The 115,343-nt window shown below is 44.4% G+C and carries 107 protein-coding genes, 1 tRNA gene and 1 pseudogene (1 of these 109 running past the window's edge); 48 read left to right on the top strand and 61 right to left on the bottom strand.

The features are described 5' to 3' along the window. Positions 1 to 1,126 precede the first annotated feature (1,126 nt). From LZG73_RS25725 to LZG73_RS23075, 5 genes and pseudogenes are all read left to right on the top strand, one after another. Positions 1,127 to 1,267 carry an IS3 family transposase gene (locus LZG73_RS25725; protein ID WP_409014355.1) on the top strand — a complete coding sequence of 47 codons (141 nt, stop codon included), beginning with the start codon at positions 1,127 to 1,129 and terminating at the stop codon, positions 1,265 to 1,267. A 71-nt stretch (positions 1,268 to 1,338) separates the two neighbouring features. After that, on the top strand, positions 1,339 to 1,569 hold the full coding sequence (locus LZG73_RS25730) for a DDE-type integrase/transposase/recombinase (protein WP_409014358.1): 231 nt from the start codon (positions 1,339 to 1,341) through the stop codon (positions 1,567 to 1,569). Beyond that, positions 1,554 to 1,664, top strand: a complete 111-nt coding sequence (locus LZG73_RS25735) for a hypothetical protein (RefSeq protein WP_409014356.1) — start codon at positions 1,554 to 1,556, stop codon at positions 1,662 to 1,664. The genes LZG73_RS25730 and LZG73_RS25735 overlap by 16 nt, the downstream gene beginning before the upstream one ends. After that, positions 1,630 to 1,872 carry an IS3 family transposase gene (locus tag LZG73_RS25740; RefSeq protein WP_409014359.1) on the top strand — a complete coding sequence of 81 codons (243 nt, stop codon included), beginning with the start codon at positions 1,630 to 1,632 and terminating at the stop codon, positions 1,870 to 1,872. The genes LZG73_RS25735 and LZG73_RS25740 overlap by 35 nt, the downstream gene beginning before the upstream one ends. Before the next feature lie 92 nt (positions 1,873 to 1,964). Continuing rightward, a pseudogene (locus LZG73_RS23075) lies at positions 1,965 to 3,104 on the top strand (IS3 family transposase). A 276-nt stretch (positions 3,105 to 3,380) separates the two neighbouring features. Here the strand turns inward: LZG73_RS23075 and dxs are convergent. The 4 genes from dxs to mutL all read right to left on the bottom strand — a co-directional run bounded on the left by dxs (position 3,381) and on the right by mutL (position 9,051). Then, on the bottom strand, positions 3,381 to 5,327 hold the full coding sequence (dxs, locus tag LZG73_RS23080) for a 1-deoxy-D-xylulose-5-phosphate synthase (RefSeq protein ID WP_233854928.1): 1,947 nt from the start codon (positions 5,325 to 5,327) through the stop codon (positions 3,381 to 3,383). Positions 5,328 to 5,401: 74 nt separating this feature from the next. Continuing rightward, the gene (locus LZG73_RS23085; RefSeq protein ID WP_233854930.1) at positions 5,402 to 6,319 is read right to left on the bottom strand and encodes a rhomboid family intramembrane serine protease; all 918 of its coding nucleotides are present in this window, start codon (positions 6,317 to 6,319) and stop codon (positions 5,402 to 5,404) included. 3 nt (positions 6,320 to 6,322) lie between these two features. After that, on the bottom strand, positions 6,323 to 7,108 hold the full coding sequence (locus LZG73_RS23090; RefSeq protein ID WP_233854932.1) for a rhomboid family intramembrane serine protease: 786 nt from the start codon (positions 7,106 to 7,108) through the stop codon (positions 6,323 to 6,325). Between the two features lie 56 nt (positions 7,109 to 7,164). Continuing rightward, on the bottom strand, positions 7,165 to 9,051 hold the full coding sequence (gene mutL / locus LZG73_RS23095) for a DNA mismatch repair endonuclease MutL (protein WP_233854934.1): 1,887 nt from the start codon (positions 9,049 to 9,051) through the stop codon (positions 7,165 to 7,167). 239 nt (positions 9,052 to 9,290) lie between these two features. Between mutL and LZG73_RS23100 the strand changes: the two genes are divergently transcribed. Next, positions 9,291 to 9,455 (top strand): hypothetical protein, encoded by a 165-nt coding sequence (locus tag LZG73_RS23100; RefSeq protein ID WP_233854936.1) that lies wholly within the window; start codon positions 9,291 to 9,293, stop codon positions 9,453 to 9,455. 68 nt (positions 9,456 to 9,523) lie between these two features. On the opposite strand, the gene nagB is transcribed toward LZG73_RS23100, so the two are convergent. After that, the gene (gene nagB / locus LZG73_RS23105) at positions 9,524 to 11,464 is read right to left on the bottom strand and encodes a glucosamine-6-phosphate deaminase (RefSeq protein ID WP_233855268.1); all 1,941 of its coding nucleotides are present in this window, start codon (positions 11,462 to 11,464) and stop codon (positions 9,524 to 9,526) included. Positions 11,465 to 11,781: 317 nt separating this feature from the next. Between nagB and glyA the strand changes: the two genes are divergently transcribed. The 5 genes from glyA (at position 11,782) to serS (ending at position 17,289) form a co-directional block, all read left to right on the top strand. Beyond that, positions 11,782 to 13,086 (top strand): serine hydroxymethyltransferase, encoded by a 1,305-nt coding sequence (glyA, locus tag LZG73_RS23110; protein WP_233854938.1) that lies wholly within the window; start codon positions 11,782 to 11,784, stop codon positions 13,084 to 13,086. Between the two features lie 139 nt (positions 13,087 to 13,225). Further along, positions 13,226 to 13,927, top strand: coding sequence for a tetratricopeptide repeat protein (locus LZG73_RS23115; protein WP_233854940.1), 702 nt, complete (start codon positions 13,226 to 13,228; stop codon positions 13,925 to 13,927). A 104-nt stretch (positions 13,928 to 14,031) separates the two neighbouring features. Beyond that, positions 14,032 to 14,538 carry a 6,7-dimethyl-8-ribityllumazine synthase gene (gene ribH / locus LZG73_RS23120; protein ID WP_233854942.1) on the top strand — a complete coding sequence of 169 codons (507 nt, stop codon included), beginning with the start codon at positions 14,032 to 14,034 and terminating at the stop codon, positions 14,536 to 14,538. A gap of 98 nt (positions 14,539 to 14,636) precedes the next feature. Beyond that, the gene (locus LZG73_RS23125) at positions 14,637 to 15,995 is read left to right on the top strand and encodes an aspartate kinase (RefSeq protein ID WP_233854944.1); all 1,359 of its coding nucleotides are present in this window, start codon (positions 14,637 to 14,639) and stop codon (positions 15,993 to 15,995) included. 1 nt (position 15,996) lies between these two features. Continuing rightward, positions 15,997 to 17,289, top strand: coding sequence for a serine--tRNA ligase (gene serS, locus LZG73_RS23130; RefSeq protein WP_233854946.1), 1,293 nt, complete (start codon positions 15,997 to 15,999; stop codon positions 17,287 to 17,289). Between the two features lie 73 nt (positions 17,290 to 17,362). On the opposite strand, the gene LZG73_RS23135 is transcribed toward serS, so the two are convergent. Both LZG73_RS23135 and LZG73_RS23140 read right to left on the bottom strand, forming a co-directional pair. Further along, complete coding sequence (locus LZG73_RS23135; RefSeq protein ID WP_233854948.1) at positions 17,363 to 18,622, bottom strand: hypothetical protein; 1,260 nt, start codon at positions 18,620 to 18,622, stop codon at positions 17,363 to 17,365. Continuing rightward, complete coding sequence (locus LZG73_RS23140; protein ID WP_233854950.1) at positions 18,619 to 19,887, bottom strand: hypothetical protein; 1,269 nt, start codon at positions 19,885 to 19,887, stop codon at positions 18,619 to 18,621. Before LZG73_RS23140 ends, LZG73_RS23135 begins: the two co-directional genes overlap by 4 nt. Positions 19,888 to 19,968: 81 nt before the next feature. Here LZG73_RS23140 and LZG73_RS23145 point away from each other — a divergent pair, with 81 nt between their 5' ends. Together LZG73_RS23145 and LZG73_RS23150 are read left to right on the top strand one after the other, a co-directional pair. Beyond that, the gene (locus LZG73_RS23145) at positions 19,969 to 21,108 is read left to right on the top strand and encodes an acyl-CoA dehydrogenase (RefSeq protein ID WP_233855270.1); all 1,140 of its coding nucleotides are present in this window, start codon (positions 19,969 to 19,971) and stop codon (positions 21,106 to 21,108) included. Positions 21,109 to 21,280: 172 nt separating this feature from the next. Next, on the top strand, positions 21,281 to 22,210 hold the full coding sequence (locus LZG73_RS23150) for an AraC family transcriptional regulator (protein ID WP_233854952.1): 930 nt from the start codon (positions 21,281 to 21,283) through the stop codon (positions 22,208 to 22,210). Between the two features lie 75 nt (positions 22,211 to 22,285). On the opposite strand, the gene LZG73_RS23155 is transcribed toward LZG73_RS23150, so the two are convergent. Continuing rightward, positions 22,286 to 22,717: a nuclear transport factor 2 family protein gene (locus LZG73_RS23155; protein WP_233854954.1), complete on the bottom strand. Its 432-nt coding sequence runs from the start codon at positions 22,715 to 22,717 to the stop codon at positions 22,286 to 22,288. 104 nt (positions 22,718 to 22,821) lie between these two features. Here LZG73_RS23155 and LZG73_RS23160 point away from each other — a divergent pair, with 104 nt between their 5' ends. Next, entirely contained in the window at positions 22,822 to 23,214 is a 393-nt protein-coding gene (locus tag LZG73_RS23160) for a hypothetical protein (RefSeq protein ID WP_233854955.1), read from the top strand. Here LZG73_RS23160 and nadD read toward each other — a convergent pair whose 3' ends face one another. The 7 genes from nadD to LZG73_RS23195 form a co-directional block, all read right to left on the bottom strand. Further along, positions 23,215 to 23,787, bottom strand: coding sequence for a nicotinate (nicotinamide) nucleotide adenylyltransferase (gene nadD, locus LZG73_RS23165; RefSeq protein WP_233854956.1), 573 nt, complete (start codon positions 23,785 to 23,787; stop codon positions 23,215 to 23,217). Then, positions 23,784 to 24,350 (bottom strand): guanylate kinase, encoded by a 567-nt coding sequence (gene gmk, locus LZG73_RS23170; protein ID WP_233854957.1) that lies wholly within the window; start codon positions 24,348 to 24,350, stop codon positions 23,784 to 23,786. The genes nadD and gmk overlap by 4 nt, the downstream gene beginning before the upstream one ends. Positions 24,351 to 24,360: 10 nt before the next feature. Then, a complete protein-coding gene (locus LZG73_RS23175; protein WP_233854958.1) occupies positions 24,361 to 24,651 on the bottom strand; it encodes a phosphohydrolase in 291 nt (96 codons plus the stop codon). A gap of 84 nt (positions 24,652 to 24,735) precedes the next feature. After that, the gene (locus LZG73_RS23180; protein ID WP_233854959.1) at positions 24,736 to 25,335 is read right to left on the bottom strand and encodes a sigma-70 family RNA polymerase sigma factor; all 600 of its coding nucleotides are present in this window, start codon (positions 25,333 to 25,335) and stop codon (positions 24,736 to 24,738) included. 220 nt (positions 25,336 to 25,555) lie between these two features. Next, complete coding sequence (locus LZG73_RS23185) at positions 25,556 to 26,059, bottom strand: hypothetical protein (protein ID WP_233854960.1); 504 nt, start codon at positions 26,057 to 26,059, stop codon at positions 25,556 to 25,558. Further along, the gene (mreC, locus tag LZG73_RS23190; protein ID WP_233854961.1) at positions 26,056 to 26,895 is read right to left on the bottom strand and encodes a rod shape-determining protein MreC; all 840 of its coding nucleotides are present in this window, start codon (positions 26,893 to 26,895) and stop codon (positions 26,056 to 26,058) included. The genes LZG73_RS23185 and mreC overlap by 4 nt, the downstream gene beginning before the upstream one ends. Positions 26,896 to 27,003: 108 nt before the next feature. Then, positions 27,004 to 28,029: a rod shape-determining protein gene (locus LZG73_RS23195; RefSeq protein WP_019946014.1), complete on the bottom strand. Its 1,026-nt coding sequence runs from the start codon at positions 28,027 to 28,029 to the stop codon at positions 27,004 to 27,006. 175 nt (positions 28,030 to 28,204) lie between these two features. On the opposite strand from LZG73_RS23195, the gene LZG73_RS23200 reads away from it, so the two are divergent. Genes LZG73_RS23200 through LZG73_RS23210 form a run of 3 tightly spaced genes read left to right on the top strand, consistent with a single transcriptional unit; the run spans position 28,205 to position 31,343 of the window. Beyond that, positions 28,205 to 29,707: a GH3 auxin-responsive promoter family protein gene (locus tag LZG73_RS23200; protein WP_233854963.1), complete on the top strand. Its 1,503-nt coding sequence runs from the start codon at positions 28,205 to 28,207 to the stop codon at positions 29,705 to 29,707. A 26-nt stretch (positions 29,708 to 29,733) separates the two neighbouring features. Beyond that, positions 29,734 to 30,894: a 1-deoxy-D-xylulose-5-phosphate reductoisomerase gene (locus LZG73_RS23205; protein WP_233854965.1), complete on the top strand. Its 1,161-nt coding sequence runs from the start codon at positions 29,734 to 29,736 to the stop codon at positions 30,892 to 30,894. Continuing rightward, positions 30,894 to 31,343, top strand: coding sequence for a hypothetical protein (locus tag LZG73_RS23210; protein ID WP_233854967.1), 450 nt, complete (start codon positions 30,894 to 30,896; stop codon positions 31,341 to 31,343). The genes LZG73_RS23205 and LZG73_RS23210 overlap by 1 nt, the downstream gene beginning before the upstream one ends. A 7-nt stretch (positions 31,344 to 31,350) precedes the next feature. On the opposite strand, the gene LZG73_RS23215 is transcribed toward LZG73_RS23210, so the two are convergent. The 5 genes from LZG73_RS23215 to LZG73_RS23235 all read right to left on the bottom strand — a co-directional run bounded on the left by LZG73_RS23215 (position 31,351) and on the right by LZG73_RS23235 (position 35,780). Beyond that, on the bottom strand, positions 31,351 to 32,115 hold the full coding sequence (locus LZG73_RS23215; RefSeq protein ID WP_233854968.1) for a glycosyltransferase family 2 protein: 765 nt from the start codon (positions 32,113 to 32,115) through the stop codon (positions 31,351 to 31,353). A gap of 44 nt (positions 32,116 to 32,159) precedes the next feature. Further along, the gene (locus LZG73_RS23220) at positions 32,160 to 32,984 is read right to left on the bottom strand and encodes a glycosyltransferase (RefSeq protein ID WP_233854969.1); all 825 of its coding nucleotides are present in this window, start codon (positions 32,982 to 32,984) and stop codon (positions 32,160 to 32,162) included. A gap of 2 nt (positions 32,985 to 32,986) precedes the next feature. After that, the gene (locus LZG73_RS23225; protein WP_233854970.1) at positions 32,987 to 33,805 is read right to left on the bottom strand and encodes a phytanoyl-CoA dioxygenase family protein; all 819 of its coding nucleotides are present in this window, start codon (positions 33,803 to 33,805) and stop codon (positions 32,987 to 32,989) included. Positions 33,806 to 33,943: 138 nt separating this feature from the next. Further along, a complete protein-coding gene (locus LZG73_RS23230) occupies positions 33,944 to 34,879 on the bottom strand; it encodes a hypothetical protein (protein ID WP_233854971.1) in 936 nt (311 codons plus the stop codon). A 19-nt stretch (positions 34,880 to 34,898) separates the two neighbouring features. After that, complete coding sequence (locus tag LZG73_RS23235; protein WP_233854972.1) at positions 34,899 to 35,780, bottom strand: class I SAM-dependent methyltransferase; 882 nt, start codon at positions 35,778 to 35,780, stop codon at positions 34,899 to 34,901. 164 nt (positions 35,781 to 35,944) lie between these two features. Between LZG73_RS23235 and LZG73_RS23240 the strand changes: the two genes are divergently transcribed. Further along, complete coding sequence (locus LZG73_RS23240; RefSeq protein ID WP_233854973.1) at positions 35,945 to 37,153, top strand: M20 family metallopeptidase; 1,209 nt, start codon at positions 35,945 to 35,947, stop codon at positions 37,151 to 37,153. Here the strand turns inward: LZG73_RS23240 and LZG73_RS23245 are convergent. Beyond that, positions 37,116 to 37,865, bottom strand: coding sequence for a polyprenol monophosphomannose synthase (locus LZG73_RS23245; protein ID WP_233854974.1), 750 nt, complete (start codon positions 37,863 to 37,865; stop codon positions 37,116 to 37,118). The genes LZG73_RS23240 and LZG73_RS23245 overlap by 38 nt on opposite strands. A gap of 33 nt (positions 37,866 to 37,898) precedes the next feature. Further along, a complete protein-coding gene (locus LZG73_RS23250; protein ID WP_233854976.1) occupies positions 37,899 to 38,273 on the bottom strand; it encodes a DUF4296 domain-containing protein in 375 nt (124 codons plus the stop codon). 69 nt (positions 38,274 to 38,342) lie between these two features. Here LZG73_RS23250 and LZG73_RS23255 point away from each other — a divergent pair, with 69 nt between their 5' ends. Genes LZG73_RS23255 through LZG73_RS23270 form a run of 4 tightly spaced genes read left to right on the top strand, consistent with a single transcriptional unit; the run spans position 38,343 to position 41,803 of the window. Beyond that, complete coding sequence (locus LZG73_RS23255) at positions 38,343 to 39,224, top strand: DUF58 domain-containing protein (RefSeq protein WP_233854978.1); 882 nt, start codon at positions 38,343 to 38,345, stop codon at positions 39,222 to 39,224. Between the two features lie 7 nt (positions 39,225 to 39,231). Beyond that, the gene (locus tag LZG73_RS23260; protein ID WP_233854980.1) at positions 39,232 to 40,146 is read left to right on the top strand and encodes a hypothetical protein; all 915 of its coding nucleotides are present in this window, start codon (positions 39,232 to 39,234) and stop codon (positions 40,144 to 40,146) included. 8 nt (positions 40,147 to 40,154) lie between these two features. Then, positions 40,155 to 41,174: a VWA domain-containing protein gene (locus LZG73_RS23265; protein ID WP_233854982.1), complete on the top strand. Its 1,020-nt coding sequence runs from the start codon at positions 40,155 to 40,157 to the stop codon at positions 41,172 to 41,174. Further along, a complete protein-coding gene (locus LZG73_RS23270) occupies positions 41,174 to 41,803 on the top strand; it encodes a ribonuclease HII (RefSeq protein ID WP_233854984.1) in 630 nt (209 codons plus the stop codon). Before LZG73_RS23265 ends, LZG73_RS23270 begins: the two co-directional genes overlap by 1 nt. On the opposite strand, the gene LZG73_RS23275 is transcribed toward LZG73_RS23270, so the two are convergent. From LZG73_RS23275 to rpmH, 5 genes are all read right to left on the bottom strand, one after another. Beyond that, entirely contained in the window at positions 41,761 to 42,297 is a 537-nt protein-coding gene (locus tag LZG73_RS23275) for a DUF2480 family protein (protein WP_233854985.1), read from the bottom strand. The two genes, LZG73_RS23270 and LZG73_RS23275, sit on opposite strands and share 43 nt — an antisense overlap. A gap of 78 nt (positions 42,298 to 42,375) precedes the next feature. After that, a complete protein-coding gene (gene tsaB / locus LZG73_RS23280; protein ID WP_233854987.1) occupies positions 42,376 to 43,068 on the bottom strand; it encodes a tRNA (adenosine(37)-N6)-threonylcarbamoyltransferase complex dimerization subunit type 1 TsaB in 693 nt (230 codons plus the stop codon). A 63-nt stretch (positions 43,069 to 43,131) separates the two neighbouring features. Beyond that, complete coding sequence (locus LZG73_RS23285; protein ID WP_233854989.1) at positions 43,132 to 44,784, bottom strand: S41 family peptidase; 1,653 nt, start codon at positions 44,782 to 44,784, stop codon at positions 43,132 to 43,134. A gap of 18 nt (positions 44,785 to 44,802) precedes the next feature. Further along, complete coding sequence (locus LZG73_RS23290; protein ID WP_233854991.1) at positions 44,803 to 45,207, bottom strand: ribonuclease P protein component; 405 nt, start codon at positions 45,205 to 45,207, stop codon at positions 44,803 to 44,805. A 92-nt stretch (positions 45,208 to 45,299) separates the two neighbouring features. After that, positions 45,300 to 45,458 (bottom strand): 50S ribosomal protein L34, encoded by a 159-nt coding sequence (gene rpmH, locus LZG73_RS23295; protein ID WP_015813300.1) that lies wholly within the window; start codon positions 45,456 to 45,458, stop codon positions 45,300 to 45,302. Between the two features lie 110 nt (positions 45,459 to 45,568). Between rpmH and LZG73_RS23300 the strand changes: the two genes are divergently transcribed. The 4 genes from LZG73_RS23300 to LZG73_RS23315 all read left to right on the top strand — a co-directional run bounded on the left by LZG73_RS23300 (position 45,569) and on the right by LZG73_RS23315 (position 47,830). Then, positions 45,569 to 45,883, top strand: coding sequence for a hypothetical protein (locus LZG73_RS23300; RefSeq protein WP_233854993.1), 315 nt, complete (start codon positions 45,569 to 45,571; stop codon positions 45,881 to 45,883). Continuing rightward, on the top strand, positions 45,861 to 46,772 hold the full coding sequence (locus LZG73_RS23305) for a hypothetical protein (protein ID WP_233854995.1): 912 nt from the start codon (positions 45,861 to 45,863) through the stop codon (positions 46,770 to 46,772). Before LZG73_RS23300 ends, LZG73_RS23305 begins: the two co-directional genes overlap by 23 nt. Before the next feature lie 136 nt (positions 46,773 to 46,908). Beyond that, entirely contained in the window at positions 46,909 to 47,397 is a 489-nt protein-coding gene (locus LZG73_RS23310; RefSeq protein WP_233854997.1) for a Panacea domain-containing protein, read from the top strand. 7 nt (positions 47,398 to 47,404) lie between these two features. Beyond that, positions 47,405 to 47,830, top strand: a complete 426-nt coding sequence (locus tag LZG73_RS23315; protein ID WP_233854999.1) for a hypothetical protein — start codon at positions 47,405 to 47,407, stop codon at positions 47,828 to 47,830. A 2-nt stretch (positions 47,831 to 47,832) separates the two neighbouring features. Here LZG73_RS23315 and LZG73_RS23320 read toward each other — a convergent pair whose 3' ends face one another. Then, the gene (locus LZG73_RS23320; RefSeq protein ID WP_233855000.1) at positions 47,833 to 48,429 is read right to left on the bottom strand and encodes a hypothetical protein; all 597 of its coding nucleotides are present in this window, start codon (positions 48,427 to 48,429) and stop codon (positions 47,833 to 47,835) included. Positions 48,430 to 48,524: 95 nt separating this feature from the next. Here LZG73_RS23320 and LZG73_RS23325 point away from each other — a divergent pair, with 95 nt between their 5' ends. After that, complete coding sequence (locus LZG73_RS23325) at positions 48,525 to 51,110, top strand: ABC transporter permease (RefSeq protein WP_233855002.1); 2,586 nt, start codon at positions 48,525 to 48,527, stop codon at positions 51,108 to 51,110. Positions 51,111 to 51,121: 11 nt separating this feature from the next. Further along, positions 51,122 to 53,530, top strand: a complete 2,409-nt coding sequence (locus tag LZG73_RS23330) for an ABC transporter permease (RefSeq protein WP_233855004.1) — start codon at positions 51,122 to 51,124, stop codon at positions 53,528 to 53,530. An 85-nt stretch (positions 53,531 to 53,615) separates the two neighbouring features. Here the strand turns inward: LZG73_RS23330 and LZG73_RS23335 are convergent. After that, positions 53,616 to 53,688 (bottom strand) — tRNA-Met (locus LZG73_RS23335). Positions 53,689 to 53,848: 160 nt separating this feature from the next. Between LZG73_RS23335 and era the strand changes: the two genes are divergently transcribed. The 3 genes from era (at position 53,849) to LZG73_RS23350 (ending at position 56,871) form a co-directional block, all read left to right on the top strand. Beyond that, positions 53,849 to 54,772, top strand: coding sequence for a GTPase Era (era, locus tag LZG73_RS23340; protein WP_233855006.1), 924 nt, complete (start codon positions 53,849 to 53,851; stop codon positions 54,770 to 54,772). Positions 54,773 to 54,837: 65 nt separating this feature from the next. After that, positions 54,838 to 56,148, top strand: a complete 1,311-nt coding sequence (der, locus tag LZG73_RS23345; RefSeq protein WP_233855008.1) for a ribosome biogenesis GTPase Der — start codon at positions 54,838 to 54,840, stop codon at positions 56,146 to 56,148. Positions 56,149 to 56,478: 330 nt separating this feature from the next. After that, complete coding sequence (locus LZG73_RS23350; protein WP_233855009.1) at positions 56,479 to 56,871, top strand: hypothetical protein; 393 nt, start codon at positions 56,479 to 56,481, stop codon at positions 56,869 to 56,871. Between the two features lie 65 nt (positions 56,872 to 56,936). Here the strand turns inward: LZG73_RS23350 and LZG73_RS23355 are convergent, their stop codons facing one another. From LZG73_RS23355 to LZG73_RS23370, 4 genes are all read right to left on the bottom strand, one after another. Beyond that, positions 56,937 to 57,773, bottom strand: a complete 837-nt coding sequence (locus LZG73_RS23355; protein WP_233855010.1) for a fumarylacetoacetate hydrolase family protein — start codon at positions 57,771 to 57,773, stop codon at positions 56,937 to 56,939. A 92-nt stretch (positions 57,774 to 57,865) separates the two neighbouring features. Then, a complete protein-coding gene (uvrA, locus tag LZG73_RS23360; protein WP_233855271.1) occupies positions 57,866 to 60,730 on the bottom strand; it encodes an excinuclease ABC subunit UvrA in 2,865 nt (954 codons plus the stop codon). A gap of 116 nt (positions 60,731 to 60,846) precedes the next feature. Beyond that, positions 60,847 to 61,635 (bottom strand): nicotinamidase, encoded by a 789-nt coding sequence (locus LZG73_RS23365; protein ID WP_233855011.1) that lies wholly within the window; start codon positions 61,633 to 61,635, stop codon positions 60,847 to 60,849. A gap of 15 nt (positions 61,636 to 61,650) precedes the next feature. Then, positions 61,651 to 62,202 carry a hypothetical protein gene (locus tag LZG73_RS23370; RefSeq protein WP_233855012.1) on the bottom strand — a complete coding sequence of 184 codons (552 nt, stop codon included), beginning with the start codon at positions 62,200 to 62,202 and terminating at the stop codon, positions 61,651 to 61,653. A gap of 97 nt (positions 62,203 to 62,299) precedes the next feature. Between LZG73_RS23370 and LZG73_RS23375 the strand changes: the two genes are divergently transcribed. The 4 genes from LZG73_RS23375 (at position 62,300) to LZG73_RS23390 (ending at position 66,520) form a co-directional block, all read left to right on the top strand. Next, complete coding sequence (locus LZG73_RS23375) at positions 62,300 to 63,595, top strand: hypothetical protein (protein WP_233855013.1); 1,296 nt, start codon at positions 62,300 to 62,302, stop codon at positions 63,593 to 63,595. Between the two features lie 74 nt (positions 63,596 to 63,669). Further along, on the top strand, positions 63,670 to 64,647 hold the full coding sequence (locus tag LZG73_RS23380) for a glycosyltransferase family 2 protein (protein ID WP_233855014.1): 978 nt from the start codon (positions 63,670 to 63,672) through the stop codon (positions 64,645 to 64,647). Between the two features lie 12 nt (positions 64,648 to 64,659). Continuing rightward, positions 64,660 to 65,418: a DUF5672 family protein gene (locus tag LZG73_RS23385; protein ID WP_233855015.1), complete on the top strand. Its 759-nt coding sequence runs from the start codon at positions 64,660 to 64,662 to the stop codon at positions 65,416 to 65,418. A gap of 85 nt (positions 65,419 to 65,503) precedes the next feature. Beyond that, positions 65,504 to 66,520 (top strand): OmpA family protein, encoded by a 1,017-nt coding sequence (locus tag LZG73_RS23390; protein ID WP_233855016.1) that lies wholly within the window; start codon positions 65,504 to 65,506, stop codon positions 66,518 to 66,520. Between the two features lie 6 nt (positions 66,521 to 66,526). On the opposite strand, the gene tpiA is transcribed toward LZG73_RS23390, so the two are convergent. Then, positions 66,527 to 67,288: a triose-phosphate isomerase gene (tpiA, locus tag LZG73_RS23395; RefSeq protein WP_233855017.1), complete on the bottom strand. Its 762-nt coding sequence runs from the start codon at positions 67,286 to 67,288 to the stop codon at positions 66,527 to 66,529. 298 nt (positions 67,289 to 67,586) lie between these two features. Here tpiA and LZG73_RS23400 point away from each other — a divergent pair, with 298 nt between their 5' ends. The 5 genes from LZG73_RS23400 (at position 67,587) to LZG73_RS23420 (ending at position 74,493) form a co-directional block, all read left to right on the top strand. Then, a complete protein-coding gene (locus LZG73_RS23400) occupies positions 67,587 to 68,855 on the top strand; it encodes an aspartyl protease family protein (protein WP_233855019.1) in 1,269 nt (422 codons plus the stop codon). A 32-nt stretch (positions 68,856 to 68,887) separates the two neighbouring features. Then, entirely contained in the window at positions 68,888 to 69,544 is a 657-nt protein-coding gene (gene mnmD, locus LZG73_RS23405) for a tRNA (5-methylaminomethyl-2-thiouridine)(34)-methyltransferase MnmD (protein WP_233855021.1), read from the top strand. Between the two features lie 13 nt (positions 69,545 to 69,557). Next, positions 69,558 to 70,142: a D-sedoheptulose 7-phosphate isomerase gene (gene lpcA / locus LZG73_RS23410; RefSeq protein ID WP_233855023.1), complete on the top strand. Its 585-nt coding sequence runs from the start codon at positions 69,558 to 69,560 to the stop codon at positions 70,140 to 70,142. Between the two features lie 39 nt (positions 70,143 to 70,181). After that, positions 70,182 to 70,622 (top strand): NUDIX domain-containing protein, encoded by a 441-nt coding sequence (locus LZG73_RS23415; protein WP_233855024.1) that lies wholly within the window; start codon positions 70,182 to 70,184, stop codon positions 70,620 to 70,622. Positions 70,623 to 70,710: 88 nt separating this feature from the next. Next, positions 70,711 to 74,493, top strand: coding sequence for an SNF2-related protein (locus tag LZG73_RS23420; protein ID WP_233855025.1), 3,783 nt, complete (start codon positions 70,711 to 70,713; stop codon positions 74,491 to 74,493). Between the two features lie 11 nt (positions 74,494 to 74,504). Here LZG73_RS23420 and LZG73_RS23425 read toward each other — a convergent pair whose 3' ends face one another. The 6 genes from LZG73_RS23425 to LZG73_RS23450 all read right to left on the bottom strand — a co-directional run bounded on the left by LZG73_RS23425 (position 74,505) and on the right by LZG73_RS23450 (position 82,436). Continuing rightward, on the bottom strand, positions 74,505 to 74,819 hold the full coding sequence (locus tag LZG73_RS23425) for a hypothetical protein (RefSeq protein ID WP_233855026.1): 315 nt from the start codon (positions 74,817 to 74,819) through the stop codon (positions 74,505 to 74,507). Positions 74,820 to 74,971: 152 nt separating this feature from the next. Next, positions 74,972 to 75,355 (bottom strand): RidA family protein, encoded by a 384-nt coding sequence (locus tag LZG73_RS23430; protein ID WP_233855027.1) that lies wholly within the window; start codon positions 75,353 to 75,355, stop codon positions 74,972 to 74,974. A gap of 30 nt (positions 75,356 to 75,385) precedes the next feature. After that, positions 75,386 to 77,536, bottom strand: a complete 2,151-nt coding sequence (gene recQ / locus LZG73_RS23435; RefSeq protein WP_233855028.1) for a DNA helicase RecQ — start codon at positions 77,534 to 77,536, stop codon at positions 75,386 to 75,388. Positions 77,537 to 77,598: 62 nt separating this feature from the next. Then, on the bottom strand, positions 77,599 to 79,695 hold the full coding sequence (locus LZG73_RS23440) for a helix-hairpin-helix domain-containing protein (protein WP_233855029.1): 2,097 nt from the start codon (positions 79,693 to 79,695) through the stop codon (positions 77,599 to 77,601). A 24-nt stretch (positions 79,696 to 79,719) separates the two neighbouring features. Continuing rightward, positions 79,720 to 80,583, bottom strand: a complete 864-nt coding sequence (gene nadC, locus LZG73_RS23445) for a carboxylating nicotinate-nucleotide diphosphorylase (protein ID WP_233855030.1) — start codon at positions 80,581 to 80,583, stop codon at positions 79,720 to 79,722. Positions 80,584 to 80,633: 50 nt separating this feature from the next. Further along, positions 80,634 to 82,436, bottom strand: a complete 1,803-nt coding sequence (locus LZG73_RS23450; protein ID WP_233855031.1) for a capsule assembly Wzi family protein — start codon at positions 82,434 to 82,436, stop codon at positions 80,634 to 80,636. 101 nt (positions 82,437 to 82,537) lie between these two features. Between LZG73_RS23450 and upp the strand changes: the two genes are divergently transcribed. Beyond that, positions 82,538 to 83,182: a uracil phosphoribosyltransferase gene (gene upp / locus LZG73_RS23455; RefSeq protein WP_233855032.1), complete on the top strand. Its 645-nt coding sequence runs from the start codon at positions 82,538 to 82,540 to the stop codon at positions 83,180 to 83,182. Positions 83,183 to 83,186: 4 nt separating this feature from the next. Here the strand turns inward: upp and LZG73_RS23460 are convergent, their stop codons facing one another. Then, a complete protein-coding gene (locus LZG73_RS23460; protein WP_233855033.1) occupies positions 83,187 to 86,267 on the bottom strand; it encodes a carboxypeptidase-like regulatory domain-containing protein in 3,081 nt (1,026 codons plus the stop codon). A gap of 237 nt (positions 86,268 to 86,504) precedes the next feature. Between LZG73_RS23460 and LZG73_RS23465 the strand changes: the two genes are divergently transcribed. Beyond that, complete coding sequence (locus LZG73_RS23465) at positions 86,505 to 87,572, top strand: mannose-1-phosphate guanylyltransferase (RefSeq protein ID WP_233855034.1); 1,068 nt, start codon at positions 86,505 to 86,507, stop codon at positions 87,570 to 87,572. A gap of 60 nt (positions 87,573 to 87,632) precedes the next feature. Here LZG73_RS23465 and recF read toward each other — a convergent pair whose 3' ends face one another. Further along, complete coding sequence (recF, locus tag LZG73_RS23470) at positions 87,633 to 88,727, bottom strand: DNA replication/repair protein RecF (protein WP_233855035.1); 1,095 nt, start codon at positions 88,725 to 88,727, stop codon at positions 87,633 to 87,635. Positions 88,728 to 88,856: 129 nt separating this feature from the next. On the opposite strand from recF, the gene pdhA reads away from it, so the two are divergent. After that, positions 88,857 to 89,888, top strand: coding sequence for a pyruvate dehydrogenase (acetyl-transferring) E1 component subunit alpha (gene pdhA / locus LZG73_RS23475; RefSeq protein WP_233855036.1), 1,032 nt, complete (start codon positions 88,857 to 88,859; stop codon positions 89,886 to 89,888). Between the two features lie 138 nt (positions 89,889 to 90,026). Next, the gene (tatC, locus tag LZG73_RS23480; protein WP_233855038.1) at positions 90,027 to 90,902 is read left to right on the top strand and encodes a twin-arginine translocase subunit TatC; all 876 of its coding nucleotides are present in this window, start codon (positions 90,027 to 90,029) and stop codon (positions 90,900 to 90,902) included. 12 nt (positions 90,903 to 90,914) lie between these two features. On the opposite strand, the gene LZG73_RS23485 is transcribed toward tatC, so the two are convergent. The 5 genes from LZG73_RS23485 to LZG73_RS23505 all read right to left on the bottom strand — a co-directional run bounded on the left by LZG73_RS23485 (position 90,915) and on the right by LZG73_RS23505 (position 95,541). Next, on the bottom strand, positions 90,915 to 92,003 hold the full coding sequence (locus LZG73_RS23485) for an aminotransferase class I/II-fold pyridoxal phosphate-dependent enzyme (protein ID WP_233855040.1): 1,089 nt from the start codon (positions 92,001 to 92,003) through the stop codon (positions 90,915 to 90,917). A gap of 13 nt (positions 92,004 to 92,016) precedes the next feature. After that, positions 92,017 to 93,036, bottom strand: coding sequence for a dipeptide epimerase (locus LZG73_RS23490; RefSeq protein ID WP_233855042.1), 1,020 nt, complete (start codon positions 93,034 to 93,036; stop codon positions 92,017 to 92,019). 12 nt (positions 93,037 to 93,048) lie between these two features. Continuing rightward, positions 93,049 to 93,924, bottom strand: a complete 876-nt coding sequence (locus LZG73_RS23495; RefSeq protein WP_233855044.1) for an NAD kinase — start codon at positions 93,922 to 93,924, stop codon at positions 93,049 to 93,051. Positions 93,925 to 94,014: 90 nt separating this feature from the next. After that, positions 94,015 to 94,686: a CBS domain-containing protein gene (locus tag LZG73_RS23500; protein ID WP_233855046.1), complete on the bottom strand. Its 672-nt coding sequence runs from the start codon at positions 94,684 to 94,686 to the stop codon at positions 94,015 to 94,017. Positions 94,687 to 94,767: 81 nt separating this feature from the next. After that, positions 94,768 to 95,541: an alpha/beta fold hydrolase gene (locus tag LZG73_RS23505; RefSeq protein WP_233855048.1), complete on the bottom strand. Its 774-nt coding sequence runs from the start codon at positions 95,539 to 95,541 to the stop codon at positions 94,768 to 94,770. A gap of 389 nt (positions 95,542 to 95,930) precedes the next feature. Between LZG73_RS23505 and LZG73_RS23510 the strand changes: the two genes are divergently transcribed. After that, positions 95,931 to 96,860, top strand: a complete 930-nt coding sequence (locus tag LZG73_RS23510; RefSeq protein WP_233855050.1) for an alpha/beta hydrolase — start codon at positions 95,931 to 95,933, stop codon at positions 96,858 to 96,860. A gap of 7 nt (positions 96,861 to 96,867) precedes the next feature. On the opposite strand, the gene LZG73_RS23515 is transcribed toward LZG73_RS23510, so the two are convergent. The 7 genes from LZG73_RS23515 to glpK all read right to left on the bottom strand — a co-directional run bounded on the left by LZG73_RS23515 (position 96,868) and on the right by glpK (position 105,863). Then, positions 96,868 to 97,998, bottom strand: a complete 1,131-nt coding sequence (locus LZG73_RS23515) for an SDR family NAD(P)-dependent oxidoreductase (RefSeq protein ID WP_233855052.1) — start codon at positions 97,996 to 97,998, stop codon at positions 96,868 to 96,870. Positions 97,999 to 98,111: 113 nt separating this feature from the next. Beyond that, positions 98,112 to 99,509: an NADH-quinone oxidoreductase subunit N gene (locus LZG73_RS23520; protein WP_233855054.1), complete on the bottom strand. Its 1,398-nt coding sequence runs from the start codon at positions 99,507 to 99,509 to the stop codon at positions 98,112 to 98,114. Between the two features lie 7 nt (positions 99,510 to 99,516). After that, positions 99,517 to 100,965: a NuoM family protein gene (locus LZG73_RS23525; RefSeq protein WP_233855056.1), complete on the bottom strand. Its 1,449-nt coding sequence runs from the start codon at positions 100,963 to 100,965 to the stop codon at positions 99,517 to 99,519. A gap of 47 nt (positions 100,966 to 101,012) precedes the next feature. Next, positions 101,013 to 102,929 carry an NADH-quinone oxidoreductase subunit L gene (gene nuoL, locus LZG73_RS23530; RefSeq protein ID WP_233855058.1) on the bottom strand — a complete coding sequence of 639 codons (1,917 nt, stop codon included), beginning with the start codon at positions 102,927 to 102,929 and terminating at the stop codon, positions 101,013 to 101,015. A gap of 30 nt (positions 102,930 to 102,959) precedes the next feature. Continuing rightward, the gene (gene nuoK / locus LZG73_RS23535) at positions 102,960 to 103,313 is read right to left on the bottom strand and encodes an NADH-quinone oxidoreductase subunit NuoK (protein WP_026629568.1); all 354 of its coding nucleotides are present in this window, start codon (positions 103,311 to 103,313) and stop codon (positions 102,960 to 102,962) included. 104 nt (positions 103,314 to 103,417) lie between these two features. Further along, positions 103,418 to 104,227: a 3'-5' exonuclease gene (locus LZG73_RS23540; protein ID WP_233855060.1), complete on the bottom strand. Its 810-nt coding sequence runs from the start codon at positions 104,225 to 104,227 to the stop codon at positions 103,418 to 103,420. A gap of 130 nt (positions 104,228 to 104,357) precedes the next feature. Continuing rightward, the gene (gene glpK / locus LZG73_RS23545; protein ID WP_233855062.1) at positions 104,358 to 105,863 is read right to left on the bottom strand and encodes a glycerol kinase GlpK; all 1,506 of its coding nucleotides are present in this window, start codon (positions 105,861 to 105,863) and stop codon (positions 104,358 to 104,360) included. Positions 105,864 to 105,968: 105 nt separating this feature from the next. Here glpK and pbpC point away from each other — a divergent pair, with 105 nt between their 5' ends. Continuing rightward, positions 105,969 to 108,266, top strand: coding sequence for a penicillin-binding protein 1C (pbpC, locus tag LZG73_RS23550; RefSeq protein WP_233855064.1), 2,298 nt, complete (start codon positions 105,969 to 105,971; stop codon positions 108,264 to 108,266). A gap of 2 nt (positions 108,267 to 108,268) precedes the next feature. Here pbpC and LZG73_RS23555 read toward each other — a convergent pair whose 3' ends face one another. From LZG73_RS23555 to LZG73_RS23565, 3 genes are read right to left on the bottom strand one after another with little or no spacing between them, the layout of a single operon-like run. Further along, positions 108,269 to 109,267, bottom strand: a complete 999-nt coding sequence (locus tag LZG73_RS23555) for a M28 family peptidase (protein WP_233855066.1) — start codon at positions 109,265 to 109,267, stop codon at positions 108,269 to 108,271. Positions 109,268 to 109,269: 2 nt separating this feature from the next. Beyond that, entirely contained in the window at positions 109,270 to 110,772 is a 1,503-nt protein-coding gene (gene cysS / locus LZG73_RS23560; RefSeq protein ID WP_233855068.1) for a cysteine--tRNA ligase, read from the bottom strand. Between the two features lie 32 nt (positions 110,773 to 110,804). Continuing rightward, positions 110,805 to 111,191, bottom strand: coding sequence for a DUF5618 family protein (locus LZG73_RS23565; RefSeq protein ID WP_233855070.1), 387 nt, complete (start codon positions 111,189 to 111,191; stop codon positions 110,805 to 110,807). 185 nt (positions 111,192 to 111,376) lie between these two features. On the opposite strand from LZG73_RS23565, the gene LZG73_RS23570 reads away from it, so the two are divergent. Together LZG73_RS23570 and LZG73_RS23575 are read left to right on the top strand one after the other, a co-directional pair. Next, a complete protein-coding gene (locus tag LZG73_RS23570; protein WP_233855072.1) occupies positions 111,377 to 112,294 on the top strand; it encodes a PfkB family carbohydrate kinase in 918 nt (305 codons plus the stop codon). 79 nt (positions 112,295 to 112,373) lie between these two features. Next, positions 112,374 to 113,177: a glycerophosphodiester phosphodiesterase family protein gene (locus LZG73_RS23575; protein ID WP_233855074.1), complete on the top strand. Its 804-nt coding sequence runs from the start codon at positions 112,374 to 112,376 to the stop codon at positions 113,175 to 113,177. Here LZG73_RS23575 and LZG73_RS23580 read toward each other — a convergent pair whose 3' ends face one another. The 4 genes from LZG73_RS23580 to kdsA form a co-directional block, all read right to left on the bottom strand. Then, entirely contained in the window at positions 113,178 to 113,729 is a 552-nt protein-coding gene (locus LZG73_RS23580) for a DNA-3-methyladenine glycosylase I (RefSeq protein ID WP_233855076.1), read from the bottom strand. Between the two features lie 23 nt (positions 113,730 to 113,752). Then, on the bottom strand, positions 113,753 to 114,214 hold the full coding sequence (locus LZG73_RS23585) for a GyrI-like domain-containing protein (protein ID WP_233855078.1): 462 nt from the start codon (positions 114,212 to 114,214) through the stop codon (positions 113,753 to 113,755). 82 nt (positions 114,215 to 114,296) lie between these two features. Beyond that, positions 114,297 to 114,980, bottom strand: a complete 684-nt coding sequence (locus LZG73_RS23590) for a phosphatase PAP2 family protein (protein ID WP_233855080.1) — start codon at positions 114,978 to 114,980, stop codon at positions 114,297 to 114,299. Next, positions 114,980 to 115,343: the 3' end of a 3-deoxy-8-phosphooctulonate synthase gene (gene kdsA, locus LZG73_RS23595; RefSeq protein ID WP_233855082.1), read on the bottom strand. The gene runs 449 nt beyond the window's last position; the window shows 364 of its 813 coding nt (coding positions 450–813); the start codon falls outside the window, past its right edge — the gene reads right to left on this strand; its stop codon occupies positions 114,980 to 114,982. The genes LZG73_RS23590 and kdsA overlap by 1 nt, the downstream gene beginning before the upstream one ends.

A 115,343-nucleotide genomic window follows, 5' to 3' on the forward strand; every position in this document is an offset into this window, starting at 1 on the left:
GCTGGGCCGCACAGGCTGGGCCGCACAGGCTGGGCCGCACAGGCTGGGCCGCACAGGCTGGGCCGCACAGGCTGGGCCGCACAGGCTGGGCCGCATAGGCTGGGCCGCATAGGCTGGGCCGCACAGGCTGGGCCGCACAGGCTGGGCCGCATAGGCTGGGCCGCATAGGCTGGGCCGCATAGGCTGGGCCGCACAGGCTGGGCGCCCCGTCTCGAAACAGGGAAGTTGAGCGCGGCTGGCTAAGCGGGGCTAGCTAAGCTCAGAACCGCCGATGATAATGCCCCACGCAGGCTTGCGTCGAACCTAAAGAGTAGTAGAACCAAGGAGGTGCCACCAAAATACCGTTAAGCTGAAGAGGGTGTCCCAGTAAAAAACTGAAGCACCCTCTTTCATTTGCATCTGTTATAATCAGGAATAACGGTCCAAAATCCGGATTAAAAGTTAGAACCCTTGTTTTGGATGATTTTGTTGAAAACAGCTGTCCTTTAAACTGCCTCCAACAAGTTTGACACCCCTTGTGGGCATTTTTATGGGTAACAACAAAACGCACAATTCAGATTTAAGCTGAAACAGATCGCTTATATTTTAAAGGCGCTAGTTTCAATGGTTGTCAAAGGAATTTGGCATAGCGAATTATTGATAGAAAAGAGGGGTGGTCACTATCATTTCTGTGGCGCTTCAAGCCATTTACCCCAATATGGCCGTGTGTATACGAATGAATTTAAATTGCAGGTATTGAATGCTTATCATGGCGGGCAGTTGCTGTATGAATATAAAATACCAATCCCAGTACGTTGGCTAGTTGGGTCAGACAATACAAGCAGTCTGGCATAAATGGTTTCAATAATGCCCGTGGCCGGCCCAGCAGGATGACAAAGAACCATTTAAAAGAACCTACGGCCCCTTACCCACCTGGAAGAGTTAGAAAGGTAGAATCAGTACCTGCGTGTCGAGAATGAAGTGCTAAAAAAGCTGAAAGCCTTGGCCCCACAGAAGCAAGGAGAAGCTGCGCAAATAAAAAAGCGTTAATTGTTGATGGGTTAAGGCAAAATTCCCGGTTAAACTGTTATTGCAGATCCTTAAAATTTCCAGGAGCAGTTTCTACTACCACTTACAAACCAAGTCTGTGCCCAGCAGGCACGAGGATGCAAAAAGCCAAATCAAAACGATATACCACCAGCACAAAGGCAGGTTCGGCTATCGCAGGATTACACTGGCTATGCAGAATACAGGCAAGGCATCAACCACAAAACGGTTTCATAGCTAATGAGGCAATCCGGACTGAGCTCGCTAATAAGCATCAGAAAGTAGTGCTCTTACCTAGGGGATGCAGGCACAATTGCACCCAATGTTTTAAAACGGGTTTTTAAATCTGAACGTCCCGGGCAGAAATGGGCAACAGATGTACCGGAATTTAAGGTTAAAGATCAGAAGTTATATCGATCCCCTATCATAGATATCTTTAATGGGGAGATTGTTAGTTACAACCTCGCACAGTCTGTCAATTTCAAGCAGGTCACAGATATGCTGAAAAGTGCATTTAGAAAACTAGATTGCAAAACATTCTGATACTGCATTCAGATCAGGGATGGCAATACCAAATAAAGGCTTACCAACGTATGGTGGCCGATAACGGCATCACACAAAGTATGTCCCGAAGGTAACTGTCTGGATAAGGCTGTGAACGAGAATTTTTTCCGCACCATCAAATCCGAACTGTTTTACCTGAAACGTTATGACTCAGTTCAGGAGTTGAAAACAGAAGTAAACCAATACATCAGCTATTACAACAATGACAGAATCAGGTTCAATCTAAATGGAATGAGCCCGGTACAATACCGAGCCCACCATGACCTTCCTCCGGCAAACTAGACAGCTGAAAACTAGAGATTTTCGGTGGCAAAACGGATCAAAAACGTAATTTGTCACTATGAAAAAGTCGAAATTTACCGAGGCGCAGCCGGGTGGCCGGTGCCATCGCTTTTGCGCTTAGACAGTCAGAGACCGGGACACGGGTGGAGGAGATCTGCCGTCAATTGGGAGTGTCCTAGGCAACTTTCTTCAATTGGAATCGCGGCGGTGGACCGCAAAAAATATTGTGGAATGGGTGTTGCTGAGCTGCGCAAACTTCGCCAGTTGGAGGAGGAAAACGCCCAACAAAAAGCTCGTGGCAGACCTGAGTCTGGACAAGTAAATGCTGCGGGACGTTATTAAAAAAATGCGGCCGCCGCGCGGTTGTGAAGCCTCCTTACAAGAAGGAAATGGCTAATTGGTTGTTTTCCAACTATCAGGTCTCGATCCAAAGAGCTTGCCGCTGTGTGATGTTAGTACGGGCGATGTATTATTATAAGCGCCACCGCCGTGACGACATATTACTTGCAATGCGGATGAAAGAAATCGCGAGTACGAGGGTCAGATATGGTTTCGCCGGATTTTGTGCTGTTGAAAAGAGAAGGTTTCAGCGACAAGTGCACCGGCACCCCGGCATAAACGAGTTTATCGTGTCTAAAGGCCTGTGGACTGAATTTGCGAACAAAGAGACCAAGAAGGAGCCGTAGCGCTGAGCACCGATTGGAACGCTTGGACACTCAAGGAACAAATAAGGTGTGGAGTATGGATTTCGTGCAAGATGCGCTCTACAACGGTGAACGGTTTAGGTGTTAACTTTAGTCGATAACTGCGGTAAAATTTGCCATGGATTGTTGGCTGGAAAATCGCTAAAAGAGATAGATGTTGCTGCTGAATTAACCAAAATTTGTCTCGTAAAAGGATGCATCCCCGAGCGTATTCAATGCGATAATGGAAGCGAGTTTATCTCCAAGGAAATGGACTTGTGGGCATATTCAAATGGTGTTACACTGGACTTTGCAAGGCCTGGAAAACCGACAAATGTTCCATATGTTGAATCTTTTAATGGGAAGTTCCGAGATGAATGCCTTTCCGTCAATTGGTTCTTATCTCTGAACGACGCCAGGGAGAAATTAGAAGATTTTCGGTGGGAATACAACCACTTCAGGCCTCACAGCGCATTGAATGATTTAACACCGAAGGGATTTGTTAATCTACATCAAGAAACACCGGCAACTCTACTTTCAACCGTCTGAAAACCTGGGAGGAAATAACTTCGATACAGAAAGTCAAATCAAACACCGATGAGAAGCGCTCGACCAGGCAACAGGCTAACGCAGTAAGATGCTTAATTCAAGTTGCTCCACAACATTTGGCCTTGATCCGATGCCTATTCCGAGTGATGAACTTACATACCTATTTTGAAGGCATGGAAGCATCTATAATGCACCCAAGCGGAATCTTACAATTCATAACAAAAAAAGGTCGCCAATCCGTGACAACCTTCCCTTTTTTCAATGTTCTAATTATCTCTAATTCAAAACAACACTTCTAGCCCCTAACTTCGTGTCTAGAAATTCATGAATTGTCTTGACGATTCCTTGTGTGTCAATGCCGCATTCGCGGTATAACTCGTTGGGTTCGCCATGTTCGATGATGGTGTCTGGGATGCCTAGTCGTTTCACGATGGAAGAATAGCCGTTGTCTGACATAAATTCGATAACAGCGCTGCCAAATCCGCCCTGTAGGCAGCCGTCTTCTAGGGTGATGACTCTGTTGTGCTGCGTGAATACTTCATGTAAAATGGCCTCATCTAAGGGCTTCGCAAAGCGCATGTCATACACTGACACAGAAACTCCTTCCAATTCTAACAGTTCACTTGCCTTTAAGGCGTAGTTACCAAGCGGTCCGAAAGATAAAATTGCCAAGTCATCACCGGCTCTGAGCTTTTTACCTTTACCAATTTCTATTTCTTCAAAAGGTGTTTCCCACTCTGGCATAACCCCCGCACCGCGAGGATAGCGAATTGTAAATGCTTGCTTGCCCGATTGAAATGATGCCAATTGCGCTGTGTACATTAAATTACGCAATTCCTGTTCATTCAATGGTGATGCAATGACCATATTAGGAATGCAGCGCATGTAAGCAATGTCGTACACGCCATGATGCGTCGGTCCATCTGCGCCGACGAGCCCTGCCCTATCAAGACAAAAAATTACCGGAAGCTCTTGAATGCATACGTCATGGATAACCTGATCGTATGCGCGCTGCATGAATGTTGAGTAAATATTACAAAACACAACCTCACCACGAGTCGCCATGCCAGCAGAGAATGTCACCGCGTGTTGTTCTGCGATGCCGACGTCAAATGCCCTGTCAGGCATCAGATCCATCATAATATTCAATGAGGAACCAGAAGGCATTGCGGGCGTAACACCAACAATTTTTGGATTTTGCCTCGCGAGCTCAACAATGGTGTGACCGAAAACGTCTTGGTATTTTGGAGCCTGCGGTTGATCGTAAACCTTAATCTTAATTTCTCCCGTAATTTTATCAAAAACACCAGGAGAATGCCATTTGGTTTGATCTTTTTCAGCGGGCCCGTAACCCTTGCCTTTCACAGTAAGACAATGCAATAGTTTCGGTCCGGGAATGCTTTTTAAGTCCTTTAAAACCTCAGTAAGATGGCTTATGTCGTTGCCGTCAATTGGACCAAAATAACGTAGCCCTAAGGATTCGAAAAGGTTGCTCTGACGAAGAATGGCGGTTTTCATGACGGTTTCCACTTTTGAAACAATCTCCTGCGCACTTTTGCCAAAATTGCTCATCTTACCGAGCATATTCCAAACTTCATCTCTAAACTTGTTGTAAGTCTGAGAAGTCGTAATGTCAGTCAAATATTCTTTAAGCGCCCCTACATTGGGGTCGATTGCCATGCAATTATCATTCAGGATAATGAGCATGTTGGAGTCAGTTGCGCCGGCGTGGTTCATTCCTTCGAATGCCATTCCCGCCGTCATTGCGCCATCTCCTATAATTGCAATGTGTTGTCTTTCAAAATTATTTTCCAATGCAGATGCCACGGCCATTCCTAATGCTGCTGAAATGGATGTGGACGAATGTCCTACGCCAAAAGCATCGTAAATGCTTTCACTTCTGCGAGGAAAGCCTGATAATCCGCCATATGTTCTATTGGAGTGGAAATTATCGCGTCTGCCGGTTAAAATCTTATGGCCGTAAGCCTGGTGGCCAACATCCCAAACCAATTGATCATCAGGTGTATTGAAAACGTAATGTAACGCGACACTTAGCTCAACGACGCCCAAACTTGCGCCAAAATGTCCTCCGTAAACGGATACATTATCGATAATAAACTGTCGTAATTCATTACAAACTTGCGGAAGCTGGGAACTGTCTAACTTTCGTAGGTCCTCAGGAGAGTTAATTTTAGCTAACAATTTTCCCGGCGTTATAAGCATATTCAAGCTTTTGAAATCAAAATAGAGGACATTTAAGCAGACAAAACTAAGAAAATAAGCACATTAGTCTGACTTTATTTTTGCTGGCTCGCCTTAAAGAGCTTTTGCTTTTCTTCTCTTGTAAGGCTTTCATAACCAGACTTGGAGATTTTATCCAGAATAGAATCAATTTCCATCTGGTCAGGCATTTCTATTGTTCCCGCGGGCGATGTTGAAGAATAAACACTCGTGCTTCTATAAACCTGCCTTTCACGATAAGTTACCTGCATTGAAGGCCGCTTTCGGAAAAGCCTCGACCAGCCATTCATGACAGCATAAAGCGGTTTGCCAAGGTCCGTGCCGCTTTGCAATAATTTGATAAATACATAGCCAACGAATGCGCCGCCTAAGTGCGCAAGATTTCCTCCAGCATTGGGACCGACAGTTTGTGCCAAAGACAAAATGATGTAAAATAGCGCAATGAACTTGATCCTGATCGGCCCAAGAAAAATGAGATTGAATGTATAATTAGGAAGCAATGTAGAAGCACCAACGGCTACGGAAAACGCCGCAGCAGACGCGCCAAGCATTCTAGAACCTTCCACGTGAGCTTGGAAATAAGGCAATGCATTATACAGCACCATGTAAATCAATCCGCCTGCAACGCCACCTAAAATGTAAAGCGCTATGACGCGTTTTGCGCCCAAATATTCATCCACCAATTTGCCAAACCAGTAAAGGAAAAGCATATTAAACAGGATATGAAAAATATCGTCGTGTGTGAAAAAATATGTAATCAGCGTCCATGGCTTGTATAAAAACTCATTGGTTGCAGCAGGAAGTTGCAGTGTGTTAATCACTGCTGCATAGACATTTGCAGATTGAGAAAGCGTCAGAATTATCTTCAGTAACAGCAATATCAGGAACACTGCAGTATTAACCAGAATAATCTTAACGAGTGCATTCTCGGATTTGGCGAACTCCCTCTTTACGTCATCAACAATATTGCTCATCTGTCAATAGAAATTTGTTTTTTGCGTGTTCCAGTAACGCAACAATAAATATGCAAATAGCATTCCTCCTATGTGCGCGAAATGCGCCACATTGTCCGACTGAGCATTTTGAAATCCTGCGTACAATTCATAGAGGCCGTAAAATGCAACGAAATATTTGGCCTTGATTGGAAAGGGAACAAACAGTAGAAAAAGCTCAGTATTCGGAAATAATAAACCAAACGCCATTAGTATGCCGAAAATTGCTCCCGACGCACCAACCAAAGGCGTGTTGATCAAAGTTTGATAATAGGAATTTACAAAATCTACGCTCTGTTGAATGTAGCCAGAATTTGTTGGATTGCCCTCAAATTTGTTCAAAAAATCAAGGTTCGCTTCGTAAATTCTTTCTGCGTGCTTACTCATGAATTCCACCAGGTTATCCGGGGTTGGATTTTGAGTAAATATTTCAACAGCACTTCTAACCTGGCTATTTTCAAAATAATCGATTCCTGAAAACAGAAGTCCAGCGCCGATCCCTGTGAAGAAATAGAAGAAGAGAAATTTCTTTGGCCCCCAGCCACGCTCCAGCAATGGCCCGAACATGAACAAACCGAACATATTGCTGAACAAATGCCCAAAACTGCCATGCAAAAACATGTAGGTTACAAACTGAAAAGGATAGAATGCTGGGGAAAACACCGACCGCAATGCAAAAACATTCGTAAGATTGAAAACGTAAGAATCAACAATAAAAAAAAGAATGTTAAGAATCAGTAAGTTCTTGACAGTAGGCGTTATGGATAACATATTTTATATAAAATCAAGATTTATTCAAATAACTCTTCACCCGATATTTTTGTTCGTCAGGCTTTGAATATGCTGGTAAGTTTATCCATTGTAAGTAAAACAATGATCGCCTCTCCGCTCGGCGTTCGGTTCGGATCTGTCGAGGCAAAAAGCTGGTCAATCAAGGTGTGAATTTCAACAAATGAAAGCTTAACGGCATAACGCACGGAAAAACGCTTTGCCAATGATCGAGAAAGGCTTTCGGGCTTGTTGAGTTTCAAATCAGAATAACTCTGTTTCAGCTGCTCTATCAACTCCTCAAAAAGATCCTGCTCACTTTCCTCTGGCAAATCTGCGGGAATTCCCCTGATAATCAATTCATTTGAACCGAATTCATCAAACTCAAAGCCCAGACTTCTGATCTCTTTTTTCGTTTCACTCACCAATTGCATGTCAGAATGCGTCAAACGAATTGTTTTCGGAAAAAGCAATTGCTGGCACGCCCCATTTCTATTCGTCAGCATCTTGCGATATCGTTCATACAATATACGTTCGTAAGCCGCTTTCTGATCAATGAGCATGATGCCGTCCTTGACCTGCGAAAGAATGTAACGATTATGCAATTGGAACAGCACAGCGTCGCTTTCCGGCGCAGCAATGACCTCCGAAGCCATGCGGTTAACCTTGCTCGCAACCGTCTTGGAATGCTCCTGAAATGATGGCCTTGAAACCGTTGTCGTATTAATTTCAAAGGCAGCTAATTCGCGGTTGCGGTCTTCCGTGTTTTGTAAACCTTCAAACAATTTGTTCCAATTCGTCAGATTGGACCGCGACGCCCCGCCTTCACTTTTCTTGGACTGCGCCGCCCAGTCAGGCATTACAGTTCTTGGAATCAGGTTTTGGTTTTGATCCGAAGCCGTTGGATTCAAAAAGTTAATGTTGTCATCAAAATCAATCGATTGAGAAAGATTGTAAACGCCCACAGCCTTTTTGACCGCGGCCATCACAATGGCGTAAACTGACCTTTCATCGTCGAACTTGATCTCCGTTTTGGTCGGGTGAATGTTAATGTCAATGTGTGACGGATCAATTTCTATAAAAAGCACATAAAACGGATGACTTCCCTCCGGAATGGTCCCGTCAAATGCGCTAATCACCGCGTGATGCATGTAACTATGCTTGATATAGCGATCATTTACGAAAAAAAACTGCTCTCCGCGTGTCTTTCTGGCAAACTCAGGCTTACCAATGTAACCACGCACGCTGATGTAAGACGTGTCTTCTTGGCAGAATGCAAGCTGCTCCCGATAACTCTTCCCGTAAATATCAACAATGCGCCTTACCAGCTTTCCCGATTGCAAGTTGAAGACCTCTGTATCATTATGATGCAATGTGAATCCAACCTGCGGATGAGCCAGAGCAACGCGCTGAAACTCGTCCAAGACGTGACGCATTTCCACAGAATTAGATTTCAGGAAATTTCGTCGCGCCGGAACATTGAAAAATAGGTTTTTAACCGAAAGATTGGTCCCTTTCAAGCAAGCGACAGCTTCCTGCGCTTTAATTTCAGAGCCGTCAATGCGGATCATGCTTCCCAATTCGTCAGCTTCCTGTCTCGTTCTTAACTCCACCTGTGCAACCGCGGCAATGGAAGCAAGCGCCTCGCCGCGAAATCCCATCGTCCGAATACGGAAAAGATCCTCAGACTGTCGAATTTTTGAAGTCGCATGTCTTTCAAAACACATTCGGGCGTCTGTTTCTGACATTCCTAATCCATCGTCGATGATTTGAATTAATGTTCTTCCGGCCTCTTTAAGAATGACCTGAACATTATTTGCCTTCGCATCAATGGCATTTTCCATAAGCTCTTTCACCACCGATGCAGGTCTTTGAACAACCTCGCCGGCGGCAATTTGATTGGCTATGGAATCTGGTAATAACTGTATGATGTCGGAAGACGGCATTTCGGAATCTTGATTTATTGGCTATAACAAATTAACAAAATTTTTTTAACAGGCATGCCAATTTTGGCGGGTAGCAACGTTCCAGTGCTTGCTTTATCTAAAAACTGAAAGAGAATAGTTACATTCTTTATCGAAATTTTCTACATTTCTCGAACGTTTTTATTGAAATACTTTGTTGCCATTAAATAAAATTTCTATCTTGGAATGTCAAATTCCTGTACTATTAACCTAAACCTGATATGAAAACGCCAATTTCTAAAAGATTTAATTTCACCATGGCATTACAATGGCTGATTTTTCTGCCAATAATTTTGCCGCTCTGCATAATCTTCGGCGCCGTAGAAGGTGTTGTTAAAATGGTGGAGAAAATGGCGCAGCGAATGTGGCTGGATATGGAATTATAGTTTCAAAAATATAGCAAAACAAAAGCCCGATGTGTGAACACCGGGCTTTTGTTTTGATTAGGCTCAGACTAAAATTTCCATCTTACAAAGGCTTCCATGGCTTCATATTCAGCCAGTCCAAGCTCGTCATACAAATGTGCAGTTGCGCGGTTACGTTCTTCTGCACGCTGCCAGAATTCCCTCGAATCTTCTCCCTGGAACACAACGCCATCCTTTTGTGACTGGTGTTTGAAAATTCCCTGACGTTTCTTCAAAACCTGGTCAGGGCTCATTGGAACTGCCATTTCAATTTCATAAATATCCCACTCAGCCCAGGCGCCGCGATATAACCACACCCAGCAGTCTTTCATGAAATTTTTATGTTTCGAACGCTGCAATGCAGCCTCAATGGCATCCCAGCAAACCTTGTGCGTTCCGTGCGGATCGGCAAAATCGCCTGCTGCGTATATCTGATGCGGTTTGATCTCCTCAATCAGATTTTCAATGATCTTAATGTCTTCTTCACCAATCGGATTTTTCTGAACTGTTCCCGTTTCGTAAAAAGGCATGTTGAGGAAGTGCGCCTGACTTGTCGGAATGCCAACAAATCGGCAAGTGGCCTTGGCTTCACCCTGGCGCAATAATCCTTTCACTTTCCTGATCTCGGGCGTATCAATTTCGCTGTCTTTCGTATGCTTTAAAAATTCTTTTGCATCCAAAAACAATTGGTTTGCATCAGGACTGTCAATGCCGAAGCCTTTGTTAAAATCGACCACAAAGTCGATAAAACGCAACGCTTCGTCATCCGCAACGGCAATGTTACCCGAAGTCTGATAAGCAACATGCACTTCATGTCCCTGATCCACTAATCTCTGGAAAGTCCCGCCCATTGAAATAATGTCGTCATCCGGGTGCGGGCTGAAAATGAGCACACGTTTTTTCGAAGGCTGCGCTCTTTCCGGACGGTGTGTGTCGTCAGCATTGGGCTTTCCGCCTGGCCATCCGGTGATTGTATGTTGTAACTGATTAAACACATTGATGTTGATCTCATAGCCGGAACCATATTGTGCCAGCAAATCGCTCATCCCATTGTCATTGTAATCTTTATCAGTCAATTTAAGAATGGGCTTGTTAAGCGAGCTCGACAAATGTGTGATCGCCTTTTTGATCATCTTATTGTCCCAAATCACCGAATCAACAGCCCAAGGGGTTTTAATACGGGTAAGTTCGGAAGCAGCGCTTTCGTCGACCACAAAGGAAACATCCGGGTGCGCCTGCAAATAAGAAGCAGGATTCAACTCGGTTACCGGGCCTTCAACAGCGCCGCGAATAACCGATGCTTTACGCTCGCCCCAAGCCAAAAGAACAATGCGACGCGCATTCAAAATAGGCGCAACACCCAATGTAATCGCTTTACGCGGCACATTGTGCAATCCTCCGAACTCCATGCCCGCGGCAACACGCGTAGAATGGTCAAGCGTAATTAATCTCGTGCGAGAATTGATCAGCGATCCTGGCTCGTTAAATCCAACGTGACCATTTCCCCCGATTCCTAAAAGTTGGAAGTCTAGTCCGCCAACAGCATTTATTTTGTTTTCATACGATGTGCAGTAATCGCGCAGTAACGCCGGCGGAACCGTTCCATCAGGGATGAAGTAATTTTCTTTTGGTATATCAACATGATTAAACAGCTGCTCCTTCATGAACCTGTGATAACTGTAAATAGAATCAGGCTCCATCTGATAATATTCATCCAGGTTAAATGAGATCACATTCTTGAAACTCAAACCTTCTTCTTTGTGCATCCGAACAAGAATAGCATAAACCGTCTTTGGTGAAGATCCCGTTGCCAAACCTAAAACACATTGCTTACCCTCCTTTTGCTTCTGACGAATCAGATCTGCAATCTCTTTGGCCACCGCATTGGATGCTTCTTTTGAGTCGGCGAAAATCTGGGTTGGGATTTTCTCGTAGGTGATGGGCTGGCCTATCGTTCCGGGTGTCCCTTTCCCGTTGTTCGAAGCTTGCATTAAAATTGTTTGTGGATTCACCGTTTGCTGGCTCATGTTAAGCTTGAATTTGTTTTTATAAGAGTTTGAGAATAGATCAAGGGCGGATTAATGACGGCAAAAATACGATTCCAAACGAATATTATTAAAATAATTTAAAAATACTTCGCATTAAAATATACGCCATTTTGAAGAATTAGGCCTATTGCATCATTTCGATTTCTCCATTCAATAGTCGGATCGGATAAAGTAAGCCCATTTATTTCATTCCAAAATAATTGATTGTATTTTTGTACCCGAATCTACAAAAACATCACACCATTTTCCCAATACAACCCATGTCTACACTCACAAGCGTTGAACGTGACACCACCATTTTTGATCTTATAAATAGAGAGAAATACCGTCAGGAATCCGGCATTGAATTGATCGCGTCTGAAAACTTTACGTCCAGACAGGTTATGGAAGCTGCGGGGAGTGTGTTGACAAACAAATATGCCGAAGGATTGCCAGGCAAGCGTTATTATGGCGGATGTGAAGTTGTAGATGAGATTGAGCAAATCGCGATCGATCGCCTTAAAGAGCTTTTTGGAGCCACATGGGCGAATGTGCAGCCGCATTCCGGTGCGCAAGCAAATACAGCCGTATTTCTTGCTTGCCTGAACCCGGGAGATAAAATTATGGGTTTCAACCTGGCGCATGGCGGTCACTTGACACACGGTTCGCCGGTTAACATTTCAGGAAAATATTTTCAGCCTATATTTTACGGAGTTGATGCAGAAACGGGATTAATCAATTGGGACAAAGTGGAGGAAACTGCTTTGAAAGAGCGCCCGAAATTGTTGATCTGCGGAGCTTCTGCTTACAGCCGCGACTGGGATTACGAGCGTCTGCGTTCGATTGCCGATCAGGTTGGTGCATTATTAATGGCCGATATCGCGCATCCAGCCGGTTTGATTGCCAAAGGACTTTTGAATGATCCATTTGATCATTGTCATATTGTAACAACAACAACACATAAAACACTTCGCGGGCCTCGTGGCGGTGTGATTATGATGCGCAATGATTTTGAAAATCCGTTCGGCATCAAAACACCAAAAGGCCAGTTGCGCACCATGTCTTCCCTTTTAGATTCCGGCGTTTTCCCGGGAACACAAGGCGGACCATTGGAACACATCATTGCTGCAAAAGCAATCGCATTTGGAGAAGCATTGAGTGAAGGTTATTACAATTATGCTGTCCAAGTGAAAAAGAATGCGCAGGCAATGGCCAAAGCATTTGTCGACAAAGGATATCGCATCATTTCTGGTGGAACAGATAATCATTTGATGTTGATCGACTTGCGCACAAGAAATGGTCAGGATTCAGGCTTGACTGGAAAACTGGCAGAAAACACCTTGATTAAGGCAGATATAACTATTAACAAGAACATGGTTCCTTTCGACGACAAATCACCGATGATCACTTCCGGGATTCGCGTTGGAACTGCTGCAGTTACAACACGCGGAATGGTGGAGTCGGATATGGAGCGCATTGTGGATCTGATTGACAGTGTTTTAATTAACCACGATCAGGATGCGAAAATCGCTTCTATTAAAGGTGAGATCAACAATTGGATGAAACAATATCCGTTATATATCTAATCATACAAGATTTAAAATTGAGCAGCGCACTTATTAACTGGTGCGCTGCTTTTTTTGTGGCCACAAAGAATTGTAGACCAACTTGTTTTGACTTACCAAAGTTTTCATAACTTTGCACTCCAAAATCGAATTAATTGATATGAGCAAGAAAACCACGGACGAGTCCGGTCTCGAAATTATTGAAACTCCGGAAGCACTCGCTGGCCAAATCAATAAAGCAGAGGTTTTTTTTATAAAGAATCGCAAGATAGTTTTAGGCGTGGCAGGAGCAATTGTATTGGCTATTGCTGCTTTCGCCGGATATCGCTTTTACATTGACGGACAGGAAGGAACGGCTCAAGATGCGCTTGCAAGTGTCGTTTACGATTTTGAAGCCGATTCTTTACAAAAAGCATTGAACGGAAGCGGCGGAAATGAAGGACTTCTTTCAATTGCCGACTCTTATAAGGGAACTGACGCAAGCAATCTTGCCAATTTTTACGCAGGGGTTGCGCTTCTAAAACAAGGAAAGTATGACGATGCAATTAGCCATCTGCAATCTTTCAGCTCATCAGATCTTTTGTTGCATGCACGTGCGCAATCTTTGATTGGTGACGCATATTTGGAAAAAAATCAACCTGCTGAGGCGATCTCACATTATAAAAAGGCTGCGGATTACGAGAAAAATGAATATTTCACGCCAGTCTATCTGATGAAATTAGCAATTGCACAGGAAAAGGCAAACCAACCTGCTGACGCCGTGTCCACATATAAACGTGTAATCGACGAGTTTCCTCTTTCCTCGGAAGTGGTTAACGCGAAGAAATACATGGGTGTTTTAGAGGGACAGGTCGGCAAATAATGGTTAACCATTACTGTTTCTGAAAAGGATAAAGCCGACAAAGGTTTTATCCTTTTTTTTATTTGCTCAATCATCATTTCATTCACTAATCCTCTGATTAAATTATGTCAAGTGCCGATAAGAATTTAAGCGTATTCAACACCGACGGTTTGCCGGATATCAGTTCAAAAAAATTCGCGATCCTGGTTGCAGAATGGAACAGTGAAGTCACAGAGAGACTTTTTGAAGGAGCTTATCAAACATTGATCCAATACGGCTCCTCTCCCGAGAATATCGAAAGAGGCAATGTTCCCGGAAGCTTCGAATTAACATTAGGCGCGCAATGGTTCGCTGACCGTCGGGACGTTGATGCGGTGATCGCATTAGGCGTTGTAATCCAGGGTGAAACCAAGCACAATGATTACATCAATCACGCTGTGGCACAAGGCATTACCAATGTAAGTTTGAAAACAGGCAAGCCGGTCATTTTTGGAGTCCTAACGCCGAACACAATGGAACAGGCGTTGGACCGCGCAGGAGGCATTCATGGAAACAAAGGCGACGAAGCCGCCATGACCGCCATAAAAATGCTAGGCCTCTATCATCAAATCGCCTTAGCTCAATCCAGGTAAGCATTGACAGGCAAGTCATAAGTCGCTCTGCCGAAGCACATTCACCGCACCGGCGGCCCGGTCATTCATTCATTCATTCAATCATTCAAAATTAACCCATGCAAGTCTGGAAATTTGGCGGCACTTCGGTAGGAAAACCCGAACGCATGCATTCAATCCGCGAACTCCTTAATGGCGATAGAAATCGCAAAATCGTTGTTTTATCCGCATTATCTGGCTCCACCAATGCGCTTATCGCGATAGGGGAAGCAGCAAAGGCATATGACGATGCCAAAGCGAATGCTTTGACAGAGGAGCTGAAAACACATTACATGCTTTTCATAAAGGAATTGTATGCAACTGAGTCGGGGTTGGCAGAAGGCACTAAAATTGTGGAAACGGAATTCGGGTTTATCAAGTCGTTGATCGGCATTAAGCCTTTTACAATCAAACAAGAGAAAGAGCTTGTTGCTGAGGGTGAAATTCTAAGCACGAAAATGTTTCAGGCTTATCTTGCCGAAAAAGGCGAGAATTCTGTATTGTTGCCAGCATTGGATTTCATGCGCATTGACGCGGATGGCGAGCCGGAACTGGCAACGATCGAGGAAAAATTGGTTACAATTTTAAACCAATATACAGAAAAGCAAACGATCATTACGCAAGGATTTATATGCCGAAATCCGCGTGAAGAGGTGGATAATTTGAAGAGAGGCGGATCAGATTACACTGCGTCGCTTATTGGCGGTGCAATCCGCGCAGACGAAATCCAGATATGGACGGACATTGACGGAATGCATAACAATGATCCGCGCATTGTCAAAAGAACATTCCCGATTCGCGAGCTGACATTTGAAGAGGCAGCAGAATTGGCATATTTTGGAGCGAAAATTTTGCACCCGAGCACCATTACGCCTGCAAAGCTTCGCGGCGTTCCCGTTCGGCTGAAAAATACAATGCAGCCGGAAGCGCCCGGAACATTGATTGCAAATCAAACTTCTGATCGTGACATTAAAGCGATTGCTGCGAAAGACAACATTACAGCGATTTACATTCACTCGACCCGTATGCTGAATGCCTACGGCTTCCTTCGTAGGGTGTTTGAAATTTTCGAAAAATACAAAACACCGGTTGATATGATCACCACTTCTGAGGTGTCTGTGTCGGTGACGATTGATAATTCAGAACACCTCGACAAGATCAGTGCGGAGCTTCGTGAATTTGCTGATTTAGAGGAGCATGATAGAGATCAGAACATCATTTGTATAGTAGGAAATTTCAGCGCAGATAAGGAAGGAATTGCATTGAAAGTGCTTGACGCAATGAAAAACATTCCTATACGAATGATTTCGTATGGTGCTTCGGAACACAACTTATCGCTGCTGATTCACTCCAAATACAAGGCGGAGGCTTTGAATGTGCTGAATGAGCGCCTGTTTTATTACGAAGATGCAATGAAGGACATTTTTACAGCACCATAATATGTTACAAACGAATTTTATCCGCGAAAACAGAGAACTTACTATCGCCGGATTGACTAAGAAGCATTTTAAGGATGCGGCAGAAGTTGTTGACCAGATCATTGAGCTGGACAAAAAGCGCAGGGAATTACAGCAGGAACTGGATGAAACCCTGGCCAAATCCAATGCGAAAGCAAAGGAAATTGGCGGGTTAATGAAATCCGGCTTAATGGACGAAGCCAATGCTGCCAAAGCAGAAACGGCGACTTTAAAAGAACATTCAAAAGCGCTCGATGAGTCGCATAGGGAGATTGAAGCGAGGTTGCTTCAAGAGCTCGTGAAGCTTCCGAATTTGCCTCATGAAAGCGTTCCGGAAGGTCGGACAGCCGAGGATAATGTCAATGTGCTTGAAGCGGGTGAAAAGCCGGTTTTGCCACAGGGTGCATTGCCGCATTGGGAATTGATCAAAAAGCTTGGCAAAAACCTGGCGCCGATCATTGATTTTGAGCTCGGAAATAAAATCTCCGGAGCCGGATTTCCCGTTTATAAAGGAAAAGCAGCGCGGCTTCAACGCGCAATGATCGCATTCTTTCTGGATGAGGCTGGAAAAGCAGGTTATACCGAAGTGCAGCCGCCGATTGTGGTAAATGCGGACTCTGGCTTTGCAACCGGTCAATTGCCTGATAAAGAGGGCCAAATGTATCATGATGCGGCCGACGATCTTTATTTGATTCCCACGGCCGAAGTTCCGGTTACCAATTTATATCGCGATGTGATTGTTGCGGAAAGCGAATTGCCTGTTAAAAATGTCGCTTATACGCCGTGCTTTCGTCGCGAGGCCGGAAGCTGGGGCGCTCACGTGCGCGGATTGAATCGTTTGCACCAATTTGATAAAGTGGAGATCGTTCAGATCAATAGGGCTGAGGATTCTTACAAAGCTTTGGATGAGATGGTTGAGCATGTCAAAGGTTTATTGACAAAGCTTGAATTGCCTTATCGCATTTTGCGGCTTTGCGGAGGCGATATGGGTTTCACATCGGCCCTGACTTATGATTTCGAAGTTTGGTCTGCCGGGCAGGAGCGTTGGCTTGAATGTAGTTCTGTTTCCAATTTTGAAACTTATCAGGCAAACAGATTAAAATTACGATACAAAACGGCTGATAAGAAAACGCAATTGCTTCATACATTGAATGGCTCTGCACTTGCATTGCCGCGCATCGTGGCCGCATTGCTTGAAAATAACCAACAGGCGGATGGAACAGTTAAAATCCCAGCGGCTTTGGTGCCATATTGCGGTTTTGATACAATAGAATAAAGAAATGGTTTTATTATAAAAATGCCTTTACGTTTTCGTGAAGGCATTTTTTTGTTTAAAGCAGTTGGAGAAATTAAGATTTTGATCCTGAAATGGAAATGACCTTTTTAGGGAAAGCCAACCAAACGAAATAACCCGTGAGCAGAACAATGCTGACCTGCATAATATAATCGATTAAGAGCTCGGAAGAGGCAAATGGATCGGAAGGCGTCATGTAACACGGCATGCCCAGTCGCCACCAATAGGACGGGTGAACTACGCAAAGCACATTGAAAATGAGCAGCAATGTTACCTGGACTTTGTTTTTCCAATCAATTACATAAAAAACAAGCGGGAGGAGAAACAGGAAAATATAATTGCTGTAAGCGCTTTGCTGAACGATCATCATGGTTGCGTACAGCACAATCCAGACGCGCGAGACCATAATCCTGAAATCGGCATTTTTGAGCCTTAATGCTGTCAAACATGCAAGTCCGACGGAAATAACAAGTCCAATCCAGTTCCAAAACTTTTCACCCACACCGATCTGGTTAAAGAACAAGGGATTAAGGATTGCTGGAATGTTGGGCGCGCGCAAAGTTTTGGCCTCATCCAATGGCTGCATAAATTCCAAACCAACTAACGGATACAAGATCGCCAGCGATATTACGCCAACTATGACCATTGGAATAAGAAATCTTACCTTATGTTTTTCAAGAAGAAATAATGGCACCAGGATCAAAACAAAAATGGCTTTTGTCATGAGCAACCCAAAAGCGAGGATCAATGCATACCATTCGACGCGCAATGTTCTCTCGCGAGCCAGATAAGCCAGGATCACAAATAGCCACATCCATACATCTTCTTGCGCGCCGACAATGCAAAGCACTAATGCGCCTGGAAGCAAAAGATACACAAGCGACTTGAAGAGGAATGTGCCGCGTGACTGGAAAGGGCGGAAGAAATGGTAAGATGCCCAAAGCGCAACACCATCCATCAGGGCCATCACCAAAACAATCATTTTAGGGCTGAACCAGAATTTCAGGAAAAGCCCCAGAAAATAAGCATACAAAGGAGAATAGGGTGACCAGAAATCGCGGTAAACAACTTGGCCTAATGACGCTTTGCTTCCCTCATCCCAAAATCCAAGCACGTCAGAAGTTGGCTCCATGCCTGCAACCAGGTAAATGAGAACAAAAGGAGCAAGACGAAATAGAACCCAGCCTATGGCTAATGTAGAGCCAGCCGATTTGGTTTCGAACCATGTAGTAAGCGCTTGCCTTTTGAAAATAACAATCGCGGCAAGCAATATCGAAACCAGGCTGATGGCCAGTTTTGCAAGGACTATGCTCATGCAGCGATCAGTTTTCCAAAAACCACCTTACGGTAAGTTTCACGTAAGATCCATAAGAAGCACAGCACATTCAATATTTGCAGGCCATATTCAAACAAATAAGCAGGATTTCCGAACATCCCGAATGAAGTGTAAGCAGGCTGTTTGATATAAACCCAAACAAACGGCTGCACCACAGTAAGCCAGTTTACAGCCAAAAGAACGACAACATGTATCGTTTTGCGCACGTCGATGATCTCAAAAAGGACAGCCATCAGATATGCGATCAGATAAGCACCCATTGCGCTCGCCTGGAAAATCATCATGCAAACAAAGCAGGCAATAAAAATTCCGGGAAGCACTTCGTTAATATGTCTGTGACGCGCTTTGTACGCCATGAATGCAGGAACAAAAACAGTAAACAACAGCCCAATCCAGTTTATTAATGTTGATTTCTTTTCATTGACCGTAAAAATCAGCTCAACAAATGGCCTGCTGATCGAGAAAAGATTTGGCGTCATTAATTGTTCGGTGTGCCGAATGGGCATTAAAAACAAATCGCCGATTTGCCAATACAAAAACCCAATAGCTGGCAAACCAACCGCAGCCATCACCAAAAGCATCTTTACGGGTTTTTTAACAACCAATAAAAGCGCAGGCAATAAGAAAATAAAAGTTACCTTAATAGTCAAAAGAGCCAATGCATAAAGCAGTCCAATGCCGACTTCATAGTTTACGGGTTTCTTAATGGTAAACCGCCAAATGATCAAAGCAGCGCCCCAGAACCAGACTTCTTCCTGGCCATCGACCAGGATGTACATAAAGCCCGCAGGCAGCATATAATAGATTACTGCGAGCTGCAAAGCATTCGAAATCCTGGTTTTATAGGTGCTGTAAGTAAGCCATAAGATGAAGGTTTCCATGAGGACCATGAACAACACAATGGCGCGCGAGTTATGCCAGATCCAGACGGGTAAACTGATGATGTAAGCATAAAGCGGCGCGTGGTAAGACCAAAAATCCCGGTAAACAAATCCACCCCGCTTTGCGGCTTCGGCTTTATAAAAGAAGAAAGGGATATCGCCTCTTGGATCTTCATTGATCACCAGAAAAATGCCTATCCAGGGGATCAGCCTGAGCGAAATGAAAGCAAGCGCTAAAATAAGCTTCTCATTTTCCCTCTGCCATTTGGCGAAGAGGCTTGACTTGCTGATCGTCCAGATGATGCCAATCGTCAGCAGCAGATTGATGATGAGCTTTATATAAAATACAGTGAGAACGGGCATTTTTGAAGCAAAATTTGAGCGCAAAACTAAGACAAGTTTTTAAACAATCATATCATGCCATATCTGGGAGAAATAATTGGAATGGATTTCAATCTTAGCGAAGAGCATCAAAGTGTCCGCGAAGCAGCCCGTGACTTTGCACAAATGCGCTTATTCCCCGGCGTCCTGGAACGGGATGAAGCGCAAAAGTTTGACAAAGATCTGTTGCGGGAAATGGGCGAGCTAGGATTTATGGGCATGATGGTTTCTCCCGAATACGGCGGCGGAGGCATGGACACGCTGTCCTATGTGATCGCTATGGAGGAAATTTGCAAAGTGGATGCATCGGCTGGTGTGATCATGTCGGTAAACAATTCGCTAGTGTGCTGGGGGCTCGAAAGATTTGGCACACCCGAACAAAAAGAAAAATATCTTACAAAGCTTGCTTCCGGGCAAACAATCGGCGCATTCTGCCTTTCTGAACCCGAGGCTGGCTCGGATGCCACTTCACAGCAAACCACCGCAATTGATCAGGGAGATTATTATTTATTAAACGGAACAAAAAACTGGATTACAAGCGGCGACACGGCCGGGATTTGTCTGGTTATTGCGCAAACCAGCCCGGAATTGAAGCATAAGGGCATCAATGTGTTTATTGTTGAAAAAGGATTCGAAGGTTTTGTAGTTGGTAAAAAGGAAAATAAAATGGGCATAAGGGCTTCTGACACACATACATTGATGTTTACAGATGTGAAAGTGCCCAAGGAAAACAGGATAGGAGAGAATGGTTTTGGCTTCAAATTTGCCATGAGCACGCTTAATGGAGGACGGATTGGCATTGCCGCCCAGGCACTTGGGATCGCGTCGGGAGCACTCGAATTATCTCTGAAATATTCAAAAGAGCGGAAGACATTTGGCAAGCCCATCAGTGAACATCAGGCCATCCAGTTTAAGCTGTCCGAAATGGCCACAAAAGTGGAGGCGTCAAGGCTGCTGGTCTACAAGGCAGCACGGTTGAAAGACGAGGGTAAGGACTACATTCAGGCATCCGCAATGGCGAAGCTCTTTGCCTCCGAAACGGCAATGTGGGTGACGACAGAGGCCGTCCAGATTCACGGAGGCTATGGTTACACAAAAGAATATCATGTGGAACGCCTGATGCGCGATGCGAAAATCACGCAGATTTACGAGGGTACCTCTGAAATCCAAAAACTTATAATTGCCCGCGAGCTCTTGAAATAACTTGAAAATTGCTATCCCGCTCGTTTTAATCTAAATGTTGGATTAAAATGATACAGAAATATGACTTTTTTTCAGTTTTTTGTCAATATATACTTGTATTAGTTTTGTACAATTTATTAGATTTGTACAAAATTTGAAACATAGGTCAGAAGGGCCCTTAAATATATCAAGTATGGAAGACTATAATAAGATTATTGAGTCGCTGGGGGTAAAGTTTGTGAAAGCGCGTCACATCAGAATTTTGCAACCGATAACCATCAAAAACTTTTACGACGTTCAGAATTCGTTGACAATTTTATACGACGGTGAAGTTTCTTTTGGCTCTGAGGAATCGCAGAAGGTTGAGGAAGGTGATATGTTGTTTATTCCCGGAGGCAAGCATGCTACGGTTACGTATGGTAACACGCAGACTGCCAAGACCGTTTCGAATGAGGAGTTCATGACCAACCGGGATAATTATATTGAAGCAGGCCACGATCCGGCATTGATCGGAAAATTGCCTAATTCGTTTGGATTAATATCTTTTGAAGCCAAGGTTTTTGATACAGTTAACTTTTTCACTTCACTGGACGTTCCGCCGTTCCTGATCAAAAGAGATGATCAGATTGCGATCACAATCAATCAGATCCTGACGGAAGATATGCTCGATACACCTGGAAAAGGTCGTATCATCAAGATCAAGACAGAAGAGGTTGTTATCGAGATCATTCGTTACATCTTGAAAAACAAGTTGTTTGTAGAGCAATTGGTAACAAACAGCACGTATTTCAAAGATCCTCGTTTGATCGATATTTTCGCGTACATCAAAGACAACCTGGGCGGAGATCTTTCTAACAAGGTTTTGGCTAATGTTGCCAATGTTTCTGAGGATTATGTAGGGCAATATTTTAAAATGCTAACCGGCATAAATCCGCAAGATTACATTGAATATCAGCGCATGGAAAAAGCGGTTGATCTGCTTCGTACATCGAAGAAAAGTATTCGCGCAATCGGTTCGGACGTGGGTTATAAAGACACAGCTTATTTCTGCCGTCGTTTTAAAATGATGTTCGGGATTCCAGCTGGTAAAATGCGCCGTCGTGAGTCGTTGATGAACGTGTAGAATTCAAGATTTTAGTATAAATGAAAAGAGGACCAGCGAGTCCTCTTTTTTTATTTAAAAGCCAATTAAAAAATATTAAATGGGTGTAAACTGCACGGCGACGATCTTCCAGCGCCCACCGGATTTTACGCAAACCGACATGTAGGACAACTCGCCTTCGAAGCCAGCATTTTCAATGCGAGCCTTCACATTCCAAAGCCCGGTCGTGACCGCAACATCTCCGTAAGTCCGCGTTCGTGCGGCAGAAAGCATTCCCGAATCGATGACAATAATGCCTTGTGAAACAGCCTGGACCAGTTGATTACTTTGAATAGGCTGTCCGCGCATTCCTATTGCAGTAAAATCGTTGGACACCAAGCTGGACAGCGCAGCGGCATCCTTCTCGGCCAGTGCTTTGAAAAAGAGATTGGAGCAATCAGTGCCGTCAATTGGCTGCACATTGCTCGTCTGAGCCGCGGCAGTCAAACAGAATGTCAATCCCAATAATATCAATAACAAGCTCTTCATGCATTAGGGCATTTTTGATATCGCTAAAAGTATCAAAACAAATTCACCTCCTGAAATTATATGATTAGATTCGTCTTTGGTTTGATCAAACGACGATTACTCAAATGAATAGATTAATTGCGAGAATGCTGTTTGGATTATCGCTTTTCGGGATTGCTGCATGCTCGTCTGCACCGGATAACTTAGGCGGACTAGATTTGAAAAAATGGCGTAGCGACCGCGGCGGATGCAACAATGTAAGAGCCGGGATTGCGAAGGATTTCAAAAAAATTGAAGGAGAACTAAAAGGCAAATTTGCAGATGACATTGGCGAGCTGCTCGGCCGGCCCGACATCCAGCAATTGGGTGAGAGAAATCTTAAATATTATGTTTATTTCCTGTCCAAAGGCTCGCAATGCACCGACATTCAATCAAAGTCCACGGCGCCAAAAGTGATTCTTAAATTTAATGCTGTGGGACTGCTGAGCGAAATCACGTATCAATCGCGCGCGTTGTAATCAGAGATAAAACTTCTTGATCTTGATAAGCTGCTCCACCGGCTCCGGAACCAGGTAACGAATCGAATGGCCCTTTTGCAAGCACGAGCGAATGTAGGTTGCCGAAATATCCAGGAGTGGCGCGGCAACAAACTTTACATTCGGATGATCCGCAAATGCATGCTGCTTAGAGTTCGGCCGCGGGTAAACGTAGAGACCGGTGTATTCTAATATTTTGTCGTGGTTTTTCCAGTTTGGAAACTGTGCCAAATTGTCTTCCCCCACAATCAGCTTGAACTCATGCTGTGGAAACTTCTCCTGCATGCGCACCAGCGTATCGACCGTGTAACTGGGCTTAGGCATGCGAAATTCGACATCTGAGGCCCTAAATGCAGCATTGTCAGAGATTGCCCGCTGAACAAGATCATAGCGATCAAATTCGTGCAATAAGCTGCTGTTTTTCTTAAATGGATTTTGAGGACTGACTACAAACCAAACCTGCTCGAGATCTGTCGATGTAGCCATTGTGTTGGCAATGATCAGGTGACCAATGTGGATTGGATTAAATGATCCGAAGAAGAGGCCTATTTTCATTGAATAAAATCCAGAACCAGCGTTTCCGCTTTTCTGAGTGTTTCTTCAAGATCATCATTAACGAGGACAACATCAAATTTGTCTTCGAAACTAAGTTCATAACGAACTTTGCCGAGGCGTGTTTCGAGCGATTGTTCTGTTTCCGTTCCCCGCTCGCTCAGCCTCCTGATAATTTCAGCTTCGGAAGAAACTTTCACGAAAACGGCAAGTGCATGTTCGCGATAAATTTCTTTGAGTTTGAGTCCGCCTTTGACGTCCACGTCAAACAAAACGTGTTTTCCTTCTGACCAAAGGCGCTCAATTTCAGTTTTGAAAGTGCCGTAATAATTTCCGGCGTAAACCTCTTCCCACTCGGCAAACTCGTTATTTGCGATTCGCTCGCGAAACTCCCGCTTGGGTAAGAAATAGTAATCTTTTCCGTCCACTTCATGGTCACGCTTTTCCCTGGTGGAAGCAGAGACAGAAAATGCCAGAAGGTTAGGATATGTTTTTAAAAGATGCCTTACGATTGTAGTTTTTCCAGAGCCGGAAGGCGCCGAAAATATGATAAGCTTACCTTTCACACGAACAGCATTAACTGTTTATTTTAGAAATGATTGTAGTCAAAATGCTTTGAGGGCAAGGCTTCTTTTCGATCTTAAAACTGAGGGAATCTTTGATGCATTTCTCCAGTCTGTACGACTCGATACAAGGTAAACATTTGTCCATGTTTTCACGAAAATGATCCTTCTCTGCTTCGGTCGCTTCATCATCGAGGATTGCCTGAATCACCTTCATGCACTCAGCGTGATGCTCGCATTTCTGCTTCATGGGTTGTTTTTGCGCTTCTTCAGTGATTGAAGGCGTTGTAAGGGATGCATTCATTATTAAAATGAAAAATAAAGAATAATGGAATATATGTACAGTTGTACACTATAACCGAAGAGGTTACAAAAAAAGTTTCACAACCTATGAATCATATCCCATTGAACTCGCGTAACTCTTAAGTTTTTCTTTCAATAAGTTACGCGCACGGTGTAATCTAGACCTTACCGTGCCAATTGGAATGTCGAGAATCTTCGCCATTTCTTCATAAGTGAAACCTTCAATGTCGCAAAGAATGATCACCGTACGAAAGTCAACCGGCAATGCATTCAAAGCATTCGCAACTTCATCACCAATTAATTCCTGAACCGCATCAGCACGAAGATCAACCGTATATGTTGTGTCAGAAGCTTCTTCCGAGTTATAAGTCGTTTCAACCTCCTGGTAATCTACTTTGGAAGGTTCTTTACTTTTTTTACGATAATCGTTTATGAAACTGTTCTTGAGAATGCGGAAAAGCCACGCCTTTGCATTGGTGCCCTGTTCAAAAGAAGAAATAAATCGGAAAGCTTTTAAGTATGTGTCCTGAACCAGGTCGTTGGCGTCATCTTCGTCCATGGTAAGACGAAACGCAAAGTTATACATGGAGTCAATGTGTGGCATGAACTCACGGTTAAAAACTTCATAACGAAGGTCATCCGTGTATTCATTAGTCGTGATCGTTTCTGACATGGCAACTAACATAGGAATGCTGAATTTACAAAGATTAACAACAGCTCCAAATCGTACAAATTAAAATTTGATGAATGGCTTATTGAAGCTACTTAATAGCCATTAATTCACGATAAAAATTAAGTCAACCGGGAATCGCTTCCTGAAACATTCCAATTGAATTGCCTCCTGCCGTATTTAATGTATATACATCAATTTTCGAGCCTGCAGGCTTTCGTGTCAAAATGGCAGATTAACGTTTGGAAAAAAGTTCCAAAAGGATAATTAATAATGTAGTGAACAACGCACTGGCGCCAATGCGGATGAGCGTATAAAGGATCATTCCAAAATGATTGATCTCTATTAAGAACAAAATCGAATGATGAACCAGGATAAGCGGAAAAATGTAACCCAGGAAAGCGCCAAGCCCCTGCGCCCGAATCCCGACCTCGGCCCTCTCGGCTCCGCGCGATTTCATTTGATAAAGTATGAGATACGGTCGGAGGTAAGCGATCAAAACAGTGGCTGCAGCGTGCATCCCATACGTATTGGAAAATACGTCAACCGTGAAGCCAATGCCGAATGCAATGAGTAAAAGATACATTCTGTCCACGTCAGCGGGCAAAAGCAGCACGCCGGCAATGTAGATAAAGCAGAAAGCATAGTTGAACAATACGACATTCCGCATAAAGAAGATCTGCAGAAGCAGATACAGCAGGATCATCAGGGAATATTGTATGGCCTCTCGTAAACTCATTTGGTGTCTATCGTACGTATTTTAAGACTATCCTGCTCCCCAAGTTGTTGATTTTGCACCACATAAACGTAGGAAAGGTTTCGGAAATCGGTAGAAAGCCTTAGCGTAATGTTGTAAAACGTTTGATTAGGATGAACCGCAACTGTTTCAACTTTGCCGACCATAATGCCAGGAGGAAAAACAGAATTTTGATCGGAAGTGACGGCCGAGTCTCCTTTGAAGATCTTCGTGTATTTTGAAACGTCGATCATATCAATCAGGTTGGGATCTTTTCCCGCCCATTTGGCATAACCGATTTCATTACTGCGCAGAAGCTTGGACGAAACCATAAACTGCGAGTGCAGAATGGACGTCACCACAGCGTAATTTTCCGAGCAAAATCTGACCTTTCCAACAACGCCCGTGGCCGAAATAACGCCCATCCCAGGCTTAATGCCGTCACTCAGGCCCTTATCGATAGTCAGAACATTGTTTGACTTGTTTGTCTCGTTATCGACAACCTTCGCGACGGTAAATGTAAAGCGAGATGCAAACGTGGAATCTGGAACATAGCCAGCCGGCGCATCACCAGGTTTTTTCTGTGTCAATGCCGTCACAGTTGCACGCAACTTCGCATTTTCGTTAGCCAATGCAGAATTGACTTCGTCCAGTTTTGTGTATTCCCTTGCAGAGTTGGAAAATGCCAATGTTTTGGCAACGTAATGATTGGATGTGTTGAAATAAGTTGCGCCCCAATAAGTGTTGCTGCGCACAACCAGCCAAATACTGAGAACTTCCAGCAAGACAAAAACCAAAAAGAAACGATTCCGGACAACGAAATCAACGAGTTGGAGCATGGGCTAAATTGTTCACACGCAGTTCATCAATCGGCGCACAATGCGTAAAATATAAATTTTTCAGATGCCGCGAGCCACGCTAATTGATGAACTGTGAACGATCCAATACTACGAAATCAGGACCGGCTTATATAATTCAAGATTTTTCAGGACCTCGCCTGTTCCTTTTACAACCGCTTTTAACGGATCGTCTGCAATGTGAACGGGAAGCTTTGTTTTTTGAGCAATGCGTCGGTCGAGGCCGTGAATAAGGGCCCCACCGCCAGTAAGATAAATTCCGTTTTTGAAAATATCTGCTGAAAGCTCAGGAGGAGAAATTTCAAGGGCTTTCATAACGCCCTCTTCAATTTTTGAAATGGATTTGTCGAGAGAATAAGCGATTTCGCTGTAAGTAACGCGTATTTCTTTTGGAATCCCGGTCATCAAGTCGCGGCCACGAATTTGGTAATCGTCCAATGGAATTTCCAGTTCAGGAGACGCAGAGCCAATGGCCATTTTGATCAATTCGGCAGAACGCTCACCGATCAACAGATTGTGCTCACGGCGCATATAATCAACAATGTCTCTTGTAAAAACATCGCCTGCAATGCGGACAGACTGCTCGCAAACAATCCCGGACAATGCAATGACAGCAATTTCCGTTGTTCCACCGCCAATGTCAACGATCATCACACCGTTAGGCTGTGTAATGTCGATTCCAATTCCAATAGCAGCAGCGATAGGCTCGTGAACCATGTAAACTTCCTTTGCGCCGGCGTGCTCGCATGAATCCTTAACGGCGCGTTTTTCAACTTCTGTAATTCCGGAAGGAATGCAAACCACCATGCGGTGAGAGGGAGTGAAAAATCGGCTGCCCGTGTCGATCATTTTGATCATGCCGCGGATCATCATTTCAGCAGCCGTAAAGTCAGCAATTACACCATCTTTAAGTGGGCGGATCGTCTTGATATTCTCATTGGTCTTCTCATGCATCTGCATAGCTGTGTGTCCGATTGCTAAAACTTTGCCTGTGGTTTTATCCATGGCAATGATCGAAGGCTCATCAACAACTACTGTATCTTTGTGGATGATCAGGGTATTCGCAGTCCCCAAATCGATCGCTATATCGCTAGTCAAAAAATCAAACAATCCCATATATTTTATTAAAATTTTCGCTCACTTTGATTTCAGGTTGGCAAAATTACAGATTATTAACCACAAACAAAGGCATTTAAAAAATTTCAGCATACGCCCATTTTAGGCCATAAAATGCCTCTGGGACGCCCTTGTAGAATAGAATTTACAAAACCTGCTTACCTTTGTTTTCACTATGGGAATCAAAGCACTATTGAGTGAGCCGCTGGCTCGATACATTGTACAACAGCAAAAGGAATGGATTTCCAAAAGCATTGAAGTGCAGGAAAAATGGAGGAAAGATTTGGTCAAAAAATCCTCCGAAACAAGCTTCGGGAAAGACCACTTCTTTAAGGACATTCAATCTTACTCCGACTTCAAAGAGGCGGTTCCAGTCCACGACTACGAAGACCTCGGCAACTATATTGGACGGGTTAAAAATGGCGAAAAAGATGTCCTATGGCCGGGAAAGCCATTATATTTTGCCAAAACCTCAGGCACAACGTCCGGAACGAAATACATTCCAATCTCAAAAGATTCGATTTCAAATCACATTAACTCGGCCCGTAATGCCATTTTGACGTATATAGCAGAAACTGGAAAAGCGCAATTCCTGGACAATAAGCTCATTTTCCTCTCCGGAAGTCCTGAGCTGACAGAAACTGGCGGCGTGCTGACAGGGCGTTTGTCAGGCATTTCCAATCACCATGTCCCGGGATATTTGCGGTCAAACCAAATGCCGAGCTATGCAACTAATTGTATAGAGGATTGGGAAACAAAACTTGATAAAATCATTGATGAAACCCTAGATCAGCCCATGTCGCTGATATCCGGGATTCCGCCTTGGGTGCAAATGTATTTTGACAAGATCATTGAACGGACTGGCAAAAAGATCAAAGACGTCTTCCCGGAATTTTCTCTGTTCATTTATGGCGGAGTTAATTTTGAGCCTTACCGGGCTAAGCTATACGAGTCTATTGGTAAGCGCATTGACTCCATTGAATTGTATCCGGCGTCTGAAGGATTTTTTGCTTATCAGGATTCTCAGCATGACGAAGGTTTGCTGCTGCTGCTCAACACAGGCATTTTCTATGAGTTTATTCCTGTCGAAAATTTCTTTGACGAAAAACCTGTCAGACTGTCTATTGGCGAGGTGGAGATTGGGAAAAATTATGCGGTGATCGTTAATAACAATGCAGGACTATGGGGTTACTCACTCGGTGATACAATTCGTTTTGTTTCTATAAAACCATACAAAATTCTGGTTACGGGTCGCATTAAGCATTTCATATCAGCATTTGGCGAGCACGTGATTGGAGAAGAAATTGAAAATGCGCTTCGTTATGCCATGGAACGCCATCCAGAGGTTGAAGTGATTGAATTTACGGTGGCGCCAATGGTAAATTCTGAAAGTGGCGGACTTCCTTATCATGAATGGCTGGTTGAATTTGCCGTGCAGCCCAACAATTTTGAACAATTCGTCGCAGACATTGACAGAAGGCTTACCGAGCTCAATATCTATTATCTGGATTTAATCAAGGGAAATATCTTGCGAACATTGGAGCTGGTGCCTTTACGCAAAAACACATTTATAGATTACATGCGCGCCAATGGAAAATTGGGCGGACAGAATAAAGTGCCAAGATTGTCAAACGACCGCAAAATAGCGGACGAGCTGATTAAAATAAACCGGTCATAAGCCGGACAATTCATGTGCGTATGAGGATGAAAAAAAATATCGCGATTCTGGGATCAACGGGTTCTATCGGAACGCAGGCGTTGGAAGTGATGGAGGCGAATCCTGAGGTTTTCTCCGTAACGGTCCTGACCGCGCAGGATAATGCGGATCTGTTGATTGAGCAGGCAGCAAAGTTTCGTCCAAAAGAAGTGGTTATCGGCAATGAAAAGCTTTTCGAAAAGGTCCAGTCAGCCCTTTCAATTTACGATATCAAGGTTTACAGTGGAATTTCTGCATTGGTTTCTGTAGTGGAATCCGACTTTGTGGATACAGTGCTAACTGCAATGGTGGGTTACGCCGGCCTTTTGCCCACAATTCATGCAATTAAGGCAGGAAAAGACATTGCATTGGCCAATAAGGAAACGCTTGTTGTAGCAGGTGAGATGATCACCGCACTTGCCAAAGAACATAAAGTCAGCATTTATCCGGTTGATTCTGAACATTCGGCAATTTTTCAATGCCTTGTGGGAGAGGAGAATAACCCGGTTGAAAAGATCATATTGACAGCTTCCGGCGGTCCATTCCGCGGAAAGGATCGTGCTTATTTGGCAAATGTCACCAGAGCGCAGGCTTTGAAACATCCCAACTGGACCATGGGCGCAAAAATCACGATCGACTCTGCGACATTGATGAACAAAGGGCTCGAAGTGATTGAAGCCAAGTGGTTATTCGACCTCAGCACCGCGCAAATAGACGTGATCGTTCACCCGCAAAGCATTATCCACTCACTCGTGCAATTCGAAGACGGGAGCATGAAAGCGCAAATGGGATTGCCTGATATGAAATTGCCCATTCAATACGCATTGCATTATCCGGCCAGATTAAAATCCTCTTTCCCACGGTTTAATTTCCTGGATTATCCGTCGCTTACATTTGAAAAACCCGATCTGGAAACATTCAGGAACCTGGCTATTGCCTACGAAGTTTTGGAAAAAGGGGGCAATGCAGCTTGCATTGTCAACGCAGCTAACGAAATTGCGGTGGAAGCGTTTCTACATGACAAGATCGGATTTCTTGACATTTCAGACGTGATCGTTGAAAGTCTTGCCAAAATGACATTCATTTCCAGCCCAAGCTATTCCGATTATGTTCAAACAAATGAAGCAACGAGGCGTTTTGCTTCCGAATTGATACAGGTAAAAGTTTAATGAAAACCACCCTTCTAAAATATCTGTCCGTAGCGCTTGCCAGCACGCTTAAATTTTTTGGCGGCCCCATAGCCGGCGTTGTCTTGAAATTAACCTGGATCGAAACTGCGATATGTTCGGCTATTGGCATGATGTTCAGCGTGTTAGTGCTGACATATGTGGGCGGAGCAATTCAGAATTTCATCAAAAAACGCCGGAAAACGCCGCCTAAAAAGTTTAGCAGAACCAATCGCATGGCGGTTAACGTATGGAAGCGGTTTGGCATCATTGGCATTGCATTTCTCACGCCGCCATTGTTTACGCCTCTTTTCGGACCAATTTTAGCGGTTGCTTTTAAAGTGCCGCGTCCTGCTATTTTCCTGTGGATGTCCACCAGCGCAATCCTCTGGGGGCTTGCGATTTCTTACATTGCCCACAAAATGACGTTCATCCAGGAATGGATTAGATGACGACAGCTTAGCGGCTGACTTCTTTCTTAGGCGCAGTTGTTTTTTTCATAAAATCGCCTTGCGAGAAGTATTTTTCGATGAGGCAATACATTAAAATGAAGAAATAGCGACTTCCCATTTCCTTAATTTTCAGCTTCGATTCGCCGTATTTCCGGTTTGTCCAGCTATTCGGGACAACGGCATAGTTGTAGCCGCGCACCATTGCTTTTAAGGGAAGTTCAATGGTCAAATTGAAGTGAGGCGCCAAAAATGGCTTAATGCCTTCAATGGTTTCTCTTTTATAGAGTTTAAAAGCGTTGGTCGTGTCGTTGTACTTAATGCCCATCACCATCTTCACAATAAAATTGGCAACCCGGTTGATGACTTTTTTCAAAGCAGGATAATCAATCACTTTTCCACCTTTTTCCCATCTAGAACCAAAAACGCAATCATAGTCACCGTCCAGCATTTTGTAATAATATTTTACAAGATCTTCGGGATCATCAGACATGTCGGCCATGAAAACGGCTACACAATCTCCTTTAAAACGCTCTAAGCCGTATCTTACCGCATAGCCAAAGCCATTTGGACCCGGATTTGTGTAGTAGACCAATGTTGGGATTTGCAGCGAAAGCTCGTCCAGCACACGAAGTGTTCCGTCTTTGGAATTATCGTTTGTGACGCATATTTCGTGAGGAATATTGTATTTATTTAATGTTTGGTGCAGCGATGTAAGAGTGTGTGTAATGGACTCCTCCTCATTATATGCTGGTATTACGACGCTTAGCTTCATGGATTGCAGTTGTTGAAAACAGTACAAATTAAAGATTATTAATTTTAACTGCCAATTTTTTCCATTGTCGACAGTTGCTCGTCGTAACGTGCCAGTGTCTTCGCGATGATCGGATCATGCTTGTTGTTCAGCCACTTGCCGACATTTACAAACATTTCGCGCCTGTTTTTCAAAAATTTCAGATTGGTATTCGAATGAACATTGCTCAATCCTGCACTATGCTTGCGATATACGCCCATAGGCTCAGGGAAATATCCAATTTTGCCCTGCGCAGCCAGCTGAATAATCACCGCCCAGTCGCCCGCAGCGGCTTTTGCATGCCAATCTGCGAAGTCATTATTAAGAAAATGATTTCTGTAGACCCAGCTTGCGGTTGCCATAAACCATTTGTCTTCCAAAATATCTTCAATAGTCGAGACTAATTTCTGGTCAGGCGCATTAAAAAAATGTTCTGGCGACCCGTCTTCGTAGGTCACCAGAACATTATGGTGGGATATGGCAAAATCAGGATTTGCGTCCAGAAAATCGACTTGCTTCTGCAATTTCAACGGATCAGTCCAATAGTCATCACCCTCGCACATCGCCACATATTCGCCTTTGCAAGCCTTCAACAGTTGCAGCACATTGTTCCGCCCCGCAAACTCTCGCGGTTCCTTAGGCCCCTGATTCTCCGAATGCAAAAATGCCCGAATCCGTCCCGGGTTCTTCTTCTGATATTCACGAATGATCGCAGGCGTAGCATCCGTAGAAGCATCATCCCCAATCACAATCTCAAACTCAAAATCCGTAACCTGCATCAAAGCCCCATCAAGCATCTGCTTAATGTAGTTTTCATGATTGTATGTAGGAACGCAAACGGAAAGTTTCATTATCAGCTAAAAACCTCTTTCAATTGCTCCACGCTAGGAAAGTTCGGTGTTACTAATTCAGTTTCCGGCTTGTAAATGTATGCCATTGGATAACCCCTTTCTATGAATGTTGGCTCGTCGAGGTTGTTGTAACGCAGCTGCACCGACCAGCGAATGTTGTTGGTAATGTTATTGCCGGATTGGTGGATCAGGAATGCGGAGAAGACGAGAATGTCGCCGACTTTGAATTCGGTTTGGACGAAATCTTCTTCTTTTAATGATGACGTGATTCCGCCTTGGTAACCTGATGTGGTCGATTCCTGCAAACCAATTTTATGACTACCTGGAATAACCTGCAAAGCGCCGATATCCGCGCCGGCGTCAACCATTGGGAACCAGATTACGGTGCTATCCAGCGAGCCTTGACCTGTGCGCCAGTCCTGGTGTGCGTCCAGTTTCCAGTGTTTGCTGCCGTCTTTTGATAAGAAGCGGCTGTTAAATTGCATCGCAGCACGTGCGCCAATGATCGGGCTGGAAAGACCAACTTGTTTTAGAATGTCTTCGATTTTTGGATCAAGGCCCAGTTTGTGCAAAGAAAATGTATGCTGAACCGTTTTGCCTGTATTCACAAACGCATTAAAGTCTTTTTCGAAAAACTCAAACATTGCATTCTCAAACTCATCGCGGTTGTCGATATCCGGCGTTTTGCCAGTGACGTGCTTGATTTGTGTTGCAAATATTTTTCTTGCGTCCGTGTAAATGTTATTGATAACGTCTTTGTCCAAAAAATCTCTTAAAAGGACATAGCCGTCATTGTTGAATTGTTCCTGCAGAGTGCTCATTTGTATGACACTTTATGTGGTTTTTAAAAAAATTGAGAACCTAATCAGTCAGATAATGTAACCGGCTCTGAATAAGTTCTCAAATTTATGTTTCTATTGAAATCAAATAAATGACTTTTGTTGCCTTTTAAGCAGATCTTAGTCTTCCCAGACTGCATAAGCAAATCCGGCAGCGCCAAAGCCATTGCCATTGTAAAGCAGATATTTCTTGCCATTATGCTGGTAAAAATTAGCATAATCGATCATTTGGTAATCAAAATCCTCCGGATTATCCGACTTCGCGATTCCTACCAAATTATCCTTCCGTTCCCAATTCGTGCCATCCACAGACTCTGCATAACCAAGTCTGTAACTTTGGTTGCGATCTGTGCGGTAATCACGTGTGTGGCGATAAGAATAGTACATTTTGTAAATCCCATCTTCTTTGAAAACGCTAGGACGGCCCACTGCATGCAGAAAATCATCAAAGTCCAATGCCGGAATGTCGCTGATCTCCCAACGAATCCCATCTTTGCTAGTTGCCGACTGTCCTCTGTAATAAGGTTCAGGATAATCGTGAATGTATTCACATTTATGGCCGGAAATATACCACATCCGCCAGGTTCCATCCTCATCGATTATCACCGAAGGCTGTGCGGCCCAAAGCGGATTTTGAATGCTGCGGTCCATGATCGGGCCTACGAACATTTTTTTGAATGATAAACCGCCGTCGGTGCTGACAGCGAGTCCCATAGAAAGTCTGTATGAATTCCAGGTGCGGTTCCAGCCCGTGTAGTAAAGCCAGATGTCGCCATTCGGACGGTTTACAAACCAGGAAGGCATTGCGCCCGTTTCGTCATATTCGCCCGGACCACCCAATTCTAAAATAGGCTTGTCGTGGATGTAAAGGATTTTTTTCGGATCGTCGTAATCTACATCAATGAATGTTGGGCGCGATTGGCCGTCTTTGTCTCTTGACGAAAAATATATGCGTAAAAAATCTTCGTGCTTATATGCAAACGGAACCTGCGCGTGCGACAAACTGTGCGGCAATGTTCCGTCCGGCTTATATATAACTCCTTTTTTAACCCACATGTAATGATAATGTTATTGATTAATCAACCGCCTTTTCAGCGCGCAAACGCCAGTTGTCCACGAAATCCTTGCCTGGAATCGGCAGGTCAATGTCCACTTCCGGAGCATTCGCAGTAACCCTGTATTCCATCACATAAAAAGCATTTCCAAACACATAATGCAGTTTGAAATTCTCAATGTTGGCAGGAACGTCTTCAAGAGGCACTTCGGCACGGAAAAGCGGATTGGCTTTTAGTAATGTAGCGTAAGTTGGCGTGTTTCTCAACCAAGGCGCAATGCTCTCGTCACCCACAACCACTTTTCCGCCTGGGCGAACAACGCGGGTAAGCTCGTCGAAAGCGCGTTTTCTTTCAGAGAATGTATTAATCCCTCCAAAATGGAAAACAGCGTCAAAAGTATCGTCTGGGAATGGCAGGTAAGAACCGTTTCCAAGGAAATAATGCACATTTACATCTTCCGTTGAAAGTTTTTCCTGCGCTAGTTTCAACATATTAGGAGAAAGATCCGACAAAACAGCTGTTCCGCCTGGTCTTACGCGGTCTAAAATCAATGATGAGTCTTTACCTGTTCCAGCGCCGACCTCAAGTGCTTTCATGCCGGGTTTCAATTCCATTAGGTCGATGAAGAATTGTCTTGTAGAAGCCTCGTCCGAATGGTTTAATGTTTCAAAAACCCAGGAAACACCTTTGTCATAGCGAAGGAACGCCTGATCATACAAATATTGCTCACGCGCATCTTCTGGTAACAACTCTTTGGGATAGAGCATATTAACGATGCCTGTGTCGCCTACTTCATATATTGTTCCGTCTTCACTTTTCAGTGATTTTCCGTCTTCTGCTATTGTTAGTGCGGTTCCTGTAAGCGGACAAACCAACGATTCTAAAAACTCCTTTTGATTCATTTGTGCTTGGCTGATTGATACATATCTGGTCAAAATTACCCTTTTTCTTTGGAACAACATTCAATCTCAATGGGCTTCTTCGCAAAAGGAGCGCACAATATTTATTCTTACCTTTGAATGATTTGTAAGGATCACAGTCTCTCAGAATAGATTTCAATTGAATTATGTCTCAGCTGCAAGAAAAAATAAAAGCCCTCGCCAAAGATCAATCAGCCGATATTATAGCGCACCGCCGCCATTTACACAGCAACCCTGAATTATCTTTTGAAGAATATAAAACAGCCAAATATGTAGCCGCCGAGCTTACGGCCATTGGTTTACAACCCGAAGAAGGCGTTGCGGGAACGGGCGTTGTCGCTATCATTAAAGGCAGAAATCCTGCGAAACGCGTGGTGGGTTTGCGTGCTGATATGGATGCACTTCCGATCCTGGAAGCTAATGACGTTCCTTACAAATCAACTGTTCCAGGCGTTATGCACGCTTGCGGTCACGATGTGCACACATCATCGCTGCTGGGAACTGCAAGGATTTTAAATCAATTAAAAGAAGAGTTTGAGGGAACGATTAAGCTGGTTTTTCAACCTGCTGAGGAAAAAGCGCCGGGCGGGGCTTCATTAATGATCAAAGAAGGTGTTTTAGAAAATCCTAGACCAGCGAGTATGGTCGGCCAGCACGTTGCGCCGAACATTCCAGTTGGTAAAATCGGTTTTCGGGAAGGCATGTACATGGCCAGCACCGACGAACTTTACTTAACTGTAAAAGGAAAAGGCGGTCACGCCGCGGCTCCGCATCAATTGGTCGATCCGGTTTTAATGGCATCACATATCATTGTCGCATTGCAGCAGATCATCAGCCGCAATCGAAATCCAGCCAATCCTGCGGTGCTTTCGTTCGGAAGGTTTATCGCGGATGGCGTAACTAATGTTATTCCAAACGAAGTGACCATTCAGGGAACATGGCGTTGCATGGACGAAGAATGGCGGGAAGATGGTTTGAAAAGAATGAAAAAAATGGCCGAAGGCATCGCAGAAGCCATGGGAGGAAGCTGTGAATTTGAAATTGTACATGGTTATCCTTTCTTAAAAAACCATCCTGAGCTAACCAGACGCGTCAGAAGTGCAGCCACGAATTACATGGGCGCCGAGAATGTCATTGACCTTGATCTTTGGATGGCTGGCGAAGATTTTGCTTTCTATTCGCAGGTTGTGGATTCGTGTTTTTACCGATTAGGAACGCGTAACGAAGAGCTCGGAATCATTTCCGGCGTGCATACACCCACATTTGACATTGATGAAAGCGCACTGGAAATTTCGACGGGATTAATGTCCTGGCTGGCTATTTCTGAGCTGAACTATGAGGGATATAACGCTTAAAAAAGCTGTTAACTTTCAATGTAATCACACCAAGGATCGCTTCTTTAAAAATTCCTTTTGACATTTTGGAAGCTCCTTTGGTCCTGTCTGTGAAAATGATAGGCACTTCCACAATGTCGAAGCCGTATTTCCAGGAGTTGAATTTCATTTCAATTTGAAATGCATAACCGATGAAGCGAATATTATCCAGATTGATGGTTTTCAAAACCTTGCTGGTGTAGCAAATAAATCCGGCAGTTGGGTCCATGATTTGCATTCCTGTTATCATTCGCACATAATATCCAGCAAAATAGGACATTAAAACCCTGTTAATGGGCCAGTTAACAACATTCACTCCTGTAATGTAACGCGAACCAATCGCCACATCGTGACCTTCCACTGCGCACGCATGGTGCAGGCGAACGAGATCTTCGGGCGGATGCGAGAAGTCGGCGTCCATTTCAAAAATGAACTCATAACCACGTTCCATTGCCCACTTGAAGCCATGGATATACGCAGTTCCCAAACCCAATTTTCCTTTTCTTTCAACCAGGTGAAGACTTCCCGGATATTCTTTCATCAGCTCTTTCACCACCGCGGCAGTGCCGTCAGGAGATCCATCATCGATAATGAGCAGATCAAACGGTTGCTTCAAGCTAAAAACTTTCCGTATAATTGCTTCAACATTTTCAATCTCGTTGTAAGTAGGGATTACGACAATACTATTGTTCACAACTTGGGTAGGGTTAAATTAAATGTGTGATTTTCAGAGCTTAATATTATTTGTTTTCTCCCGAATCTCAATTTTCTTGTTCACTTTTTCATAGATCCGCGTCATGGTTTCAGGGCGCGTCATGTAATAATCGTAACTTTTCCGGTAAGCCGTTGTGTCAACTTTATGCTTTTTCCAAATGTCGGTTTTCAGCTTGTTGAAGATCATCAGCGATGAGTCAAGAGAGCGCATCTGCAAACGGTTCACCCGCGATTCGGCCAAATGAATGTCCGTCAGGATCGTCGCCATTTGTTCTTCACTTATTGTATCCTTCGGCGGTTTCTCATCGTCCACGCAGCCAATAAACAGCAACGAGACCACGAGAAAATGGATTAATCCGTTCGGGAAATTGATTGTCGGACACCTCATAAAACGCAAAATGTATATCTTTGTTTAGATACGCCGGGTAACAAAGGTGATAATTTTTTCGCAAAACTAATGTTTGAACAGTTCCTTGGAAAGCTAAGAAAGTATGAAATTCGCATGCGGAAAGCGGTAACCAGCGAACGTTATGGCAATTTCCACTCCGTTTTCAAGGGATCAGGTCTCGAATTTGACGACTTGCGGCTTTATCAATATGGCGACGATGTGCGCGCGATTGACTGGAACACTTCGGCAAAGGGCCACGGCACTTTTGTCAAAATCTTCAAAGAGGACAAGGAGCAAACAGCTTTTTTCATGCTTGATGTAAGCGCTTCGCAGCAAGTAGGAGAACTAAAAAGGCTCAAAATTGACATTGCAAAGGAGATTTGCGGCGTTTTGACCTTATCCGCAATCCAGGAAGCATCAAGAGTGGGTCTGCTTTGTTTTTCTGATAAAAACGAGCGCTATATCCGACCGTCCGATGGCATGAAACATGGTTATGGCGTCATTTCCGAAATATACAAACTCGTCCCGGAATCGAGCAAGACCAACATTGCGGAGGCGATCCTGGTTACATTGAATGTTTTGAAAAGAAAAAGCCTCATTTTCCTGATTTCCGATTTTATAGATAACAATTACCAGCATAACCTCAAAGCATTGGCCCGTAAGCACGATTTGATCGTGATTCATTTGTATGATTCGAGGGAAGTGAATCTGCCCGGACTGGGCATTATTCCACTTTACGATGCGGAAAAGCAAAGCACGGTTTGGGTCAACACTTCGTCCAAACAATACAAAGAGGAAATGGCGAGCCGGTTTACAAAAAGGAGTTCAGAATTACAACGGCTTTGTCACCAAAACCGCGCCGATTACATTTCCATCAATACACAGGAGGATTATGTGCCCGCACTCATCCATTTATTCAAGGTGAGACGTTATACAAAAAGTAGTGCATAGTCGTAAAATGAGTAAATCGAACATTCTATTTTTTTATGTTTTCGCGCTGAGCTTTCTGCTGCCACGGGGAGGTTTTGGACAAAAAGTAAAGCCATTGGGTCTTTTTTTGGCGGACAGCATTGAGGTGGGAAAGCCGGTTTATTTTTCTCTCAGCGTGCGTCATAATCCTAAAACGGAGATTTTTTTTCCCGACACATTGTTTGATTTTTCGCCTTTCGAAATCATTTCCAAAAGATCATTTGCATCCAGCACAGACGAGCGGGGCAGCTTGGACAGCGCTGTATATCAGCTCATTTCGTTTGATGTTGCAGAAAATCAGGCGCTTAGAATGCCCGTTTACGTTTTCCACAAAAAAGATTGCACGGCCGTTTTTGCCCAACCCGATTCTGTTTTTTTAATCAAAAGCAATGTCATTGAAGCAACAAACAAGGCAAGTCTGACACCGGAAACCAGCTTGTTGCCATTAAGCAGCGAATTCAATTTTTCCATCTTATTAGGAAGCATTGCATTGATTGTGGGCGTTGTGGGCAGCATTTATTGGGTTTTTGGACAAGATATTTACAAACAATGGCAACTTATCAAATTGCAGCGGAGGCATCTGGAATATTTGCGGTCGTTTAACCGTCTTATGCGGAATGCACGCGACCGGAATAACATTAAGGATGCGGAAAAAGCCATTATCGTTTGGAAAAATTATTTGGAAAGGCTGGAAAAAAAACCATTTGCGACCTACACAACCCGCGAAATCGTTGATAACATGCCCGACGAAGCGCTGGCAGAGGCGCTGAAAAACATGGATAGCATCATTTACGGACAGGTTATTTCCAAAAATATGGCCGAATCCCTCGAAGTCTTGAAAAATGGCGCAACCCGCATTTACCGAAACAAAAGAAGATTTATCCTGGACAGCCCAATCGCATAATCTGCACTATGGAAAAATGGTTTTCATTGGAATGGTTTGGTTTGGAGACTTTTCGGTCTTACGAATGGGTTTATCCATATTTTTTGTATTTGCTGCCTTTTGTTCCAATCCTTTTTTGGCTGCGAAATGCATTGCACAGGAAGCATAAGCAGCGCCTGGTGATCACATATAACGCTGTCCGCGGCACACGTGACTGGCAAACATTGCTCCGGTTCATTCAGCCGGTTTCAGTTGGACTCGGGATTTGCTTGATCCTTGTCGCACTGGCGCGTCCGCAGGTCATTTCAGAAAGGACTGATCAATATTCGGAAGGGATCGACATTATGCTTTTGCTGGATATTTCGGATTCCATGATGGAAAAAGATTTGAGCCCGAACCGGCTGGAAGCCGCGAAACTTGTTGCAAGACAATTCATCAAAGGCCGTCTGCACGACCGGATCGGACTGATCGTTTTTGCGGGAGAGGCCGTTTCACTTTGTCCGTTAACAACTGACTATGAGCTTCTTTTTGGGTTTTTGGATGAAATAGACCCTGCTATGGTGCCAACCGCGGGAACGGCCATTGGCAGCGCGCTTGCCGTGGCAGTCAACCGGATGCGCGAGACGCCTGGTGATAGCAAAGTGGCGATTCTGATCAGCGATGGTGATAATACGTCCGGGAACCTTGGGCCGGCAACATCCGCGCAGCTGGCGCATGCGTTTGGAATCAGGGTTTACACGATTTCGGTCGGAAAGCAAAAAAAATCAATGCGCACGGATAGTGCAGCGGTTTCCAATGCGTTAGTAGATGAAACGGAATTGAAAAACATTGCTGGTCTGGGCAACGGAAAATATTTCCGGGCGTCTGATAACAGCGCTTTGGAAGGCGTTTTCAAACAAATAGATCTGCTCGAAAAGGTCAAATCCAGGGATGTTGTCTCCCGCGACGTAACCGATTTTTACCGGATTTATTTATATTGGGCAGTGTTGTTCCTGCTGATTGCAATTGGAACAAAGAGTACATTTATGGCAAATATTCTGGAAGATTGATGCTAAAAGCATATTACAATTTTGAAGCAATAGAAGCGGGACTGGACGAGGTGGGCCGTGGATGTTTGGCAGGTCCCGTTGTGGCTGCTGCCGTTATTTTACCAAGAGATTTCAAGCATTCTTATTTAACTGATTCCAAGCAGCTTACGAAAGTGCAGCGGTTGGAGCTTGAAAAGGATATTATTCGCGAAGCCGTTTGCTGGGCAGTTGCGGAAGTGGATAATTTAGAAATTGATAGGATCAATATTCTGAAAGCCAGCTTCCTGGCAATGCACCGGGCAGTGGATAAGCTAAGAATGAAACCCGAGCATTTGTTGGTCGACGGCAATCGTTTTACGCCTTACCCCATGATCCCGCACACATGCATCATCAAGGGCGATGCACATTACTTTTCAATTGCAGCAGCTTCGGTTTTGGCAAAAAATTACCGGGATGAATTAATGTCCAGACTTTCAGGACAATTTCCGCATTATGGCTGGGAAACAAATGTAGGCTATCCAACAATCCACCACCGTAAAGCCATTGGGCAGCATGGTCCATGCCCATATCACCGCATGACATTCAAATTACTGAAAGCCGATTGCGATCAGGCAATGGAAGAAGAAATGGAAGATTTGGGTTTTTTATAAAGCGGAACAGTGCTGCAAGGCTCGCCAAACATCAGGCTTTGAACGATTGGTTTGAGTAATCTGCTGATCTCAACGTAAGCTGAAACAGGAACTGTAACTTTGCTGCATCCTTTTACAACTACTCTTTTGCCTTCGAATTCGCTGAGATTCAACTTTTGAATGCCGTCGGCAAACAGTTTGTCTTCCAATGCATTTAGATCTCCGAAAACTATTGCATTGGCATATGGCTCCAATTGCACGGCCAAGAGCATATATGCCCAAGTTGGCACGATTGCGTCTTCTGAACAAATGATCGCAACATTTTTGCCTTGATATTGTGCCCAGTCATGCGCTTTCAGGAATTCTCTGAAATCCTTTTCTTTCAGGATCATTCCCTGCCACAAATTGTCTTTGATATCGTACAAAACGCGCTCGCCGGGATGATAAAGCTCTTCGAGATCCAATGATACAATGCCGCTGACAGCGACCCGGTTTACAATTTCTTCAGTTTCCATTTTTGTCTTGCTTTACTTCAAATACTAACACAGAAAAGGCGCAGATTGTTTATTTGCCTTACTAGAAAATGGATTGTGTTAAGCCAGAGAGCTCGCTTTTTTCGGAGGCGGCGACATGAAATCTTTCAAATAATATGGCTCAAATGTGGCCACATCTTCGAAATGTGCATTTTCAAAAGCCTTAACAGCCAGTTCGCCAATTGTCACAGCCGAAGGACGAATTTCTCTTTCTGGAAAAACGGCATTTGGATGACTTCCAAGTAACTTTTCACACTTTGCAGCGCCATCACCGAAGAAAACAATCTTGTGATCTGCTAGCAAATCTTGAAATGAATGTTCATTCATTATAATGGCTTGTGTCTCTTGTACGAAATTGTTCGTCGAGTCAAACACAGCTGCATAAACTTCCATCCTCCGCGCATCGATCATAGGGCACAGCAAATGTCCCGGATAGAACGCATTCAGCTGCAAAGTCATCGCTTCCAATGTATTAATTGCAATTATTGGCTTGTCCAATGCATAGCAAAGTCCTTTTGCGGATGAAACGCCCACGCGCAAGCCCGTGTAAGAGCCGGGGCCCTTCGCCACCGCAATGGCGTCTAGATCATTTAATGTAAATCCTGCGTGCTTAACAGCGCTTTCCATCAATGTTGTTAACATGGACGACGACGACCGATCTGTGTGAAGATCGGCGCTGGCGAGTAAAACGGCATTCTCGTGAACTGCAACTGAGCAGCCGCGAATGGAAGTGTCGATACTAAGTAGGAGCATGTAAAAGGGCAAAAGAGCAAACGAAAGTTACCCGAACAAGTGTCAAACTGAGTGTAGCCGCGGTTATTTCTTTTTCAAAAGGTCATTGTAACGAGCCGGCTCTTTAAACAATGCCAGCGCCGCTTTTACTTCAGGATCTTCTTTAAATGAAGCTTCTCTCAAACCTTTTTCCAGATAGTAATGCTTGATAATTTCTTCTTCCAGGATCTTTTTAATTTCCGGTTTGAAAATCTGCAAGTCATTATCCTTGCTGTGCGAAAGTTTTGATTTCAATGCTTTAAGCTGATCTTCAATGACTTCCAACGATTTCTCTTTCTTAGCAGAAGCTTCCAGATCATTCAAATCGCGCTCAACTTGTGTGGTATAATCGTATTCTTTGTCACCGAGCCATTTGGTAAATGCTGTATAATCGGCATCCGAAAGACTGAATTCTTTTGCGGGCTTAACAGTTGGATGCTCAAAGTGAAATTTTACGGCATAATCGAAGAAAAGACGGTTACGGCCCAATGAAGTTGCCAAAGGCGAGTAAGTCTCTTTTTCTGTCAAAATATCAGGTAAAATCCCACCGCCATCGAAAACGGAACGGCCGTTTTTTGTTTTGAATTCAGTCATTAACGAATCCGCAATTTTACCGACGCTGCCATCATCATTCCTATGGCTGTAATCGATGGCCTGAATGCATCGTCCGCTTGGAATGTAATATTTGGCGGTTGTGATTTTCATTTTTGTATTGAATGACAAATCACGCGTCGTTTGCACAAGTCCTTTTCCATAAGTGCGCTGCCCGATCAAAACGCCACGATCATAATCCTGAATAACACCTGAAACGATTTCTGCTGCCGAAGCGCTGCGGTTGTTAGTCAGCACCACAACAGGGATTTCAGTGTCCAATGCTGGATTATAAGCCGTGTAAGTTTTATTCCACTCGCTTACTTTGCCCTTTGTAGAAACGATTTCTTCGCCTTTGGCAATGAAAATATTGGAAATTTCAATCGCCATATTCAGCAAGCCGCCCGGGTTATCACGCAAGTCGAGCACAACGGATTTCATGCCTTTTCCCTTCAATTCCTGAAATGCATTGCGCACTTCGCGGGAAGCAGTTGCGGTGAAATCTTTCAGATCAATGTAGCCCACATCTTCGCTGATCATGCCATAATAAGGCACATTGGTCACCTTTACAATGTCGCGGTTTAGGGAAACTTCGAGCGGCTTCGTTGCGCCATAACGCTTCAATGTTAAAGTAACATTAGACTGGGTTTGACCTTTCAGCAATTTCCCCGTGTCAAAATCTTCGCGGGTTGAAACATCAATGCCGTTGATTTTGATGATTTCATCACCCAGTTGCAATCCGGCCTTTTGTGCTGGCGTATCTTCATAAACCATCATCACTGTGTGCTTGCCTTCTGCCGAACTGATAATCGCGCCGATGCCATTGTATTTGCCTGTGGTCATGGTCATGTAATCCTCAATGTCATCCTCGGCATAATACACCGTGTAAGGGTCCAGCGAGCGCAGCATATTGTCTATGCTGGTCTTAATGAGTTGGTTAGGATTGATTTCATCAACATAATAAGCGTTCAACTCTTTGAACAATGTGGCATAGATATCCAGATTGCGCGCAATTTCGAATATACGGTCATCTTGCTTGAAAGAAATGAAGGCGAGCCCTGCAACAACCGGAATGGCCAGCCAGAGGGAGCGAAGGTATTTTTTCATCTATATTCAGGAATTAGATTAGTTCTTTGGAACGGCGCGGGGCAACTTTTCGAGTCTTTTGAGCGATTGCTTCATAGCCGGTTCAATAACGTCATAAGATGTTATTTCTTTTGCAAGATACAAAAAAGCAATGTAGGAAGGTCTTGATTCCGTGGATAATGCGAGCAGTGATTCCTTGTTCAAACGGTAAGCTTCACGGCAGCGGCGACGAATGAGATTTCGGTCGACAGCGCGTTTGAAAGATTTTTTGGAAACAGAAAAAAGGACTTGCGGGAGGGGAGGAGGCGACTCTTTTTCTATAATATAGAGCACCCTAAAAGGAAAAAGGTAGAACGTGTGGACCTCCGTGCTACCTCTTTGAAAAAGCCGTCCGATTAATCGGGGGCTGCATAAGCGTTCATTTTTACCAAATGTTTTTTTCAAGTTCTTGTAGAAAAAATGGTCTGCTAAGTTTGATAATTTCGAACTTAGCAGACTATGAATTAACGTCCTCTACGTAAACTTTCAAACCTCGGTTATTGCTTATGACGCTTTTCGTCCGATACTGTCAATTTCCAACGGCCTTTCTTGCGACGGCCTGCTACTACTTTACGCCCATTTGCAGTGGACATTCTTTCACGGAAACCGTGTTTGTTTCTCCTCTTGCGATTCGATGGTTGAAAGGTACGTTTCATCTCATTATCAAATTATTGCGCTATAAATCTCTGTCTACCCTTAAATTGGGCTTGCAAAGGTAAGAGAAAAAATTTATATTAGTAAACATTTCATCAAAAACTAAAATTTAATGGCAAGGAAAAAGGCACTCTCACTCGCCCTGGACGCCACCAGGGACTTCACACTTACGCTCGAGCCGGTCAGCGGAGGAATCACATTATTTTATGCATTTGTAAACGGCGTAAAGGTTATCCAGTCCGACGGAACCGAAAAGCGCGCATGGAACGGCACCATTTCCCTTGCACAGGTTCGTATAAAGGTGCGGGTTGTAGGAATCGGAAATGCATCTTTCAACCTTGGAATAGACTTGCCCGGAACGGCCGAAGATCAAAGCTTAACATTAAAGTTACACGACGGTTACTATGAGACAGATATACTTTTGTAGCGTGCTGCTCCTGTGTCCGTTGGTTACGCTGGCGCAGGAAGCCAAATTTAAACTTGCCCCTTATGTCAATGCCACCACTTCTATTAAGGAAGGATTAATTGAAGCGGGGCCGGAAATGAGTTGGGAAAAAGTTGAGCAAGGAAAAACTTTTACCATAAGGCCCGTCATCCGGATGCCTTTGACCAATGAGGCCGAAAACGTGTTGCAAATTGACCGCTTCACCTCGACGTGGAAAAGTGTGCTGGCGGCGCAGTTTACAAAAGATAATACGCAGGCTTCGGGAAATATTTCCAGACATTCATTCACCGGCCAGTTTGAATATGGACATGCCAAGTTCACATATTTTCCGAGTGGCAATGCGGCCGTTGAGGCAAGCAATGGAGAAGATTCGTATGCTTTTGAGATAAAATACACAGGGTTTTTTACCAAAGGACAATCGGGTGCGGCGCAGTATTCACCGCAATTTCGCCTGCGCTACGCTTATGACTGGCAGGCATCGTCGGAAGTCAGCGTTCTGAATGCGGCAAACACCGGAGGATTTGTGACTGTGTCGGACCTCATTGTCGATCCGCCGAGCGTGCAGCCTATATTTTCTCCGGCATTTTCATTGCAGATTTATCCGGGGAAAGGAAATTTCAGTTATTCGCCAACCGTTTATTATGATTTTACGGGAAACATTGGCGACAATGGTCCGTTTGGTGATCTAAACCGACTGCGACTTGAAACCTGGATCTTCTTTTATCCGTCCGTAACCGACAGTCCGAATGTCAAAATAGGGATTTCACCATTTCTGAGCATCAGGACAAAGGGCATGGACAGCTTTAACAGGGCGGAATATGGCGGCATGATCACACTTAAATTCGGCACATCGTTCCTGCAATTTTTATAAAGGCATATAAAACAGGCTTTTCGGAGCCTGTTGCCTTATTTCGTTAAACTTTTTTAAGGTTGTGTACGTTGATTTGTGCTGATACTGTGTACATTGCATATATTCAGTATGATTTTAACAATCTCACACATTCACTATGTATTCGTCTGTTTTGATAGCCGGGCAATTTGTTAACCTTGGCATAAAGGAAAGTAACCCTGTTACGCAAATGAAGTTGCAGAAAATGGTCTTTTTCGCGCATGGACTTCATTTGGCATTGAATCATGGAAATCCATTGATCAGGGAAAAATTTCTGGCGTGGCGGTTTGGGCCGGTTGTGCCGACGATTTATCAGCTATACAAAAAGTGGGGGAACTCACCGATTTTAGAAAAAACTTCCATTACAGTTAATTTCCAGCCGCTGGCCAATTTTTCAGAACTCTCTCCCTCGGCCCTTGAAGCGATCAATAATACTTGGGAAATTACAAAAGACGTTGATGCCATAACATTGTCAAACTGGTCACATTCAACGAATTCTCCGTGGGATATTACTTACAAGCAGATTGGCGAGAACGGAGTAATTGACGATAACTTGATTAGGAATTATTTTGAGCAGCAAATCAAATCCCCAATCCCGGCTGTCTGAGCCACACATGTCAGTTGACAGGAACACCTTACGCAATTGGGTAACTGCTGCATCGCCGGAATCTACAGAACAAGATGTTAGTGAAAAAACCTTTCTTACACTGCTTCAGCAGGTAAGTCTGGAAGGCTTGTCCCAAAACATTCGGGAACGGAAAAAATATGCCGAATACATTTTCTGGATGGTTTCGGTCTGGCTGGTGATGGTGATTATGCTTGTGTGGTTAAATGGTCTGGGAGAAATTTATTGCTACAACTTTCTCGATCCATTGCTGCGTACAGGTGTCAAATACATCAGTTTCAAATTCCATCTTTCCGATGCAGTGCTTATTGCATTAATCACCACTGCAACGGTTAATATCACCACATTCTTCCTGGTTGTAACAAAATATCTCTTCCCGAACACGCCCGATAAAGACAGCCCGCCGGTTGAATAAGTTTAAATTTCGTCGTCCTTATTCGCTCTGACCTTGTGTTCTGAAAAGTCCTTATCCGACCATTTGTAAACAACTTTCTTAAAACGCAAATCCTGAATAATCGGCTTAATGTTGTTTAAAAAGGCATCTTTGCTTTTTTCAGAAGCGAACAGTTCGCCCACAAAAGTCAGCGTGTCATGCTTCGGCCCGGATGTCGCAATGTCAATTTTTTGCTGAGCAAGCACTTCTTTTTTAGATGCTGCGTAGGCCTTTCTCAAATCAGGAAACTCCTTTGCCTGAACCGATAAGATCTTTTTACCCAACAAATCGGCCTGCGGCTTGATCGTCTTGTCCTTACTGCTTTTCACTTCCTTGTAAAGTGCAGTGTTTGATTTGTGCCACGATAATCTCGTAGCAATGTCCTGATTGGTCAGGCCCTCCTTTAATTTTTGGTCAATGTCGTCGAGTTTGTTCTCGATAAAGAGCTGCATGTTTTTTTCAGCCGCCGGGTCAAGTTGTTTAGGCGTTAGAAAATAAATGGCAAATCCAATGACTGCGGCTGCTATCAGCACGTAAGCGATATACTTGAAAATATTTCCTTTGTTCGGGTTCTCTTCCATTTTCTGGTCATTCGTGTTATATCAGTAAAGTAAAAACCTTGTTCCACCCGCTCTAAGCCATATTAAGTTACTTCTCGTGCACCTATTTCCCCAGAATGTATACAGACAATTTCCAGCCTGAAAACGAACGCAATGTGTTCGATTATGGACATTGGAATGATAAGAATGTTTGCTATACATTTAGAGATCAGTGCATTACAATGTGCATTTCTACTGGCTTACAATTTGTCCTGTTGTGTGAGCCGCCGCAACTTTGCATTCTTCACTTACTAGGTTTGGTAATTAGCTTAACACTCATGATCCGTAACTATTTCAAAATTGCGTTCAGACATTTGAACCGCAACAAAGCTTATGCAATTCTCAATGTATCCGGTCTGACCTTAGGAATGACCTGCGGTTTGCTTATTTTTTTATTGGTCAAATATCACCTTGGGTTTGACAATTTCCATGCAAACTCCGAGCGCATCTATCGCATTGTCACCGAGCAGCATCGCGATAACATTTCATACACAGCAGGCGTGCCAAGCCCCTTGGGCAAGGCCTTTCGAAACGATTACACTTTCGCCGAAAAAGTGGCCCGCATCGCCACTTTTGACGAATTGCTGGTTACTGTGAAGCAAAATAAGGACGTCAAAAAATTCAATGAGCCCGATGGCGTTGCATTCGCAGAGGAAGAATATTTCCAGATCTTCAATTTCCCGCTTATCCAAGGCGACATTAAAACGGCTTTGAAAGAGCCCAACACGGGCATCATTACCGAACGGGTGGCTAAGAAATATTTTGGTCAACAAAACCCGATCAACCAGACTTTCCGCATTGAAAATAAAATCGACGTAACTGTCAAAGGTGTTTTGAAAGACCTGCCGATCAACACAGACCAACAGGCTGAAATTTTTGTTTCCTATAACACACTCAAACAATATAATGAATGGCTGGGGAGCGAAGATGCGTGGGGAGGGATTCAGAGCTCGATGAACTGTTATGCATTGCTTCGGCCCGGGGTTACGGTAAGCCAGGTTGAGAAGGTTTTTCCGGCTTACGTTAAAAAATATCGCCCCACCAGTAAGAATGTGCATCATTATAAGTTGCAGCCCTTGGCGGATGTTCACTTTGATGCGCGTTATAGCGGCACTATGGAGAAAAAAAATCTTTGGGTGCTCGGTTTGATCGGCCTATTTCTGATTGTTACGGCTTGCGTTAATTTCATCAATCTGGCCACGGCTCAGGCATTGAAACTTTCCAAAGAAGTGGGCGTGAGAAAAGTGCTGGGCAGCTTGCGTGGACAATTATTTTGGCAGTTTATCGCGCAAACGAGCCTGATTACGCTCATTGCCAGCACAGCCGCATTGATTTTGTCTGCGCTCGCATTGCCTTACGTGAACAACCTTTTTTCATCACAAATCAGCCTCGACCTGCTTTCCAACTGGCAATTATGGCTGTTCTTAATTGGCGTGATCATTATCGTAACATTCCTTTCCGGCTCTTATCCGGGCATGATCCTCGCTCGTTTTCAGCCCGTTACAGCATTGAAAGGCAAGCTGTCACAGCAAAACATTGGCGGCTTCAACACACGCAGGGCATTGATCATCACACAATTTGCAATTTCCCAAATCCTGATCATTGGTATGATTGTCATTGCGCGGCAAATGCATTTCGCGCAGCAGTCGGATCTGGGTTTTAATAAAGATGCGGTTGTAATGATCCCGATCGTGTCGTCGCCCGAGCAGGCAAAGACTGTCAAAGGAAAGTTGCAGCAAATTGCTGGTGTCGAGCGTGTTTCGCTGTGTTTTTCGGCTCCTTCTTCTCAGAGCAACTGGGGTGCAACGCCATTTTATGACAATCGTTCCGAAGAAGAGCCGTTCCGCATTTCCATGCGTGCTGCGGACAATGATTATCTTTCCACTTTTGACCTCAAACTCGTTGCCGGACGTAACTTGTTTCCTTCCGACACAACGAAGGAATTTTTGGTCAATGAAACGCTTGCAAAGAAGCTCAATCTGGCGTCACCTTTGGAAATGCTGGGCAAAACTTTAAGGGTGAATGGCAACATGAGCGGACCGATTGTCGGCATCGTCAAAGACTTTCATGACCAGTCTTTTCACGAAGAGATCAGCGCCGTTTGCATTCCTTCGGCCAGTGATAATTATAACAGTTATGCCGTAAAGATCAATACGAACAACGTTCCTGCGACGCTCGCCGCCATTGAGAAAACATGGAGTGCAATGCATCCCGACCAGCTTTATGACTATGAATTTCTGGACGAACAGGTTGCTTTGTTTTACGAAACGGAGTCACTAATGTTCAGTCTCATTCAGGCGTTTTCAGTCATAGCGATCTTTATCGGCTGTCTTGGATTGTATGGTCTGGTCTCATTTATGGCTGCGCAAAAAACCAAGGAAATTGGCATCCGGAAAGTGCTCGGAAGCAACATTCCCCAGATCTTATGGATTTTCGGTAAAGAATTCAGCACGCTGATCGTAATATCATTTGCCATTGCTTCACCTGTGGCTTGGTGGGCCATGAACCATTGGCTTGCAGGTTTCAAATTCCACATTGAAATCAGCGCCTGGATTTTCCTCACGGCAATCGGTGCAACATTTTTAATCGCTACATTAACAGTCGTTTACCAGGCAAGCAAAGCTGCATTGCTTGATCCTGTGAAGAGTTTGAAGAGTGAATAATCGTGGATCCAATGCTTAGAAATTACATTAAAATCGCATTTCGTCACCTGATTAAGAACAAGGGTTATTCCGCAATAAACATTGGCGGGCTGGCTGTGGGCATGGGGGCGGCAATGCTGATCGGATTATGGGTTTATGATGAATTGTCCTTCAATAAATATCATCAAAACTACGACCGGATTGCGCAGTTAATGCAGCAGCAAACCTTGGATGGGGAGATTGTTACGGGCAATAATGTGCCTATTCCGCTTGCATCGGAGCTCAAAAGCAATTTTCCTAATGACTTTAAGCATGTTGTGCTTTCCTCATGGACTACAAGACACATTCTGTCATCCGGGACTTCGAAATTTATAAAAGCAGGAAATTTTATGTCGCCTGAGGCAGCGGAAATGCTGTCGTTGGAAATGGTTCATGGCACCTGGGCAGGTTTGAAAGAGCCGGGCTCTGTATTGCTTTCCGAGTCTGTTGCCAATGCATTTTTCGGCAATGCTGATCCGCTGAATCAGGTGATTAAGCTCGATAATGAGCTGAATGTGAAGGTTGCAGGCGTTTACAAAGATCTGCCTTACAACTCCGAGTTCAAGGAAGTGCGTTTCATAGCGCCCTGGGATTTGTATGTGGCTTCAACGGATTGGGTTAGAGAAGCACAGGCCAACAGCAATTGGAGCAGCAGCTCATTCCAGATTTATGCGCAGTTGTCTGAAAACGCCGATGTGCAAAACGTTTCTGCAAAAATCAAAGACATTAAAGCAAAAAAGGCAGATCAAAACGAGCTCCGCTTCAAGCCCGAAATTTTGCTTCATCCGATGAGCCGCTGGCATCTGTATTCCGAGTGGAAAAATGGCGTCAATGTGGGTGGGAGAGTTCAGTTTGTTTGGTTATTTGCCGTTATCGGGCTTTTTGTGCTGTTTTTGGCATGCATTAATTTCATGAATCTAAGCACCGCGCGTTCCGAAAAACGTTCAAAAGAAGTTGGAATTCGGAAAGCAATCGGCTCGCTGCGGGGACAATTGATCGGGCAATTTTTCAGTGAATCTTTTCTGATTGTCGGACTCGCGCTGGTCATTTCTTTGCTCCTTGTGCAGGTTACGCTGCCGATTTTTAATCAATTGGCCGATAAAGAAATGGTAATGCTTTGGTTAAATCCGTTTTTTTGGGCGGGGGTGATCATTTTTAGTATGGTGACAGGATTAGTAGCAGGCAGTTATCCAGCATTTTATTTGTCTTCATTTCAACCCATCAAAACCCTGAAAGGCACAGGCGCGCGAACGGGCCTTGCAACCGCTTTGCCACGAAAAGTGTTGGTGGTCCTTCAATTTACGGTTTCAATAACATTGATAATTGGCACCATTGTGGTTTACAGGCAGATTTTGCATGCAAAGAGCCGCCCGATCGGTTATAACCGCGAAAACCTTGTGACCATTCATGTGAACACGCCGGACATTCACAATCATTTTGATGCAGTGCTTCATGACCTGGTTAAAACCGGCTCGGCAACTTCCATGACCGAATCCATGGGGCCGCCAACGGAGGTGAGATCAGCCAATGTAGGTTTTGATTGGAAAGGAAAAGATCCGGATCTCGAAGCGGAATTTGCCACCATCGGCATTTCGCACGATTTTGGCAAAACGCTTGGTTGGGATTTTGTCGCGGGAAGGGATTTTTCAAAAACCTTTTCAACGGACTCTGCAGGATTTATACTGAACGAAACTGCAGTAAAATTTATGGGCCTGGGTCGTCCGAATGTTGCGGCGGCAATTGGTGAAACTGTCAAATGGGAAGGCAGGAGTTTCCGGATTTTGGGTGTGGTAAAAGACATGATTATGGAGTCTCCTTACGAACCTGTTCGGCAAACTATCTTTTTCATCCGACCGCGCGCTGGCGATTTCATCACAATCCGGATCAATCCTGCGAGCGACACGCAAAAGGCTTTGCAGAACATTGAAGCCGTTTTCAAGCAATACAGCCCGGACGCACCGTTTGCGTATGAATTTGTCGATCAGGAGTATGATTTCAAATTTGAGTCAGAAGAGCGCATTAGTAATCTGGCTGCTGCATTTGCGTCTTTGGCAATTTTGATCAGCTGTTTAGGACTTTTCGGCCTGGCTTCATTCATGGCTGAGCAGCGAACCAAAGAAATCGGCGTCCGAAAAGTGCTGGGCGCATCCATTTTGAATCTTTGGAGCCTTCTTTCTCTCGATTTCATCACATTGGTCCTTATCTCCTGCCTGCTGTCGGCACCCATTGCCTGGTTCACGATGAACAACTGGCTCAACAACTACGAATATCATACGGCCGTCTCCTGGTGGATTTTCATCATTGCCGGAACAGGCGTTTTGCTCATTACAATGCTTACCGTAAGTTATCAAGCGATAAAGGCAGCAATGCTGAATCCGGTGAAGAGTTTGAAAAGTGAGTAACGAATATTCCCTGGAATGAGGTGGAGTTAAAATAAGGCTAAAACGCAAAAAGGCCGCGAACTTTTGTTTGCGACCTTTCTTAATGTAGCGGGAGCTGGACTCGAACCAGCGACCTTTGGGTTATGAGCCCAACGAGCTACCAACTGCTCCATCCCGCGGTGTTGTTGAATTGGAGTGCAAACATACGAGTAATGTCGATTCAATGCAACATTAGTTCGAAAAATTATTCAATCATTTTTGTAATACTGCTCCTTCACAACCATTTATAGCAATTTCATGGGCGGAAAACTGTACTTTTGTGTGATTTTTAAGTAAAACATGGAAGACAAGACAGAAATAACAACGCCTTTCCGCAACCACCGCGCCGGTTTCGTCAGCATTATAGGCAAGCCTAATGTAGGCAAATCGACCCTTATGAATGTGCTCGTGGGGGAAAGGATGTCAATCATCACATCAAAAGCCCAGACCACGCGTCACCGCATTATGGGAATTTTGAATGGTAAGCACGAGGAAATTCCTTTTCAACTTGTGTATTCGGATACGCCCGGGGTCATTAAGCCGGCTTATAAGCTGCACGATTCGATGATGACTTTTGTAAAAGGCTCATTGGAAGATGCAGACGTGGTTTTGTTTGTGGCGGAAGTGGGAGAGAAGGTAGCAGACCATGAAGTTCTGCCATTGCTGAAACGCGCCGATGCGCCGATCGTTTTGGTTTTGAATAAAATAGATTTGTCTGACCAAGAGCACGTTGACGCGAAAATGGCTGAGTGGGAAGCGGCGATCCAGCCGGATGCGATCATCCCGATTTCTGCATTGCACCAGGCCAACATTGCGACGCTTTTTGACGCGGTGATCACGCGCCTGCCATTTCACCCGCCGTATTTTGGAGAGGATGAACTTACAGACAAGCCGGAGCGTTTCTTTGCTTCGGAAATCATTCGTGAAAAGATATTTCTGAATTATCGCCAGGAAATTCCATACAGCTCCGAAGTTTTGATTTCAGAATTTAAAGAACGCGACGACATGATCGTCATCCGCGCGGAAATCCTTGTGGAACGCAAAAGCCAGAAAGGGATCATTATTGGAGAAAAAGGGGAAATGCTGAAAAAGATCGGAACGCAAGCGCGTATTGATATGGAAGCGTTTTTTGGTAAAAAAGTATTTCTGGAACAGCATGTAAGGGTTGAGCCGGATTGGAGAAGCAAGGAAAACAAGCTGAGACAGTTTGGCTACGACGAGTAATTTATAATAAAAGATAGAAAGACGGTTTGTTTACAAACTGTTTGGACCACATTAATTAATACAAAATGGCAAATATAATTTCAATTGTTGGGCGTCCGAATGTGGGCAAATCCACATTATTCAACCGCCTTACGGAGAGCCGTAAAGCGATCATGGACAACCAGAGCGGCGTTACCCGTGACCGGCATTATGGTTATGGTGAATGGACCGATCAATATTTTACAGTAATCGACACCGGCGGCTATGTCGTGGGTTCAGAAGATATTTTTGAAGGAGCAATTCGCGATCAGGTTGAGCTTGCATTGGAAGAATCGACGGTGGTTTTGTTTATGGTGGACACCATGACGGGTTTGACGGACCTTGATAAAGACTTCGCAAATGTGCTCAGACGCGTTAACAAGCCAGTTTATTTGGTTGCTAATAAAGCCGAAACGCAGGAGCGTTACCAGTCTGCGGCCGAATTTTATGAATTGGGGCTGGGCGAACAAATCTTCGCGATCTCTGCGCAGACAGGTTTTGGAACCGGCGAATTGTTGGACCAGGTTATCACGCATTTTGAAACAGCCGGCATTGAAGATCCCGAAGCCGGAATTCCAAGGATCGCCATTATGGGAAGGCCGAATGTGGGTAAATCTTCTTTCCTGAATGTGCTTACGGGCACGGACAGAAGCATTGTGACAGACATTGCAGGCACCACGCGCGACGCCATTCACACGCATTATAATGCATTCGGAATGGAGTTTATCTTAACGGATACTGCCGGACTTCGCCGCAAATCACGCGTTAACGAAGACATTGAGTATTACTCGACATTGCGTTCAGTGAAGGCGATGGAGGAATCAGATGTTTGTATCATTCTTTTGGATGCAACGTTAGGTCTGGAAGGTCAGGATATGAACATCATTGGCCAGGCTGACAAGGCGAAAAAGGGCATTGTGATCATGGTTAACAAGTGGGATTTGGTAGAAAAGGACTCCAAAACGGCGGATACATTCAAAAAAGCGCTGCTGGAAAGACTGGCGCCAATGAACTATATGCCAATCATTTTTGCCTCCGTTGTTGAAAAACAGCGAATTCACCAGGTGATGGAGAAAGCCATGGAGGTTTATAAAAACAAAACGAAGAAGATCACGACTTCGAAATTGAACGAGGTGATGCAGGCAGAAATTGAAAAATATCCGCCACCGGCTGACAGAGGAAAGTATATCAACATTAAATACATGATCCAGCTGCCGACGCCGTCACCGACGTTTGTGTTTTTCAGCAGCAATCCAAAACATGTGAAGGAGCCTTACTTGCGTTATCTCGAAAACAGGATGCGTGAGAACTTCGATTTTTCTGGCGTTCCGATCACTATTTTCTTCCGGGAAAAATAAAAAGGCCAAGGATTTTTACGCAAAAAACGCCGGGCTATTACAGTCCGGCGTTTTTTGCTTTATCGGTTAACTACTACATTTCAGCCGTGAAATTACGCGTTTCATCTTTTTTTGATCCTCACCTGCAACCTTTTACATTATCTTTACATCTGTTCATACGAAAGTGCTTGTTTGACAGGAAATAGAAGGGCCCAAAAATATTTTCCTAAAAATTGTTAAAAACAAGGTACTATGTATTGCAAGATACCCAGTAAAACATATATATTTGTAGAGTCAATTAGTTACAACAAATCGCATCCTGATTTTCTCTGAACGACCGAAAACATAGCCATGAAAACGATCAAAATATTTACACTTTTAGTTCTTTTAAGCCTTCAAGCAGGAGCAACCGGATATTCTCACAACATGTTTGTAGCGCACAAAAAGTTGCAGGCAGGCAAAGAATGCATCCAACCCAGCGAAAGGATTGTAGCCAAGAAAGCAGCGAAACATTCGAAAATGATAAAATATCGCGCAGCGTCTGTAAAACCTGTTGCAGCAGCCTATTCGACAGATTTTGCAAATGAATTTGAAAAAGTAACATTGAATGAAAGAATCCGCGAAGCGACTCCTTCCTCGTTTTTTTCAAATGAAGATGACAGTGATGCAGGTGAATCAATCGTTACCAAATTGATTGCTTTTGTTCGCTGCACGATTTACACATTCATCGGACTGCCGAGCTGAAATTTGTAAGCAAGACATTTATCATAAAAAAGCTGCAACTGTACAAGTTGCAGCTTTTTTTATTTTCAGCCCACCACATTGGTCAATGTGCCAATGGGTTCGATGGAAATGTGAACGATATCGTCTTTTTGTAATGTAAAATCAGATGGGGGAATGATGCCCGTGCCGGTCATCAGATATGCGCCGTGCGGAAACGACATTTCAAGAAACAGATAACGAAGCAATTCGTCGGGCTTGCGTTTCATTTGTGCCAAAGTCACCTCGCCGCTAAAAACCTCTTCACTTCCGCGAACAATGGCAAGGTCGATCACCGTGTCGTCGGATAATGGAAATTCTGGGACATACAGGCATGGACCCAATGCAGCGCTTCCTGTATAAGACTTAGCCTGAGGAAGATATAAAGGATTTTCGCCTTCAATGCTTCGGGAACTCATGTCGTTTCCAATGGTGTAACCCACCAATGTTCCCGACGAAGAAGCGAATAATGTAAGTTCGGGCTCGGGAACATCCCAGGTTGAGTCACGGCGAATGCGGACTGTTCCGTGGTTTCCTATCACCCGCCAAGCCGTTGATTTGAAGAAAAGTTCGGGCCGTTCGGCTTCGTAAACACGGTCGTAAAAGCTTCCGCCTCCTGCTTTTTCCGATTCCTCCATGCGTGCGGTGCGACTTCTGAAATAAGTTACGCCCGAAGCCCAAACTTCCTGAGAACCAATGGGAGCAAGGATCTCCGGCATGGGAACGTCAGCCGTGAAAGTGATCGGAATAAGGCTTTCAATCTGTATTTCAAGCCAATCGTAGAGGTCGTCCCGATTCACCGCCGCATCCCAATCCTTTTCATGCAAACGATAAAAAAGATCGTCTCTTTCAAGCAGGATGCCGTTTTCGGTTTTATATAACTTCATAGAAATCGCATTTTGGTTTCGTTTCAATAAGGCTTTACCCTATTTTCTTTACTGCATAATCTACGATTCTTCCATGCGATCAGGCTATTTGATCATAATTTGTCTTTCAAAAACGTTGCCGTGTAATTGTCTTCAATTTTTGCCATTTCCTCCGGCGTTCCTGCAAATGTCAGGTAACCGCCGCCATCGCCGCCTTCGGGTCCGAGATCCAGAATCCAGTCTGCACTTTTGATGACTTCCATGTTGTGCTCAATGATAATCACGCTGTCGCCCTGATCCACCAATGCGTTAATGGCTTTCAGAAGCTTTTTAATGTCGTGGAAATGCAGTCCGGTCGTGGGTTCATCGAAGATAAAAAGCGTCTTTCCCTTATTGGAAGAGCCTTTTCCAAGGAATGACGCCAGTTTCACACGCTGCGCTTCTCCTCCCGACAATGTGTTGGAAGATTGTCCCAAGCCCACATAACCCAAGCCCACTTCCTGCAAAGGCATCAGCTTTTCAACCAGTTTTGGCTCAGAGGCCCTGAAAAACTCAATGGCTTCATCCACAGTCATATCCAGGATTTCCGCAACATCTTTTTCCTGGTAACGCACTTCCTGGATCTCCTGCTTGAATCTTCTGCCGTTACAGCCTTCGCATTTGAGATAAATGTCGGCCATAAACTGCATTTCGATCTTCACCTGGCCTTCGCCCTGGCAAATTTCACAACGCCCGCCATCCACATTGAACGAGAAATGGGAAGGCTTGTAACTACGCGCTTTTGAAAGCGGCAGGTCGGCCATCATTTGACGAATGTAATCGTAGGCTTTGATGTAAGTAACCGGATTGGAGCGCGATGATTTTCCAATTGGATTCTGGTCAATCATTTCAACGGCTTCAATTCTGTCAATGCTGCCTGTCAGCTCATCAAAATGGCCAACTTCCTCGCTGAACTCGCCCTTGAGGCGCATTAATGCAGGATATAATATTTTTCTGATCAATGTCGATTTGCCTGAACCGCTGACGCCCGTCACGACTGTAAGCATATTGAGCGGAACAGTTACATCCAACTCTTTCAGGTTATTTTCCCTTGCTCCTTTGATTTGCAGTGAATGCAATGATTTCCGTCTCACGGCAGGAACGGGGATAGAATCGTTCTCCAAAAGAAAATCCAGCGTGTGCGATTTAATTCCTGAATCGTTGTTTTCGATGTAACCGGTGCTTTTCAATTCAGAAATATCTTCCCAATTTCCCTGAAAAACCACATGACCGCCACCTGTTCCAGCTTCGGGGCCAATGTCAATAATCTGATCCGCGGCGTGCATGACCTCTTCTTCATGCTCCACAACAATTACTGTGTTTCCCAGGTCGCGCAATGATTCGAGCACGCCAACGAGGCGCTGCGTATCTCTCGGATGCAGCCCAATGCTAGGTTCATCCAGAATGTACATAGAACCCACCAATGCGCTTCCCAGCGATGTCGCAAGCTTAATCCGCTGAAATTCACCGCCCGACAATGTGTTCGTAAGCCGGTTCAATGTCAGATAACCCAATCCAACACGGTTCATATATTCAAGCCGCGTTTCAATTTCGGTCAATACGCGTTTGGCGATTTGCCTATCATGCTCGCTGATCTCAATGTTTTGGAAAAAAACGGAAACGTCTTTGATGGGCATCAAAACAAGATCTGTAATCGAAGCGCCGCCAAGTTTAACATACGAAGCATCTTTCCGCAAACGCGATCCGCGACAGTCCGGGCAGGTCGTACGCCCGCGAAAACGCGAAAGCATCACCCTGTATTGAATTTTATACGTCTGTGTTTCCAGTTCTGCAATAAATGCATTCAGGCCTTGAAAATATTGATTACCCGTCCAGAGAAGCTCTTTTTGCTCATTGGTAAGGTCTTTATAAGGTCTGTGAATTGGATAATCAAACTTGGCACCATTGCGAACAAGCGGCGTTAGCCATTCGCTCATTTTCTCGGTCCGCCAGGGAGCAATTGCGCCTTCATAAACAGAAAGTCCTTTGTCAGGAATAACCAAATCGGGATCAATGCCCAGAACTTTCCCAAAACCTTCACACCTTTTGCAAGCGCCATAAGGATTGTTGAAGCTGAAAAGATTGACCGTTGGTTCTTCGAAAGACATGCCGTCCAACTCGAATTTGTCAGAAAACACCTTTCTTTCGCCATTCACAACCTGCACAATGCAGATGCCTTCTCCTTCAAAAAATGCGGTTTGGACGGAATCGGAAAGGCGATATTGCGTATCTTCATCATCGTGTTTTACACCGGCACGGTCAATTAATATAAAAATCTGGTTGCCAGCCTGTGAATAATTGTCCGGATTTTCGAGAATGTCTTCAATGGCAACGACTTCTTCATTCAAAAAAATACGGTTATAACCCTTTGAAAGCAGAATGGTTAGTTCCTCTGTCTGCGTCCGGCCTTCGCGGATGAGCAATGGCGCAAGGATCATTACGCGGGAGCCTTCTTCATGGCTGAGCATAAAGTTGACAACATCGGTAACCGTGTCTTTTTTTACCAATTCTCCTGAAATAGGCGAATAGGTGTGCCCGATGCGGGCAAAAAGCAATTTGAGATAATCGTAAATTTCAGTTGAAGTCCCGACCGTGGAGCGCGGGTTTCTGGTGTTCACCTTCTGCTCAATGGCGATGGCCGGTGAAATCCCTTTGATATATTCGACTTCCGGCTTTTCCATGCGGCCCAAAAACTGCCGCGCATAACTGCTCAAACTTTCGACATACATGCGCTGCCCTTCGGCAAAAAGCGTGTCAAAAGCCAGGGAAGATTTGCCTGATCCGGACAAACCTGTGATCACCACAAGCTTATTTCGCGGAATGGCAACATCAATATTTTTGAGATTATTAACTCGGGCACCTTTGATCAGAATGTATTGCCTTGGATCCAAATCATCGAATTGGGCAGCTTCAATCCGCGGCACAGGTAATTGCATCATATAGAGAAAATCATGGACAGCCGATGCAAATGTGATCATGCACCGATCTTTATATTAACCAAAAGTACATTTATTTAGTTTGACTTCCGGGGAGGGAAAATCGCAATGCAGCCTGATTAAAGCTGGACTGCATTTGCTTTCAAAAAAGTCATTCCTACCTGCGCAGCTTTCTCAAAAATGGGATCAGCAAGATGGCCCCAGTTGGTAACATCCGACATGCAGTCAGTCAAGATAATAACTTTTGGAACGAGTTCCGGCGCATATTGAATGATTTGATGAATGCTCGTTGCCACACAATGAGAGCGCGCTTCGCCAGCCACAAGAATTTGGTCAAATGCTGCAAGCTCATTTAAAAACGAACGGTCCAACTCCGTTTCAGGCGCGCCAGTCACTGGAACCTGCGCCCGAAAAACGCCGAAATGTTCGGTCAGTGGATTTGTTCCTTTGATGATTGCCTTGTAATCCCGTCCCGTCCTGTGCGTCCAGGCAAGCAATGCATCCATGATGGTGTCATCCAGAGATGCGCCTTTGGAGCCAATAAGACAATGTTCCGGCCAGATGAAATGCTTGAATTCACCTTCGGACTCCAATGTTTCCAGATATTTCAGAACATAATCGCGTTCATAGCGCGGAGTCCACTTGCCAGCTTTCACATTGTCGGAAGTGATCAATGTGAAAGGCGCAACCGTGTTACCATTGCTATCTTGCCAAACAAGCGGATGCGCAATGTCGAGAACTTTATGCGTGTCAAGCGTTACAAAAATGCGGTCGATTTTTTCACCTTCCAATGCAATCAGCCGGGCAATCCGCTCTACATCCGATTCTGCGCCGGGCACATAAAGCGCGCCTTTCGGATTACAAAAGTCAAACTGGGCATCAATGAGCAGTAAGGCTGTCTTTTTCATGGAAGATTACGGTTATCAGCTTTCTATTTCTTTGGGGATTTCCATTTGCCGAGCATACATTTTGGAACAAAGGCTGTAAACTGAGGCTAACATCCGGTTTGTATCCTTAATGTAATCCACCCGATAATCCTCATCGAGCTTATTGAATGCATTCAGAATCACTTGTGCTTTTTTGGCAATGTATAAAGCGCAAGTGTCGGCACGGGACGAATAGGTTTTTAATATATCCACATAACCTTCCAAAAATGTGTTCATCAGGAACAAATTCAATTCAATGCTGCCGATTTTATCTTTGGTCACCTTCACATGATAGGATATGTCGCCGCTCAGGTTCCGCATGTCCATCAGGATCCAGCCCGGCGTGTTCTGGTTAAATTTTGAAGTTCTTGTGATCCTTCCGGCAATTTCTTCACGGCGTTCGGGAATGGTTGCGCTGTCCTCTATAAGCTCAAAATGAAGCCTGTCCGTAAGTGTTTTATCTTTTGTGATCAGCCTGAGCAGCAATTTATCCTTTTCTTTGGCCGGCATCTGGACAATTGCTTTTTTAAGTTGATCGGGTAATGCCATTGTGTGCTTTTGTGAACTAAATTATAGATTCTCGAAATTCGGGGCGTAACTTTATATGGTGCAGAATGCCCGTCCAGTTTTGACAAAAATATCAGATATGCCTAAATATCTCTCAATCAGTTTGAGTATTGCCATTTTTTTAATCTTCGCGTACACCCTTTTTACCAACACACTCAACCTGCCTTCGTTTGACGATTATGACACAACATTAGGCTTTATCAAACGCATATTTTTCGACGATTATACGCTGCTGGGCAAACTCGAAATCCTTTTCAGCCGCCACAACGAGCACCGCATTATATTTTCAAAATCTGCCGCAGCAGCTTATTACAGCATTTTTCACCAGGTGGATTTCGCTAATCTCGTGTTTTTCCAAAACCTGTTTCTGATTGGTTTTTTTGTTTTAATGCTTTTTGTCATGAAACAAAACAGCATGCTTTACGGGGAAAACCTGCTCATTGCCGCCGTGTTTCTGTTTAGTCTGGCATTTTGGCAGGTCACATTTTTTTATTGGGGAGGAATTCAGCATTACACCGTTTTTTTCTTCTGTTTTCTCAGCCTTTTTCTACTTAATAAATCGCAGCAAATTAAAAGCTGGATTTTTTTCTTTTCAATTCTTTCGGTTGCTGCTGCGGTTTTTTCTTTTGGAAACGGATTTCTGGCACTTTTGCTGGGTGCATTCATGCTTTTTGTGCAAAAGAAAAGGGCCTTGCTGGTTGTTTGGAGCCTTCTTTCGGCCGTTTTGTTATGGATCACATTTATTCCGAGACCCGAAGTGGCGGGCGGCGGACATACGCCTTTCAACTTCGACTGGGCGGCGCGTTTGCTGTTCACATTCATGGGAAGTTTCTTGTATATAAACCCTTCTACAAATCAGTATATCAACATTTACATTTGCATGGCTGTGGGCGCGGCTGTGTTAATTACGTGGATTTGGCTCTTTTTTAAAGGTTATGCTTATCAAAATCCGCTTCTGTATTGCTTGCTTTCATTGCCCATACTCACAGGCGTGATCATTTCCATTTCCAGATTTGAAACAAGGGCGGGAGGCGGCATCGCGCCGCGCTATATGTTTTTCACAGCGACCATTCCCGTTATTCTTTTATTGATATTTCTTGATCTGAAAGTGCTAAAACAGCGTCATTTGCGTGTATTGGCCGTTTTTGGCTTGTTATTGTGGGGTACGGTTTTTTACAATAACCGAAAAGCCCTCATCGTAATGAACCAGGATTTGGAAACGCGCGTGGCAAAATGGGAGAAAGATCCCAACACGCGTCTGATTTATTACCACGAGGCAAAAGGTTACTCGGACGTAATGCAGTGGGCTGTTGATAAAAAAGTGGTCAAGCTTGGCATTTTGAAAGAGTCCAAACTCAATGATGACTTTTTGTAAAAGTGACAATGCAGTTTGGCGATAGTGTGTATTGACTGCTAAATTGCAGGCGTTTTTAATTTATAAACATCTTTATGATTTCAGTGGCGTTGTGTACTTACAACGGGGCAAAATATTTACCTGAGCAGTTGAAGAGCATTGCTGATCAGACACTCCCGATTGATGAGTTGGTTGTATGCGACGACAGGTCGAAGGATAACACCATTGAAATTATCAAATCTTTTGCGGCACAAAATAGTTTTCAGGTTCACATTCATATCAACGAGGTGAATCTTGGCTCAACAAAGAATTTTGAAAAATGCCTTTCCCTTTGCACAGGTGATATCATTCTCTTGTGCGATCAGGACGACAAATGGCGAGAAGACCGGGTTCAGAAACAAGTGGATTATCTGCAATCACACCCGAATATAGATGCGGTTTTTTCTGATGCAATGAAGATTGACGATGATTCTGTGTCGGTTGGGACTACGATTTGGCAAGAAATTGAATTCAACAGCATGAGCCAGAATCGGTGGATGAATGGCAAGCCGCATGAGATTCTTTTCAATGGCTTTGTGGTTACAGGCGCAACTCTGGCCATCAGAAGATCGTGTTTGGAGCGCTTAATGCCTTTTCCTACGCACGTTCCCGACCTCATTCACGATGCGTGGATCGCGATGGTGCTAAGCCTTGAAAACAAGATCGATTTCATTGCGGATACGCTCATTTATTACCGCATTCACGCCAGTCAGCAGGTTGGTTTTGGAAATAAAGTGGATAAAGTGCAGCTGAAAGATCGCTTCGTGCGCGACAGAGAGAAGAAACTTGTTCCGCTCGAAGAAAAAGCGAATAAGTTGCGGGACCTCTTTTTGCTGCTCAAAGCGCTTCCTTTTGTGCCGAGAGAGAAGCTTATAAAGTTATATTTATCCCAAAGGCATTTTTATAAACGTGCGTCACTTCCCGAAAAACGCATTAACCGGCTCACCCCGATCGTGAATGATGTGGTGCGGGGTTATTACAAGTTTAGCAGCAAGGATTGGTGGCTGCCTGCAATCGGGGATTTGTTGGAATAAAAATCAGGCACATTGAAATCAAACAGAGCGAAGGCCTCGGCCGCAGTCGTGATCCCGGTTTACAAATCCGTGTTAAACGATAATGAAAAATTGTCGTTAAAGCAATGTATGAAGGTTTTGGGCGATTATCCTGTGCAGATCGTAAAACCCGCAAGTCTGGATTTAAGCGCTGTAAAGGAAGCCTATCCCGCAATCGAATTGATTAGTCTGGACGACGTGCATTTCAAAGGGATCGCAGCCTATAACCGACTGATGATTTCTATTGAATTTTACAAGCTTTTTATCAAGTATGAATACATATTGATCTATCAGTTAGACGCTTATGTATTCCGTGATGCGCTCTCAGAATGGTGTAATAAGGGTTATGATTACGTAGGCGCACCATCGCTGCATATGCCTGAATATGACGCGCTTGATGCGGATGCGCACGAGACATTTGCCAGTGCGTTTGACAAGCACCGTGTTGTCTTGAATGGCGGGCTTTCCCTGCGGCGCATTCCTGCTATTATCCGTTATTTGAAAATTTACAATGCAATTTATCCCGCTTGGCTCGGCAATGAGGATATGCTGTTTTCACAGGAAGCCACGCGCCTGATTCCGATGAAACTCTTCCTGAAAACGCCCTCCTGGCGCAATGCGCTTGCGTTTGCATTTGAGAAAAGTCCTGCCGCGACTTACACATTAATGCAGCACAAACTCCCGTTTGGCTGCCATGCCTGGGAACGTTACGATCCGCAATTTTGGTCTGCATTCATTTCTGAAAATCAATAGCTTACATTGTTTAACAAATTTTAACAAACTATCAGAAATGTTCGGGCGTTCTTGTAGTTAGTTTTAAAAGTTAACATATAAAGTCATGAATTTTAAAGTGCTTTTGGCAAGTGCATTTGCCATTGTATTTTCATTCAGTTCAAGTTTTGGGCAAATCACCAACAGCCCGAAGGTTGAGGAGCAATCTGCGCAATATGTAAAGATCAAACGTGTGGAGCTTACGGATGCTTATACGGTCATCCATTTACAGTTTACCGAAAAAAGCTCACCTCAGCCGTTGTTTTACCAATTTCCCAGGAAACAAGGGCAGCAACTTCCCCCAGGCAGCAGCGCCATTTGGCTTGATCCTGAAACGAGACTCTATAAGCCCGGTGAGACGGATAAAAAGTTCAAGTTTGTTAAGGCCGACAACATTCCGACCAACACCAAGAAAGGCGTAATGCCGGGAGACACGGTGGATTTTGTTACATATTTTGAAAGATTGGACCCGGGAATTGAGGTTTTTGATTTTTACGAAGGAAGGAGCACAGGCGGAAACCAATCGTGGAATTTTTATGGGATACACATTAAAAACCCGTTGAAAAAAGATTCCAAAACACCGCCAGCAGTTGCAAAGGCGGATAAGTCAGTCAAAAAGCCTGGTCAGCCTGCGCCTAAGCCAAAAGTGGAAGAAAAACAGGAGCCAGCCGAAGAACCCGTTGCTGCTGAACAGCCAAAAAGTGGTTTGGACAAAATGAAAGCTGGGAAAACGGCAATCGGCGAAACAATTAGCTTGCCGAATGTCTATTTCGAAACCTCAAAAGTGGATCTCTTGCCCGAATCATACGAGGAATTGAACACGCTGGTGGACTTGATGAAAGAAAGCGAAAATATCAAAATCCGCGTGGAAGGTCACACCGACAATGTGGGTGACTTTGACAAAAACCTTGATTTGTCGCGGAAGCGGGCGGAATCTGTGCGGCAATATTTAATTGAAAAAGGCATTGACGCTGATCGCATTGAAGCGAAAGGTTACGGAGGCACCCGGCCATTGGCAAAAGGCGCCTCCGAAGTCGAACGCAGCAAAAACAGGAGGGTAGAATTTGTGGTTACCCAAATGTAATGTTGCTTATCTCGCCTTGATAATGTTCGTAAACTCCCTGGATTTCAAAGATGCGCCGCCCACAAGGCCGCCGTCGATGTCCGGGGAACTGAATAATTCGGGAGCACTCGCTGCCGTAACGCTTCCTCCATAAAGAATGGAGATTTCTTCTGCAACATCAGCGCCATATTTTGAAGCAAGATGCTGACGCAAAGCCGCATGCATTTCCTGCGCCTGCTCAGCCGAAGCTGTTAAGCCCGTGCCAATCGCCCAGATTGGTTCATAAGCAATGATGACAGAAAGCAATTGTTCTTCCGTAAGATGGAAAAGGCTTTCGGAGATTTGATTTTTTACAAATCCAATGTAATCTTCATTCTGGCGCTGATCCAGTGATTCGCCGCAGCAGAAGATGGGTGAAACGCCATTTGCAAGCGCTGTATTCACTTTTTCTGCCAAAACCGCATTGCTTTCATTGAAATATTGGCGGCGCTCGCTGTGTCCGATCAGCACATATTCCACACCGATCGATTGCAGCATTTGTGCTGAAATTTCTCCCGTATATGCACCCGAGACCTTATCCGAACAATTTTGTGCAGCAAGGGCGAAATTCGGTGCGCTTTCCAGATATTTTTTGATAGTGGTGAGATAAATGGAAGGAGGACAAAGGATCACTTTTACGTCACTTTGAACCTCATCATTAGCCATATTTACGAGCTCGGAAGTCAGCGCAACTGCTTCATCCAGAACCTTATTCATCTTCCAGTTACCTGCAACAATTTTTTTTCGCATGAGAAAATTTTTATTGTGAAAAAACGCCTTTTAACGCAACAAAATTACCATAATTTCATCATTAACATTATTATCCATAAATGTTCTGAAAAAAGTCAGAAAGTTTGCACATATCGAGAATTTTTTGTGTTTAATTAAGGTAAAATGCATTAATTTTACTCTATTAACCGATTGGACTGAATTTGATACTTAGTGTACGCGAAAGAGAATAAAGACAGAGTTAAGCCGTTTATGATCAGCGTTTTATGATGTTAAGACCGGAGTTTAGCAATTAGAATTTAAAGAAAAGGAGGCCACGATGAAAACGTCTAAGTGGTTAGTTGTAGCGATCATACTTTTTACCAGCAGCATATCATTTGCCAAATCAGAAGATGTTCCCCCGGTTTCAGAGGAAAAGTATGGCTACTTTCTAGATAAAAATCACAAATCTACACGCATCCCTTTTGAACTGCATTCAAATCTGATCCTTTTGTATGCAAAGATCAATGACACCGATTCGCTCCGTTTCATATTGGACACCGGCGTCAGCTCGATCATCATCACCGATCCTTACGTGCTCAAACCTGACAAGCTCCGACTGACCAGAAAAGTCAATCTCACCGGCGCGGGCGAGGGCAAAAGCATTTCCGCACATGTGGCCATTGATAATAAATTTGCAATGGGACGGCTCAAAGCCAATCACCAGAACATTGTGGTTTTGGAAGAGGATTTTCTCAGACTTTCAGAATATGTGGGCGTGCCTGTGCATGGCATTTTTGGCTACGAGATCTTCAATAACTTCGTGGTAACCATCGACTTTTCCAAAAAGGAGCTGATATTAATGCGCCCTGATAAATATCGTTACAAACCGAGCAAAGGCGATAAGCATCCGCTGATCATTGAAGACACCAAGCCGTTTACAGATGCAGTTACGCTCTTCGCAGACGGCCGCGAGCATCCGATCCGCGTTCTGATCGACACCGGAGCGGGACATGCATTGCTACTAAACAACACCCCGAAAGAATCTTTCAGACTGCCAGAAAAAGTAATTCGTGCGCAATTGGGACGCGGGCTGAATGGCGTCATTAACGGGAATTTGGGCAGGATTGACAAGGTTCGGCTGGGCAGGTTCACAATGGACAACATCGTCGCATCGTTTCCGGACAGCATTGCTTTCGGCTCGAAGTTGCGGGCGGGGCAGGAGCGGCAGGGAAACATAGGCTGCGAATTGTTACGCCGGTTTAAAGTCACCATGAATTATTCACAGAGTTATATGGTGCTGAAACCGGTCAAAAGCAGGCTGCGAGAAAAATTTGAGCATGATATGAGCGGAATGGAAATACGGGCCGAGGGCATTGACTTGCACTCTTACATTGTGAACCACGTGGCGGAAAATTCGCCTGCATTAAAAGCAGGACTTGTGGAAGGAGATCAGCTTCTTTTTATAGATGATCACGCGGCTTCTGACCTCAATGTGAGCGAAATATACAAGCTTTTACAACGCGGCGACGGCAGAAACATTGACTTGCTGGTAAAACGGAAAGGGGATATTTTCTTTACCCAAATTACCCTGCGAAGAATGATTTAGTTACTTTTAAGCCAAATTAACGTGGCTTAACATTGGAACGCCTGATCGTAACAGAAGACGGTTCTCATTCGCTTTACAGCGCTCAATACAACCAGCAATATCATTCCTTACAAGGCGCTCTGATTGAGGCAGAACACATTTATATCAATCTTGGGCTCCGTCCGATCCTGGAAAATGCCGATTCGCCCGTCTTTGTTTTCGAGATGGGTTTTGGAACCGGACTTAATGCTTTTCTGACTTGGAAGCTGGCCGATTTGCTCCAAAAAAACATTTATTACGTCGCAGTTGAAGCCTTTCCCATTTCCGGGGACGAGGCTTCTTCGTTAAATTACGAAACCCTGAGCGGGCATAGTAATTTAATAGCGCTCCACGACTGTCCCTGGTCGGTGGACTTTCCCATTTCCGATCACTTTACGCTAAACAAGCAGCACATTAAGCTCGAAGATTTCACAACAACCAACAACTTTGATGTGATTTACTACGATGCATTCGACCCCAGAGCGCAGCCGGAGCTTTGGGAAGAAGAAATTTTTGCTAAAATAGCGGCCTTTACAAACACAGAGGGCGTATTGGTAACATACTCATCCAAAGGAATTGTGAAGCGCGCATTGCGTGCGGGTGGTTTCCGGGTGGAGCGGCATAAAGGCCCGGGGCGGAAGACGCACGTGCTGAAAGCCATTAAAATTTAAATTTATTTGCAAAATGGATTACAAAAATATCATTAGCCAGGAATTAAAAGAGGCACAAAGCCTGCTGGACCAGTTCTTAAACGACCCGGTTCAGATTGAAAAAATAGAAACTGCCGCTCGACTTATGGCCGACGCAATTCTGGCAAATGGGAAGATTATTTCTTGCGGAAACGGCGGTTCGCATTGCGACGCCATGCATTTCGCAGAGGAACTAACCGGCCGTTATCGCGATAACCGCCGTTCATTGCCTGCAATCGCTATATCTGATGTAAGCCATTTGAGCTGTGTGAGTAATGATTATGGTTACGAATTTGTGTTCTCGCGTTTTATCGAAGGTTTGGGGCAGCCGGGTGATGTTCTGTTTGGATTAAGCACAAGCGGAAATTCAGCAAACATCATCAAAGCGGTCGAAGCTGCGCGGGCAAAGGGCATGAAAGTGATCATTATGTCGGGAAAAGATGGTGGAAAACTGGCCGGTGCAGCCGACGTAGAAATCCGAGTGCCGCACTTTGGTTATGCCGACCGAATCCAGGAAATACACATTAAAGTGATCCATATTTTTATGCTGCTGATCGAAAAAATGGTTTTGCAGGAATAATTCGACTATATTTTCGATTAAGCATCAAATGAAAATCAAATGAATGTTCGTCCATCAGCCATTATTTTACAGCATGAGCATGTCCTGACATTGCGCTATTGCTATGGCGATCAGGAAGTTTACGCGCTGCCCGGCGGCAATCCCGATCCGGGCGAAAGCCTTGCCGAGGCGCTTGCACGTGAGCTGAATGAGGAGCTGGGCATTGATTCGGCAGTGAATCAAATGGTTTTTTGCGGCGAAGTGATTTGGCCGGAAATCAACAAAGAAACGCTGCATATGGTGTTTCTGGCAGAAATTACTTCCGGTGAGCCGCAACTTAATCCGGACCAAACCACAGCATTGGAAATGGTGTGGCTGCCAGTGTCCGCATTAGGCGAAAAGCTTTTGTATCCCAATGTCGGCAAGCAAATCATTGGTTACTGCGAAAAAGCTGCCCATGCGGGCCACATTGGCGTTATTAATCAACCTTATATCAAATAGCAGATTTCGGATTTTCCATATATTTTCTCTTCGTTTCTATAAAAGAGAAACATACCGTACTTTTGCATTTTAAATGGCAGCAGGGTAAATGGAAAACGAAAAGAAGGAGAAATTATCGAACTTCTTAATTAGACGGGCGGAAAAGGATGTATTGTCAAGGGGGCGTTCCATTTATAGCAGCGGGGGATTAAAAGTCTCCAAGCTCGACTATAACGGTCTGGGTAATGCCGAATTTAAGGTCAAGAGCGACTATTCTATTCAATTTTACCAGATTTACATCCGGGATTTCCTCACACCGCAAATTTCAACAGAGTGCTCTTGTCCCGACAAGGTTGGGCTTTGCAAGCACCGCGTTGCAGCAATATTATACATTCTCGACAAAATGCCGACGATCAAGCAGGTTGTTTATGAAATGAGCAGCACGGTGATCGATTTGGCAGAAATTAAGGAACTTCAATTGAGAAGCCTCGTTTTGGAAGACACCTGGAAAAACCGGGAATCTATCCAGAATGTAACAATTGTCTCCGCAAAAGAAGGTGAAGCCCAATGCATTGTCAGGCATCAGGGTGTAGATTATCAGGTTGATTTTCAGCGGATCAAAAGCACAAAGCAAGTCCACACTTCCTGCACTTGCGGGCAAGAGCTGTGGGTGCCATTGTGCGAGCATAAGCTAGCCGCATTGCTCAAACTAAGAGAAGAACTCGGCGATCGCGCTTTCGAAGTGATGCGCGATCTGACCGTTGAAAAAAATAATTTGCTGGCCGAATATGGCTATTCACTTGCAGACGAAATCAAAGGAAAGTTTGAATTCAAGCTCGATGAAGACGGTGGTCTGTATTTGATAAAAGCAGATCTTTCGTTGCAAAAAGTGGGTCAGTTTCAGGATTGGAGCACATTAAGAGAGCGCATTTTGCCTACGCAGGATGTCGCATTCAGCGTTTCGACAGATAATCAACAGGATGAGGAAGACCGCATTTCAATTTTTGTGTTTTGGTCAAAAGGCAAAAATCATCTGCTGGACATTGGATTTGGCGTTTTTTCTGTAAAGCACAGCTCAAAATCTGAGAAAATAACCAACATTCGCAACATTGCAGGCGGTTCGAGCCACTATTACTCAGCAGACGAAATTCCAGTCTTGACAGACGCCGACGCGCGGCTTGTGCGCGTGGCCAAGCATTGGGAAGAAGGTTTGCAAAAATTCATACGCAAACAAGGCTGGGCTTACAATGCTTATCTGCATTTCGATGATGTAAGCGCAGAGCAGCGTTACGAAGCAAGAAATTACGTTGGCAAGCAGCTGAACAGGATTTTCAATGACCTCGATGCGGATCGCGTTTACCTGGCTGATAGTGATTATGTTACGAGCAACAATCAGCTTACGCAACTTCAATTACACCGCGAGCCTGTGAAGCTTTTCTTCGTTTTAACGGAGGATAAGGAGTTTATCACGCTAAATCCCTATGTGGAGCTTACTGCGGGAAGTCCATTGGATTTGGAAAAAGTGATCTCCCTCGACAGTTTTTGGCTGGGCATTTACAACGAAAAATTGCTTTTCCGTTGGGCTGGTCTCAGCGAGGCCGAAATGGTTGCTTATCTGAGCCAGACGGGTTATAAAATTAAGGTTAAGAAAGATTTTTCCGAAGAGTTTCTGAAAGACTGGATCATTCCGGTTTCCGAGCAGTTTGATGTCATTTTCCAGACGCGTCACGAAGTCCTTAATCGGCCGTTGAAGTTTGGAAAGCCACGGATTTTCCTTAAAGAAGACGATGCCAATTTGCTCATCGTGCCGTCATTTGTTTATAAAGACGAAAATGAAGCGGGTCCGGAAGTAACATTCTTGCACGACCAGCGCAGGAGCAAAATTAGTTTTGAAGACAATCGCATCACCATGCTGGAACGCGATCTGCCCGCAGAAAACGCTGTTTGGGAATGGGTGAAGTCGCTTAATCCGTCTTTTGCTAATCAGTCGGGCCAGCCATTTTTATATGTACCGCTGGATCAGGTGATGAAAGGTGGGTGGCTTTTCAACTTTGTAGATGCTGTCAAAAAGAAACAATATGATCTTTTAGGTTTCAAAGACCTGAAAAAGATGAAGTTCAACCCCAATCGTGGGACGGTTAAGGTGCATGCATCTTCCGGAATCGATTGGTTCGATATGGAAGTCGAGATTATGTTCGGCGATCAGCGCATTTCCCTGGCGGATGCGAAAAAAGCATTGCTTAAAAAGCAAAATTATGTCCAATTGCAGGACGGCTCGTTGGGTGTGTTGCCGGAAGAATGGATCAGCAAGTTGGAACCATTGTTGCAATTCGGACGCGTTGAAGGTGAAAAGATTCATTTGTCAAAAATCCACTTCTCACTTATTGATGAGCTTGTTTCTGAAACGGATAATGAGGAAGTTTTCCGGGAACTGCATGAAAAGAAGCAAAAGCTGCTCAATTTCAAACAAATTCCAAATGTTGCTTTGCCCGGGAATGTTAATGCGACGTTAAGGCAATATCAGGAAGAAGGTTACAAATGGATCCATTTCCTGGATGAATTCGGCTGGGGCGGTTGTTTGGCGGATGATATGGGTTTAGGAAAAACCTTGCAGATGCTGACCTTCATTCAGCAGCAAAAAAACCTGAATCCCGAACATACGAACTTAGTCGTAGTTCCTACGACGCTGATTTTCAACTGGCAAGCTGAGGCGGCTAAGTTTACGCCTGATTTGAGTTTGTATGTGCATCGCGGGATGACGCGCCGCAAGGACATTGAATTTTTTAGGAATTACGACATTATCCTGACCACTTACGGGACCATGCGTAGTGACGTGGAGCTGCTTCGCAAGTTTGATTTCAATTACATTGTGTTGGATGAAGCGCAAGCGATTAAGAATCCGGATTCGCTGACATCAAAGGCTTCGCGGTTGCTGCATGCGAAAAACCGTTTGACAATGACCGGAACGCCGGTTGAAAACAACACATTTGATCTTTACTCGCAATTCGAGTTCCTAAATCCGGGAATGCTGGGTCATGCAGACTTTTTCCGCAGCGAATACGCGACGCCCATTGACAAATATCAGGATAAAGAAAAAGCCGCAGAACTGCGCAAGCTTGTTTATCCATTTATGTTGAAACGCACGAAGGAGGAAGTTGCGACCGATTTGCCTGATAAAACAGAGACCATTTTATTCTGCGAAATGGGTAATAAGCAAAGGAAGGTTTATGACACATTCCGGGAAAAATACCGTCTTGAAATTGCAGAAAAGCTTGCAACAGAAGGACTTAACAAAAGCAGTTTCTTAATTCTCGAAGCGCTGTTAAAACTCAGACAGATTTGCGACTCTCCCTCCATTTTGTCTGGTGACGAAGATTATGGCAACGAATCTGCCAAGCTGGAAGAAATCGTGCGGGAGATCGAGGAAAATGCTTCTAATCATAAAATATTGATTTTCAGCCAATTCCTGGGAATGCTGGATCTGATTCGTCAGCATTTGGAAAAGGTGAACATTCCTTACGAATATCTGGACGGGCAAACTGTTGATCGCGCCGGACGCGTGAACCGTTTCCAAAGCGACCAGACTTGCAGGGTTTTCTTAATGAGCTTAAAAGCGGGTGGTGTTGGCCTTAACCTTACCGAAGCGGATTATGTGTATCTCGTTGATCCGTGGTGGAACCCGGCGGTTGAGAGACAAGCCATTGACCGTACGCACCGCATTGGGCAGACGCGCAAAGTGTTTGCTTATAAAATGATTTGTAAGGATACGATTGAAGAAAAGATCCTGTTACTTCAACAGCGTAAACAGGATCTTGCGGAAGATCTCGTGGGAGGAGAATCAGGATTTATCAAAAAACTTAGTCAGGAAGACATTATGGGGCTTTTTAGTTAAGCGCCATAATGTCAGTTGTTAAGCATTTTGGTCGACGAAATATTGAGCAAGCTGTTGTTCAAAAGTTTGGCAGAACTCATTGACTGCGAAGTGCTGTCCAAAGATGCAAAATCAAATAAATCCTTTCTCGAAGAAATTTTCATTTGGCGACCTTCTGAAGATCTTGCAATTTGTTCATCGGCCAGGGCTCCATTTTTATCAACTTCGGGAGAATTGTATATTTTTTCTACATTCCCACCTGTCATGGCTTTGTAACGTGCTTCTTTTTGTATTACGCAAAGGACCAGCAATAAGGTGGCGATAAGCAGCGTATGTTTGTTTTTCATAATAAGATGTCTAATTTTTAAGGATGTGTGCAAGACAACTACAACACCTAGAGCAAATTTCGAGCCAAAAGGTTGTAACCCTAAAAAAATTATTTAAGTCCAAAAAACACATTGTCGTTATTTGCAACGAGTTTTTTAATTATTCCAAGAACCTACTGAACAATCGCCGTAAATTCGATCTCAATTAAATAGTCCGGAGACACTAATTTACTGATTTCATAAATACCCGTTGTGGGTTTTATGTCTCTAAAATATGCGCCATGAGCGCGCGCTATTTCATCAAAAAGACGGATATCTGTGGTAAAAATTCTCGTTCTCACCACATCATTCAAACTTGCGCCGGCATCCAAAAGCACCTTTTCAATGCGCTCAATGATGTTATTAGTCTGAGCGAACGCATCGTCTGCCCTTACTTTTACGCCATCCACAATCGCAACCGTGCCTGCAACTTCTACAATGTTGCCGATGCGGACCGCGCGGCAATATCCCATTTTGTCTTCCCAGGGAGATCCGGATAATATATTCTGTCTTGACATTTGTGGTATTAGTATATGCAAATATACTACTTAATTCCCGCCATCTTCAAATAGTGCTAGTGCCAGCCTAATCTGACCATAGTCGAATTGTTCATTTAATAATTCAAAAAGCGGTTTCAGCGGATCATTTTTTCCGACCTGAAATTCCTGTGCAGCTTCCGTAATTGTTTTATATGCTTTCGGGTCGATAAGTGCTTTCAAATCAATGTCGTGGCCATCATCTTTCAGCTTGATTAAATGGGATATGATGGTGACCGTGCTCAGGTCGCGCTTCTCGGCAATCACTTTTAAAGAATAACCTGCTTTATAAAGTTCAAGCGTTTCAATGTAAGTCATTCCTTTGATGACGCGTGTCCCGGGCTTTGTGTTTTCCTTGGCAAATGATAGGATTTCGTTGATGAAAGTTTCTCCATATCGCCGGAATTTCTCAGCTCCAACGCCAGAAATGGCTTTCATCTGAGCTTCGGAAACTGGTTTTTTCTGCGCCATTTCGGAAATCGTCACATCGCTGAAAACCACATATGGCGGCACGCCCAATGCATCGGCCATTTGCTTCCTTAGCAAGCGCAACTGTTCAAACAATGCATCCCGAATTATTTCCTGCTTTGGTTTTTCCTTTGGAACAAGCTCTTCTTCTTTCGCTTTTCGCTCGCTTAGCGGAATGAATCTCACCAGTTCCACCTTGCGCTCACCCTTCAAAACCTGCTTGCTGACCGGATTGAGCTTGAATGCATGTGCTTCGTCATAAGCAATGTCCATGACGCCGGAGTTCAACAGCTGACCAATGTATTCCACCCATTCCTCGCCGCGAAGTTCATTGCCAACGCCGAATGTCGGAAGCCGGTCGTAACCGTGTTGCAGAATGTTGCGGTTGCGGCTTCCCCGCAAAATGTCGATCAGCATTCCCATTGCGATTTTCTGGTCTGTGCGCGCAATGCCTGATAATGCTTTTTGTGCAATGACGGTGGCGTCAAATCTTGTTCGCGGATTGCGGCACACGTCACAATTCCCGCAATCTGTGTCAACGGCTTCATTAAAATAGCTCAGCAAAATGCGTCTTCTGCAAATATACGCTTCCGGATATTGCTTCATGCGGTTCAATTTGGCGTGTAACAATTCCTTTTGCTCTGCGGATTGGTCTGAGTTATTGATCATGTCCTGCCGGGTGATAATGTCCAGAAAGCTGTAAAACAGCACCGTGTCGGAAGGCGAACCGTCACGACCGGCGCGTCCGATTTCTTGGTAAAAACTTTCGACATTCGAAGGCAAATTGTAATGAATGACCCAGCGAACATTGGACTTGTCAATGCCCATTCCGAATGCAATAGTGGCTACAATCACCTGAATGTCGTCTTTAAGAAATTGCTCCTGAACGCGTGAGCGTTTATTAGGCTCCAAGCCAGCATGATAATATTCGGCTTTAAATCCTGCATTCTTCAAACTTGCCGCCACAGTTTCGGTGCCTTTCCGGCTCAGACAGTAAATTATGCCTGCCTGATCCTCATGTTTTTTTAAAAATTCCTGAATTTGCTGCATCCGCTTCCGGCCCGGAAGCACGCTCAGGCTCAGATTAGGGCGGTCAAAGCTGGCAATGAATGTTTGCGCAGATTCAATGTTAAGTTGTTTCAGAATGTCGCGGCGGGTCACGCGGTCGGCAGTGGCGGTTAATGCAATCACCGGAATGTCCGGAAAACGCATTTTCAATGTATTAAGCTGCCGATATTCCGGGCGAAAGTCGTGGCCCCAGGAAGAGATGCAATGCGATTCGTCAATGGCGAACAATGTTACATTCCAATCGCGCAAATGATCGAATGTATTTCCCGAGAAAAGTCGTTCAGGCGCAATGTAGAGCAATTTTAACTCGCCCAGCTTGGCTTGCCACATGACACTATCCTGCTCGGAACCGGACAAGGATGAGTTCAAAAAAGCCGCATTCACACCATTGCCGCGCAACGCCTCGACCTGGTCTTTCATCAACGCGATCAATGGAGAAATGACAACGGTAAGGCCTTCTCGCAGCAAAGCCGGGATCTGGAAACAAACCGATTTTCCGCCTCCGGTGGGCATCAGCACAAGGCAGTCATTTCCCGCCATAACGGTGTCAATAATTTCAGCTTGCTGTGGTCGGAATGAGTCGTAACCAAAGTATTTTTTTAGTGCTTCTAGTTTGTTATCTGGCATTGGAAATTAAAAATGAGGTTCAAATTTTAGGATTAATTGCGGGCTATCAAAACTATATTTTATCAAAACTGATACATTACCTGCGCTTTCAGCTCGCTTCTTTTGCTGCCCTGGATTTCGTTTAAGCCGGAACTGATCTTGTCCAGATTGGCATATCGCGTCTGCGACCACCTGAGCCAGAGCTTCATATTTTTGGAAAAAGCATATCGCGCCATCAGATAATGCCTTGTGCCTGCGTCATAATAAGCAGGAATGGAAAACGCGTAAAGCATATCTTTTTCATACACATATTGCCGGCTGTCGTAATCATCCGTTTTGAAATAAGCCACTCTCGCGCTCAGCTCGACTTTTGGGAAATGCCAGCTCACATCTTGCAAAACGGTGAAACCGTTAGACTTTGAAATTTTCAGATAAGCCAGATTGCCACATTGCAAGCGTGTTTTAAGTGAAAAACGAAGCGGCTTTTCATATTCCAGATGAAATGTTGCCGTTCTCCTAACCGTCGTTGCAAGTTTTATGTCCGTTTCTTCGTCCGCAGGCGGATTGCGCTGCTTGTTTTTTTGATGAAATAATGCGTAAGCATTGAACCGCTTATTAGGTTTCCAAAGAACATGTAGATAATAATCGAAGCCTTTTGACGGCGCATCGACCAGATATTTCAGCCAGGGAAATTTGAAATAATCATAAAAACCACTGAACTGCCAGCGCCGCGAGGGCATGAAACGAAGCCCCGCATAGCCGCCCGTTTCATTAACAGAGCGCGCCGATTCACTAAACGCATTTCCATAAAATGAGTGAAAATTCCGATCATAATGTCGTGCTAGCAAGCTGAAATCGAGCTTTTTGCCAAACGCTGCCACCAACCCGCCCACCGCACCGATCCCACTGCTTTTTGACCGGGCCGCCTCACCGAAAAAGTGTAAACTCTGCCATCTGTAATCGCCATGAAAGCCGATCGTGAGATTTTGCTTTCCGGCAAATTCATATTGGTTGTAGAGCGCAGTCCGCTTTTGCAGTTTTAGGGAATACGTTGTGTTTAAAAATGTCAAACCGATTTGTCCGGCCCGTGAGCGGAGCTTGTGCAGCAAATGTGCGCCAATGTTTTGTTCAGTAAAATTGTTGTGTTTTTCACGCTCACTAATAGTTCGGTGATAACCCGTTATGGGCAGCGAACTCGCGATTTCTGCATTTGAACCGTTTGCTGACACATTGGTCGTCGCGTCCCTTTTGGCATTGGAATAAAAACCAGTGATTTCAAAGTTGGGGTTTCCAGCAAACGTGACCGCCGCACCACGAAAAAAATTGGCTTCCAAGACTGATGTATAAGGCTTCAAACCCAATGTGCTGCGGTAAGCGGACCCGATCACGTCCGCGCCTTTGCCCAATGAAAAGCCAGCGCCAAAAATCAATCCCTGCCCGGCCTGCATCTGATAATCGCCGATGATCAGGTTTTTAATCTTACCTTGATTCATAATCTGGGCATGCAATGAGGTAAAATCCGCGCCGTAAATTTGCCGCTCGCCTTGCCAGTTCCACGCAAGCTCACCCGCATCTTTTTCCATCGTAACGCCATAACTGTAAGCGCCGGCTCTCGAATTTCTGTATTTCAAATAACCGTAAAGCGGATTTCCTGCATAACGCGCAGGCGCATTGGAAGCGCTGTCCGCGCTTAGGAAACCCTTTTGCTTTTCCAGCAACTTACCCGAACGGATCATCAGGAAATGCTGTGAAGGATTTTTCAGCGACTCGGTCAGGGAAACGGCGTGCGACTGGACCGTAACAAATGGAAGCAGGCGATATATGGTTTCGAGGTCAAACTCCGGGACGGCCTGCAACTCGTAAAGCGATAGGAGCGGGCCAAGTTTTTCGCGGTAAGCAAAGAATGCATTTAACTGATTTTCAGAAAGCAGTAACAATGCAGCCAGCTCGTCACGCGTGGCGCGGTTAATGTCAAGAGGCTCGGCATACAACTGGAAAAGCGATTCGGACAAATCGGCATAATCCGAATCCTCCGACGCGTCGGGAAGTAAATTTTGAATGAAAAGATTGATGTCAATCTCTTTTTTGGGCGGTTCCTGCGCACAAATCGGCGCAGCGACCAGCAGGAAAATGCAGAGAAGAATGTTAAAAGCGTATGTTAATGTAGTTCGTTTAATCATACGCTTTTGGTTTAAATGGAGCGGTTAAAAGGCTTTTAAACTTAAATCAACACTCCTTGCCTGGTGCGTCAATGCACCGCTCGATATCCCATCGACACCGGTTTCTGCAACCGCCCGCAAGGTTTTTTCAGTAATATTTCCCGAGGCTTCCGTTTCAAACCGTCCCGCAATGCGTTTTACGGCCTCCCGCAAGTCTTCGAGTGAAAAATTGTCAAGCATTATAATGTCGACCTTCCCCACACGCAGCACTTCGTCGACTTCTTTTAGATTTCTGGTCTCGATTTCAATTTTCAGGTTTCGGCCTGTTTCTTTCAAGTAATCATTTGCGCGTAAAATCGCTGGTTCAATGCCGCCTGCATAATCCACATGATTGTCTTTCAGCATAATCATGTCGTACAAGCCCATTCTATGGTTCACCGCGCCGCCGATTGTCACAGCAATTTTTTCAAAAACCCTGAAATTGGGTGTCGTTTTTCTTGTGTCGAGTAATTTTACCGGCAAGTCCTTTATCAATTCCGTCATTTGATGCGCATAGGTTGCAATGCCGCTCATGCGTTGCATTGTGTTGAGAACCAGGCGCTCAGCTTTCAAAATCAGTCTCGCATTTCCTTCGACGGTAAATGCCACATCTTTACTTTTGACGTAAGTGCCGTCAAGAAGTAACACATTTATTTTTAGCGGGGGATAATTATATATGGAGGCAGTCTCTTCAAAAATTATTTTGGCAACCTCAACACCGGCCAATATGCCTTCCTGCTTCACAAGGAGCTGGGCGCGCTTGCTCGCATTTTCGGGCACGCTCGAAAGGGAAGAATGATCACCGTCTCCAATGTCTTCCAACAGAGCAAGCCGGATCAGATCGCGAAGTTCATGAGGATTGGTTTCCATAATATTATGGTTTAAAAAAGTCTATTGGTGTAGAAAAACGAACTTCGTAATTAATAGGTCTGCTGGCGGAAAGCCATATTATAGCGTATCGCCAATGACCAAACTGTGGAGTTGGCAGCAATATCTTCGTTTGGGGAGGTAATTCTTCTTTTCAAAAACCGGCCATCCAAAAACAAGTTATGCGCCAATGAATAACTTATACGCAAGTCCGTATATGCAGTCGAAGCTTTAATGCCCTGGCCGATCTTTTGGTTCAGATCGCCGTCACGATTCACATTGCGGGTTTCGTAACTCTTGGTAATATCCCCTCCATAGTTGGTGTCCTTGTCCGGATCCTTGCCTTGATTCGCCATCATGATCGTTCCATATAAGGAAAGCCTAGACGTGGCTTTGTAACGAATTATGCCCAAATATTCCCTGAAATTGGCTCCCAGCGGGTGCGTAAGCGACTGCCCGTAATGCACATAATTGCGCCCGCCGTCCTTGTGCGAGTAAGTGTATGGCCGGACGACATTGTATTCCGCCTGCAAATCTAGATTAGGCACGCCAAAGGCGTCAACATATTTTCCTCCCAACTGAAAGCTGTATTTGTTGGCCCAAGAGCCGCTTCCGTTGAAGAGATATTTTGTCAAAAATTCATCCAAAACAAACTGGCTGTAAATGGAAGCTTTATTGGCAACGAGCCAGCGGAAATCAAAACCCAGAATTGCATTGTCCTGACTTCCAATGTAGGATTCCACATATCTGTAAAAAATGATCGGATTCAAATAATTGAGATCATAACCGCCGCCAACAGAATCGCGGTTGAAAACCTCGGCTTCAAACACGCCAATGTTAATCTTGTCCGTCAAGTTGACGCTCAGATGGTGGATTGCAGCGAATTTTTTGCTCCTTAAAAACTCCCGGAAGCCGTCCTCACCCGCATTGATCATGCTGGTAAACAAATTGGTATAATGAAACTTGCCAAGTTGTGTGTCAAGCCTCAAAAACAAATATGGACTGCTGTTATCCGACAGGATCAATGAGCGATAACCACTTCCAAAAACATTGTGATCATGGCCAAACTTCACATTAATGCTTTTTAACGGACGGAATGTTATGTAGCCGCGGGCCGTCAAAAAGTCGATTCCACGATTTCTGGTCGCCTTAGCCAGACCTTCGCCGGGGAAACTATTAGTGGTTTTAAAATCATCAACATAGCGCGGATAACGGCCCTGGCTATCTGTAACATAAGTATAAAACCCAAGCTTCTCATTGATCATGCCCCGAATTTCAACGCCACGACTGGTTCCCCATAGCTGTGAAGGAGTGGCGTCTTCGCGTGTGCCGAATTTTTTGCCGTAGCTGTTATCGCTGCCTATAAAATTGGTTGTAGTAAAATTAAAATGCAGATCGAAATCCTGATTGTGAATGCTGTAAAGGTCGGCGGGATGATTGAAAAACTTGCGTGCTTTACCGGGGGGCGGATCTTGAAAAAGCCCTAATCTGGCCAGCTTGTCGTATTTTAAAGAATCTGTGGAGATCATTCCATTTGTCCATTCCCAACTGTCTTCACGCAGATAATCAATGGTTTCCCAATCGCGGTCGGTAAGATTAATGGTTCCTTCTTTTAATATGGAGTCGGTCAGCGCAACGACCGCTTTACGTTCAAACGGCTTGACATTGGAATGAAAACCTTCGGTGAATTTGCCTCTTTTGATCTCTAATCGGTCGATCAGATGGTAATAATCGTCATTAAAAGGAATATAGGAGCTTTGTGCATGTACGGACGACAATGATATCAAGCTTAAAATCAATATTTTGAAAACGCGGATAATTCCTTGATCCATAGGCACAAAAAATCTGTCGTTCACACAATTCACCGTTTGCGGATTATTTTTCAAATAACTCTTCCAAATTACGTCAATGAATTTGTATTATCTTGCATGGAGTAGTTTAAAAAACTGTCCAAACTATGTTTTTACTTTCCCAAAAACCTTCCATCGCCGATCATTATCTGGCAGAATTGCGTGACGTAAATGTGCAAAAAGACCGGATGAGATTTCGTCGGAATTTGGAGCGGGTGGGAGAGTTGCTCGCGTACGAACTTTCAAAAACACTGACATTCAAGACCGACCACGTTGAAACGCAATTGGGCTCTGCGCCTTCACGCACATTGCTTCAACAAGTCGTTCTGGCAACAATATTAAGGGCCGGATTGCCATTGCATGAAGGTTTTCTGCACATGTTTGACAAAGCAGATAACGCCTTTATCGGCGCCTATCGCGGACATCACATCAATGCTGAGGAGGAATTTGAGGTCGAAATGGATTATATCACCAGTCCAGATCTGACAGGGAAAATATTGATTCTGATTGATCCAATGCTGGCAACGGGCCGGTCTATGGAAAAAGTTTATCACGCTTTGCTGCGTTTTGGCATTCCCGCACAAACACACATTGCCTCCGTCATTGCCAGTCCGGAAGGCGTGGATTTTCTGCAAAAACGCATTCCGCATTGCCGCCTTTGGCTTGGCGCAATCGACCAAAAACTGAATGAGCATTGGTATATCGTGCCAGGCCTGGGCGACGCCGGTGACTTGTCTTATGGTGAAAAATAACAGCCTAGTTCAGTAACTCGTCAAATGTGATTGATACATAATAAGTTGAGCCTACATTTGGGCTTCCATATGCTTGTATGTATGATTTTCCAAGCAAGTTGGTCCCGCCCAATTTGATAATCGATTTAATGGAATTCACTTTGTAACTAATCTGCGCGTCCAGCACGCTTACAGCCGGAACATGCGTATTAGAGAAGATCGGAACGTCCGTTGTCGTCGGGATTACAAAGCTCGATTCCCATAAAAAAGCCTGCTGATATTTATAAGCAACATTGAAACCGAATGCATTGCTAGCCGTAATTCTTCGACCGAAGGACAGGTTATAGCGATATTTTGGCGTATTAAATTGTGAATATTGCACTTCTGCGGACGGTTTGAAATCGTTCAGTTCATTGTTCGCCACGTTTCCGCCCAGGTTGAATCCTTTTGGCAAAGCATATGCGAGGCCAAGCGCAAAACCCGTTGTCGTGATCGTCTCTGTCGTGTTCACCGTTCTTGAATAACCATTGAAGTTGCCCACGCCAATTCCCGACTCGATAGGCAAACCCGGAGCCGCCGCAGCGGTCGGCACCACAATTACAGTTCCGCCGATGAGATTGCGATATTGACTAATATAATAATAGGCATCAATAAAAAGCTTTTTGGCAATAACCGACTTATAACCAATCTCATACGAAGCAATTCGCTCGGGTTTCAATCTGACGGGTTTGTATTTTGGCAATTTTTCCAATGCATAAGCTTTTGCCAGATTCGGGACCAATCCGGGCACTTGTGCTGCCAGAATCCCAGGCAACTGCGCGGCAAGCACGCCCGGCAATGCCTGGTTAACGCCCGCGGTTATCGCTGCCTGAATTGCGCCCGGTGTGTTAGGAATCGTCCCGGACGCCACGCCTTGGTTTACAGCATTGGTAACCTGGGTAGTAACTGCTTGGGTTATGGCTGTGGTCGCCTGCAATGTTACAGCGGCTTTGGCGTAGTTGGTCGCACTTTGCACAATCGTCGGATCGTTGGCAATGGCTTGCGTAATGGCCGCTTCTGACAGATTTTGCCTTAAAATTCCATTGGAAAGATTGTATCTGGATTCAAATTCTGTCAGCCCGCCAATCAATGTTCCGGAAGGAGTTCTGAGATCAATGTATTGGTTTTGTGTTGTAGGAATGCGGAAACCGGTTTGGTAAGACAAACGGATATTATGCTCACCGAATGTAGTTACAGCTGAAATCCTGGGTGTAAACTGCCCGTTAAAATTTTCGTTTTTGTCATAACGCAATGATGCCGTCAGTTTCAAATGGTCGCTCAAAAGCGTCTTTCCTGCCTGCAAAAAAGCGCCATATTCGGAAATCGGGATTTTGCCATTTCTGCCTTCTTTGGTGTCGGCGAACAATGTTCCTGCTGAACGCAGTTCATAAAGTCTGTAATTAGCACCAGCCAGCAATTCTACGAATTTTACCTCATTCTTGAAATTGTAAAAACCTTCAACGTGATAAAGGTTTGTTTTGTCAGCAAAACCGCCTCCACCGTTCACAATCGGCGTATTTCTGTATTTATCCAATAACTGATCATAAGCCGCAGTGCCCGGCATCGGCATGTCTTTGTCGGCAAACTGGCGGGCAGTCAAATGTGCTTGATCCTCCTGAGCTCCGGCTGCGCGCGCCGTTGCGAATGCCCCCACATATTGTCCAAACCAGGTGCTATGCGGCTTGAAATCATTCAGCATTGAAACCGCAGCCAAACCTGCCAGATAAGATTTTCCCGACCTTTCCTGCGTCGTATAAGCCCTGACGGTAAAATTATCGCCCCGGAATTCAAGTTTTGCCTGTGTCAAATTAAAATCACGCAATGAATAACGGCCTGTTCCTGTGTAAACCGTTGTTCCGTATCCGTAATTGACCTGCGCAATGGCTTCAATTTTTTCATTAATGCGATAATGAACTGCTGCATTGGCTTTGAAGCTTTTCGTGTTATAATCCACCAGATCTTTCTCCCGATAACCTGTTCGGCTCACAAATGTGCTTGGCACAAGCGCTACTGCTGATTGCGGCAACAGTCCGTTTGCCGCAAGTGTGCCCGCGACAGCATTGATGTTGGTTTGCACTTCGTCGCCATAAACATTGACGCCATCGTAATCGAGATCTGTTCCTGCGCCGCGCCGCGGATCGGAGGCGCCGCCCACATTCAGGTTATTGTAATTCGTTGCTTCCCAGTCTTTTGCTTTGATATATGACAAATTAACTTTGAACGCGATTTTGTTGTTAAAAGCCTTTGCATAACGGATTGTGCCGTCGATAAACGGCGTCGTGGCTTTCGAGCGATTGGATTCGTGCATGACGCCGGATTTGACATTGGCGCTCAGTCCCTGATATAAAAACGGACTTTTGCTATTCATCAAAATCAGTCCGTTTATAGCATTCGGGCCATATAATGCGGACGCAGCTCCCGGCAACACTTCCACATTTTCAACATCCAGTTCGGACATGCCAATGATGTTATCCAACGGAAAGTTAAGTCCCGGAGCCTGATTGTCCATTCCATCGATCATTTGAACGGTTCGCGGATTGCCCGTGGCGCCAAAGCCGCGCATATTGACGGATTTAAACAAAACACCTTGCGTGGTCATGTCAATGCCTTTCAGGTTTGCCAATGCGTCGTAAAAATTGGCAGAGGGCGTTTCCCGAATGTTGCGGATATCCATTTTTTCAATCGCGACGGGCGATTTCATCACACTTTCTTCAACTCGTGAAGCAGAAACCACAAGTTCCCGGCCCAGAATAACTTGTTCGGCGAGTTTGATATCCAATTTGGAAATGCCACCGGTGACCTCGATTTCCTGTGTTTGAAAGCCAACGGAAGAGATGATCAATGCGAATGGCGGATTGGTCGTCGTGGTCAGTTTAAATTGTCCTTTATTGTCGGTGATGGTGCCAATGACCTTTCCTTTCACTTGAATGCTGACACCGGCAAGTGCCTCATTTGTTGTGGATTCAGTGACCTTTCCTTCAATGTTAACTTGCGCAAATGCGGCGCAGTTGATGAGAAAAAGGAAAAGGAGCGGGCATAGTTTGAGAATCGTAAATTTCTTGTTCATGGTTTTCAGCGGGTTGTTGTTGTCTTAGCAAGATAAACCAATAATGGCTCATCACATAGCATTATTATACTATTTTTTCTTTAAATGATTTTACTATTATACTTTATTGACTTTGATCGGCCGATCCCCTAAATAACAAGGAATGTCTTTTGATTCATTCGGATTGGGCATAACTGGCGCTTTATCCTTAGCTTTGGGTAGTTTTCATAGTGTGGATAAATAAAATTACCTTTCACAATGCAGGATTCTTATGTTATAATAATGGCCGGTGGAGTTGGCACCAGATTTTGGCCTTTCAGCAGGACCGATTTCCCGAAACAATTTCACGATGTATTGGGCACAGGCAGAACACTTTTACAGCAGACAGTTGAACGTTTCGACGGCGTTTGCCCTATCGAAAATATTTATATCGTTACAAGTCAGGAATATAAAGACATTGTAAAAGAGCAGATTCCTGCTTTGACCGATGATCAGATCCTTTTAGAGCCAAACCGCCGTAACACAGCGCCTTGCATTGCTTATGCATGTTATAAAATAGCATCCAAGAACCCGAATGCAAATGTGGTTGTAGCCCCTGCGGACCATATTATTTTGAAAGAAGAAAATTTCCGCGACACAATTAGCATTGCGCTGGGTGCAACACGGAACGAGGACATTCTGGTAACGCTCGGCATTCAGCCAAGCCGCCCGGATACGGGATATGGTTACATTCAATACATTCCTGATAAAATGACGGTTAAAAAAGTGAAATCCTTCACTGAAAAACCGCATTTGGAATTGGCCTTGCAGTTTTTAGATAGCGGTGATTTTGTTTGGAATGCAGGGATTTTTGTTTGGAATGTGAATGCATTCAAGAAGGCATTAAAGTCTTATCAGCCCAACATTGCGGAGATTTTCGAAGGCGGCGATGGACATTATTATCTGGAAACAGAGGACGGCTTTGTGCAAAGAGCCTATCAACATTGCGGCAGCATTTCCATCGACAACGGCATCATGGAAAAAGCGGATAATGTGCATGTTGTGCTCAGTAACTTCGGCTGGTCGGATCTTGGAACCTGGAAATCACTTTACGAAGTGTCCGAAAAAGATGAAAATCAGAACGTTACAGACGGAAATCTGATTTTACATAACACAACCAATTCAATCATTAAAACGCCAAAAGATAAATTAGTTGTTGTCAACGGCTTGGACGGCTTCATTGTCGCAGAATACAACGGCGTTCTGCTCATTTGCAAAAAAGAAGACGAGCAGAAAGTAAAGGAATTCGTCGCCGAGGCGAAGGAGCTGGATGTGAAATATGTTTAAAGAAAAATAATCCCAGAGGAATAAAATATTGGCTACCAATGTTATATCCCTCTGGGATTGTCAATTTAATATCTTCTCAATCTCAAAAAACCTTACATCAGCCTTAACCTTCTCTAAGATCTTCTGTGAGCGTTCGGGTCTTGCGTCGGTTATGAAGACTTGGCCCAGGAAGCCGGTGTCGATTAATTCTATGAGTTTTTGGATGCGTCGGTCGTCTAGTTTGTCGAAAATGTCGTCCAGCAACAGAATTGGCGTCTTTCCTTTTTCCTCTTTCAATAATTCAAACTGCGCCAGCTTTAATGCGATCAAAAAAGACTTTTGCTGGCCTTGCGAACCGAATTTTTTCAATGTTACACCGTCAATTTCAAAGGTGTATTCATCCTTATGAACACCTTTCCCGGTGCGTTGCGCGTGCAAATCCCTTGCCCGGTTCCTGCGAAACTCAGCTGCAAAATCTTTACTCGCAACCTCGCTTTCATAAATCACATCCACTTGTTCGTGTCCGCTGCTCAGGAAATCATAGTTTTTGTGAAAAAGCGGCACAAAGCGCCGCATGAATGTGCTGCGGTGATCGTAAATGCGCTGAGAAAGAATGATTAGCGGCTCATTATAAGTTTCCAATAAATCTTCATCCACATAATTGCGCTCTGAAAAAAGCTTCAAAAGACCATTCCGCTGGCTTAGTATCTTATTATATTGAAGAAAATCAGAAAGATAACCGGGAGCAGCCTGCGCCAGAACGCCGTCGAAGAAGCGTCTTCGTTCTTCGCTGCCGTCGCGGATCAGGTCGGTGTCATTGGGTGCAATCAAAACGAGCGGAAACAAGCCAATGTGATCGCTTAGCCGGTCGTAATGCTTTTTATCGGCCATGAAAATCTTGCGCTGGCCGCGCTGCATGCTGCAAGTGATTTGCGTATGTCTTCCGGAATCTTCAAAAATCCCGTCCAGCAAAAAGAAATCGCTGGTGTGGCGAATGCCGAGTGCATCCTGATTGTGAAAGGCGCTTTTGGTGAGTGAAAGAAAATAAATGGCGTCTAAGAGGTTCGTTTTTCCGCTTCCGTTCTCCCCAACCAGACAATTTACATGTTCCCCAAAGGTGAAGGCTTTCTCTTCATAGCTTTTAAAGTATGTAAGATGGAGCTTTTCTAGCCACATGAACTTCTTTGTTATTTAGTTTATGCTTATTTTCGCAAATCATATTGCGTGAGTACGGCAAAAAACAGACTCTGTTCAAACCACTAACTTTAAGACAAAGTTCTGTCTTTATAAACGAGAACCAAATACATGGCCACCGTTACCGAGAAAATTAAAGCATCAGCTCCAAACAAATTACAGCATCCGAAGGAACAATACATGTTCTGGTTCGAGAATATGCTTTTACAGCGTCGCTTTGAAGAAAAAGCAGGTCAGTTATATGGTCAGCAAAAAATCAGAGGATTTTGTCACTTGTATATTGGCCAGGAAGCTTGTTCATCAGGAGCCGTTACTGCCCTAAAACAAGGCGATAAATACATTACTGCTTACCGCGACCACGGCATTCCGCTGGCATTGGGCACATCGCCTAACGCAATCATGGCTGAGCTTTACGGAAAAAAAACAGGGACAACCAAAGGAAAAGGCGGTTCTATGCACATTTTCGATAAAGAAAGAGGCTTTGTGGGCGGTCACGGAATTGTAGGAGCGCAGATTCCATTGGGAGCAGGAATCGCTTTTGCTGAGAAATATAACAAAACCGGAAACCTTTGCATCTGCTATTTCGGCGATGGAGCCATCCGTCAGGGCGCTTTTCACGAAGCGTTGAACATGGCGATGAGCTGGAAACTGCCGGTGATTTTTGTAGTGGAAAACAATGGATATGCAATGGGAACTTCGGTTGCGAGGTCATCCAATGTTACCGAACTCTACACATTGGGTGAGGCTTATGACATTCCTTCTGAGCCTGTTGACGGAATGAGCGTTGAAGCCATTCACGAAGCAGTGGGCAGAGCGGCCGAGCGCGCCAGAAGCGGTGAAGGTCCAACATTCCTTGAATTCAGGACATATCGTTACAGAGGTCACTCGATGTCCGATCCACAAAAATATCGCTCGAAAGAGGAAGTGGAAGAATACAAACACCGCGATCCAATCGAACAAATTCGCGCTGTGATCCTGGATAATCAATTGGCAACAGCAGAAGATCTCGAAAATATTGACAAAAAAGTAAAAGAGATTGTAGCCGAATCGGTTCAGTTTGCTGAGGATTCAGAATTCCCTGATCCGAAAGAGGCCTACACCGATGTTTATGTCGAAAATGATTATCCTTTTGTAATGGATTAGTCGGCCATAAAAGCAATTTAAAAAAAACCCGCCGGATTATTTCGACGGGTTTTTTAAGTAAATTCGGCTTTTACATTTACAGACCAATCTTGTTTTTGCTTTTTTACGTAAATAGAATTTTAGTAATAATATAAGAATATGCCCTTAGACCAGGAAATAGAAAGCGAAGAAGAAGAAGTTGGCAAAGAGATGTCGTTTATCGGGCATTTGGAGGAGTTAAGATGGCATGTAATTCGAGCTGGCGGATCTATTCTTGTTTTTGCAATTATCGCTTTTGTCTATATCAAGGAGATTTATCATTATGTGATCATAGCGCCTTCACAGCCTGATTTCTGGACTTACCGGATGCTTTGCAAGCTTGCTGCCGTTGTAAAATATGATGAGCTCTGCATTAAGGCGTTGAATTTCAAGTTGCAAGCAATTGGCGTTGGCGATCAGTTCACGATGAGCATGACCTCCTCCGTGATTGCAGGTTTGGTGTTTGCTTTTCCTTATGCTTTCTGGGAAGTCTGGCGGTTTATTAAACCGGGATTAAGGCCGGCTGAGCAGAAATCTGCGCGAGGAGCCGTTTTTTATGTCACGTTTTTGTTCTTTTCGGGCGTATTTTTCGGTTATTATGTTGTTACGCCATTGGCAATCAACTTTTTAGCAAACTTTACATTAGATCCGTCCATTATTAACGAGTTTAGCTTGTCGTCCTATATTTCACTGGTTGCAACGCTTACGCTTGCTTGCGGGATCGCGTTTCAGCTTCCGATTGTGGTTTACGTGCTTGCTAAGGTTGGAGTCTTGACGCCATCATTTATGCGCGAATACAGAAAGCACGCCATGATTGTCATCCTGATTGTGGCAGCCGTTATCACTCCATCACCAGATATTTACAGCCAGGTTATCGTCGCCATTCCTTTGTTTCTGCTCTATGAATTGAGTATTCTGGTTGCAGGAAAAGTAGAAAGGGAGAAACTGAGAGAAGAAAAAGCGCTTGCGAATATCTCTGGAAATTCAGATTTCTAACGGACAAATAATTTAAAGCTTATTACAGACCTCAGCCAATCGGTTGAGGTCTTCTTTTTGGTGGAGCGTGCTGATGGCGATTCGGGTGACTGGGGCGTCGTTAGCGCTGGGGTAGGAAAAGCAGGATGCCATGATGCCGTTCGAGAGCAATGTTTCAAACAAAGCAGAACCTTCGGAGCAAAAAACCGGATGACCAGCAACGCTTTGAAATATGTCTGATGATTTCAATAGTTTAGAAAAATAAGCAACATTCTCCGCTAGTAAGGCACTTTGCTTCTGATAATGGTTTGTTTCCAGAAGCGTTTTGAGCGCGTAAATGTAGGCAGGCGCAGATGGAGATGCTCCCGCAAACCATGCAGAATGACGGATTAATTCGGCGGTCTGCGCATCACAAGCAATGACGCCCCCCGGAATGCCCAAGGCTTTATTGAGTGAAGAAACCATAACAACGTGCATTTTTTCCAGCATGGCAATGGATTGATAAAGTCCATTTGCAGATGCTCCATTAATGCCCAGCGTATGCGACTCGTCTAAAACAATCCAGACGTTCCTCTTATCTGATAAATTCGCAAAAATCGAGAAATCGAATGCCTCAATAACTGGCGAGCCTATGGCGTCTGTGCAGATAATATGAGCAATGTTTTCGGGAGCTTCATTGATTTTTCGAACAACACCGTTCGCCCATTCTGACCAAAGACCGGAAGTGAAAGCATGCTCATTTCCCCATAATGCGGGATGCGCTTTGGGTGCGTAATGATATTGAATGCGTTGGTATGCGGCAGATGTATGGATTATAGATTCAATGATCTTCATCACACATTGCCCTGCCCACATTCCCGACGAGGTAAGTAATGCAGCTTCCGAGCCAATCCATTCAGCCAATTCTAATTCCGTCTCATCATAAATCGCTAGGCGGAGCGTATTGTTTCGTGAGCTTCCGAAATGCAATCCTTGCTTGTCAAAACCTTCGATTAAAAAGCTACGAAATGTTTCGTTATGACCCATTCCAAGATAATCCGTCCCGCTGAACCAAAGATATTTGCCTTCTTCCCTGGTGAGCACAGTGCGGCCGGGAAGTTGGTTGGTATGGAAAGTTTTCACAAAGGAATTGTTATTAATGAATGGCATTCAAGATTGCCCCGGAACCATTTCTGTCAGCGAAGAGAATGCGCCCGTAGTCAAATGTTACACCAGAAGCGGGATCGTTTTTAATTAAAAGCGAGCCGTCCATATCCACATAGTCGAGGAGCGGAAGGAAGTGGGCGATTGCCGAAATCCCGACGCTGCTTTCGGTCATGCAGCCGATCATTGTTTTCATTCCCAATGCTTTGGCTTCATTGATCATGCGTTTTGCGGCAGTTGGACCACCGCATTTGGTAAGTTTGATATTGACTCCGTGAAATAGTCCATAACAGGATTTCACATCACTTTCAATGATGCAACTTTCATCTGCAATGACAGGAAGCGCACTTTCCGTAAACACTTTTCTCATTCCTTCAATGTTGTCAGCGGCCAGCGGCTGCTCGATAAACTCAACGCCAAGTTTTTTAAGCTCGGGCGCAAAGGCAATGGTTTGTTCGGCTGTCCAGGCACAATTGGCATCAGCGCGAAATAATGCATCTGTGTTTTTACGAAGTTCTGCAACTATACGAAGGTCTTCGTTGGTCCCTAATTTGATCTTGTAAATCGGCCAGGGAAGTTCCTTCATCTTCGAAACCATTTTTTCAATCGTGTCAATGCCAATCGTAAAATTGGTGAGTGGAATGTGCTCAATGTTTAAGCCCCAGCTTTCGTAAAGCTTTTGGTTTTTCTTTTTGGCAAAAAAATCATGAGCTGCTTCATCCAGGGCACACTGGGCAAATGAATTGGATTGCAACAACGGATGGGTCAGTTCCCAAAGCCTTTCTGCACTTTCAAAATCACCACTCTCGACAATGCTCTTGACTGCATTCAATGCCTTAATCATATTCTCGATCGTGATCCCATAATAAGGATTGCTTGTCGCCTCACCGAGTCCGCTAATGCCATTATCGCGCAGCTCAACGATCAGCGTGGGCTGAACGTCACGGGAATCATGCGCGATGGTGAAAGTATGTTTTAATTGAAGGTCAAAAGTGTGAAAAAGCAATTGCATCGGGTGAAGGTTTTAATTCCGCATATCCAGGCCCCAGGATAATTTATTTCGCAAAGTGTTTAAAAAGCTGTCGTCACGCATTTTGATCAAGCGCGCTATGAAACCGGCTTTTCTGACTGTTAGCAACGTATTTTCATCCACCACGCGCGATCTTGCATCCAAAGAAACGAGGAAATTGTTGCTTCGACTTTTCACTTCGAGCCTGATGACAGAAGTGTCTTCCACCACCAAGGGACGCACATTAAGATTATGCGGGCTGATGGGTGTTATAATGAAGTTTTGAGAATGCGGAACGAGAACCGGCCCGCCACAGCTAAGTGAGTAACCCGTAGAACCCGTTGGCGTGGAAACGATCAATCCATCCGCCCAGTAAGAGTTTAAAAACTCGTCGTTAAGATATGTATGGACCGTTATCATGGACGAAGTGTCTGTTTTGGTGATCGTGAAATCATTCAAGCCAAAACTTTGCCCATCAAAAATATCAATGTTGGATTCGATTTCTACCAGCGTGCGTTCATCAATGCGATATTGATTGTTTTCCAGCGCCGAAATCATGTCCGTAATCCGGTCCGGTGAGACAGTCGCCAGGAAGCCAAGGCGGCCTACATTGATGCCGATTGCGGGAATTTGCCTTTTGCCAACGTGCGAAATGGTTTCAAGCAATGTGCCGTCGCCTCCCATGCTGACAATCAGCCGCGCATCGAAGAGTTGTTCCGGATTTTCATATACAAGGTTGGAATAGTGTGTGATCCCATTCTGGTCCAGAAAGTTCCGAAAGGGTTTGGAAAGCTGGACTTCAACTTTTCGGCGGGACAGTTCATTGAACATGTTTTCAATGAACGGGCGGGCAGACTCATTAAAGTTGCGTCCGTGAATTGCTATTTTCATGGAAGAAAATGTAGATCATCTTGTTTCTTCCGAAAGATACGCGCAAATATGCCGATTCAAAACAGCGGCGCAAGAAGTAATGTGAAGATATCAGGTCGCAAGGTATCTCAAAAGCATATCCAGACGCTCCTGATCAACGCTTTCAATTGGATCATTTGCGTGCGCTTCCTCGATTTCGTAACCGAAACGTTCGAGCGTGGCAATGATGGGTGTGATGTGTGTCCGGTTAAGCTTTAAAGTAAGCCGGGCTTCATTTAAAGGGTTATAAGTTTCGCCGGACGAATAATAACTGCTGATGACCTTTGTGCCATTGGATTCTATCAATCGGCTGATTTCGGAGAGAGAATAACTGCGTTCAGCGATTTTAAGCACAATAACCGCTCCCTTTTCCTGAACACCCAATTCATTTACAAAATGCTCGATCAAATCATTAAGCAAAATGCTTCCTGCAAAAGTCCGGTCTTCATGCAGAACGGGAATGATCTGCAACCCAAACTGATTGACCAGTCGTAACAGTTCATAAGGATGCTGATCGTCTGACGCAAAAATGTCCTTATGCTGAATAATGATCTTCGCAAGCGGATCGGTGTTATCGGCAATGTCAAAAAGAATATCTTCTGAAACAATGCCTTGATAAACGCCCAAATCTGCAACTACAAGCTGTTTTACACCAAATTCATCCATCCAGTCCAGTGCCGTGCTCACCGAGTCGGTAAGTTTCAGAACAGGAATCATAGGATTAATCAGTGTCGCAGCAAGCATAAGTCAGTCCGTCATTTTTCGAAGCTATAAAAAAACTATATATGTGTCAACTTTCGTATAAAGAATTCGAGGTTTAACATTTCAAGCAACCGGCACCGAGATGTTTTTTTCCAGGAAGCTTTCCAGTATAACATTAAATTCGTCAGGATGTTCCATCATTGGCGCGTGGCAGCATTTATCAATAAAATAAAGCTCCGAGCCAGCGATGAGCCTGTTGAACTCATATCCTACGTGAGGCGGCGTAATCGTGTCATTCAAACCCCAAACCAGCAGCGTAGGAACATTAATTTCGTGCAAATCTTTTGCAAGATTATGACGCTGGGCCGACTTGGCAATTCCTACAATGCTCATGCATTTCGGAATGCTGGATGTCGTTTCAAAGACTTCATCGATCAAATCTTTTGTCGCGACCTGCGGATCATAAAAAGTGTAAGCAACACGCTCCTTAATGTAATCGTAACTGCCGCGTTTTGGAAAAGATCCGCCCATTGAGTTTTCAAACAAACCCGAACTTCCTGTCAAAACCAGCTTATGAACGTTATCCTGGTTCTTTAAAGTATATAACAATCCAATATGGCCGCCAAGTGAATTTCCAATTACAGTCACATTGGTTAAGTTTTTAAAAGAAACAAAGTCTTCCAGAAACGCAAGCAATGCTTCCAAACCGGCCTCGCGCGGAGGCAACTCATAAATGGGAAGCAAAGGAATAATGACCCGAAAACGGCCGGAAAAATGATCAATGATGCCGTCCCAGTTACTCAATGCACCGAACAGGCCATGCAAAAGCAGCAATGTTTCGCCTTTTCCCTCATCGATAAACTGAAACCTGCCCTCCGCATGTATTGGATATTTCATTCTGTGATTAAGATTTAGAGATGTATGGAGTTTTTCGAAGTTACAATTTCAATGGCGAGATTTTATAACCCATCAAAGAAACTAGTGCATGATTTCCATAAGCTACAAAACTAGTTAAATTTTTTAATTGGTAACAGTCATAAAGGAACAAAGCAAATTTGAATTTCTTGTAAATATTATATTAATAAACACAAAACCTGAATTATAACATTGAATGGTGCAATTTGGTTTGACGAAGCCCTTCCCGGTTACACATTATGACATTCGCCCGGTTCAGGTAAAAAGCGGTTATCCGGCGCTTCAATACAAGATCAGTGCGTGTAACCGAAATTTAGTTAGAATTTGCAGTTATACGAATTAGAAAAATATTAAAACAACGATTTATTAACATGACATTCCAATTGACATTTCGTTACTCCAAAGGTTTCAGCTTGCTTTTGCTCGCTTTTTTGTTTTTGACTGTTCGGGTTTCTGGTCAGACAGTCATGCCGCTTTATCCTAATCAAATCCCGAATTCCATTTCAGCGCCGGACGAAGAAACTAACAAGGATCAGGTCATCAGAAAGGTTTCCAAGCCGACATTGAGCATTTACTTGCCGCCAGCAGCGAATGCGACCGGAACGGCAATTATCGTTTGTCCGGGTGGAGGTTATGGCGTGCTGGTTATAGAATGGGAAGGATACAGGATTGCGAAAGAATTGAACAAGTCGGGCATTGCGGCCATTATTCTGAAATATAGGTTGCCGGATGAGAAAATCATGACTGACAAGTCGATAGGCCCGTTGCAGGATGCGCAGCAGGCAATTAAAACAGTGCGCGAGCGTGCAAAAGAATGGAATATTGATCCGCAAAGAATCGGCATTATGGGCTTTTCGGCTGGCGGGCACCTTGCTGCAACCGCGGGCACACATTATGACAGCACATTCATTTCAAACCCTGAAAAGACGAGTTTGCGTCCTGATTTCATGGTTTTGGTTTATCCGGTAATCAGTTTGATGGACAAAATTGGTCATAAAGGATCAAGCAGTAACCTGATTGGCCAGTCTCCAACTCAGGAAAAGGTTAAGTATTTTTCGAACGAACTGCAGGTCAAAAAATCAACCCCGCCCACTTATCTGACGCACGCGGGTGACGACACGGTTGTGCCTGTTTCCAACAGCATCAAATTTTATGAAGCGCTCAATGCCAATGGTGTCCCGGCTGATATGCACATTTACGCAAAAGGAGAACATGGTTATCCCAAAACGCCGGAGCTCGGTGAGTGGTTTGGGCGCTGCCTGCATTGGATGAAAGTGAATAATTTGCTGAAAGCTGATTGAACATTGCTTAACAAATTTGCGCGACAAATTCCTGATATTCCGGGACGATAGTTTTCAATGCGCTGATCATGACGGCATCATCGCCGCTTTCCATTGCCTCGCGGAGCATTTTTAATGTTGTTGTTGGACAAAAAGCTTGATGAGCAGTTGTGCTGATGCATATTTTTGACTCTTCATTTCCCATAAAAGGTTTTTCGTTTTCATGAAATAAAGTTTCAAGAAGCTTCTCACCCGGTCGCAATCCTGTGTAGACGATCTCGATATCGCGGCCCAATTTAAGTCCGGAAAGCCGGATCATGCGCTTGCCAATGTCTGTAATCAAAACAGGTCGGCCCATGTCAAAGAACAAGATTTGTCCGTTTTTCCCTATGGCACAGGCTTGCAGCACGAGCTGGCAAGCTTCGGAAGCCGTCATAATGTAGCGGCTCACCTCCGGATGCGTAACTGTTATGGGGCCCCCTGCCTTTATTTGCTTTTCAAATGTCAGGATGAATGAGCCATTCGACCGGAGCACATTGCCAAATCGTGTGATAATCCATTGTGTGGGCGACTGTTTTGAATGGCTTAGCGCTTGTAAATACATTTCGGCAACACGCTTGGTCGCGCCCATGACGCTTGATGGGTTAACGGCTTTGTCCGTCGAAACAAGCACGAATTTTTCAACGCGGTGAGCCATTGCCAGTTTTGCCATCGTCTCCACACCAAACACATTGACCTTAATGGCTTCGTAAGGATGCTTTTCCATAAAAGGAACGTGCTTGTAAGCGGCAGCGTGAAATATAATCTGCGGTTGAAACTGTTTGAAGATCACATCCATTCGCCCAAAATCTGTTATATCAGCCACGTAAGCGTGCAGTTCCAGCGTGACAAACTGCTCCTGCAATTGCAAATCAAGGTCATTCAACGCCGTTTCAGCTTGATCGACCAGGATGAGCTTTGCCGAATTCAATGCGCAAAGCTGCCATGCGAGCTCGCTTCCGATGGAGCCTGCTGCGCCCGTAATCAGGACAACGCGGTTATCAATTTCTTTACAGATCTCGGATGTGTCCAGCACAATTGGCGCTCGTCCCAATAATGCTTCGGCGCTGAAATGGTAGTTCTTCGGCGCAGGTCGTACGGCTGGATTTATGTTTTGCATATCAAAATGTAATTCCCATAAAGCGGATTTTACATTGATACGCGGGCATCGCGGATTGGTCACAAAAAAAGGCTGTAAATTTTACAGCCTCTCATTTCAATATATTTTTATTTCTAAATCAAGCCTTCAAATATGCCCGGCGCGAGTCCGAACAAGATGGTGAGGAATGTTGCCAGCAGTAAAATTGCCTGATAAAACGGCGCAACGCGAATTTTAATCGTGTCTCCCTCTTTCAAATAAGACGATATAATAACCCGGAAATAATAGTAAATCCCAACTGCCGACATTAAAACGGCAATGACTGTAATCCAGATAATCCCTCTGTCCGCTGCACTTGTGAAGATGAAGAATTTACCCCAAAAACCTGCCGTTAACGGAATCCCTGCCAATGATAACATCGAAACCGCAAGCACAAAAGCCAGCAAAGGATTTTGTTTGGCTAAACCATTAAATGCTTCGTAACGCTCGTTAGGCTGCCCTTCAAATGTCTTTTCTTTGGAAACCAACATTAACACGCCGAATGCACAAATGGTTGAAAGTGAGTATGCTAAGGAGTAAAAAACAATGGCGCTTTGTGACGGCTTGGTCAATGCTGTCAATGCAATTAACATATAACCAGCATGTGAAATCCCTGAATAAGCCAGCATTCTTTTAAAGCTGTTTTGGCTCGTTGCACCAATGTTCCCGACAAGCAATGTGAGCACGGCAATGGCCGCGATGACAACCCACCAGAAACTGTAAATGCCGCTGAAAGAAGTGCTTAGCAATCGGAAAAGTGCAGCGAAACCAGCTGTTTTCACGATTGTTGACATGAATGTTGTGAAAATCGTTGGCGCTCCTTCATAAACATCCGGTGTCCAAAAGTGGAAAGGCGCTGCTGAAACTTTGAAAAGCATTCCAATTAATAAAAGCAGTAAACCAGCATATAAGATGTAAGGCTGGCTGTTCGCCTGAATGTTATATGCAAAACCCTGGATATGCGTGAGTTTGAACGAGCCGGTTGCACCATAAATCAATGTGATCCCAAAAAGCATAAAGCCCGTTGCGAACGCGCCCATGAGGAAATATTTTAATGCTGCTTCATTAGAGCGAAGGTTCCGTTTGTTGCTTCCTGTCAAAATATACATCGCAACGGACAAGATTTCAACACCTATGAAAAGCATGATCATGTGCTCAAAGCCAATCATCATCAGCGCGCCAACCAGTGAAAAGAGCATTAATCCAAAATATTCCGCCGGCTCTGAATCCGGGTTGTCCTGAAATCCTCCTGAAATGGCCACAATCATGAATGCGGATAATAACACAATGCCATTGAATGCAAGTGTCAGATTATCCACGCGGAGCATGTCGTAAAAATATAGCAACGGCCCTTTGTTCCATTCCACAAAATTGCTGGCTATGGCAAGAACAAGGAAGAATAACACCGCAGGAAGTAAAATATTCTTTGATTTCGAGAAGCCCAAAAACAGGGTTACGACGCCAAGAACAGACAACAATATAATGGGATACATATTTTGACTAGTTATTAACCATTTGTAAAAGTTGACTTACAGCTGGCTCTGTTAATTTCAGAAACGTGTTGGGGTAAATGCCAATCCAGAAAACCATGATAACCAACGGCAAAAGCACAGCACGCTCGCTCATCGTAAGATCCTGAAAACCTTCAACCCATTTAGAACGAGGCCCGAACATGGATTTTTGAAACAGGCGCAGCATATAAACCGACCCTAAAATGATGGTAAGACCTGCAATGGCACCCAACCAGCCGTCATATTGAAAAACGCTGGACAGCAGCAGGAATTCACCCACAAAACCATTTGTCAACGGAAGCGCAACACTTCCCAGCAGCAAGATCATAAAGTAAACGCTCAAATGCGGCGTGCTTTGCGTTATGCCTCCCAACTGATCCAGATAGCGCGTTTTGGTGCGGGAATAGATAATGTCAATGATAAAAAACAAGCCGATTACATTGATTCCGTGCGCAAGCATTTGAATGAGTGCGCCTTGCAAACCGTTTATGGAATAAGAGAAAACACCAGCGGCCATCAAACCAACGTGCGCAAAGGATGAGTAAGCGATCAAGCGCTTCATATCGCTTTGCTGAATGGCAATAATAGAACCGTAAATAATGCCGATCACAGACAAAACCATCGCCATTGTGCCCCAAACTTCCATTCCGCCCGGAACAATCGGGAGCAAAAAACGGATCAAACCATAAACCCCCATTTTTAACATAATTCCGGAAAGCAGCATTGTTGCTGGTGTAGGGGATTCTGTGTAAGTGTCTGGCTGCCAGGTGTGGAAAGGGAATAGTGGCATTTTGATCGCAAATGCAATGAAGAATGCCCAAAAGACAAAGCCTTGAACTTGCTTGCTAAGTTGTAATGCGTAAAATGCGGTGATCTCAGAAGTATGCGTGCCGGGTGTTTGATAATACAAATAAACGAGTCCAACCAACATTAACAAGCTTCCGAAAATGGTGTAAATGAAGAACTTGAATGTTACTTTCAAACGATTTTCTCCACCCCAGATTGCCGCAAGGAAATAAACCGGAATCAGCGCAGCTTCAAAGAACAGATAGAATAAAAACGCATCCGTAGCCGTAAAAACGCCGATTAAGGCGGCTTCCATGAACAAGATCAGGGAATAAAAGGAAGCGGGTTTTCTGTAATCGTGGTTGAATGCAGAAATGATGATAAGTGGTGTCAGAAATGTCGTAAGCAAAACGAGAACCAAGCTGATCCCGTCAATCCCGGCAGCGAAAGAAATGCCTCCGGATGCCAGCCAGGCATATTTAAAGCTGAATTGCGTGCCCGCAGCCGGATCAAATTGCAGCCAGGCGGCAATGGCAACACCAAGAACGGCCAGACCGCTCACCAAAGCAACTTGCTTCGCCAGACGTTCGCCCGAAAGAAGCGTAAGAACGCCTGCGGCAATTGGTAAAAGTATTAAAAGAAGAGTAAGCATATTTTCAAGTCAACGGTCAGCAACAAATGGTGAACGGATTTTATTGATCAAAGTAAAAGCTTCCAGAACAAGATGATCACCATGCCTAAAACCATGGCAAAAACATAATCTCCCGTGGATCCTGTCTGTGTTTTTCTCAAAAGTCCTGCTAGAAACTGCGTCAGTCTGACGAATGCATTCACAACCAGATCAATGAAAAATTCTCCGAAACTGTAAAGGATATTGGATAAGGTTTTGATTGATTTCACAAACACATTGTCGTAAATCTCATCAACATAATATTTGTTGTAAACCAAACCTTGCAATGCTGATTTGGGCTGAGAATCAGGAGCCGGAACGGACGCTTTTTGCACATACATAACATAAGCCACGATCGCTGAAACCAGCGCCACAGCCACAGAAACGCCCATTAGTAAATATTCTTCCGAATGCGAAAGCTCTGTTGGCAAGAAAGCCTCAGGATTAACCTGACGGGAAGCATCATACAACGGGCTCATGAATTCAGCCAGATGATGCGTGCCATGCAATGCTTCGGGAACACCGATAAAACCACCTAATGCTGATAACACTGCCAAAATAACCAGTGGAATCGTCATCGAAGCAGGCGACTCGTGCAAATGATGCTCCTGCTCGTGCGTGCCGCGGAATGTTCCAAAGAATGTAAGGAAAAGCAATCGGAACATATAAAACGAGGTCATCAGCGAGCCCAAAACCCCGATTACCCAAAGCAATTTGTTGTGTTCAAAAACGTGTGCAAGAATTTCATCTTTCGAGAAAAACCCAGCAAATGGCGGAATCCCGGAAATTGCGATGGTTGCAATCAGGAATGTCAGGAATGTGATCGGCAGCTTTTTACGCAAGCCACCCATGGAGCGAATATCTTGCTCGTCGGACATGGCGTGAATCACACTTCCTGCTCCTAAGAACAATAATGCTTTAAAGAATGCGTGCGTGATAACATGGAACATGGAGGCTGAATAAGCCATCGCACCCAAGCCCATGAACATATAACCCAGCTGACTCACAGTAGAATACGCCAGGACTTTCTTAATGTCATTTTGTAGCAGACCAATCGAAGCCGCAAACAATGCCGTTGCTGCACCAATGATGCCGACGATTTCTAATGTAGAGGGCGCCAGCGAATAGAGGACATTGGAACGGATCACCATGTAAATGCCAGCCGTAACCATCGTGGCCGCGTGGATAAGCGCAGACACAGGCGTCGGACCCGCCATCGCGTCTGGTAACCAGGTATATAAAGGAATCTGCGCCGATTTTCCCATTGCACCAATAAACAGGAACAATGTAATGGTGATGATCACCGGATCGCCGATTTCAAAATCCGTTGCCTGGCTGAAAACCTCAAGATATTCAACCGAACCGAATGTGGAGATGATTGTAAAAATCCCCAATAGGAAACCTAAATCCCCTACGCGGTTCATAATGAATGCCTTACGGGCTGCGTTATTGTAATTTGTGTTTTTATTCCAAAACCCGATCAGCAGATAAGAGCACAATCCAACGCCTTCCCAGCCAATGAACATGATCACATAATTGGAACCCAGGACAAGCAGCAACATGAAGAACAAAAAGAGGTTCAGATAAGCGAAAAACTTACCAAAACCCTCGTCATGATGCATGTAGCCAATGGAATAAATGTGGATCAGCGAACCAACTCCGGTGATGATCATCAGCATTAAAAGCGAAAGCTGATCAACCTGAAAAGAGAATGGAATATTCAGATTGCCAACTGTGATCCAGTCGAAAAGCGGCACGATAACAGGCTGACTTCCTGCTGCTAGAAATGCTTGAAATGTCATAACCGACAGCACGAAACTCGCTACAACAGCCAATGTTCCGATAATGCCGACAGCGCCTTTGGGTATGGTCTTAAATCCGATTCCGTTGATCAGGAAACCAATCAGGGGTAAAAGTGGAATCAGAATGAGTAATGATGCAGACATGTTTAAAATTTAATCTTTATGGGCGGATGCTTACCACTTCAATTTATTGAGAAATCCAATATCCGTATTTCTTGTGTTTCGATAGATCATTACAATAATCGCAAGCCCTACAGCCACTTCTGCGGCGGCAACAGCCATGATAAAAAACACAAAAACCTGCCCGGAAGGGTCAGATCTGTAAGATGAAAATGCGATAAGGAGTAAGTTCGCAGCATTCAGCATCAATTCCACGGACATGAAAATGATAATCGCATTCCGACGCGTCAAGACGCCGATAATGCCAATTACAAAAAGTAAAGTGCTGAGTATTAGATAATGTTGAAGTGGAATGTTCTGAATAACCGCTGGTATATTGACCTCTGGAATGTTAGGGTTTGGGATCATAGCAGGTTTACCTGGTTGGATATTCGGTTAAAATAGTCAAAAATAGATTTCCGGCAAAAATAGACATAAATACCGCTTACTCAAGTTAGTTCGCAACGATTATGTCATCGCTGGGTTAATGCCCTCAGTTTAATCTCCGTAAGTTTTCTTTTAGTATCCAAAGGAAATTCTCCTTTCATGATCCAGTCAAAGAAAGAAGGCTCATTTTTCAAAACATCCAGAACACGTTTGCCATTGTGTTTACCAAAATTGAAAACTTCCTCACCTTTATCATTGTAAGTCATACGACCTGCAAAATCAATCAATTTTGAAGCCGTAAGCTCGTGCAATGCAGCCACGTCATTTTTGATAGGCTCGGTTTCAACGCCGTGTGAATCAACGACTTTAACGCCTTCATAGCGAGCAATTTGTCCCTGCAAAACTTCGAATGTTGCAATCGTATCGGCTTCTGCGCTGTGCGCGTTAAGAAGCTCCTTTCCGCAATAGAATTTATAAGCTGCGCCAAGGTTCCGCGGCTCCATCATGTGGTAAATGCGTTGCGCATCAACAGTCCGGCGGTTCTTCATATCAAATTCAACACCAACGCGCAGAAATTCTTCCACAAGCATGGGAATGTCAAACCGGTTGGAATTAAAACCAGCCAGATCGCATCCTTCCAGGAACGTTGCGAGGTTTTTCGCGATGCCTTTGAATGTGGGTGCGTCCTTGATATCCTCGTCATAAATGCCGTGTATCAGACTGCTTTCCAGCGGGATAGGCATTTCAGGATTAATCCTGCGTGTGCGGATTTCGGTTTCACCATTGGGAAGTGCCTTTACGACAGAAATCTCAACAATACGGTCGCGGACGATGTTGACTCCGGTTGTTTCAAGATCAAAAAAAGCAAGCGGCTTTTTCAGACGGAGGGTATGCATAAGGCACTCAAATTTGATTTTCGAGCCGTGAAGTTACGCCTAAACCTAAGATAGCGCAAGGAACAGGTTAGTTTATATAGATTATAAAAAAGTTAAAATTTGCTGTATTTGGTTAGTTGCAAATGCCAACTTAGTCCATCCAGCCGTAAGATTTCGTCACCGCTTTTTGCCAGCCTTTATAAAACTTTTCCCTGGTTGCTTCTTGCATATTGGGATTCCAGGTGTGCGCAATGGCCCAATTGGCGGTGAGTTCATCTGTATTTTTCCAATAACCCACGGCAAGCCCGGCAGCATAGGCGGCGCCTAATGCAGTGGTTTCGGCAACGGCTGGTGAAACGACTTGGGTGTTCAGAATGTCGGCCTGGAATTGCATAAGGAGCTGATTGGCAACCATTCCGCCGTCAACACGCAACGAGGCGAGTTCAATGCCTGAATCCTGTTCCATTGCACGAACAACGTCTAATGTTTGGTAAGCCGAAGCCTCTAAGACGGCACGGGCAATGTGGCCTTTATTCACGTATCCGGTCAATCCGGCGATGACGCCACGCGCGTCATTTCGCCAGTAAGGAGCATAAAGTCCTGAGAATGCAGGCACGAAATAAGCGCCGCCGTTGTCTTCAACGGTTTGCGCCAGTTTTTCAATGTCACTGCTTTTTTTAATCAAACCTAAATTATCCCGCACCCATTGCACCAGTGCGCCGGTGACTGCGACGCTGCCTTCCAATGCATACTGAACCGGATTGTCGCCGAATTTATAAGCAATGGTTGTGAGTAAGCCATTTTCCGATGTTTTCAGTTCGTTACCCGTGTTCATGACGAGGAAACAGCCGGTTCCGTAAGTGTTTTTTGCCATGCCTGGCTTGAAGCAAGTTTGGCCAACCAATGCTGCATGCTGGTCCCCGAGGTCGCCTGCGACTGGCACGCCTGGCAAAATTTCGTTATTCACATAACCATAAATTTCGCTGCTGCTTTTGATCTTAGGCAACATATTTTCCGGAATGTTGTATGCTGCCAGCATTTCTTGGTCCCATTGCAACGTTTTCAAGTTCATCAGCTGCGTGCGGCTTGCATTGGTTACGTCCGTCACGTGAATGCCCCCTTCGCCATGCGTCCCACCCGTCAGATGCCAGATCAGGAAAGTGTCCATATTGCCAAAAATCGCATCGCCTTTTTCAGCATCTTCGCGGATGCCTTCGACATTGTCCAGAAGCCATTTTAATTTAAGGCCGCTGAAATAAGTGGAAACCGGAAGTCCTGTTATGTCGCGAAACTGGTTCAAACCGCCTTCTCGCTCGTATTTTGCAACGAGTTCGGTCGTTCTCGTATCCTGCCAAACCAATGCATTATAGTAAGGTTTGCCCGTGCGCTTGTTCCAGACAACCGTTGTTTCTCTTTGATTTGTAATGCCAATGGCCGCAATGTCCGCCGCCGTTGCCGACACATTGATCCGCGCAATGGCGATCACTTCCAATGTATTTTTCCAGATTTCGGTTGGATTATGCTCCACCCAGCCCGGATGCGGGTAAATTTGTTCGTGTTCCTTTTGTCCTACTGAAACAATATTTCCCTGATGATTGAAAAGTATGCAACGCGTGCTGGTGGTTCCCTGGTCAATGGCGGCGACGTATTTCGACATGGTGGTATTTTGATTGGCTTTTTTTGCAATAAAGTCAGTAATTAGAGAAAATTACCTGATCTGAACAAATCAGAGCCAAAATGAACCCTCACACACATTCCGGAAATGAAGCGTAAACTCAAAATAGCGGGACTGGCGGCGCTGGCCGCTGTTTGTTTGTTTTTAATCCTCGATTTCGCCTTTCCTTTCCAGCCTAAGATCCATTACGCAACGCAGATCACAGATCATAAGGGCAATGTGATCCATGCTTTTTTGAGCAAAGACGATAAATGGCGCTTGTATGCGAGTGTTTCAGAAATCACGCCGCTGCTGCGTAAGACGTTGATTCATAAGGAAGATCAATATTTTTATTCGCATCCCGGCGTGAATCCATTTGCAATCGTGCGAGCTGGCGTTCGCAATGTTTTCACTGGCCGAAGAACTTCCGGCGCCTCTACAATCACGATGCAAGTTGTGCGGTTGATCGAGCCAAGAAAACGGACCTATTTGAACAAAATCCTTGAAATCCACCGCGCATTGCAGCTCGAACTGCATTATTCCAAAGCCGAGATCCTGCAAATGTATCTCAATCTGGTGCCTTATGGCGGGAACATTGAAGGGATTAAGGCGGCTTCATTACTATATTTTGGAAAACCACCTCAGCTGCTCAGTCTGTCAGAAATCACAGCATTAACCATTGTCCCGAATCGCCCGTCAAGCTTGCGGCCCGGAGCGCGTAATGAAGCGTTGGTTATTGCCCGAAATGAATGGTTGCGCCGGTTTGAGGAAGAGCAGGTTTTTGATAAAAATATTATTCAGGATGCATTGAATGAGCCATTAGTCGTGAAGCGATTGCAAGCACCGAAGCTGGCCCCGCATTTGGCATTGAGATTAAAAAAAGAGAATCCGGACCAACCTGTCATTCATAGTCCGCTCAAAATCCAGCTGCAAAGTCAGATCGAGGAGCAGGTCAAAAACTATATTAACCGCCGCAAAACGATGAACATTCACAATGCGTCGGTGCTGGTGGTAAATAATGAAACGATGGAAGTGGAGGCTTACATTGGCTCGGCGGATTTTAATAATCCTTTTGATGGCGGTCAGGTGGATGGCGTAAAAGCGGTCCGATCACCTGGAAGCACATTAAAACCATTGCTTTATGCCGCCGCTTTTGACCAGGGATTGATCACTCCGAAGAATATCGTAAATGACGTTCCGAGTAATTTTAGCGGTTATGAGCCGGAGAATTTTGACCAGCATTTCAATGGTCCAGTCACGGCGGAGTTTGCATTGGCTAATTCATTGAACATTCCGGCGGTGAAGATTTTGAAAGAAGTAAGCACGCCGGTTTTGATTTCTAAACTGCGAAAAGCAGGATTTAAAACTATTGACAAGCAAGCCAAAGATCTCGGGCTTTCCATGATTCTCGGCGGCTGCGGCGTAACATTGGAAGAACTAACACGCCTTTTCGCAGCATTTTCCAACGAAGGCGAGCTGAAACGGCTGCGCTACACATCCGAAACGGCTTTGGACAAAAAAGGAACACCCATTATTTCCTCCGAAGCAGCCTACTTATTAACCAACATTCTCACACAAATAACACGCCCCGACTTGCCCACAAACTTCGACAACACTTATCATTTACCCAAAATCGCCTGGAAAACGGGCACTTCTTACGGAAAACGGGATGCATGGAGCATTGGTTATAATCGCCGATATACAATTGGGGTTTGGGTAGGTAACTTTTCCGGCGAAGGCGTGCCGGAACTGAGCGGCGCGAACACAGCTACGCCATTGCTGTTTTCAATTTTCAATGCATTGGATTACAACTCCCCAAAAGGCTGGTATGAAACGCCGGCCAATGTTTCTTTAAGAAAGGTTTGCGCTGCGAGCGGTGACATTCCATCTGAATTTTGCACGCACCAAATTCTGGATTATCACATTACGGGCGTTTCTGCTTATAAGAAATGTCAGCATTTGCGGTGGGTTTTTACAGACAAGTTTGGCAAGATTTCCTACTGCACTTACTGCATTCCTGAAAACGGATTTGAGAAACGGGCTTATGCCAATCTGGCACCGGAGTTGATCGCTTATAATGAGCTGCAAAAAATCCCTTACCAAAAAATCCCGCCACATAATCCTGCTTGTGAACGTATTTTCCACGAAGGTCCGCCTTTAATAGTTAGTCCGAATGACGGAAGCGAATATTACTTACGCCCCGACGAGCCACAGCAGATCCAGCTGGCCTGCCAGACTTCCAATGATGTGCAGGAAGTTTTTTGGTATATTAATGATAAGTTGAATAAAAAATCTGCCCCGCATGAAAGCGTTTTTGTAAGCCTTCCGCTGGGCAGAGTCAAGATTTCGTGCAGTGACGACAAAGGCCGAAACGCAAATATCTGGGTTACGGTGAAGAAGATGTAATGTTACAGCGCTTGGCCTTCCGCTTCCTGATATACAACCTGGATTAATGTCTGTCCAACCGCTTTTAATGTCTTAGGATCAATGTGTTCCATGGTGTCATCATTGGTGTGCCATTGATCGAAGAATGTTTTTGACATATTGTTCGGCTTCGTGTGAATGATGTCGATCATCGGGATTTTGGCGATTTTATTCACCGCCAAATGGTCGTCTGTGATCGAACCGCCTCTTTCGTTGATGAAGAAATTGCTGTAACCCAATCTGCTAGCCGTGTTCCATACAGAGTTAACAACGCTCTCAGCCATTTGGACTGAATAACCTTCCTTGAAGAATGTCGCACCTTTTGCGCCAGCCATATCCAGTAAAATTCCGAAGTAAGCTGTGTAGTTAGGCACATGTTTGTTCGCTGCCCAATATTGCGAACCCAGGCAGAAACCGCCATATTCATCATTTGCCTTTTCTGAATTTCCCCAGTCTTCTGCATCGAAAAATATAATGTCAACGCCAATTTCAGGACCAGGTTTTTGGGAAGCAAGCACTCGTGCAACTTCTAAAAGAATTCCCACGCCACTTGCGCCATCATTAGCAGCCAGCACAGGTTTATTTTTTACGAGGGAATCCTGATCAGAGAATGGCCTTGAATCCCAGTGCGCTGTGAGTAAGATGCGTTTTGCAGCTGTCGGATTGAAACTGCCAATAATATTTCGGCCATTCAGAATTGTGTTATCAAAAGTCGTATCCTTGAAAGCCTGCTCAATGACCGTAAGGCCATATCCTTTCAGCGTAGCCGCCAAATAATCACCACAAGCATCATGCTTCTTCGTGTTAGGAACCCGCGGACCGAAATCAACTTGCTTTTGAACAAATTGATAAGCTGAATCCTCGCTAAAAGCAGGGCTTTTTACCAGTGCGGGCGGTTGTTCCGCCGCTTGCTCGGAGCTGTCTTTGGTTTTGCAGCCGTAAGCCAGCAAGAAGACAAACAATATTAAAGGTAACTTTTTCATAATCACTCTTCGTAGGCCCAATCAATCCGCGTTTTGGAGTCGCGGATTACCAGTCCCTGGTTTTTGAAGTAAGAACGGATTTCGTCTACTTTTTCGTAGTTCATCAATAATTTATATTCGCGATACAATTTCAGCATGCCGTCGAGGATTGCATAACCTTCGGCGACTTCCTCTTTCAAGCCCAAAACATCCTCGAAAAAAGTAACAAAATTGTTTTTTAATGCATTAAATGTCTCTTCGCCCAACGCAGCCGATTTCAGCTGGCCCATGTTGAGCATATTAATGTATTTCAGTAGATTGAAGAGGTTCGCAAACGCAACGGAAGTGTTCAGGTCATCATTCATCGCTCCATAAAAACCTTCAATCGCTTTTTCAATTTCTATTTTTTTGATCTCGTCAATGCTAACGCCTTCTTCGTGTACATAGGAAAGCAGTTTTGCATTTCTCAAACCATTTGCAAGCTTTTTATAACCCTTATGCGCTGCTTTCAATGCTTCATTGGAGAAATCAAGCGTGCTGCGATATTGGCTTTGCAGCATGAAAAAGCGGACGGTCATCGGACTGTAAGCCTGCTCTAATAATGGATGGCTTCCGGAGAAAAGCTCAGCTGGCAAAAACGAGTTGTTGAGCGATTTGGACATTTTTTGTCCGTTCACTGTCAGCATATTCGTGTGCATCCAGTAGCGCACAGGTTCTTCATTCGTGAGTGATTTGCCTTGTGCGATTTCGCATTCGTGGTGCGGGAATTTCAAATCCATTCCGCCGCCGTGAATGTCGAATTGTTTACCTAAATACTTACCACTCATGCAAGTACATTCCAAATGCCATCCTGGAAAGCCCATTCCCCACGGAGAATCCCATTGCATAATGTGTTCAGGGCTGGCCCTTTTCCAAAGCGCAAAGTCCAGCGGATTTCGCTTTTCAGACTGTCCGTCCAGCTCGCGCGTTTCATTCAAAAGGTCTTCAATAATGCGACCGGAAAGCTTGCCATACTCATTGCCGTCAGCTTGATATTTATTGATATCAAAATAAACGGAGCCATTGGATTCGTAAGCTGCGCCTTTTTCTATTAATGTTTTAACGGCTTCGATTTGTTCAATTAAATGTCCGGTTGCAGTGGGTTCAATGCTGGGTGGAATCAGGTTAAATATGGCTGAAACGTCGTGAAAATCATTGGTATAGCGCTGCACGATCTCCATGGGTTCAAGCTTTTGCAGCTTTGCCATTTTACCGATTTTATCTTCACCCACTTCTCCATCACCCACCAAGTGCCCCACATCCGTAATGTTCCGCACATAGCGAACTTTATATCCAATGTGCGTCAGATAACGGTAAAGAATGTCGAAAGACAGAAACGTCCGGATATTTCCTAAGTGTACATTATTATAAACCGTTGGACCGCAGACATACATGCCGACATAAGGAGGGGCAATTGGAACAAATACATCCTTTTTACGGGAAAGTGTATTGAATATTTTAAGCGGCTGGAAAGTCTGGGCGGTCATCTATGTTTTTACTTTTCTAAAAACTGATTGTATTAATGTTGTGTCTTTTCAAGCCGGGTTTCTACCCAGTTGATGATTATTTCTGCGTTTTGTAATCCGACTGACGCTAATTCGGCGCTTTGGCTTCCTTGGTAACCCATGTCAATGTGCAGAACCTGATAAGCAGTCGTGAACTTGGCCAGCAAACTTTTGTCTACCTTGCTAAGCTCCATTTGATACCACTCCACACTTTTTGGCGTTTTTTTGTTCTTCTCTCCCAAAAACTGGTTTAATGCTAACAAGATGCCAGTATAGGCAGTATGCCCTGCAATCTTGACATATTTTTTGTCCTGATACATGCCTTCCTGCTTTTTCGCATTGTTACTCAAAAAATCTTTGGCATTGTCAATGTGTCTTCTGGCTTCGCTGATCGCTTCCATAGTTATGTGTTAGTGGTGAAAGTGGTAAATTTTACAAAAATAGCAAATAACCTATCATTGAGTTAAACACTTTGGCATAATACAATGCGGGCCGGATGCTATTCGGGCGTTTTGATTATCTTCGCAGCGCTTTTGCGAAGAAGGCCTTGTTTGAAACTATCTTAAAATCAATACAATACTAATTTATGAGTTTATTAACCGTAGGATCTGTTGCATTCGATGCGCTCGAAACACCTTTTGGAAAAACAGATAAAATTATTGGCGGTGCGGCCACTTACATCACACTAGCAGCATCATATTTCACCAAAGAAAACAATCTCGTGGCTGTTGTCGGGGGCGATTTCCCGGATGAAATGATCTCTCTTTTGCAGGATCACGGCGTTAATACAGAAGGACTTGAAATCGTTGAGGACGGAAAAACTTTTTTCTGGTCGGGGAAATATCATGAGGATATGAACACCCGTGATACGCTTGTGACGGAACTGAATGTAATGGAACATTTCGATCCCATCATTCCGGAATCTTACCAGGGCACGACGTTCTTAATGTTGGGAAACACGGTTCCTGCGACGCAGAAACTGATTATCGAGCGCATGACCACGCGTCCGAAGCTCATTATGCTCGACACGATGAACCTTTGGATGAACATTGCGATGGATGATCTGAAAGCCGTTTTGAAAATGGTGGATTTGATCACAATCAATGATGAGGAAGCACGCCAGCTTTCTGGAGAATATTCGTTGCGGAAGGCTGCGAAGAAAATCCTGGAAATGGGACCCACGACATTGATCATTAAAAAAGGAGAACACGGCGCATTGTTGTTCCAGGGAGACAAGATTTTCTTCGCCCCAGCATTGCCTTTGGAAGAGGTTTTTGACCCAACCGGCGCAGGAGACACATTTGCAGGCGGATTTATTGGTTATCTGGCCAGCACCGACGACATTTCTTTCGAAAACATGAAACGCGCTATTATATATGGATCTGCGATGGCGTCGTTCTGCGTGGAAAAATTTGGAACCGAGCGCATCGTCAATCTTACACAAAAAGAAATCAATGACCGCGTGCAGGATTTTGTGAATTTGTCAAGTTTCGAAATTCAATAGTCAGTTTTGAAAGTTTATGAGTCTATAAGTTGAGGATTTTTTATTCTTACTTGTAGACTTATTTTTTATGCATTCAATCATGTTCCGAAAAGTCAAAAACCTCCTTTTTCTATCATTAACAATGTCTGTTAGCGCTTTTGCGCAGCAAGTTTTGCCTGAAACCAAACATAAAACCATCGTCATCGCGCATCGTGGAAATCATGTTGCCGTTCCTGAAAATACGATCGCAGCCGCGAAGGAGGCAATCAAGGCTGGCGCGGATTATGTTGAGGTGGATTTGAGGACAACCAAGGATGGACATTTGGTTGTATTGCACGACGCGACTGTTGACCGGACAACAAACGGAGCCGGAAAAATCAATGCGATGACTTTGGAAGAGGTTAGAAACTTGCAGGTTTTTAATCGGAATAAGAAAACCCACGAGATTCCGGAGTTCAGGGATGTGCTGGCTGTTTGTAAAAACAAGATCAACATTTATCTCGATTTCAAAGCGGCGGATGTAACTGAGACCTGGAAGCAGATTAAAGAAGCGGGAATGGAAAAGCAGGTTGTGGTTTATTTGAACAAAGAAACCGATTACTATGAATGGACGAAGGTCGCGCCGCAGGTTCCTCTGATGTCAAGTTTGCCGAAAGATATTGATAGCAAAGAGAAACTGGTTGGGTTTTTGGAAAAGATGCATTTAAAAATAGTCGATAATTTGTCCAACCCAACCCTTTTGAAGGATGCTAACGAGTTGGGAGTGCAGGTTTGGCTTGATGTGCAAAGTGCAACCGAAGGACCGGTTTCATGGAAAGAGGCTATCGCGAAGGACGTTCAGGGATTGCAAACCGACCAGCCTGCTGCATTGATAAAATATCTTAAAGAATCAGGACTGCATTAATCAAGCCTTTTGCGTCGCTGCCACTAAGTTGACTTTGCTATAAACGGGACAATCGGGCGTGTGAGCGCCGGGCAGATAGCCAGTGCTCATCAGGAATTCGTTGACGATCTCGCCGCCTGTGAATTTAAATGTTTTCTTAAAAAGCCTGATCCATTCTTCTTTCGTTAAAGGATGATGTGCGTCAATCCATCCTTTAAATGAGCCGTAATCTTTTCTTAGGTCAAGAATTTTTTGTGCATTCACAATTGCTGCATTGATTTTCAATCGATTACGCACAATTCCTGGGTCCAGCAAAAGTCTTTCACGATTAAATTCGTCATATTGGGCGATTTTTTCAATTGAAAAATTATCATAAGCTTTTCTAAAACCATCCTGTTTTCGCAACATTAATGTCCAGCTCAGCCCGGCCTGGTTTATTTCCAAAATCAAACGGCCAAAAAGCTCGTCGTCATCCGTGATTTGAAAACCATATTGATTGTCGTGGTAATGTTTGTTTAGCAGAAAATCGGCAGTTTCTGAAACATTATTGTTGATATAGCTACAATAGGACATGACGGAAGATTGGTTTTAAAAACTTAATTTACAATTCCGATTTGCACTTCGGTAATGTTGTTTTCCGGGTTTTGGAAATCCATATTTAAATATATTTCCCGGTTTTGGCCTGTCATGATCAGTTTGTTAGACATCAGTTCTGAAATCAGTTCACCGTAAATTTTCCCCAAGCCTGCCCAACTTCCATAAAGCTGCCCGGCGACGCAGTTGAATGGTTCCAGGTATTTTAGTTTGAATTCAGAATCAGTCAAACGCGTTTCGGGAGCCGTGACAGGCAATGCAATTGTCAGGTGAAATTGAGTTTCGGGATTCCCGTCAGCGCCATTGTAAATCCAGTAAATCGGCCCCGTTATTTCCAGTTCTTTTTGGATGGCCTCGCGATATAACCGGTGTGCCACAATGCGGACGTAATCCATCAATTCACTCAGGGAAGTCTCGGTTTCGAAATATAGCACGTGGATCGGCTGAATTGTTTTCGTTTGCATATTTGACATGGATAATGTTGTATGCAAATGAAACAGCCCCTTATGACAACCGTATGTCAGTTGATTTTCTAAAAACTGAAATTTAATGCTTCATCCTGCGAACGGTCTTTTGCAGCCATGGATAACTTATATAAAGCGCTTTTGTGGCCCCAATTCCTACGCCTGCTCCCATGAGGACGTCTGCAAGCCAATGTTTGTTATTTAAAATTCTTAATCCGCCAACTGCGGTCGCCGTTCCGTAACCACCAATGCTGTACAAAACGCTTCGCTGGCCGTATTCTTCGTGCAGAATGGTTGCATTTGCAAAAGCTGTGGTGGTGTGGCCGGATGGAAATGAATAATAATCAGATTCATCTGGGCGAGGATATTTGATAACCCGCTTTAAACTTTGCGTCACGCCTTGCGCGATAATGTTGGAAAGTAATGCAAGAATCACCTGATCACCAAGCTTATGCCTGCCTTTCACGCCCGCAGAAGCCAGCCCCAAACTGATCACACCGGGTGCATAGGGCAAAAATTCATCTGCTTTTGAATGAAAATCCGGATATTTCGAATGCACGTCGTCGTGGAAATGTCGGCTGATTTTTCCCTGGGTGATCAGTCCAGCCAGAGCCAATGTTACGGGTGGAATGACATCACCAGCTTTGATAACCCAAAGCTTTGAATCCTTTGGAATGGAATCATTTTGGGCAAAAGCTTTGGAAGAAACAATTTGAAAACAGAAAATAACGCAAAACAGCTGCGTTTTGAGATAGCGTTTTACCATCACATTACGGCTTCACGAACGCGCACTAACCTTTCCAAAAGCCCTTCCAATTGATCCAAAGGCAGCATATTAGCACCATCCGATTTTGCTTCCGAAGGATTAAAATGTGTTTCGATAAACAAACCATCCGCACCAACTGCAATTGCAGCTTTTGCGATTGTCTCGATCAGCTTGGGCTTGCCGCCGGTTACGCCCGACGCCTGGTTGGGCTGCTGCAATGAATGCGTGCAGTCCATCACAACTGGCACGCCGAAAGCGCTCATTTCCGGGAGGTTACGATAATCTACAACCAGATCGCCATAGCCAAAACTGTTTCCCCGATCGGTTAGGATCACTGGACATTCTGGATTAACCTCATTGATT

The organism is Dyadobacter sp. CY326 (assembly GCF_021390515.1).
In the GTDB taxonomy this organism is placed as follows: domain Bacteria; phylum Bacteroidota; class Bacteroidia; order Cytophagales; family Spirosomataceae; genus Dyadobacter.

What these genes read in the sequence shown, in the direction of transcription:
- dxs (WP_233854928.1), bottom strand. Translation starts at nt 5,327, where the DNA reads ATGCTTATAACGCCGGGAAAATTGTTAGCTAAAATTAACTCTCCTGAG.
- LZG73_RS23085 (WP_233854930.1), bottom strand. Translation starts at nt 6,319, where the DNA reads ATGAGCAATATTGTTGATGACGTAAAGAGGGAGTTCGCCAAATCCGAG.
- LZG73_RS23090 (WP_233854932.1), bottom strand. Translation starts at nt 7,108, where the DNA reads ATGTTATCCATAACGCCTACTGTCAAGAACTTACTGATTCTTAACATT.
- mutL (WP_233854934.1), bottom strand. Translation starts at nt 9,051, where the DNA reads ATGCCGTCTTCCGACATCATACAGTTATTACCAGATTCCATAGCCAAT.
- LZG73_RS23100 (WP_233854936.1), top strand. Translation starts at nt 9,291, where the DNA reads ATGAAAACGCCAATTTCTAAAAGATTTAATTTCACCATGGCATTACAA.
- nagB (WP_233855268.1), bottom strand. Translation starts at nt 11,464, where the DNA reads ATGCAAGCTTCGAACAACGGGAAAGGGACACCCGGAACGATAGGCCAG.
- glyA (WP_233854938.1), top strand. Translation starts at nt 11,782, where the DNA reads ATGTCTACACTCACAAGCGTTGAACGTGACACCACCATTTTTGATCTT.
- LZG73_RS23115 (WP_233854940.1), top strand. Translation starts at nt 13,226, where the DNA reads ATGAGCAAGAAAACCACGGACGAGTCCGGTCTCGAAATTATTGAAACT.
- ribH (WP_233854942.1), top strand. Translation starts at nt 14,032, where the DNA reads ATGTCAAGTGCCGATAAGAATTTAAGCGTATTCAACACCGACGGTTTG.
- LZG73_RS23125 (WP_233854944.1), top strand. Translation starts at nt 14,637, where the DNA reads ATGCAAGTCTGGAAATTTGGCGGCACTTCGGTAGGAAAACCCGAACGC.
- serS (WP_233854946.1), top strand. Translation starts at nt 15,997, where the DNA reads ATGTTACAAACGAATTTTATCCGCGAAAACAGAGAACTTACTATCGCC.
- LZG73_RS23135 (WP_233854948.1), bottom strand. Translation starts at nt 18,622, where the DNA reads ATGAGCATAGTCCTTGCAAAACTGGCCATCAGCCTGGTTTCGATATTG.
- LZG73_RS23140 (WP_233854950.1), bottom strand. Translation starts at nt 19,887, where the DNA reads ATGCCCGTTCTCACTGTATTTTATATAAAGCTCATCATCAATCTGCTG.
- LZG73_RS23145 (WP_233855270.1), top strand. Translation starts at nt 19,969, where the DNA reads ATGGATTTCAATCTTAGCGAAGAGCATCAAAGTGTCCGCGAAGCAGCC.
- LZG73_RS23150 (WP_233854952.1), top strand. Translation starts at nt 21,281, where the DNA reads ATGGAAGACTATAATAAGATTATTGAGTCGCTGGGGGTAAAGTTTGTG.
- LZG73_RS23155 (WP_233854954.1), bottom strand. Translation starts at nt 22,717, where the DNA reads ATGAAGAGCTTGTTATTGATATTATTGGGATTGACATTCTGTTTGACT.
- LZG73_RS23160 (WP_233854955.1), top strand. Translation starts at nt 22,822, where the DNA reads ATGAATAGATTAATTGCGAGAATGCTGTTTGGATTATCGCTTTTCGGG.
- nadD (WP_233854956.1), bottom strand. Translation starts at nt 23,787, where the DNA reads ATGAAAATAGGCCTCTTCTTCGGATCATTTAATCCAATCCACATTGGT.
- LZG73_RS23175 (WP_233854958.1), bottom strand. Translation starts at nt 24,651, where the DNA reads ATGAATGCATCCCTTACAACGCCTTCAATCACTGAAGAAGCGCAAAAA.
- LZG73_RS23180 (WP_233854959.1), bottom strand. Translation starts at nt 25,335, where the DNA reads ATGTTAGTTGCCATGTCAGAAACGATCACGACTAATGAATACACGGAT.
- LZG73_RS23185 (WP_233854960.1), bottom strand. Translation starts at nt 26,059, where the DNA reads ATGAGTTTACGAGAGGCCATACAATATTCCCTGATGATCCTGCTGTAT.
- mreC (WP_233854961.1), bottom strand. Translation starts at nt 26,895, where the DNA reads ATGCTCCAACTCGTTGATTTCGTTGTCCGGAATCGTTTCTTTTTGGTT.
- LZG73_RS23195 (WP_019946014.1), bottom strand. Translation starts at nt 28,029, where the DNA reads ATGGGATTGTTTGATTTTTTGACTAGCGATATAGCGATCGATTTGGGG.
- LZG73_RS23200 (WP_233854963.1), top strand. Translation starts at nt 28,205, where the DNA reads ATGGGAATCAAAGCACTATTGAGTGAGCCGCTGGCTCGATACATTGTA.
- LZG73_RS23205 (WP_233854965.1), top strand. Translation starts at nt 29,734, where the DNA reads ATGAAAAAAAATATCGCGATTCTGGGATCAACGGGTTCTATCGGAACG.
- LZG73_RS23210 (WP_233854967.1), top strand. Translation starts at nt 30,894, where the DNA reads ATGAAAACCACCCTTCTAAAATATCTGTCCGTAGCGCTTGCCAGCACG.
- LZG73_RS23215 (WP_233854968.1), bottom strand. Translation starts at nt 32,115, where the DNA reads ATGAAGCTAAGCGTCGTAATACCAGCATATAATGAGGAGGAGTCCATT.
- LZG73_RS23220 (WP_233854969.1), bottom strand. Translation starts at nt 32,984, where the DNA reads ATGAAACTTTCCGTTTGCGTTCCTACATACAATCATGAAAACTACATT.
- LZG73_RS23225 (WP_233854970.1), bottom strand. Translation starts at nt 33,805, where the DNA reads ATGAGCACTCTGCAGGAACAATTCAACAATGACGGCTATGTCCTTTTA.
- LZG73_RS23230 (WP_233854971.1), bottom strand. Translation starts at nt 34,879, where the DNA reads ATGTGGGTTAAAAAAGGAGTTATATATAAGCCGGACGGAACATTGCCG.
- LZG73_RS23235 (WP_233854972.1), bottom strand. Translation starts at nt 35,780, where the DNA reads ATGAATCAAAAGGAGTTTTTAGAATCGTTGGTTTGTCCGCTTACAGGA.
- LZG73_RS23240 (WP_233854973.1), top strand. Translation starts at nt 35,945, where the DNA reads ATGTCTCAGCTGCAAGAAAAAATAAAAGCCCTCGCCAAAGATCAATCA.
- LZG73_RS23250 (WP_233854976.1), bottom strand. Translation starts at nt 38,273, where the DNA reads ATGAGGTGTCCGACAATCAATTTCCCGAACGGATTAATCCATTTTCTC.
- LZG73_RS23255 (WP_233854978.1), top strand. Translation starts at nt 38,343, where the DNA reads ATGTTTGAACAGTTCCTTGGAAAGCTAAGAAAGTATGAAATTCGCATG.
- LZG73_RS23260 (WP_233854980.1), top strand. Translation starts at nt 39,232, where the DNA reads ATGAGTAAATCGAACATTCTATTTTTTTATGTTTTCGCGCTGAGCTTT.
- LZG73_RS23265 (WP_233854982.1), top strand. Translation starts at nt 40,155, where the DNA reads ATGGAAAAATGGTTTTCATTGGAATGGTTTGGTTTGGAGACTTTTCGG.
- LZG73_RS23270 (WP_233854984.1), top strand. Translation starts at nt 41,174, where the DNA reads ATGCTAAAAGCATATTACAATTTTGAAGCAATAGAAGCGGGACTGGAC.
- LZG73_RS23275 (WP_233854985.1), bottom strand. Translation starts at nt 42,297, where the DNA reads ATGGAAACTGAAGAAATTGTAAACCGGGTCGCTGTCAGCGGCATTGTA.
- tsaB (WP_233854987.1), bottom strand. Translation starts at nt 43,068, where the DNA reads ATGCTCCTACTTAGTATCGACACTTCCATTCGCGGCTGCTCAGTTGCA.
- LZG73_RS23285 (WP_233854989.1), bottom strand. Translation starts at nt 44,784, where the DNA reads ATGAAAAAATACCTTCGCTCCCTCTGGCTGGCCATTCCGGTTGTTGCA.
- rpmH (WP_015813300.1), bottom strand. Translation starts at nt 45,458, where the DNA reads ATGAAACGTACCTTTCAACCATCGAATCGCAAGAGGAGAAACAAACAC.
- LZG73_RS23300 (WP_233854993.1), top strand. Translation starts at nt 45,569, where the DNA reads ATGGCAAGGAAAAAGGCACTCTCACTCGCCCTGGACGCCACCAGGGAC.
- LZG73_RS23305 (WP_233854995.1), top strand. Translation starts at nt 45,861, where the DNA reads ATGAGACAGATATACTTTTGTAGCGTGCTGCTCCTGTGTCCGTTGGTT.
- LZG73_RS23310 (WP_233854997.1), top strand. Translation starts at nt 46,909, where the DNA reads ATGTATTCGTCTGTTTTGATAGCCGGGCAATTTGTTAACCTTGGCATA.
- LZG73_RS23315 (WP_233854999.1), top strand. Translation starts at nt 47,405, where the DNA reads ATGTCAGTTGACAGGAACACCTTACGCAATTGGGTAACTGCTGCATCG.
- LZG73_RS23320 (WP_233855000.1), bottom strand. Translation starts at nt 48,429, where the DNA reads ATGGAAGAGAACCCGAACAAAGGAAATATTTTCAAGTATATCGCTTAC.
- LZG73_RS23325 (WP_233855002.1), top strand. Translation starts at nt 48,525, where the DNA reads ATGTATACAGACAATTTCCAGCCTGAAAACGAACGCAATGTGTTCGAT.
- LZG73_RS23330 (WP_233855004.1), top strand. Translation starts at nt 51,122, where the DNA reads ATGCTTAGAAATTACATTAAAATCGCATTTCGTCACCTGATTAAGAAC.
- era (WP_233855006.1), top strand. Translation starts at nt 53,849, where the DNA reads ATGGAAGACAAGACAGAAATAACAACGCCTTTCCGCAACCACCGCGCC.
- der (WP_233855008.1), top strand. Translation starts at nt 54,838, where the DNA reads ATGGCAAATATAATTTCAATTGTTGGGCGTCCGAATGTGGGCAAATCC.
- LZG73_RS23350 (WP_233855009.1), top strand. Translation starts at nt 56,479, where the DNA reads ATGAAAACGATCAAAATATTTACACTTTTAGTTCTTTTAAGCCTTCAA.
- LZG73_RS23355 (WP_233855010.1), bottom strand. Translation starts at nt 57,773, where the DNA reads ATGAAGTTATATAAAACCGAAAACGGCATCCTGCTTGAAAGAGACGAT.
- uvrA (WP_233855271.1), bottom strand. Translation starts at nt 60,730, where the DNA reads ATGATGCAATTACCTGTGCCGCGGATTGAAGCTGCCCAATTCGATGAT.
- LZG73_RS23365 (WP_233855011.1), bottom strand. Translation starts at nt 61,635, where the DNA reads ATGAAAAAGACAGCCTTACTGCTCATTGATGCCCAGTTTGACTTTTGT.
- LZG73_RS23370 (WP_233855012.1), bottom strand. Translation starts at nt 62,202, where the DNA reads ATGGCATTACCCGATCAACTTAAAAAAGCAATTGTCCAGATGCCGGCC.
- LZG73_RS23375 (WP_233855013.1), top strand. Translation starts at nt 62,300, where the DNA reads ATGCCTAAATATCTCTCAATCAGTTTGAGTATTGCCATTTTTTTAATC.
- LZG73_RS23380 (WP_233855014.1), top strand. Translation starts at nt 63,670, where the DNA reads ATGATTTCAGTGGCGTTGTGTACTTACAACGGGGCAAAATATTTACCT.
- LZG73_RS23390 (WP_233855016.1), top strand. Translation starts at nt 65,504, where the DNA reads ATGAATTTTAAAGTGCTTTTGGCAAGTGCATTTGCCATTGTATTTTCA.
- tpiA (WP_233855017.1), bottom strand. Translation starts at nt 67,288, where the DNA reads ATGCGAAAAAAAATTGTTGCAGGTAACTGGAAGATGAATAAGGTTCTG.
- LZG73_RS23400 (WP_233855019.1), top strand. Translation starts at nt 67,587, where the DNA reads ATGAAAACGTCTAAGTGGTTAGTTGTAGCGATCATACTTTTTACCAGC.
- lpcA (WP_233855023.1), top strand. Translation starts at nt 69,558, where the DNA reads ATGGATTACAAAAATATCATTAGCCAGGAATTAAAAGAGGCACAAAGC.
- LZG73_RS23415 (WP_233855024.1), top strand. Translation starts at nt 70,182, where the DNA reads ATGAATGTTCGTCCATCAGCCATTATTTTACAGCATGAGCATGTCCTG.
- LZG73_RS23420 (WP_233855025.1), top strand. Translation starts at nt 70,711, where the DNA reads ATGGAAAACGAAAAGAAGGAGAAATTATCGAACTTCTTAATTAGACGG.
- LZG73_RS23425 (WP_233855026.1), bottom strand. Translation starts at nt 74,819, where the DNA reads ATGAAAAACAAACATACGCTGCTTATCGCCACCTTATTGCTGGTCCTT.
- LZG73_RS23430 (WP_233855027.1), bottom strand. Translation starts at nt 75,355, where the DNA reads ATGTCAAGACAGAATATATTATCCGGATCTCCCTGGGAAGACAAAATG.
- recQ (WP_233855028.1), bottom strand. Translation starts at nt 77,536, where the DNA reads ATGCCAGATAACAAACTAGAAGCACTAAAAAAATACTTTGGTTACGAC.
- LZG73_RS23440 (WP_233855029.1), bottom strand. Translation starts at nt 79,695, where the DNA reads ATGATTAAACGAACTACATTAACATACGCTTTTAACATTCTTCTCTGC.
- nadC (WP_233855030.1), bottom strand. Translation starts at nt 80,583, where the DNA reads ATGGAAACCAATCCTCATGAACTTCGCGATCTGATCCGGCTTGCTCTG.
- upp (WP_233855032.1), top strand. Translation starts at nt 82,538, where the DNA reads ATGTTTTTACTTTCCCAAAAACCTTCCATCGCCGATCATTATCTGGCA.
- LZG73_RS23460 (WP_233855033.1), bottom strand. Translation starts at nt 86,267, where the DNA reads ATGAACAAGAAATTTACGATTCTCAAACTATGCCCGCTCCTTTTCCTT.
- LZG73_RS23465 (WP_233855034.1), top strand. Translation starts at nt 86,505, where the DNA reads ATGCAGGATTCTTATGTTATAATAATGGCCGGTGGAGTTGGCACCAGA.
- recF (WP_233855035.1), bottom strand. Translation starts at nt 88,727, where the DNA reads ATGTGGCTAGAAAAGCTCCATCTTACATACTTTAAAAGCTATGAAGAG.
- pdhA (WP_233855036.1), top strand. Translation starts at nt 88,857, where the DNA reads ATGGCCACCGTTACCGAGAAAATTAAAGCATCAGCTCCAAACAAATTA.
- tatC (WP_233855038.1), top strand. Translation starts at nt 90,027, where the DNA reads ATGCCCTTAGACCAGGAAATAGAAAGCGAAGAAGAAGAAGTTGGCAAA.
- LZG73_RS23490 (WP_233855042.1), bottom strand. Translation starts at nt 93,036, where the DNA reads ATGCAATTGCTTTTTCACACTTTTGACCTTCAATTAAAACATACTTTC.
- LZG73_RS23495 (WP_233855044.1), bottom strand. Translation starts at nt 93,924, where the DNA reads ATGAAAATAGCAATTCACGGACGCAACTTTAATGAGTCTGCCCGCCCG.
- LZG73_RS23500 (WP_233855046.1), bottom strand. Translation starts at nt 94,686, where the DNA reads ATGCTTGCTGCGACACTGATTAATCCTATGATTCCTGTTCTGAAACTT.
- LZG73_RS23505 (WP_233855048.1), bottom strand. Translation starts at nt 95,541, where the DNA reads ATGAAATATCCAATACATGCGGAGGGCAGGTTTCAGTTTATCGATGAG.
- LZG73_RS23510 (WP_233855050.1), top strand. Translation starts at nt 95,931, where the DNA reads ATGACATTCCAATTGACATTTCGTTACTCCAAAGGTTTCAGCTTGCTT.
- LZG73_RS23515 (WP_233855052.1), bottom strand. Translation starts at nt 97,998, where the DNA reads ATGCAAAACATAAATCCAGCCGTACGACCTGCGCCGAAGAACTACCAT.
- LZG73_RS23520 (WP_233855054.1), bottom strand. Translation starts at nt 99,509, where the DNA reads ATGTATCCCATTATATTGTTGTCTGTTCTTGGCGTCGTAACCCTGTTT.
- LZG73_RS23525 (WP_233855056.1), bottom strand. Translation starts at nt 100,965, where the DNA reads ATGCTTACTCTTCTTTTAATACTTTTACCAATTGCCGCAGGCGTTCTT.
- nuoL (WP_233855058.1), bottom strand. Translation starts at nt 102,929, where the DNA reads ATGTCTGCATCATTACTCATTCTGATTCCACTTTTACCCCTGATTGGT.
- nuoK (WP_026629568.1), bottom strand. Translation starts at nt 103,313, where the DNA reads ATGATCCCAAACCCTAACATTCCAGAGGTCAATATACCAGCGGTTATT.
- LZG73_RS23540 (WP_233855060.1), bottom strand. Translation starts at nt 104,227, where the DNA reads ATGCATACCCTCCGTCTGAAAAAGCCGCTTGCTTTTTTTGATCTTGAA.
- glpK (WP_233855062.1), bottom strand. Translation starts at nt 105,863, where the DNA reads ATGTCGAAATACGTCGCCGCCATTGACCAGGGAACCACCAGCACGCGT.
- pbpC (WP_233855064.1), top strand. Translation starts at nt 105,969, where the DNA reads ATGAAGCGTAAACTCAAAATAGCGGGACTGGCGGCGCTGGCCGCTGTT.
- LZG73_RS23555 (WP_233855066.1), bottom strand. Translation starts at nt 109,267, where the DNA reads ATGAAAAAGTTACCTTTAATATTGTTTGTCTTCTTGCTGGCTTACGGC.
- cysS (WP_233855068.1), bottom strand. Translation starts at nt 110,772, where the DNA reads ATGACCGCCCAGACTTTCCAGCCGCTTAAAATATTCAATACACTTTCC.
- LZG73_RS23565 (WP_233855070.1), bottom strand. Translation starts at nt 111,191, where the DNA reads ATGGAAGCGATCAGCGAAGCCAGAAGACACATTGACAATGCCAAAGAT.
- LZG73_RS23570 (WP_233855072.1), top strand. Translation starts at nt 111,377, where the DNA reads ATGAGTTTATTAACCGTAGGATCTGTTGCATTCGATGCGCTCGAAACA.
- LZG73_RS23575 (WP_233855074.1), top strand. Translation starts at nt 112,374, where the DNA reads ATGTTCCGAAAAGTCAAAAACCTCCTTTTTCTATCATTAACAATGTCT.
- LZG73_RS23580 (WP_233855076.1), bottom strand. Translation starts at nt 113,729, where the DNA reads ATGTCCTATTGTAGCTATATCAACAATAATGTTTCAGAAACTGCCGAT.
- LZG73_RS23585 (WP_233855078.1), bottom strand. Translation starts at nt 114,214, where the DNA reads ATGCAAACGAAAACAATTCAGCCGATCCACGTGCTATATTTCGAAACC.
- LZG73_RS23590 (WP_233855080.1), bottom strand. Translation starts at nt 114,980, where the DNA reads ATGGTAAAACGCTATCTCAAAACGCAGCTGTTTTGCGTTATTTTCTGT.